This window comes from Pseudoflavonifractor sp. HNCC25GI2 (assembly GCF_058136395.1).
Window position 1 is genome coordinate 1 of sequence record NZ_JBYUOW010000011.1, and the last position, 90,021, is coordinate 90,021.

Here is a 90,021-nt window from a genome sequence, read left to right on the forward strand (position 1 = left end):
GGGACAGTTGGTCACCAGTTGAGGTAGCCGGATAACTTAACCAAAAAAGTCAGTGAGAACTGCCGTTTCGGCAGTTCTCACTGACTTTTTCTGTGTAAAAATTATCTGCTTAACAGGAAAATGCGTTTTATGACAGCTCTTTTGGCGTCCTTTATGAGAACTTGGGCAGGGTGTTTGCACCGTGGGGCATCAGTGTGGCTCGCAGATCTTTGCCTTCATTGAGCTCCCGGGACAGTGCCAGCGCCTGATCAAGCGTCTTGACCACGTGAATCTTGGAGGGGCCGAAGTCCGACTGCTCCATACCTGTGACCACAATCATATGGTACTTTTCGGCACTCTCAGCAAAGAGGTAGCCGATGAACGCCCCGATGGAAAAATTCTCCCGCAGATCCTTTTCCCGCTCCACCATGGTGGCAAAGCCAGCAATCTGGCGCTGAGTATCGGCGCTGCCAAATCCTTCTTGAGACTGTGTCACCAGAATGATGGTTCCGCCATCTTCCACTACCTCCAAAGCGTTGGAGAGGGTTTTAATGGTCTGGTAGAAATTCAGATCTTTCGGGAAACCGCCGGCGCTGGCGATCACCAGCGGAGTTTTCTCCTTGACCGGTACGCCATACATCTGGTCCACTAGGTCACAAGCTGCCCGGTGGGCAGTGATCCAATTGCCGGCAAAGGCGGCAATGATCTGCTGGTCATCATTGACCACCACATTTACCAGGAAGGTGGGGTTGACCATGGAGCACGCCTCCATCATGTCGGCGTGGACCGGGTTGGTCGCATTCATATTGGCACTGCGGACCTGGGGATTGGAGCCGTTTCCGAGGCCGGGATTCAGGGCAAGATTGTGGTTTCTCATGATGGTATCCCGGCCGGAAATCCCCGGCAGAATACTCTTGCGGCCACCGCCGAAGCCTGCCATGAAGTGGTATACCACGCCGCCCGTGAGGATGATCTTGTTGCAGGCCAGGGCCCGTTTGTCCAGCCACACAGGAGTTCCACGGGTGGTAGTCCCCACATAGGCGAGATTTTCTTCATCGGTACACACATGATCCACCAGGCTAATGCGGTCATAAACCTCCTTTGTCACCAGGCCCATGTGCTCTTCCGGAGTTTGGCGGCGATGCGTTCCGGTGGCGGAGATAATCAGCATGTCCTCGTCCCGGACGCCGGCAGATTCCAGCTCTGCGATCAGCACGGGAATATAGGTCTCAGGAGACTGCCAGCGGCGGGTAACGTCGGAGATAACAATGCACGCCTTATCTCCCGCCTTCACCAGTTCCTTCAACGGTGCCGAATCGATGGGATGATCCAGAGCCCAACGGATGTGCTCTGCCGGTGTCCGCTGGGGCAGTTCCACCCGATTTGGCTCCAACTCCGCTGCAATCAGTTCAGCAGGAAGGTGGACCTCAAATTCCTCCGTTCCGCATTTCATAGGCTCAATCATCATGATGATTCATTCCTTTCTAAGAGGCGTCCTTCGGCAAATAATTCAATGCAAGTATACCGTACTTATGAAAAAAAGTCGATGTAAACTTCGTGGAAAAATATACGTTCCTACACGTCAGTGATTCAAGGAACAAAAAAGAGCCCGGGGAAACGAAGTTCCACGGACTCTTTGTAAGGCATTATTTAGGGACAATGTGCTTGTTTGCGGGGGGACAAGTACAAGCCTTGTGATCGTCCTTCCGAAAACCGTCGCCTGTCCCGGCAAAACGGTCTCCTCGGTCGATCCTCAACTGCCCTCGCAAAATACTCTGAAAAGTTCGAAAAATCGAAAAATAGAGGCAATATCGAGGCTAAGCGTGAAAAAAGAATAAAAAAAGAGCCCCGGGGAAACAATTCCTCGGGACTCTCTTTGAGTCGATTATTTTGGGACAATGAGCGTTTTTGCGGGGGACAAGCTCATGGTGCCAAAGAAGAACTGTTCCTTTTTGTCGTATTATAGCAGAATACGTCGAAAAACGCAATATGGAATTTCACACTAAATAGACCGCAAAACTTTGTAAAATATTTATTTTCTGTACGTTTTTGCAACTTTATTTTCAAAATCCAGAAAATGAAACGATTAACAAAGATATTTCTCTTAAGTCTCTAACATGCCATCAAGAGATGATATCGCTGCAAAGCTTTGCTAAATGTTTTTCCCGTACATTCTTTTTCAATTCGCACTCCCAAATAATCAGTACCTTCCAGCCCATGTCTATAAGCTTCTTGTGGTTTTCCTTGTCCCGTTCCACGTTTCGATTTATTTTGGGTGTCCAATATTCAATATTAGAGGAGGGCCACACAAATCGGTTGCAATCATGTTTATGCCAAAAACATCCATTTACAAAAATCACAGTATGATATTTAGGCAAAACAATATCAGGGCATCCCGGCAAAGTTCGAACATTTTTTCTATATCGAAAGCCTTTAGAAAACAGATACTTCCTAACAATCTCTTCTGGCTTTGAATTCGTGCTTCGAATATGTGACATATTTTTGCTGCGAACTTCTTTTGAGTGATTATCAGCCATTTTCTTGTTCTGCCTCACGAAGTTTTTTACCTAAAGTTGCCGCAAGCTGCTTAGCAATCGCTTTTGCCATAATTGGAGGTACGGCATTTCCTACCTGCTGGTATTGTTTATCTTTAGATCCGCAAAATACAAAGCTGTCAGGAAATGTCTGCAACCGGGCTGCTTCTCGGATACTGATTGCCCGATCCAGGGTAGGATGAATCCACATAGACTTTCGAACATTAAGCACTGTTCCGCTTGGTTCATTATAGTTCAACCGCAAATAAATCGTATTTTGAGTCCTTTTCACATCGGTATAGGTATTGGTTTTGAGCGATTCTTCTAAACTATGGAAATTTTCTCCTTGATGCAGCGCTTTGAATCTTGCCATTGCTACATCAGTCGTTTTAGTAATGATGTGGTTCTTCAGAATATCCGAATCTCTCAGTTGCTGTGCTACTGAACTCAACTGCTCCTTATGTTCCAGCGGAATTCCTTCCTCATCGTCTGCCAAATCATATACAGGCGGGACATCTTCCAAATCAAAAATTGCATCGTGAACAGTTTTATAATGTCCATCTTTAATCTTTCTGGAAGGCAGAAATACCACAGCGGAAATACTTTTCTTAATCCCCATAACGACAAAGCGTTCTCTTTTCTGGGGCGCTCCAAAATCTGCGGCACACAAAACACCGCTATTGATTGCATATCCATCTTCTCCAGATGTAAGAATACTTTTTAGATAATCAAAAACCGCAAATGATCGAATATTTGCCAGGAGACCGTCTTTTTCTGTACACTCATATGAATCCACATGGATATGGTTATCAAAGATTTCCTTTGCTTTACTTAGCATGCGTTGAATCATAATTGCAGGCTCAATTAAGGTGTGAATTCCATCCGCTTCAAGAGTGCCATCAAAATAATCCATAATCGCCTGAAATGCTTCTCTGGATTTCTGCGCAATGTAATTGTCTGCATCGTCTTCAATATAGGCTTGAGCGATTTCGGTAAGCTTACGCCGGTGTTTTTCCAAAGATTTTTTCATCTTATCAGCGTTTTTTTCGCCTTTGTAGATGATATTCAGTTCTCGATAGTGATTTTCAGGCCAAAGTCTCTGCTGGAGCAATTCCAAGTTTTGAACCATCCCCAATGCGCCATCAAACACAAATTCTGAGCTCAGCAAATGCAGCGGCGTGTTTTTGTTCGGGATCTGATACTCTTTTACAATATCCAGATCTGTTTCCTCCATATAAAACCGATGAACGTCAGATCGAAGCATACTAACATTTTCCATGACAAACGCCTTTGGCTGCAACTCTCTAATTGCTCGAATATACTGCTTTACCAACATATTATTCTGGCTGATTGCATGGTTTTTCTGCCGATTTGCATTCGAAAACCCTTGGCAGGGAGGACCGCCAATGACAACATCAATGGCTCCGTGTCTCCTCTGTATATCCTCATAATCTGCGCCGCATACATCTCCTTGCAGCTCGACATTAGGATGGTTGCGATGATAAGTTGCCTGCATGTGCGGTTCCCGCTCGAAAGCAACCTTTATCTCATATTTTCCTGTCTGCACGAAACCCAAGCTCAACCCACCGGCCCCTGCAAACAGATCCACTACTGAATATGGCATTTTTCTCAATTCTCCCGCTTTTCCATTTTTGCTTCATAACGGCTCTGAAGCAGTTCCCAGCAATCTTCCTTTTTGCACCACTGTCCAATATTTACGCCAGGAACTGTAGGATTCTGAAAATGTTCCCATACAAAATAGGCCAATTCTTCTATGACCCTTGCCGTCTCCGCATTGATTGTCTGGTTATTCCAGATTTCCTGCGGGTTGATTAAACCCGAATGATATTTTCCAATTAGTGCCACGGTATAATAGTCCTGCTGAGCTTTAAAACCGCCAAATTTCAAATTCTTGATGATTTCATCACAGCTATTGAACAATATCACCTTAGAAATCATGTCAATATAGCTCTGTTCAGATGGCTCAGGGAATTCACCCTTGGAGACCATATCCGAGAAATAGACAAAGCTGGTTTCCAGACCTTTGCTGACAATATACGGATAGCCTTGGTAAGCCATCACACATTTAGCTGCTACAGTTTTAGAAATACAGCGATTCTTAGGACAACGGCTCTTGAATTCCTTCTTAGCCGCTGCGGTTGGCTGCCGACTCAATTCAACTAAATACTGTCCTCTGGCTCTCTCATAGAACCAATAGTCTGTCGATTTTCCCCTCGCAACCGGGATCGGTGTTGCTCTGGATAGACGTTCCATTTTTACATGGTATGCATCATTGGCATTAAAGTCAGACATATTGATTTTATTTTGGCTGTTTGCATACTTGGAAATGTTATGAATAATATCTTCAGCTTGGTCTTTTTTCTTTATTACAGACAGCTTAATCTGTACATTCACCTGATCCAGAGGAAGCTTTGACTTATAAGCATTGTAAATCGATGCTGTAGTTTGACCGCCATTAACAATCTGCCAGCCGGTGATTTCTGTAATGCTTACAACATCTCCGCTGCTCTGGCTTTCATCAATGTCGATATCATCCGCAACAGTTGAAATACCGTTGTTGTAGGCCATAAACATTTGAGGTTCACTGGCTAACGATGCTTTAATGCCTTTGTTGACCTTACCAGTTGCCTGCAGAAAGGAACGCACATTCTTTTGAATCAGATCCTGCCCCTCAGCTGCATAAATCTGTGCCAAAAGCTCACCTGAGATGACACCAATATAGCAGTCATAGATATCATTATCGCCTCTGACTTTAATTAGAGGCAAAGATGCGCCATACTTTTTCTTCAGTTTTACAACAAGCTGGCGCTCCACAGCAGCACCGCCAAGGACACTTTGATACAGTCGTTCAATATCCCAAACGTCAAAGCGAATAGTTACCTTTCCATAACGAGTGTCTTCCGGAATATATTGAATCGTTTCATCATTGGTCAGTAAAATGATATTAACTGTTTCAATATCCTCTTTATGAGCTTTGATAAACTCATAGGCTTGATAACCATCACTGGATTCCTCTAAAGCCTCAAACGAGTCAGTGCCGCAATTCTTATAGAATTTTAGAGCTTTTTTCAAAAGCCTATCGATTTCAGTTTTCTTCACCTTTTCCGGCTGCGGCTTAGCCTGATACTTACTCACAAGCAACGTGAGGGAATGGAAATACTCACTGAACGCATATCCGTCCAGTTTCATATTTTCGCCATCTTTTTTGAAGTCCACCAGCGCACAGTCCGAAACAAGAGTTTCTCCCGCTTCCGTTAGATAGGACAAGAACAAAGTTTTGAAAGCCGTATTTGTTGAAATGGGGCCGTTCGCTTTTACATACTCAAGAACTTCATCTCGAAATTCTTCGTAGAATTCAAGAATTTTCTCGTTTACCACATTAGGCCCCTCCTTTCAAAACTCCAAATACGGATTTTATGTCTTGAGCGTACGGCACACAAAGCGTGATATTAACTCGGTATGTAAGATCCGCAACGCCCAGAGGTACTGCTTCTCTTGTGATTTTCGGAAAATCACTATCTACTGCAAAGCAATAAAGATCTCGCTGATAGTAGCCAATGGTATAACTATCTGCAGCTTCATCAAAATAGCCGTACTCCTTTAGTTTTTCATCAAACTTCTGCAGGATCGATACATCTTTACTCAACCTGCTGCGAATGGCTGCAATTCGTTCCGGCAGTTTTTCACCCCCGCTATGACTTCTGCGAAGCGCATAGAAACGCAGGAACAGTTTCCCTGGAATATCACTATTATCCAGCTGATATTCACTGCTGATATGAGCAAAATAGGGAGCCTGCGCAGAGGTGGTCTTCACTTCAACTGCATGAGGGCCAAAGTAGAAATCATGGGTTTCATCTTCACTGCCAGCCCAATGTGAAACTGCTCCCACCCCTTGTGAATCCAAGCACTCACTCAAAAACAGCAGCTCTCCATAAAGTCCCTGCTGACGCTCTTCAGACATCAGCAACTCTTTATCAGCAGCAAAAAACTCCTTCCACTTCGTTAGAACTGTGATGATGACAGATAAGGACTCATCGGTGTTTTCTGCTGCTTCCAACTGACTTCTCAGGTCTTCAACAACAATTTCAAAAATATCACTGGCGCTATTCGGCAGCTGAGAAAGACCAACAAAAGGCACATCAATTCCATATGCTGGAAGTGTAGCTGTTTCAATTTCAACGCCTTTCCAGTGCGGAAATCTGCTCTTAGGAACTTCTGAAGTCACAGATAAAAACGCTGAGCGCATTCTTGTGGCAATGTTGACTGCAAAGGCAATCATAATGCCATTGTCAAACTTCACCAGCCGCATCGCAAAGGGGGAAGTCTGACCTGTCCCTGAAAATATGTCGGACAATATTTCGTTGTAAATATCAGCCGTAAAACTCATTACTGTCTTTCTCCAATGCAATATCATTCATCCGATAGGATTTGAGGTCACCCTTTCCCTTTCGATCAGGGAATACCGCAGCAAATCCAAAGGGAGGCTTGTGGTCCCCACGTTCATCAGTCAGTCTTCCCGCTTGTCCAATAGGGTACAGAATCAAAAATCCATTCGTGAATGGTCTTGTTTCTCTGCGAATAATTTCATTGATTTTTGTCTTAGAAGGATCATTTTGATATTTTTCTTTCAGCTCCAGAACTCGCTTATATGTATCGCTATCATAATCCATATACTCATGATCTGCAGATGTCATAGTATGGATAGAGGCGGTTGTTGCGGAGAAATCCACACCTGTACCCTCTCTTCTGAGAATACCTCCTCCTACTCCCTGCAAATCAGCAATATCGAATTTTTCTCCATTATCCATATTTATCAGACAAACGGTCCACGATTTAACTCCACCAATTCCATCCGCATTCATGGTACGAATATAATCTGCCATATATTTGCTGTTTGCTCTGGTTGCAGTTTTAGATGTTTCATAACTTTCAAAGAAGTTGGCAACATCATGAGCAGACACATTTAGATAGAAGAAATGCTCACCCGGAGCTTTTCTTCCAAGTATTTTCTGATATTGTTCTGCTGTTATGCGGCAGCCTTTAATCGCATACAGAAGGTCTTCGACAGCTTCAAAGTTTCTGTCGTACTGCTCACCATCAATATCAAAAACACGAGTTTGGCTCAGCTTGCAGCTGAAATCCCGCTTAAACTCCTGCCCCGTTCTCATCTTATTTCGACTGGTAATTTCCAACGTCGGATGAGATGCCACCCGCAGACCAAAGTCCTTTGGTGTCTGAACTACGCTGTTCATAAAGTCAAATTGTGCAGCAAGATCTTCGGTAGCCATAGAAATGTGAGAAAAGCTTGCATGGAGAGTGGGCGTAGTAAACAACCTGCAGGCATCCAGGTATCCCGGACGGAAACCGAACCATCGGCCCATCTGCATAAGAGTATCGTATGTATTAGAGCTACGGGTGAAATAGCTTACTGTCAGTCCTTCCAGTGTCAAGCCTCTGGAGAGTTTATCGCCGCCAATGACAATGACATTGAATGGTTTTCCCTCATGGTTTTTGTAAAGAAGAACATCATCGCTCTTACCATTGACACTATATACACTGATTTCCTTGTCAGCGATCAGGCGTTTAACTTCAGACCAGACGCAGTCCCAACTAACATCATCACATCCAGACATATATTTGCTGAACTGCGCCCTCATTTTGCTGGTCGTAGGAACATAGTCTTCTTCCCAGATCGACTTCAGCTCACTTTCAATGATGGGGTCACCATAGCGAATGTGATTCTCAATTTCTTCTTTAAAATATTTCAAAACCTTTTGTTTAACCTTATTTTGCTGACCAACGAAGCGGATGATATGGATTAACATCGTGTTGGGTTTGTTCCTTTGGCCTCTGCAGTTCCTAAGTGCGGTAGACAAAAGGAAGTATTTTACAGCCAGTTTAAGCTCCTTGGGAAGTTCTCCAACCGGGTCGGTAGGTCTGGTACCACTGCCGAGATACGTTGCTCCCTCCACAATTTTCCGGTAAAGCGGCATCGCAGGAAAATCCTCGGTACTGCCCAATCCAAAGAACTCTCTTGCACCAATATACTGCTCTGCTCTTGGAGATCTGTATATAAAATCTCTTGGAAAGAGATCAGTTCCATATTTTTCGTCGTCAATATGTGGAGGAATAAAGATGTTTGCAAAAGGAGTAGCGGTATAACCGATATAAGAACGGCATTCAAATACACCAAGCAACTCTCTAATCAAGCCGTTGATAATTGAAGGATTATAGTCATCCAAAACATTGCCTTGATCGTCATAGCTTTCTTTCGTATTGATAGAAGCTTGATCCGCCTCATCATCAATAATAAGTGCAGGATATTTTGCTGGAATTTTCTTCTTTCCGCCTATAATCTCTGCGCAATGATTTTTACGGAAAAACCGCAGAATTTTGCGCAGAACAGAGGCGTACTTTTTTGTAACGATCATGAGCGGAGGCATCATAGATACGCCTTCCGTTTTTTTATTGACATCGCCCTTTTCATCTCGTGTCGTAATTGACTGGACAACAGTTTCGACCTGGTTATGAGGACCTACTCCAACACCAATCACATTGCGCTCCCGGGTCATATCTCCGATACTCTCCAGACTTGTTTCATATCCCAGAACTTCTTCATCGATACGAGACTGAGTCTGGCTGCGAAGGCTGTTATGGATGCCAGACAGCACAATCACAATACGATATCCTGCATCGTAGGCCTTATTAATCATCCCGATATAATGTGCCGTTTTACCAGATTGAACATAGCCGAATACCATGCCCATTCGTTCGTTAGCTGTTCCTTTTTGTGGATTTGCTAAGGCATTCATAATCTTATCAGTAGAGGAATTAATATCCTCCACTGCTGTAATGCTCCAAGAGGGTTTCCTCAGCAAATAGTCATAATAACGGCTCCAATACTCCGGTTTAAATTTCGGGTCTTGTTTGAGCTCATCCCACCAAGTCCTATCTTCCAGATTTGGATCACACACACCAATAGAAGGTTCTGTGTAGGCGGTCACTTCACTGAACAGGAACTTTTTAAAACATTCCATGTCAGAAATCATATTTAAGGCACCGAATTTTGCTGCGGTCTTCTCGACTGCTTCCGCAATAGTTATATTTTCTTCTTTTACAAGCTTCTCACAAAAACTATATCCACTCCTATATAAACCGACCTCAATATCACTTAAGTCTTTCGGCGTATTAATCATTGTGCTTCCTCCACCAATCTAACAATGTCCTCTCGGAGATGTCTATAATTAGCCATGTTCAGCAGCGTAGACTGTGTTTCTTCTTTGGTAAATCCCTGTGACAAGAAAATTGCAATCATATCTGTCAGTTCTTTGATTTGCATCTGATATTCCAAAGAGGTCTTATCAGGCTCTGTACCAACTTTACTTTTCTGCAAAGAATCTGTTACTCCGGAGTGCATAAACGGTGCGAAATTTTCAACCAGAGCGAGATATGCTGACAGTGTCGATTTTCCCTGGTCATCCAACTGCTTCTTGATATTATTTAGAAGAGAATGTTTTCTGTTAATATGGAAAGAATATCTGCCATTCTTTTTTCGTTGCTCCCATACATAATCCAGATTTGGGGCACTGACATTGGATTTTGTATAACTGCCACGGGAGTTATATACACGAGCTGAAGTTTCAGTGCAAAGATCAATCTCTCTTTCAACTGATTCCCTAACATAACTGGGCAGAGAAGCTGTTGACTTCTTAATATCGATTTTCCAGTCCTCATCGCTGGCCGATGTAATATCAATCTTAATGCGGGCCAGGTTGTATGCAGGTTCTTTCTTTATGTAGTCAAACCATGTTCCGCAGATAATCAGGCGTCTGTTTCTGTAAACATAAATACCCTGGTGATAATTCCATCCTTTGGGTCCGCCTGCTGCCTGGTAATCATCATCAGTTGCAAATTTCGTTTTATGCGGCAGAACGTAAGGCTGAATAGTCACCTCTGCACAGCCATCATCTGAGAAAATTGATTCTTCCGGCAGTTCCTGAGTTGCACTATTTTCTAAAATAAATGGATTCCACGCTTTAATTGGAATACCATTTAGTTCCAGAACGAGATTATCTTCTTCAATAAATCGATGGAATGTAAGTGACAAATGTTTTTCCGTTTTACTTGCAATCCTATAAAATTTATTCTGGGCTTTTTTTTCGTCACCGATGTCGATCACTCGATCCAGGTTTTCAATAATAACAATCGTACCCTGCTCGCCTATATAGGATAAAAACTCAGAGATTTCACTTTCGTCCCGAATAATCAAATTCCACCCAATCTCCGGAATCTGGTCCAAATCCCAAGAGGCATTACTCACGACAGAGTCTGATTTTGTTATAACTGTTAACTTTTTCCCCAAAGAGAATGCCGCTGTCTTCATGCCCATACCAAACCGCCCCAAATCATCTTCAGCTCGGATTTTGCTGGGATCAGAAGATCCTATACGCATATTTTCAATCAGGTCGTTCTCGCTCATGCCGAAGCCATCATCAGAAATCACAATTCGTTTCTTTTCCCAATCAAAGTAGATTTTGATTTCATGGGCCTGAGCTGAAATGCAGTTATCTATAATATCTGCAATCGCAGTTTCTTCGTTATACCCTACAGAACGCAGGGAGGCCAGCAGCAATCTTGCTTCTGGAATGGATTGAATTCTCTCTGCCACACTGCACCTCCTCTGTCAATTGGGCCATATATCGCTTTTTATATACTTTCCAGATTTTACTCTGGCATCTTTGGGTTTTTCAGCATCCGCAGGAATCGCCCATGAGTATCCTATTTTAACAGCACCCGGAATACGCTGTTCAACACAAAGTACCTGTATCCGGCGAACAGAAATTCCCCATTTCTCAGAAATTTGTCGAATAGAAGCGTATTCCATATACTTCCTCCTATCAATCACTTTAGTTCAATCTTTTTTACATTGTTAAACAAATATTCTACAAAATATTATATTCCAGATTACGAATAAAATCAAATATTATGTCTATCTGTGTATGGAATAACGCAAAAGGAAGGAGTGTGCCGCTTACGGCATGCTCCTTCCTTTTGCACTGTATCTTTCATCACCCAGGAAATGATATTGCACATGCATAAAATAAGCAAATTGCAAAAGCAAGGAGCTTATTACTATGCAAGACTTCAAACTGAATTATAAAAAGCATTCCTATCCAATCAGTACTGATGGCCTGGAATTTCTCCGAGACTTAGCGAGAAATTCCAACTATGACGGCTACACTTCGCTCGCCCTTAAAGATGACGCAAAATTTAAGCCAATCTGCTTTGTTCGCTTAAGCAGTCTTCCAGAATTTGTAGCACAAATGGAATTGTATCCGCAAAAACACTATTATCTATCGGCGACTTCCTTCACCAAGATGGAAAGAGCACATGCCAGTATGTTTGCTTACAACGCCATTGTAATTGATGTTGACTGTCATACAGACTCGGTTACAGATCAAGCGAGAGATCTCCTAATTGATAGCTTTGTCTGGCGTTTAAAGAATGATTGCATCCAGTGCGGAGACTTGATATCTCCTAACTACATTGTGCTGACTGGACGTGGTGTACAACTCTGGTGGTTTATCAATCCTGTGTATGCCCCCAAATTTGAGAATTGTATATTAGATGTTGCAAATCATTTCATCAGTATTATTCAGACTTTGCTCGATGAATTTCAATCAGAATTGGTCGGCATGGAAGTTGATGTTCCTGCCTCTACCAATTTAGCAGGACTCTACCGCCTGCCAGGAAGTTCAAACCCAGCCACCGGGAAAAAAGTTCAAGTCCGACGCTTGAGTGATGAACGATTGGATTTAGTAGCTTATCGAAATGCACATCTTCCATATACCCGAGAGAAGGAAAAGTTCTCCAGAAGAAAGAAATATGTCGCCGTATCTCAGGATCAGAAGAAGCGGTGCGAGCAGTTCTTAGACGCCGTCCAAAGACTTCGAAACCTTCGATCTGCGCCGAGCGGAAACGAGCTGCGGAATAACTTCATCTTTCTGTTTTTTGCGCTTGCCTGCTCTATCTATTCGATTGATGAAGCAATGCGCCGGACGGAGGATTTCAATGAGGGTTTCAGAGTACCGTTTAGCCCCCGTGAATTGAAAAGTACACTTTCCTCAGCCATTAAGAAGACCTATGCAATTGGATCTCAAAAGATTATTGATCTGTTGGATATTACTGACGAAGAGGCAAAGCTGGTTGGTCTCATCTCTCCCAATATCCGTATTGAAGTTCCAAAGAACAATGAAAAAGCAGAGCGAGACACCAATATCCTAAAAATGTACCTTGCAGGTGCGAAACAAAAAGTCATCGCAGAGCATATGGGTATCACACGACAGACTGTCAGTACTGCACTCAAGTCTCAACATGCAGACGAGCTTCTGATGGTGAAGACAAGACTGCTGTATGATTCTGGTGAGACAACCAGCAAAATTGCCCAGCAGATGGGGTGCTCACAGAGAACTATCTCCAATCGGCTTGCCGCAGCAAAGACCATGGATCCTTCTAATTTTTCAAAGTACGCAAAAATGTTAAAAAGTGGCCTATATAATGGTTTAACTTTGTCTCCTGCGCCCCAGCAGGTGGAACGGGAACAAACGGCACAAACTAAAGACGCAGCGGCGGCTCACTTGGAGGCACAGGTACTCCGATGCCTAAAATATGCCGCTCACTCCGAAGGGAGCTTATGTCTTCCGGAGTCTGTGCTTATCGAGCGAGTTGCTGCTATCCGTAAGCGGGCCAAGCATGACGAGATTGCCGCTGCCTGCAATTCTCTTGTTCAAAAGGGCATCATCAAATATGCAGCTGATACAGATGGCACCCAGTACCTTTATCTTCGCCGGAACTTCGAATTAGAAACTGCTGCAGCAAAAGGAATTTTGGCAATCATCAGATCCGAGAAGGAACCTGCCATTTCGGAAGGCGAGATCAAACAGTCTCTCTCATCATATGAGTCCGAAAAGCAGATGATGTTTTCTGAAGAGCAAAAGGCCGCCGTCATTACTGGAATCACCTCACCATTGAGCGTGATTACCGGCGGTCCTGGGACCGGGAAAACCGCTGTGACTGATGCGATTTGCTCACTGGTTTTAAAGCATAATCCAATGGCGAAAATAAAACTCTGTGCACCAACAGGTAAAGCTGCAGTGCATTTGACGGAGAAAACAGGGCACCCAGCAACAACGATACATAGGCTACTGTCTGCCCGCACGATAAAATGCGACTATCTAATTGTAGACGAGATGTCGATGGTGAGTGCCGAACTGTTTGCCGCTTTAATTACCAAAGTTATTTCGACTGTACAACTTATCATAATTGGGGATCCAGATCAGCTCCCTTGTATCGGAGTTGGAAATATTCTCCGGGACCTGATTGAGACTGAATGCGTACCGACGGTCACGCTGAAGACCTGCTTCCGTCAGAGCCAAACAAGCAGTATCGTTAGATTTGCAACAAGTGTGATTGGTCAATCAGATCCCGGAATGGCAGTATCAATACTTGGCGATTCCATAATGGATGATATTTCTTTCTGTTGCATTGATGAAACAAATGATGAGCTTATCTTAAATATTTCTGATATTGTGGCTAATTTAATGTATTATCACGGTATAAGTGCAAATAAGATTCAAGTTTTATCTCCCACAAAGGATTGCGCTGGTAAACTTAATATAGTGCTGCGGAATTTACTTAATTTTTCGGTGAATGGACAAGCTTTGGCAGATGCAGATAGTCTCCTGCCAGGAGACCGTGTAATTTACTGTAAAAATGACTATGCCCGAAATCTATTCAATGGTACAGAGGGCATTGTGAAAGACACTGGCTCTCAATATGTTACCGTTGAGTACGCCAATCATCATTTCGTTCGACATGACATTACCGAAGTAACTGCAAAAACGCTCGTTCTTTCATACGCATTGACGATCCATAAGGCACAGGGTAGCGAGTATCCTATAGTGATCATTCCGCTTTGCGAGTCAATGGGAAACATCTTAACTCGAAAATTGATTTACACTGCTGTTACCAGGGCAAAGAAAAAATGTATTTTGGTTGGGTCGATAACCGCATTGGAGAGGGCTCTCCGGCGCCCCACGGAAGAAATGCACTATTCAAGATTGAAAACTATGCTCATATGAAATCTAATCCTGCAGCTTGTGCCGTGGCTCACCACAGAGCTGCCAACGACCTTTAGACGCTATATGACCCAGTCAATGACCAACCTTTTCTTTTGTCGGCTTAAGCTTTTTGATTGGAATATCGTAGCCCAGAGTGAATAGCTTCACCCATTCCCCTCTGTTATGATTTTTACTATGAGCATCTGCTATCTCATCTCAGGCATATCTACACACGGGATATTTTGAACATTGATAATAGGGAAAATATGCAAAACAAAATAATACTGTTGATTAAACCGGAAAGCCACAGCTACTATTCGAGAATAGAACAGCTGTGGCTTTCTGTTTTATGGAAATCGTCTGGCCCCGCATTTTGGACAGACGGGATATAGTGTCAAAGAACCATCTATTTGTTCCTCAAACTCGAAATCAGTAATGATATAACGATCAAACAAACTATCCTTTTTTAGAATGTTTTCACATTCAGGGAGTTGGTAAAAATCGTTCGGGTTAACATTGCAGTCAGGTCGAATCCAATAAAAGTACTGTTTACAGCCTTTAGTGCAGCGTGTTTTACCCCACTCGATACCACATTCAGGATCTTCACATTTCCATGAATTTGCATCCAGAGCTTTAATATGTGTCTTTCCACAAATGGGGCAATGAATAGCATTACTATCCTCAATGTCTACAATCATCTTGCTGCGGTGTAAGGAAACAAACTTCATTAACCTTTGTATGGTTCCAAGATCTGTTTGTGTTGTAGGAAGAACCGCAACGTGATAGTCTTTCCACCCGTCTTCATCATTTAAATGATATGCTTCACCATAGTTAAATAAGCGCCTGAGCAACGAAACATTCTTTATATCTCGATAATCTTCTAATGAATGCGGAAGAAGATAACAGGAGTATTCATTAGCGCTATCAAAGAGTTCTTGGGTGAAATTATCAACAGCGGTCGCCTCAGCCTGTACATGAAACAGCATTGGAGAAATTTTAAGAGTTCTTATTTGGGGATCATGAAGCCGTGCATCAGAAATCAAATCGACGACAAATTCATTCCATGCATATGTTGATTTCTGGTACTTAAATTTGTCCTGAGTGGACAGTTTTCGTATCTCATATTGGGGTTTGTGGAGCAATTCTCGCAACGCTGTTCGCTCAGCTGAATTGGGTTTCTTGTGAAGATGAATACAGTTCTCCTCTGCGTCGTAGCTTGCCACCGATTTTATGTGAGAAAAAACAACGTCACTAAAGTCACATTCAGCAGGAACAGAAATTGCTATATCCACCTTTTCTTCCAGCTGTAGATTCAAGTAAGTAAATCCATACTGGTCCTCCTTGTTATAGAGTGAATATCTGAAGTAGTCATCCTCAGCTGTAGCCTGAATTGTCATCTGACCAAATTGCCCCACGCTAAATGTTGATCCATCTGAAAATTCAATTCCGAGCAAATTCATAGCATAAATCAGAGCAATAATGCAGTAAGCGGTATAGTAGCATTCAGCAGCATTGATTATATCGTTGTTAATTCCTTGCTTTTCCTGCTGTTCTTTCTGCTTTTCCTTTTGAACAAGACACCAAATATCATATAGCGCTTTGTAGCGCTGATCATTTTTCAGGATATTTGTAAGGTGAATCGTTCGGCCGATTCTTTTCTTGCTGTCAATCTTGCGATAAAACGCTGAACCACGAATCGAGGTAAGTATCTTGCTTACCTGAAGCCACATCTGTAATGCATCATCAAAGACTTTGTTTTCACGAGATAACTCACTAATATCACGGCCAGATAATACTTTCTGAAGCAGGAGACTTCTCCGATAATCATTAACTTTGGCTCCATATGATTCCCAGTCGATAGCATCAGTGTTTTGACGTTTGGCGGCTTTAAGAGACAAGATTTGTTGGGTAGTGTATTCCGCAACGTCGTCTACTGCCATTCTGAAAAACAGATTCTCATATATGTTTATTTCATCCTCGATGATATCAGCTTTCAGTCGTTTAGGGACTAATCCGTTTAATGTTCGAACTTTCCAATGTTCCGAATGCGATGCCAAATGCGACAAAGTATCAGTATTGATCCTCTTGACAAGGCTGACATCTTGAACCACTTCCTCAGTTCGCATGCCTTGTTTGGGGCTGGAACAAATAGCACGAACTTTTTGTGTGAGCGCACTTTGTATTTGGCTCAGAAGTGACTGATTATCATATCCAGTCAAAGGCTTCTGAACACTCAACAGAGTGATTTCATTTGCTTCAATAGCAGCCAAGAGACTATTGATGGGAATCTGTCCAGAGGCATCTGAAGGCAGCATCTTCAAACTATTACTGAAATGAATAAGATTTTCAATGGTCTTTTTGTCAATGGCATTTCCGCCCGTACAGGAAATTTGAAGATTGACAAGAGTATCTGGAGTCTTCAGTCTAACAGTGATAATGTTCTTGACTGAAACATTTAGCTTGTAATGATTTTCGCCCGCTTGACAACAATGTATATTTTTTCCTTCGCAAATGTCGCAGGATTCATTTTTTCCTAATCTGATTTCCAAAAGAGCCAACGGAGAGGTTAATTTAACTGCCTGGCTTTTGAATTCAACTGGTATTACTCCAGAAGGAGTTTTTATTGAAATCTGCATTAAATATCACCTGCACTAAAATTGCGGTGCCTGATTGTATCAATTTTTTTGAGGCACTTAACGAAGACCCCATCTCCGTAAACAGCGTTCAGGGCCTCTACCAAATCGTCAAGGCATCCCGCAACATAAGCATCGTATTTTTCATCAAGTTTGCGCAGAATTTTATGGGCCAGGAAGTAATCAATAGCACCTTCTTTTGTTCCACCACAGGCGATGTAAACAGGTACAAAGTCATCAAGCTGGTTTTTCATTCGGTTGCCAAATGTAATATCCATGTGCTGTAGGATGCCTGTATCAATTTCGTTCAGCATATCCCAATCCTGCTTGGTCATTTGATTACCCTTTGTTCTGCGGGCTTTTGTAAACATTGCACTCAATGCACCGAAGTTGATAGTTACAGGATTAACCTTTTCGCCTTCAAATGGGGCCTCTCTTTCATCCATATCCAAGATTTGTGCACGGTCATAAACTTTGTCAGTAATAAGAGAGGTTGAATCATCGTTATTTGCTGTACCGATAAACCAAATATTCTTTTTTATAACGATGTTAGCAGTTCCGTTATCATAGTTAAGCCATTTAGGACGCTGTTCTTCATTAGGTTCTGCAAAGCTGGAAACAAGAGGGATTTTCCATTCAGCATCTTTATGTTCAAGCACCGAGAGAAAATCAGCAAAATAATATTCGATTCTTGCAAGGTTCATCTCATCTAAAACAATCAGAACAATGTCATCTTTGTAATCACCAGAGGATGCACGGTAAAGTACTTTAGTAAATTCGGTCTCTTTGAAACGATTTGTAAAATCGTTATCATAGCCAAGAAGCTCACGATTGTCTCTCCAGGAAGGCTGCACCGAGATGGAGTGCCAGCGTATATCGAGCGCATTTCGGAACAACTGAGGAAGGCTTGATTTACCCGTACCACTCAACCCCTGAAGAATGATTAGTCTTGATGCAGATTCAGAGGCTGCCAGAGAAGATAAGAACACACGAATAGTCTCCTCAGAATAATACAGCGGTGTTTGCCCAGCAGGAGGATTAGCACCAAAATTTCTAACATAAGCTACAAGGTCAGCGAGTGTCCCGTGGAAATCTTCTCGTTCAGAAGCGATATATTTTTCAGCATCAATTTTAAGTAAGCCTTGGAATTTACTCTCGTGACTGCTTTTGTATTGTTCGGTAATGAACTGGAGCTTTCTTTGAAGCTGTTCATTCAACGATTGCAATGCAGCCGTTGTTGTTCGGGCATTTTCAAGTTCTCTTTTATCTAATGCGTATGCACTCAACTGCGCCTGGGCAGTAACCAGTTTGGTTTTTGTTTCATCGAGCTCTTGACGTTGAGTTCGGAACATTTCCTCTGCGTGCTGAAGTTCGGCAACTCTACTCGGAGAAGGAAGATTAGAATATTCGTCCAATTGAGAAGTAGCTACTGCTAACAGATTTTCAAGTTCATCAATTCTTTCTTGAGCAGTTTGTCCGCTTCGATCCAATGCTCGCACTTCCAATTGAGCAATTTTTTTGGATTGCACGGAAATCTGTTCCTGACTCGCTTTATTGATATCTTCCAGATGAGCGATCTTGAGCTGCAACAATCGCACCTCTGTTTCTGAGCATCCTTCATACCGCTGTTTCAAGGCCTGAATGTATTCACGTTCACCTTCAAGTTCTTCTCGCTCATATTCATAGTCAGCTTTTTGACGTTGATATTCTTTTATAGCGGCCTCCAGTTCATCCAGCTTGGTTCGATATTCATCGCAAAGTTGTTTATGCTTTGCTTGAATTTCAGCATCAGCTTCATGTATGCGAGCCAGTCGCACTGTTTCTGCTTCGACACGCAAAGCATGCGCTTGCTCAAATTCCTGTGCGGTTGATTGCCTTTGTGCTGCAAGCTCAGCCGCCAAAGCATCTCTTTTTGTGGCAGCTTCCTGCTCCCACATAATACGCAGAGTGTTATATTCGTCTTCACGGATCCGCTTTTCATCAGCTCGAATTTCAGCTATAGTTTCCGATTTAACCTGTTCTTTCTGATCTGCAAGCTCGCTTTCCATATTCAATACGGCGGTCTCTCTCGCTTTAATATCCGCCAATGCCTGCGAAATCTTTTCCCTTTCAGCGTCCAACGCAGTGTGTTTGGCCTGATAATCAGCCTCAAGATCAGCTAACTTCTTTTTCAAGTCAGCATCAGCATCAGCAATCAGCTTCTCATATTCTTTAATCTTTTCCTGCACCCGTTCATCTGAAAGAATTTGTTCTGCCTCTTTGGCAGCACGTTCAGCTGCCAGTTTGTCCACATAACTATTTCCTTGTTGCTTGGCCTGAAACTGAGGCCTTTTATTTTTTCCCTTAGCCATTATTTTTCTCCTTCTATGAAACACGAGAAGATTGCTCGAACAATACCTTCGTACTGAGAATAGTATATCTCTGCATCAGACGGAGAGATATACGTGGTAGTGTAGTTTACTCCTGCATGTCCCGCATCGGTTCCGAGATGGTATAGGTCATACATTTCGACAAAAATATGATCATAGTCAATTACGAACTGGGTTGCAAAGTTTGCGGGTGTCTTGCTGGCGTACAGCAGTATTAAGGCAGCATTATCTTTTGGGTTGCTTTGACGGAAATCGGCTACATTTTTATAGATACCTTTGGTGGTAAATCTTTGCTTGATGGTATCATCAAGACGATTTGTTTCCACTACCTGTCTGATTCTCATCTTATATCGGGCAAAATCCTGTTGAAAAGCGCTGTCCTTTTCAACGCCACAGTATTCTGCTTTTTGTGCTTTGATTTCCGGGTGTGCGTTGATTGCTGTTCGAAAAATAACCTCTATTGCAGTTCTAAGATTTTTGGCAAAATTTGTTGATTCGTCTTCGCCTTTGCGAATACGGTCAACATCCTTAGAGAGATCCCGGATTGCTTTTTTTAAATCGGCATATACTGGGCTATTGCAAATGATCGGAAAATCATCAAACAACTGAATGTCCATATCGTTGTCGAATGCAATCTTGTCTTTGAATAACTCTGTCTTTTCCATAAGGAAAAGCTGTAATTCTTCAGCAAAGCTTTTGTCGTAAACACGAAGCCTGTTTACAAGTTTCATAAACCAGTTGTCATATACTTTCCCAAGAGGTGAGATAATCTCAATTTCTGTTGGATTGCTTGGGTTGAATGCAACATAAGCGATAGAAAGATATGTTTTGGGTTCATCATCGTATACGGTGATTGCGCTAACCTGTTTAGGATGATCCGCAGTATCTGCCAAAGTTTTTACAGGAGTTTCATCCGTGCCAAATTCTTCATCTTCAAAGTCAGAAGGCTCATTCTCCATATCCACATGGTTTTCTTGAGAGAGCTCTCCATTGTCAACAGCCTTACGGATTTTGCCCCATTGACGAAGCGCATTAGTAATTGCAGCTGTCTTAGGCTGTGCAGCATCAATTCCTTTAAGGAATATACAGTTTTGATCTTCAATTTGCTCATAATCGCCATCTTCAGGAAGTGTATCAATACTAAAGCATGGGACAACAGTGTTGGTTACAGCATCCTGGATAAGATAAACTTTTTTTGTCAGGTCGGACATTTGCATTTCGGGTGATATTTCACCTTCGATAGCTTCCAACAGATTCTTGGCCGGAGTATTGAGGACATATTCTGTTTTGTGTCTGCTATCAAAATAATCTCTTTTACAGTCAGCAAGGACATTGTCGATCAAGTCTTCGTTCAGGCCAATTTGATTGACAAGGATATTCTTAATTTCTCTATCAGTATGAGCAATACCTTTGCTGACTAAAGATAGAATGAGCTTTTCAAGTATATTAAGTTCCGGATTCACGTTGTCAGGAATATAGCATGCCCATACGTTTATTGGCCAAGCGATTGGCTTATATGTATCAGGCTGTATACCCTTGACATCCGCTCCAAAATTAAAAAGTTTCATAATAGCCGATGTCCTCCCGTTTACTGCGCTTGAGCAACTCGTCCAAAGGAGCAATAATTGTATTGTTTCCGTCGTTGGCAACAGTTTTGCTGTCACCGACCGTAATAAGAAGCCTTTTAGCACGGCTAAATGCAACGCACAGGCGATTGTTGTTATTCAAGAAACCAACACGCTTATTCATTTCAGTTTCCTGATTCGAACGAACAGCAGATAGAATTACTACATCAAATTCTTTTCCCTGAAAAGCATCAACAGTTCCTACAGATATTCTATGTGTATCACTCGGAAATTCATCGTCAATCATATTTTTCAGAAGTTCTGCCTGTTTGCTGTAGAATGTGATGATACCAATTTCAAAAGTTGAGTTTGCAATAAGAATTTTACTCAGTTCCTTTTTGATTACAGAAACTTCGCACGGTCTTGATTTACTGATTCCTTTTGCTTCCATTGGAGCCTTACTGGACATAGGAACATCAATCCATACCAACGGCTTGTTATTATACAGCCCCAAATTGTGTTCTTTATCACTATCTTTGCAAGCTGTTTCAAGGTGTTCCTCTGCATAAAACACATTGATTAGTTCACAAATTTGAGAGTGCATTCTGAATTGCTGATTCAGAGTACAGGTTCTGGCAATATGAGAAGTCTTGGTAGGATCAAGCTTTGTTTGTTCGTCTGCTTCCTTGACTTTATTAAAAAGTCTCATAAACAAAGATTCTTCCAGGACTGCATTTGCACCAACATCTTTCGTTTTTTGAACTACCGCTTCAACAATATCTTTCTCAACCATGTGAGGAAGCTGTTTGTGGTCGCCAACAAGGATAATCTTCCTTCCCATAGACATGGGGATCAGCAAGTCTAAAGGATTAGATCTGGCAGCTTCATCAATTATGACATAGTCATAAATATCTTCAAATCCCTTCATAGCAGGGCTAATGAATTTGTTTGCTGCCTGCTGACAGGTAGCTGCGTTTACCTGAGAGTAACTGCTTATCAAGCTCTTAACATTTTGGATGTTGCTAAGGTCATGTTTGAATTGCCAAATATAATCAAACAACATCTCTTCTCGAGTTTTACTGTCTTCACGGACAGCCAATTCATCTTCAACAGATGTAAGCAAATCATCTATTCTTTGCAAAAATGTACTGTCAACTTTTTGTGGTTGCTCTGTGGCATATTCTCGGAGAAGAAGGTCAATATCGTTTTTAAATGCGACCAGAAGTTCTTCCAACTGAGGGGTATCAGTGTTTGCTCGTTTCAGTTGCTTCCAATAGTCTGGAATCTCAAAGTCGATGTCTTCGCATTCCCATTTCAGATACATTTCAAGAGGCTTGAGCTTTTGAACGCCATCAGTCAGGAAAGCGGATATATCAGTTCGCTGTTCGTGCAATAGTTCAGTCAGACGAGAATTATCTCTATTTTCAAATGTCGGCTTAGCAAGGTCGATAAGGCTTACACTGATTTCATTGATTTTTGCTAATAATTCACCAGAGTAACCGTTAGTCTGAAGCAAATGGTAGAGAGTTTTCAGCTCGTTCTCCATTTCAGTTGTATCACCGGATCTAAGGTTCTTGATGCAGCGGAATATTTCTTGTGTATCGCTCTCGGCTTGATGAGCAGAAAGCCAATCGCTGCAGGAAGCAATCATTTCATCAATCCAGCTAAATACCGGGGCGTCTTCAACAGTAGCTCTGTCTCTATTAAAAACACGGTTTACAGGAACACCACCATATGAAACCCCTTTTATAGCGTTATCGACAGCATCATGCTGTGTAGAACTGATAAGAATTCTTGCATTTCCATCTTCGAGTTCGTTTATGCGCTCGATAATTGCTTTGATGACCTGAGTCTTGCCTGTACCAGGAGGCCCCTGGATTACGGCAATGTCCGGCGTATTGATTGCGATACGGATTGCTTCACGCTGACGGTCGTTAAACTTTTTATTTTTATCCTCGCCAAAAATATATTTGCGAAGGTTTTCTGTAACAGCGGTACGTTCTTTACCGGAAATGCCAACGATTTCGCCGGACTGAAGGAGCAGATTCAATCCTAAAAGTGGGTTTTCTCCATTTAGAATTCTTGTCTGAGCAATTTTTCTTCGTTTACTTTGGATAATGGAACCGTTGATACTTGGGACAATATAACCTCTTGAAGGAATGTTCTTAAAGGCATCTACTCGTTCATCAGAAATAACAAATTCTGTAGACCCAATACATCCCTTATCAAATTCCGAACCGATAATAATAGCCGTTCGAGGATTGTAACTTAAAGGATCATCTTCATTAAAGGATTCTTCAGGGATAACTGCGTATTGCATATCACCTCGCAGAAATTCCGGAAGTACATACCCACCAAGTACGCTGAATATCAGATTTCCCTGACTTCTTCTATAACTCTTGTATTGAAGAACTCCCATTTCGGCTGCATCCATTTTGATAGCTTCTTGCCCGAGATGATCATAAATACTCCACAGCTTAATCAGGTCAGAATTATTGCGGGTTGCTTGTTTGAACTTATCCATGAACTCAGCGGAAACACGTCGTAAATTTTCAGTATTGTCCTTGAATTCAATAGATCCGCTCATAAGAGTAATCAGGTTTTCAGCTCTTGATTTGTTTTTATTTTCATAGATGGCGGTAATATGCAAATAGCCCTGGGTGGAGGGAGCTACTACAACGGAGTATCTTTTTCCGTACAGACGCTGTTCGGTATTCTTTTTGTTACTTCCATAAACAAACCAGTATTTACCATCGAGGACAAGATCTTCAGTAAGTATCTTCTCAATATTATTCAGATCAAGTCTTCGCCGGCGCAGCTCTGGATAGATTGCATCGTCAATTAGCACCTGATAAGGTTCCTCGAATAACATATGCTGATAGAAACATAAAAGAGTAAATGTATATACATTTGCATCCCCATTGACTTTATCTAATCGGAGAATAGATCGCCCTTTATATTCTGCAAGCTTGGACAGCACATCGGATTTTGCTTTAAGTACCTCAACAGAAGCGAAACCATCGCTATTTCCAATCAACAGACTCTCAGCGGCGATTTGATAGTCGTATATGTTATGTTCTCTTAACTCAACGGCTGGAGATTCACACCTAACATTGAAGCAAAAATCCTTTGCAAATTTTATATCTCTACTTTTCATGGTGTCTCCTTTATCCTATGGAAATACTCCATCTATGCTGGATAGTTCCATATCCTTCATCGTCAACCAGGACAATTCTTTCGGGCTCAATTTGGGCGTTTACGGGCAACTCAATAGTAGCCTTCGTATCTTCGGAAAAGATTATGTCTGAATGCTGTCCTTTATCTGTTTTCGTATATGGAAGCAGTTCTTTTCCTAAAACCTTAATATTCAGAGTTATAAAACGGTTTCTAATTGCCATTCTGTTTTTCTCTGGAGAATACTGAATAAGAATACTGACAGAGTCTTTTTCAATTTTTGCAGATGGTTCAAAGAAACTTCTGGTTATTTTATTTAGTCCGGGACGAATGACTATATAGTTTTGTTCTTCTATCAAAAGAGGAAGGGCAGAAAAACCATCTATTCCATCGTGCGGTATCAACATTTTTTCAGAAGCCGATATAGTTCTCTTTAATCGAGCAAGAATCACTCGACTGGTAGTATGGTTGCAAAACGGACAGATATGTTTTGGATTGTAAGGATAGTCTTTCTCGCATCCCTTGTGATCACACTTGATAATTTTCTTCATTGCCCGAATGCAGGCTGCCTTGAAGTCATCAAGTGTAGGACGAAGATAAGCATCCATTTTTCCGGCAACAAACATTTTATCAAAAAGGATTGCCAAATCTTCAGGGAGGAAAATTTGAGTATCTTCATATATTTCGCTTTTGTTTGTAGATAATCGCTCATCACCGATGTAGTCTAACGAACCCTGAGAAAGACTTTCGTAGAACTGCTCATCTGAGAGTAGCTCTGCATCTTCTCCGTAAAATGGATGGCAGGTCGTAAGCATTTCGAACATCATTATTGCAAACGAAAATGTGTCTGATACTGAAGATGGTGATGTTCGATACTGATATACCAGAGGATCGATATATCGAGGGCAGCCTGTCGAGTGAGCGTAGTATGTATATGAGCTTATAGAATCTGCTCCAATAAACTGGATACTTGGTTGAGCTTTCTTTTCTAATGAAAAAGCCTGTAAGGTTGTATTTTCTGGGCAAATATCAACCAAACAAATACCTTTAGAATGAATTTGCTGCAGGCGAGCAGCAATGCTATAGGCAATTTTCAATCTATATTCGATTCCACCAGTTTTTTCATAATACCACTTAAAAAGCTTTTCTCCTTTTGCTGGCTTGATGTATTGCGTTAGAGTACATTCATTAACGGGTTCACACACATACCCAACTTCATCACGCTTCAAACCTGTCAAAAGAGCAGAAGGCATAGCAATAGTGTCTGATAAAACATCATCCTTGGCACCCAGAGCCTTTAACCATTCGAGTCTTTCAGACAGAGACTTTGCACTATCCAAGGAATGAAATATTTTGAGCAATTTATTATCTTCGGTTTTTAGGCAAACCGCCTGCGCTTCGACTGAGACCTCTTCAATGGCCTTATACTTTTGGCGTTGCAAATCAAAAAAGGTGCGATTAAGATATGTATGCTTTGGCATATTGTACCTCCGGTTAAAGCAGAGAGATAAATACCTTGAATGTGCGACTAACACTTTGCTCGCTGAGGCCAAGAGATGAAGCAATCTCACGAGCGGTAATGGGTGCTTGTCTCCTGCAGGAATCGGTATATATTTCTTCATTGAAAAAGGATTGTGTTCGAGCAACTGTCAACAGCTGTTCACTGTTCCAAATTGCTTCGATTAGCTTTGCAGTTAGTAGTTTAGATAGCAAAGTCTTTTGACGGGCTTGACGAGTAGAGAATACTTCATCGATATGCTTAATGAATTCTACTGCCTGGTTTGTTTCGTTTAATTCATCCTCCGTTGTTTTTTTTAAGGGTATCATGTCAAATAGACTGCCCTCAGATCCATCATCAGATATATAGCTGTTGCTGACAGTAAAGCTATTGTTATAATCGAAAAGGCAATCGGCAACTTTTTCGTAGGAGATACCCGTAGAAACTGATATTGTGCTGATTATTTCATCTGTAATGCTATAAGCTCCATTATGCTCAATAAACTTTATATACTTTCGAATAATTCTCTGATCATTTTCGGGAATATGTACGCCCCCGTGTTGTTCAGCTAATTGCCTGCGTGCGCATACCTTTCTATACTCTTTTGCGATAGCCGAATTGAAATAGTTGAGGAAGTCGCCAACCTCTGCCGTATAGTTTTTTATGCAACGGTTAGCTGTTTCGGTTATTTCAAGACCAAACTCAGTATATTTATCAGCATTGATTGATACCAAATATAAATAAAGATATTCAACCAGCTTTAGCGCTTCACGCTTGTAAGCTGTGGCTTGAGTGTTTCTGTCCAGTGAAAAGAGAATAGAATTGCGAATTAAATTTTCATATTCAACTCTACTCTTGCCCATAGTTCACCTCACATAGAAAGAAGTGATTTGAGCATTTGCTTAGCTTTATCTGGAGAAGAGCACTGAATGGTATTTGTAACAGAATTTAAGTAATACAGAGGAATCATGTCACAGATTTTTGTATTTACTGCATTCCCATCTACGAAAGTTGCTTGACCATAGACAATGTTGTCAATTTCACAATCCAAAAATTTTTCTGCGAAGTTCATAGCTGTGAAAAGTACAATGGGAAGGTCTTTAGGGCCATAGGTAATATCAGCAATAATATGAGTTGCTTCTTCTATTTCATCAACGATAGAAAGCAGAAGATTGTCATGGGTCGCTTGAGTCTCTGAAAATTCAGTGTAGATGATCTTATAGTCGATTTTTGCACCCGTAGTTTCTGCTACAGCCAGCAGTTCCTCAATACAACCAGTCAGGTTCTTTTTGTATTGCCCCAACTTGTCTTTCTTTACCAGCAGAATAGCTTTTACTTCATCTTGATAAGAAAGAGTCTTTTGAAGAAACGCTGACACAGGATAGTATACTGATGTTTGAGCGACAGGTACCGAGCAGTCATCGCTTTCATAAACACACTTACTGACTTTAAGTGTCATAGGAATATTACAAAATAGAATTTTTTTCATTGTTCTCTCTCCTTGTGCATACAGTCATGCTCTATAATGTAGCGTCTAATTTCTTTTACTGAAGGAAAAAGTTCTCTGCCCTCATTTAAAATATAGAAGCCGTCTGCACTTTAGGCTCTCGGTATGCAATAAATCATTGTCTCCTTGCTATTATCCGCTTCTGATTATTTTTGTTTCTACCATTGTATAGGGGTGGAAAATTGAAGACTTAACACTCTTCTAAAAAATCATTTATTATTTTGTGCATTTGGAAAGATTTCCAATACAAGTATAGCACAGCTAATATGAGTGGTATATGTTAAACCCAGTAAAATATTGGGCAGTCACAAAAAATATGTATATAATAAGACAGCCATGATTAGGATGTGCTATCTACCCTCCTTGTACGCTCAACAACCATATGTGTATCTCCTGATTTCTTTGTGTACCTCACAATCCCATGGCAAATCCCCCCAGGCGAGAAAGTCGCCCGGGGGGATTTTTTTGTGTCAATGTTATATGCTATGTTTAGTGCTATGTTATATGCTATGTTTAACCTTTGGTTATACCTATGTATGCCAATGCTATTCATATCACCCCCAATCAAATCCGACGTACACGGTGCAAATGCCCGAGCTATCCGTCTTTTTTGTCATCATTTTATCATCTTATATATTGTATACATACAGACACAAAACAGACAAAAGACGTACAAGATACGGTCGATTTTGCCCCTCAATCACCCCTCTTTCTCTCACTCGAAAACATGCAGATAAAATAATACACATCGTCACATATCCGGATCCCTCAAATAAGGTCTAAATAGCAACGCCAGCGCCGGAACGATGTCTGGCGGATCGTCGTAGCCGATATCGTGGTCCCGAGTCTTGTCGCAATCGTACCACCTATCAATAATATAACGCCACCAGTCCTGCCCATCGTCCACAACAAGTGTGCCACGGATCATGTTGTTGGGGACAAGAAAGATGGGGTAGTTGTGTGAGGCATACTCGATGGCCCGCAGACCCTCGAGTTTGGTGATTCTAAACGCCCGGAAGCACTGGCCATACTCGGTTTCCCCGTGCACGATCTCCACTACACAAGACTCAATCGCCACAGCCAGATCATCATATGACAGCTCGACATTAGAATACTCCCTGCGTTCGGTCCATGCAATCCGCACCTCTGGAGGATACGGGTACTCCTCAGGATCTCGCTCAATCTCCGTGTGTACTCGCCCAGGCGGATATATGCGATAGGTGATGTCATGCTCGATCATCGTGCGTGCCTCCTATACATGCAAGGTATCTGTAGGCTGTGGGGCGACTTACCTGTGCCAACCTGGCCAATTCGCTCACATTGATTTCTCCAATTTGATATTTAGTAAAATATCGGAAAAAGCTATCTGGGATACGCTCTGCCGTGATGGGAGGGCGGCCCAACTGTTTACCTTTGGCCCTGGCATTGGCCACACCGCTACGCACACGGGCCCGGATCATGGAAAGTTCCAACTCCGAAAACACGGCAATCAACTGCAGAAATGCCACCGTCATCGGATCGGGATCATCCTTGCGGCAGTCGATGGTGATGCTCCCCAGGATTTGGAGCCTGATGCGCTTTGACTTGATTGTCTCTACGATCTGGCAAAACTGCTGCACTGAGCGGGACAATCTGGAAGGCTCTGTGATTATCACCGTGTCTCCTGGGCGGACTGTATCCCACATCATATCTTGCTGCTCCTTGGTCGGCGCATCTCCATGCTCATACTCCATCCAGATGCGAGTTGCCCCGGCTGCCCGCAGTTCCCGTACCTGCCTATCGATGTCCTGGCGGGTCTCGTTAGTGGAGCATCTGGCATACCCATGTGTAACGATAATCCCCTCTGTCGTTTTCGTTACAGATTCCATGTACTTTTTACCTCCTGGAGGCACAAAAATGGTGGCCCCAATGTGTAACGCAAATCATCTGTTTTTCGGACACTCTGTATCCATCCTATCGTCAATCACTCGCCAAATCCTGGACGCTATTGCCCATCGTGCCCATCGGTAGATGCGTGGGGCAACGCCTGAGGGAGCCGGACTGGATGCGATTACCTCCAGCGCAGATACCGCCCACAGTATAGCCGACAGGTCTGGGGTGTACTCGATCGGATCCATTGCATCATCGGCCCATGCGATCATGTCATCATCGCTGTGCACCCAGCGGTAGGTTAGGCTTAGGGTCCGATAATTGCTATCCATCCATGTCATTCCCGCTCCTCCTCGGTCGAGATGGATCTTAGGCGCTCCAGCGCATCAACCACATCCGGCTCTGACTGACCCTCCGACTTTGCTCGAGCGGGCACTGGGTATTTCTCCCTCATTTTATCGTATAAATCGTAAAGCAGATAGACCAGCCGATCTCTGATCTCGAGGTAGGCCCCAACCGTATTGATCCCATCATCCATGCACAGAGTGTACAGGGCGGCCAGCGTTGCTGCCCCATCCTCCAAGGCGATCATGTGTGGGCTGTCATCGATGGAGAGGCACATCACCTCAGCGATTGCATCTGCCTCTTTTTCCTGGGTCTTTTTGTCATCTTTTCCACGAACTTGCTCAATGATTTTTTTGTATTTGTTCATTTTCAGCCTCCTTATTCCTGCAAAAATCAAGTACGACAGACCGTGCAAACACGGCAAGCTGCCCACCACTGTTTTTCTTAGCTGCTTCTTTGATAGACTCATATTCTGCATCTGTTAACAGCAACCGGATGGACCGCTTGCGATCTTGCCGGATTTTTCGCCAAAATGGCTCTATATGATACTTTGCTGCCAGTGAGTCCAGCTGCCCGGGTTGGATACCCATTTTTGCGGCCAGGTCATTTTTGCCGTAGACAATGCCGGTTTCCTTATAACGCAGCAACTGCTCCAGCAGTGGATCTGTTACATCGAGCGCAGGTCCAAACAGCGTGTCAGCATCCAGGCCAACCATCACGGCGAGCAGTGCATACCGATCCGGCGATGATAGCTGCCAATGCACGAGCCGTGATAGTACGGCGGCAGACAAGCTGGCAAAGTACTGCTCATAGATTTGCTGACCGTAATACTCCATGGCTGCCCGCTGGACTTTTCCAACGTCGATTGATTGATATCGACTGACCCGATCCTCTCCATATCCATTGGATACCAACGCTGTGTGTAGGTTGCTGTGTCCATCGACTGGCACATGATAGTCGCCGCATACCAACGCAGTCAGCATATCAGTCAGCGGCTCCATCCAGGGTTCTATTTTTGCGTTTTCCGGATTCGGAATGTGAACAGAAATGAGAGGAAGAAATAACTCGGACAACCTGGAAAATTTGATGGGCACAGATACAAGCGGGACCTTATGGGTCGGGCACAGAGGGAGTAGAGGTATCTGGTGGGCGCTGTGCCAGTATGGCTCCCCATACTGTGCTGTATCTGCCTGATAACACATCGGGCAGTATTTTAGCCCCTCAGTGCCATCTGGTATCTGCGTCCGAACGCTTGTGATGCCTGATCCATGGCCGGCCCGTAATGCCTCCCATACCTGCCGCTTCTTGTCTGGTGCAAAAAAGCGAGTGTAGTAGGGGAGAAGGGTATGATTGGCCAATACATCATCAATCGACAGCACCCCAGGCGGTAGATTGGATAAGACGGCGGCGCAGTCACCTCCAGGAATAAGCCTGCCATGCACCATTTTCCGGCCACCATATAACTCATTGATGGTAGTGGCGTATTTGCTGTGGCCGCTGCGTACATGGTAACGGCAAAGGACCGAGTACCACCACTCCCCAGGGTAGGGCGATGGAAAATACGGCAGCATATCAGTATGGCAGGATTGATTGGCAGGCAATTTTATCGCCACACAGCCGACGGATCTCCATCTCCGTGCCGGCTTTTGCTGTTTCAGGCGACCCATATACCCGGATAAGCTGCCCCACGTCAGAAGCAACTAAGAGCAAACTGTCCTCGATGTTGTCGTAGACCCTGTCAAAGAGCACGTAGCACTGGATGCTGTGACCAAACCGCAGCTCGGGCTGCTCTGGATCCATACGTCGTTGAAACACAATCGTATACTTGTGATACTCGATTTCCCCATCCGGTCGCACAAGCTGCACCATGGCATAGCACCCGTCGTCATGGACCGACGGCTTGCTCTGATCAAAGCGGAATGGTTGCCAAATCAGTGCTCCAATGTTCTGTATATCCTCTGCCGACATGTCGATAATGTTTTCATCCATGATAGTCCTCCTCCAGATAGCCATGTTTTCTTAGTTGCTCTTCAATGTCCTTTCCTTCCGTGTAGGCCACGAGCAGATCATCATGATCCCTCTGTGCTGCCTTTCGCCCCCTTTTGTTGGCATATTGCCGTGGCACTTCTTCCTGCTCTGGCGATGGCTCTGGTACTTCCAGACCGATTTCAAAATCCGAAATGTGAGTGCCTGCCGCATAGGTCCTTGGCACCTTGATGGCCAGCAGCTCGACCGCTTTCTGAATGATTTTTTCGTCGACACAGCTACGGCCTTGAAGCAGGGCCTGAGCCTGCGCCTCAGCAAATATCTTGACGACATAAGCCGGTATGCCACCGCTGCAATCGTATAGCTTGTTTGATAGAGATGTTGTCAGAGGTGCTGCCTGTCCGGTGTATTGATATGACCAGATCTTTCGCACGAAATCGAGATATGCCCCGTCCGGCCGAAATGGGGCCAGTCGGATGCCTCTGGTTCTCCTCTTGAGATGTTCCTGGGAGACAAAGAGCTCCTCTGCGACTGGTGTGCCGATAAAATAGATGGAGGTCATTGTTTCGTTGGTGAGCTCTACAAGAAATCGGAGAAGCGGCTTTTCTTGCCTGGTTTTACGGGCGGTCAGCACTGCATTCTGGATCTCGTCGACTACCAATAGTCCTACATGGTGGTTGGTAAGCAGGATTTTGGCCTGCGTTGCGATAGCAGATGCAGATGCCGATCGTAGCCATTGCGCCGCTTGCAGATACTGTGAGCCAATAGCCTTATCCAGCGCAGCCATGATGTTATAACCGAGAGTCTTGACAGAGCAGTCAGAAGGGCACTCCACATGCAGCCACAGTACCTGCTTGCCATAACAGGGCTGTCCCTGGTACTCCACATGCTCAATTACCTGAGGCATCGTGGATAGACACCGGCGCACGGTGGCCGTTTTGCCGCACCCCGGAACTCCCAAGATGGACCCACTGTCTGCCTGCGTGGCATAGTTGGTGTCTCGGCCACAGTAGTAGGCGTTGATTGCTCTGGTTGATTCCACCACATCGGCCGTACGGTATGTTGTGGTGATTGCCCGATACAATGTATCGTAGATAGCGTACTGGTAAGGCATCGGCACATAGATGGATGCCAGAGATGGAAGTAGACCCCGGCGCTCCTCTTGTGACATCCGATCCAGATCGTGTGGGATAGGAGGGTAGCTTGCCACGGCCCTGGCAAATTGCTCGGGCGAGAGCATGTCCGGCATGGAATCAAGGTAAGGGTTGCCTGATGATCCCTCATATATGGCTCCGACCGTATGACCGGCTGGATACTTGCTCATGTCAGTTGCCCCCTCTCTGTGATTTGGTCTTGCTTGATTTGCTCTCCATCGACTTGCCGGATAGGCTCCCTGCGACTGTCTGCGTGCTCAATGATAGCTCGGATGGCCTGGGTGGCTGTGATACTCGATGCCGTCTCTCGTACACATGCAGCCCTCCTGTTTTTCTTAGCTGCTTCATAAGTTTTCTTCTGTTCATCCGCAGAAATAGATCGATCAAGTCCTACCGCATAACAAGGCACAGGGTGATCTATACATATATATATAATGTATAGATCAGCTGGATCGTAGGCGATCGTGTATGTATCGCCAATGACAAGCCCATCTGCATCATCTGGGGCGTACCACATGCGGTTGATCCGGATGCCCTTGCGGGTCAGTTTGGCTTCTGTGCGTGGCAGTGTTTGTATGTGCAGCACCTGCGGATCCACCGCCATCAATTGTGGCGATAGCTCCAGCCATCTTTCTGCTGTGGTCTTTCCGTCAAAGAGTCGTCCGCTATTTAGATACAGAACAGAATGGATTACTATACGGGTGAAGTCATCCAGATCCAGCACGGCCTGCGTGCGGTAGTCCGTGGCCCATCGTTCTTGCGCATCATCCTCGATCACACCACGGCCACGCAGCATTGGCTTATACCGTTGCTGCAGTAGGTCGATTGATTTTTCGACGGCACCCTTGCAGTCCGGCCGAAAGGGCGGTAAGGTCAGTACTTCAAGCCCGTACCGACGGCACAACTCGGACATTCGTGGGCCGAAGAACTCTCGCCCCTTGTCAGTGATGATCTCCGTTGGCATACCCACCGATGGCCATTGCTCCTGGGTAATCTCGATGCCGTAGCTGGCACAATACTCCACTTTGTCAGATGCTGCCTGCTCGATACAAGCCATCACAGAAGTTTCATCACACGAAAATCCGACATAGATACCAGCAATCAGGTGGGTGGCTGTGTCTACGGCCAAGTAGATATACGGCCTGCCCACCACAACAGACCGGTCTGATCGTGGCACCAGATAGATATCCGCCTGTGTGGCATCCATCTGATAGCTTCCAGGCTGTGGTCGCCATCCGGCAGATGATCCCCATGCAGGCCGGTGGTCCCGCTGGTATTTGGTAAGGCCCTCTCGTGCAATGATCTTTTGGGGATCACGATGAAACCCGTGTCCATAGTAATAGTGCCGAAATTGGCTCCATGTTGGGGCGTCGCTGTCGATCTCTCCATCGGGTCCTACATAGTCCTCCATCAGCATCATTTCATAGGCGCATCTTAGGGACAGCCGCTTTGCTCCAAAATAGTACCGCCGGATGGCTCGCTCTATCATTTGGTTGCTTTGGGTGGCGTTTTTTGTACGCTTTTTTGCCGTGCGTCCAGTTGCCATATACATATAATATATATGTAGGATGCGGCGTGTGTTGGTGTTGTGTTGCTGCGCCGCCTCTGCCGCCATCCGGTATCGCAGTGATTTGTCAGAGATGCACCTTTCATCGTCAACCATCGGCTGAATCATTTGCAGGCGGGTAGCCTGCGCTGGAGTTATGGTCTGCTCTGTAATCCATGCGTCCGGCGCAGGCACCCGTTCATATCCATCAAGGTCAGCAGTAAAAAATGGGGGAGAGGGAGAGTCACAGTCAATGATCCAGTAGCCGTTTGGTTTCGCTTTCAGAATCCGGAATGTCACCCCAAGCCGGCAAACAAAGCGCAGAGGATCAGTCATCGACAGATACGATCATCCACTGGGTGCCATCATCATCCATGGTCCAGTACCGGCGAGACATCTCCAGGCGCATGGTGTAATCCGCATCTGCCATACATTTTTTGGGCACGATTTCCTTGACGATTCGATGTCCGTCGACGTGCGTGATTACAAAATCCGTGGTCCACTCTACGGCCAAATCATCGTCGGACACAGGCATCGGGATGCGAGCGAGGCGATCAGGATCAAGGATTACATTGGTATCGTAGATCTGCACCCATGCCTTGGACTCCAGCTCTGCGGCATACTCCATTGCGCCACGGCTGTGTACATACATGTTGCGGTTGTTTTTGCGACTAAAAAACTTGTACATCATCTTGCGATCTTCTGTGTGTGTCATTTTTTCATAACCTCCTAATTTTAAATAGTCATTGTCTTGTGCCAAGTCATCTATCTATCAACTATCACCACCATCCACTCCGTGTCGGTCGCTGCCCAGTATCTGCGGGATAACTCCAGGCGCTCCACATAGGCTTTCTTCTTTAGCTGCTCTCGCTTCACCAACTCTCTTACGCCTTTGCGACCATCAGCGCAGCGAATCACAAAGTCAGTAGCCCATCCGGTCTGCAGATAGTCCGTGCGGATTCCTGCCCGTGATATGCGTCCAATTATGCCGACTTCTAAAGGACAGCCAGTATCGTAACTTTTTACCCACGGCTGCTCTTCCAGCCATTTGGCGTAGTTCCTTGCCCACTTGCTGTGAAGGAGCACGATATCGCCGTTTTTTTCACTGAAAAATCTAATGTCCCGTGTACGTGCATCTGATCGCTCCATTTGATCCCTCCTATATCACCAGCCGGCCGACAATGTCATCCCCATTTATGGGACCTAAAACCCTGGAGTCCCGGGAATTATCCCGGTTGTCTCCCATCACATAATACTCTCCGGGCCCCAACGTGAGAGGCTCGCCCCAATGCTCCACCGTGTCCCCGGGGCCAGCCACGATGCGTTTGATGGTGGTTACATAATAGTTATCACCTGCAATCGCCACGATGTCTCCGACATCAGGATCCGGATCTGGAATAAGAACATGGATGCTGTACTCCCGCAGCGTGGGCAACATGGACTGACCGATCACCATCGTTATCCGCACCCCACTGGTTATGATGATGTAGGTGATGGCAATGGTGATAGCTATTTCGATATAGTCCCGCACTGTGCATCGATCATCGCCGATTCTCTTCATTTGATTTTCCCTCCTCACCATAAATAACAGACTCACCAACTGCTATGACCCAGGCGATCCAGCAGGCCACCGTCAGGATGGCCACTGCCAAAAGGCCACGCAGTTGAAAACGCATGATGATGTATAGAGTAGCAATCATCCACAGCGTGGCAGCAGCTGGACGCATGATGTAGCCGGTGAAGTGCATCATTACCCAGGATGGCAAACGTACTCCGTCTTTTTCATAACCATCGGCGATCAGTACCAAAAAAGTAGCTAAGGAAAAACAGGCCAGATTCATCATTTCAAAGGCACCTCCTTGAATTAACTTAAAAATTTGCTGAGTTCACGGAATTAACTCAAAAATTTGATGGTAAAAAATGAATTAACTCAAAAAATTGATGCTCTTACCCGCAAATTTTTGATTTAATTCAAATTTTGAAGTCAATTTTTTAAAAAAATTGCTATTTAATCAAAACACCATGTGATCGTCCTTCCGAAAACCGTCGCCTGTCCCGGCAAAACGGTCTCCTCGGTCGATCCTCAACTGCCCTCGCAAAATACTCTGAAAAGTTCGAAAAATCGAAAAATAGAGGCAATATCGAGGCTAAGCGTGAAAAAAGAATAAAAAAAGAGCCCCGGGGAAACAATTCCTCGGGACTCTCTTTGAGTCGATTATTTTGGGACAATGAGCGTTTTTGCGGGGGACAAGCTCAAGCCTTTTACTTGATCATGGAAGCAACCTCAGCGGCGAAGTCGTCTTCCTTCTTCTCGATGCCCTCGCCGGTGGCGAAGCGGGTGAAGGCCTTGACGATGATAGTGCCGCCCAGCTGCTTGGCAACCTCGGCCACGTGCTTCTCCACGGAGACCTTGTTCTCCTTCACGAAGGCCTGCTGCAGCAGGCAGTTCTCCTCGTAGTACTTGCCGATGCGGCCCATAACCATCTTCTCGATGATGTTCTCGGGCTTGTTGGCGTTCTTGGGGTCCTCCTTGGCCTGAGCCAGCAGGATCTCCTTCTCCTTGTCCAGGGTGGACTGATCCACGTCGGACTTATCCAGGAAGGCGGGGTTCATAGCAGCGATCTGCATGGCGATGTCCTTGCCCAGCTCGGTGACCTTGTCGGCATCGATGCCCTCGACAGCCAGGTTGACCAGCACGCCGATCTTGCCGCCCATGTGGATATAGGGAACGTTCACGCCCTCGGCATAGCGGACGAAACGGCGGATCTGGATGTTCTCGCCGATGGCCAGCACCTTGTCGGCGGTGACGTCAGCCACAGTGCGGTCAGTGCCGGGATAACGGCAGGCCTTCAGAGCCTCCACGTCAGCGGGGTTCTCCTCGGCCACAACAACGGCCAGAGCCATAACGAAGTCGCGGAAAACATCGTTCTTCGCGACGAAGTCGGTCTGAGAGTTGACCTCGATGACCACGCCCACGCCCTTCTCGGTGACCACGGCGTAAGACACGCCCTCGGCGGCAATCTTGCCGGCCTTCTTGGTCTGGGCAGCCAGGCCCTTCTCACGCAGCCACTCGATGGCCTTGTCGAAGTCGCCGTCGGCCTCGGTCAGGGCCTTCTTGCAGTCCATCATGCCAACGCCGGTCATCTCGCGCAGCTTCTGTACGTCCTTAGCGGAAATCGCCATAATTACATTCCTCCATAACTGTATTCAGACCGGGACAACCGGTCTCTGATGCCGGAAAAAAGAGCAGCGTCCGCCCGCGCGGGCGGGCGCTGCTGAAACGATAGGGTTTGATTACTCGGCGGCGGGAGCCTCAGCCTCAGCGGCGGGAGCCTCATCCTGGCCCTGCTTGCCCTCCTGGATGGCGTTGGCCATGACAGAGGAGATGAGCTTGATGGCGCGGATGGCGTCGTCGTTGCCGGGGATGACGTAGTCGATCTCGTCGGGATCGCAGTTGGTGTCCACGATGGCCACGATGGGGATGTTCAGCTTGCGGGCCTCGTTGATGGCGTTGCGCTCCTTGCGGGGGTCAACGACGAACAGGGCGCCGGGCAGCTTCTTCATCTCGGTCACGCCGCCCAGGTACTTCTCCAGCTTGGCGATCTCGCCCATGTGCTTCATGACTTCCTTCTTGGGCAGCATGTCGAAGGTGCCGTCCTCCTGCATCTTCTTCAGCTGGTTCAGACGATCCACACGGCCGCGCATGGTCTTGAAGTTGGTGAGCATGCCGCCCAGCCAGCGGGCGTTCACCCAGTACATGCCAACGCGGGAAGCCTCTTCCTTGATGGCCTCCTGAGCCTGCTTCTTGGTGCCCACGAAGAGGATGGTCTCGCCCTTCTCGCCCAGCTCGCGGACGAAGTTGTAGGCCTCCTCCAGCTTCTTCACGGTCTTCTGCAGGTCAATGATATAGATGCCGTTGCGCTCGGTGTAAATGTAGGTGGCCATCTTGGGGTTCCACCGACGGGTCTGGTGGCCGAAGTGAACGCCGGCCTCCAGCAGCTGCTTCATAGATACGACTGCCATGTTAGTTTTCCTCCTAAATTTCAGTTGATTCTTCTGGGGGCATCATGTTCTCCGCCAACCCGGACATCCGGGCACCGGGCGAAAAATCCGCACTCCCACGCATAATGCTTCGGTATTTTATCACAATTTAAGACCGATTGCAATAGTTTTTTCCAGACTGCGGGAAAAAATACCCTTATAATAGATTGAGGAATTTCCATGGGCCTCAAGGGGAAAAGACAGCAGAAGTTTTTTGAAAAAAACAGTTGCTTTTCCGAGAAAACTATGCTATCATATCTGATGCGTTTACGAAATGACCCTCCATGGAGAAAGAGGTGAACATAATGAAGGAAGGCATCCACCCCAACTATCAGCAGACCACCATCCGGTGCGCCTGTGGCAACGTCATTGAGACCGGCTCCACCAAGAAGGACATCCGCGTGGAAGTTTGCTCCAAGTGTCACCCCTTCTACACTGGTAAGCAGAAGATGGTGGACACCGGCGGCCGTGTCAGCCGCTTCAACAAGAAGTTTGGCCTCGACAAGTAAGATTCGCCTTCAAAAGCCGCGCCGAGTTTTCGGTGCGGCTTTTTGCAATTCTGCCGGGTATCGTCCCGGGACAGCAGGCATAGACTGAAAGAAGAACAGACAGGAGGCAGTAAGTATGTTTCAGCGTATCGACCCGAAGAACCTCAAGGACAATGTATTTTCACTCATCGGAGACCAGTGGATGCTGGTAACCGCCGGTACGGAGGAGAAGTGCAACACCATGACCGCCTCCTGGGGCGGACTGGGTGTGCTGTGGGGCGCTCCCGCGGCCACCTGCTATATCCGTCCTCAGCGCTATACCAAGGAGTTCCTGGACCGGGAGGAGTACTTCACCCTGACCTTCTTTGATGAGGAGTACCGCAAGGCCCTCTCCCTGTGCGGGAGCAAGAGCGGCCGGGATGTGGATAAAATTAAGGAGTGCGGCTTCACGGTGCGCACCGCCGCCTGCGGCGCCCCCTACTTTGAGCAGGCCCGCCTGGTGCTGGTGTGCCGCAAGCGCTTTGTCCAGGAGATGGACCCCGCCCGCATCCCTCAGGACGTGAAGGAGAAGTGGTATCCCCAGCAGGACTACCACACCATGTATATCGGAGAAATTGTGGAGGCCTACTGCCAGGCCTGAGAAGATTGTGCCGCCGGCCCCTGGGACCGGCGGGGAGGAACTATGGAACAACACATCCAAGAGACAAGAAACCGGGCGGTGCTGGTGGGGCTGGACGCCTTCAGCCTGTCCCGGGAGGAAAATGCCACTGAAGCCTCCATGGAGGAGCTGTCCGACCTGCTGGAGACGGCGGGGGGCGAGACAGTGGGCATGGTCATGCAGTCCAAGGACAGCCCGGACCCCCGCACCTTCATCGGCGAGGGCAAGGTGGCCGAGGTGAAGCAGCTGGTGGAGGCCATGGGTGCGGACATGGTCATCTTTGACAACGCCCTGTCCCCCTCCCAGCAGCGGGCGCTCAGCGAGGACATCGGCGTGTCGGTGCTGGATCGCTCCGCCCTGATTCTGGACATCTTTGCCCAGCGGGCCCGTACCCGGGAGGGTCGGTTGCAGGTGGAGCTGGCTCAGTACAAGTACCTGCTGCCCCGGCTGATCGGTATGTGGAAGCACCTGGAGCGGCAGGAGGGTGCCATCGGTACCCGCGGCCCCGGCGAAACCCAGCTGGAGAGCGACCGGCGGCACATCCACCGGAAAATCTCCAAGCTGGAGGCAGAGCTGAAGGATGTGCGCCGGGTCCGGGCCACCCAGCGGGAGCGGCGGATCAAAAATGAGGTGCCGGTGGTGGCCATTGTGGGCTACACCAACGTGGGCAAGTCTACTCTGCTCAATAAGCTCACCGGGGCGGAGATTCCCGCCAACAACCGGCTTTTCGACACCCTGGACACCACCACCCGCACTCTGGAGATTTCCGACACTTGCACGGTGCTCCTCTCGGACACGGTGGGCTTTATCCGCAAGCTGCCCCATCATCTGGTGGAGGCCTTCAAAGCCACCCTGGAGGAGCTGTCCTTTGCGGATCTGCTCCTCCACGTCATTGACGCCTCCAACGAGGAGTGGCGGGAGCAGGCGGCGGTGGTGGACGAGCTGATCCACGAGCTGGGAGCCGACCAGACGCCCCGCATTGAGGTCTTTAACAAGTGCGACCGGTGGACCGGGGACATCCGGCCCCATGGGGAGAACATTGTGTCCATCTCCGCCAAGACGGGCGAGGGGCTGCCGGAGCTGCTGGCCGCCATTGACAAGGTGCTGGACAACGGCGCCCGGCGGGTGACCATCCATCTGCCCTACGATAAGGGTGGCATTCTGGAACGGCTTTACCAGGACGCCAAGGTGGAACAGGTGGAGTACGGCCAGACCATCGACGTGGTGGCGGTGTGTACGCCCAAGATCATCGGTCAGCTTGGGCCCCTGGTGGAGGGCTGGAAGCCCCACAAGGAGCCCTGGGAAGAGTAAAACAGATGAATGAAGGAAACGGCGGGGGAGACCCCGCCGTTTTTTATGCCTGGACAGCTGATTTGGCCAGGATTCGGAGATCAAAGGTGTGCTGCTCCAGATAGTCCCGAAGCCGGTGGAAGCACCGGGTGCGAATGGCTTCAGAGGCTGGAGGAGAAGGGGAGAGGGATGCGCCGCACAGCAGGGTGAGCAGTAGGGCCTCTTCCTCCAGGGCATCGGCGGTGTCCAGAAGCTCCTCCTGCCAGGTTGGGTTAGGGTTCATAAACATACCTTCTTTTGATAAGTTTTTTGTAGGGGCGGATATCATACGCCCGTTATACGGTTCGCTTGAATTGGAAGAAAAGAGTGTTTCGCCCCCGGGCGAGTAACTTTCTGTGCAGACAGAAAGTTACCAAAGAGCTGCCTAGGGGAAGGGGGATTTCGATTTCCCCCTTCCCCTAGGTACCTCATCCCCTTGAAACGACCAATCAGGGGGGCTTCGGCCCCCCTATTGGATGTACCCCCTGGGGGACGGTAACATGAGAGCTCTAGCGCCGGAACGGGCCTGCGGTCGACGAAACCGCCAGAGGGTACGGACCTGGAGCAGGTGTGTGTTCACGGAAGTTTTGCGTATCCGGTACCAGCTACGGAGGTGGAGCGACCACCGAACCGCCGCGCGAGGGCTGAGAGCTAGGCGCGACAGCTCTTGTAGGAGCATAAGCCTGTTCAATCAACACGGAGCGGCAGCGGGCGGCGCGAGGTACAGTATCCTGGTTTTTGCCCGCGCCGGATGGATACAACTTTACCCCTTGGTGGCTCCCCCGTAAATCAAATGGGGGTCCGGGGGAGGCGGGATAGGGCATTGTAAATGCCCGTGAGCCGCCCCGGTGGCGTTTTGCCTACTTTGCCGACGTGGGCAAAGTAGGTCGCCCCGCAGGGCGAAACTATCTCCATCCCCGTCCCGCCCGCAGGCAAAATTCTTGGAGTAAGGGGCGCGGGGAAAGATAAACAATGATAAATACCTTTGTAGAACTGTTAGCCCCAATATATCGCCGATAGCGATTATACAACGGATGATAAATGATGTCAATCGCTGAAAGCTATATATTTTCTGAGATATAGCTCAGAGCTATAATAAATCCGGTGATAGCTATGGTAGACTACAAGGTCATAATCAGACAAAAAAGAGAAAAACTGGGTTGGAGCCAGTATAAATTGGCAAAAGTAGTGGGAATTACTCAGTCTTTTATGAATGAAATTGAGAACGGACGAAAGAGTCCTTCTGTGGAAGTCTTTTTCCGTATCTGCGATGCCCTGGACATCAAACTCTTTCCCGACGAGGACCAGGAGGGCGGTCAATGACAGAGTATTATATCCCCACTGCTTCAAGCGAGACGGAGTTTGTGGAAAAGCGCTCCCGCTTCATCGGCCACGTCTGGCGGGTGGAGAGCGAGGAGGAGGCCCGCTCCCGCATTGAGGAGACCCGGAAAAAGCACTACGACGCCCGCCACAATTGCTGGTGCTACATCATAAAGGACGGCCCGGTGCGCTACTCCGACGACGGCGAGCCCCAGGGCACGGCGGGCCAGCCCATGCTCAACGTATTCCAGCGGGAGGGCGTGGTCAACGTGTGCTGCGTGGTCACCCGGTACTTTGGCGGTATCCTGCTGGGAGCGGGCGGCCTGGTGCGGGCCTATACCCAGAGCGCCAAGGACGCCCTGGATGCGGCGGGCATTTCTGTGGTGCGCCGGTGGGTGGCCATGGAGGTCCCCTGCACCTATGCCCAGTTTGAGGCCATGCGCCGGGAGGTGTCCGCCTTCGGCGGTGTGGTGGAGGAGGTGGACTACGGCTCCGACGTGGTCCTCTCTGCGCTGCTGCCTGAGGAGCGGGCGGAGGAGTTTGCAGCCCATGTGCTGGATGCCACCGCCGGCACCGTGGAGGTGCTGGAGGCGGGAGAACAGCTGAAGGACGTGCCCTGGCGGGTGCAGAAGGAGGAACAGTCATGAACGAAAGCATTGTCCTGATGCAGGCTTGTTTGGAGCGGTATCAGAACGCCATGGATCGGTTGGAGGCGGGTCTGCGCCCCGGGGACGGCATTCTGGGCTTTGGAAATGATCCGAAACGCTCTCCCTACCACATGGATTTCTATAATGAAATGGGGCAGTTGGTTGCCCGGCTGGCTCAGGGGGAGTGGCCGGCGGAAAAGGCCGGGGAGACGGTGGAATTCCTGCTGACCATGAGCGAGAAGTTCGGCCGCAGATTGACTTTCCCCATGATGGAGGCGGCCCAGGGCCATGTGCTGCCCCTGGTGCCTCTGCTGGAGCCGGAACAGGCCGAGCAGCTGGCCAGAAGCTACGCAATCCGCTATCCCCGCCGCAAACGTCTGCCCATCCAGGACAAGGTGCTGGCAGCACTGGAAAAGAGAGCCAAAGGGCGCTGAACCGAATGAGAGAAAAACAAAAGGACCCGCGTCATAGACGCGGGTCCTTTGAGTTGCCATATTCCATTACACAGCGCGGGTGACCTTACCGGAACGGAGGCATCTGGTGCAGACGTACACGTGAGTGGGAGTGCCCTTCACGATCGCCTTCACGCGCTTCACGTTGGGCTTCCAGGTGCGGTTGGAACGACGATGGGAGTGGGAAACCTGAATGCCGAAGGTGACGCCCTTGTCGCAGAATTCGCATTTGGCCATGTTGCTTACCTCCTCGCTATGAGAATCGCTTTCAAAAAAAGCTTCGACTGATATCATAGCAGAGTTGTTTGTAAAATGCAAGACTTTTTTTCGCAAATCTAGGAGAAAAAAGGAAAGAAAAAATTCGGGGGAAATACGCCCGGTCTTGCGTAAGGCTGGATTTTCGTCTATACTAGGTGGTACAAACTATCCGTTCCCGGGGCGGAGAGGCGGATGAGATCCAACCGGGAGAAAGGGGCCGTTATGTCCGAGAGTAGAAACAGCGTCAAGCTGGGAGAAATCATTCGGGAATTTGACCTTGAAATTTTAAGCAAGGGGCCGGATTATGAGGGTGTCCCGCTGCACACGGTGGACGTCAACCGCCCTGGTCTGCCTCTGGCGGGCTTTTTCGAGCATTTTGACACCAAGCGGCTGCTGCTCATCGGTCTGACCGAGACCACCTATGTGGCGGGCATGACCCCGGAACGCCGGCGGGAGAGCTTTGACCGTCTGCTGGCCTATCCGGTGCCCGGCCTCATCATCACCCGCGGTCTGGAGGCCTTCCCCGAGTGTCTGGAGATGGCGGAGAAGTACGGTCGTACCGTTCTGCGCACCCAGGCCCACACCTCCGCCTTCATGAGCGCCCTCATCGGCAGCCTCTACAACCGTCTGGCGCCCTGCATCACCCGTTCCGGGGTCATGATGGAGATCTACGGCGAGGGCGTGCTCTTCCAGGGCGAGTCCGGCGTGGGCAAGAGTGAGGTGGCCATTGAGCTTATCAAGCGCGGCCACCGTCTCATCGCCGACGACGCGGTGGAAATTAAGGAGACCAATTACGGCACCCTGGAGGCCACCGCGCCCGAGCTGATCCGCCGCTATATGGAGCTGCGGGGCATCGGCGTCATTGACGTCAGCCACCTGTTCGGTATGGGCGCCATCAAGATGAAGCAGCAGATTGACCTGGTCATCAAGCTGGAGCCCTGGGACGATAACGCGGTATACGACCGCCTGGGTCTGGAGGGCGCCTTCACCGAAATCCTGGGGGTCAAGATTCCCGCTGTCACCATTCCCGTGAAGCCGGGCCGGAATCTGGCCAGCATTGTGGAGGTGGCTGCCATGAACAACCGCCACCGCAAGATGGGCCACAACGCGGCCCAGGAACTGGCGGAGCGTATGGATCGACACTTTGAAAAGCTGATGAAGGAAGCCGAGGGATAAGCTATGGCATATATTGGAATTGATGTGGGCGGCACCAATCTGGTGGCCGGCCTGGTAAATGAGCAGGGCGCTATTTTGAAGAAGGCCAGCCGTCCGGTGGACAAGAGTATGTCCGACCGGGACCTGTGCCGGGAGCTTGCCGCTTTGGCGGAGGAGGCCCGTCTGGCCGGCGGCCTGTCCCGGGAGGGCATCCAGGCGGTGGGCGTGGGCATCCCCGGCCTGGTGGACAACAAGACGGGCGTGGTGGTCATGACCGCCAATATGCCCTTCCGCAATACGCCCCTTCGTGAGCTGTTTCAGCGAGAGTGGGACGTGCCGGTCTACCTGGGCAATGACGCCAACTGTGCCGCTCTGGGCGAGTACTGGGCTGGTTCGGCCAAGGGATGCAGCCCCACGGTGATGATTACCCTGGGCACCGGCATCGGCGGCGGCATGGTGGTGGACGGCAAGCTGTTCACCGGCTTTGCAAACTCCGGCATGGAGGTAGGCCATATGATTACCCGGCCCGGCGGGCTGACCTGCGGCTGCGGCAACCAGGGCTGCTGGGAGCAGTATGGTTCGGCCACTGGCCTCATCCGCATGACCCGGGAGGCCATGGAGCAGAACTCTGACAGCCTGCTGTGGCAGGTGTGCGGCGGAGACCTGGAGAAGGTACAGGGACGTACCCCCTTCCAGGCTGCCAAGGAGGGGGACAAGACGGCTCTGGCCGTGCTGGAGGCCTACCGGCAGGAGCTGGCTCTGGGCCTTATTAACCTTATTAACGTCCTGCAGCCCGAGGTCATCTGCATGGGCGGCGGCGTGAGTAACGCCGAGGACGAGCTGCTGCTGACTCCGCTGACGGAGCTGGTAAAGAAGGGCAGCTTTGACAAGACCATGCCCACCCGGCTGGTTCGGGCCTCTCTGGGCAACGACGCGGGTGTGGTGGGTGCCGCCCTGCTGTGCAACTCTCTGTAACTTGAAAAGCCGCCTCCGGTCACAGACCGGAGGCGGCTTTTGTATGAAAATCAAAAAAGGAAGAACGGCCTGCCGGCATCGCCGGCGGGCCGTTTTTTCTTTTACAATCGTCCCCCTGCGGTATGTGCAGATAAGATGCACGGAGGCGGACACCAATTGGCGGCTGCCCGCCCAGAATGGGGAGGACATCCCGAACATACCGAGAGGAGTGAACCAAATGAGCTTATATGGAAGCAAGATCCAGATCGACGGGGTTTCCTGCGGTTTGGTGATGCGGGGGAGCAGCAACGGGCAGTACCTGGTGGTATTTGAACGGGAGCTGGCCACTCTGGAGCAGGTGGAGGCCATCAACTGGGAGCAGCCCTCCATTGAGGGAGACTGTATCCTGCCTGTAGGCTACGGCTTCACGGTGTCTGACATCCGGTACAGTGCCGCCACCCGGAGTTACACGGTGGTGCTCCAGGTGGGCGAGCAGTACCTGGGAGACGTGACCGGCTATCAGAGTCAGGTGGCGGAGCTGGAGAGCACCGTGGCCCGCCAGCAGGAGGAGATTCGGCAGAAGGACGACACCATCGCCCAGCTGGAGAGCGAGGGCAGCCAGGCCCTGAAGGAGGAGCTGGAGGCGGCCTACGAGGAAGGAGTGGAGAGCAATGGCTGATGTGGTAGCACTGGCAGTTGAGGAACTGAAGAAGCGGGGCGCGGAGGATGCCGCAGCCCTGGCGACCCGGGCGGTGTCGGGCGAGGCCGACGGCACGGAGCTGATTGAGAAGGAAGAGGCTGTCCCCACCTGGAGACAGAGAGACTACTCCTCGGTTCCTGTGGGTACCCCTTACAAGTGGCAGGAGCAGGTCTATAAGCTGTGGCAGCAGCACGATGCCAGCCAGGCAGGAGACTGGTCTCCCGACAAGGCGGTTTCCCTCTGGGATGTCTGCCACACCACGGACCCTGACCGGGCTAAGGAATATGTGGCGCCCCAGGGGAGCCGGGGCATGTACCAGACGGGGGAGTGCTGCCGCTACGGCGGACAGGTTTACCGTTCCATCATTGACTCCAATTCCTGGGCCCCCGACGCCTATCCCCAGGGCTGGGAGACGGTGAGCGGAGCGGAGACCCAGAAGGTGAGTGATGGCTGATGGAGTGCAATGACTGCATCATGGAGCCCCGCATCAAGGCGCTGGAGGACTGGAAAAACGAGTCCAAGAAATTTCACAATACCTTCTACGACTGGCAGCGGGATCAGATTGCCCGGGACTCCAGGCTGGACGTACAGCTCAGCGGGATCGAGAGCAATCTGAAAAAGCTGGTGGCCTGGCAGGACGCCCAGCGGGATAAACCCGCCCGGAGAATGGAATCCATCGGGGAAAAGGTAATTTTGTGTGTGGTTGCCGCCGTGGTGGGATACGTTCTGGCGCAGGTGGGATTTGTGTAAGGAGGTGCGGAAACATGGATTTTGGCGTTGCTTCCGTGGCTGCGGTCACGGTGATCTGTTACCTGGTGGGGCTGGTGGTCAAGGCCAGCCCCTGGAACAATGACAAGTACATCCCCATCGCCTGCGGACTGGTGGGGGGTGTGCTGGGAGTGGCCGCACTGTATTTGGGCCTGCCCGATTTCCCAGCGGGGGATCCTCTGACTGCCGCTGCGGTGGGCATTGTATCCGGTCTGGCCGCCACCGGCGTGGATCAGGCAGTCCGGCAGATGACCCAATGAGAGAGAGTCGAAGTCAGTGGGACAGGGGAGAAACAGACGTGAATCTATACAAACAGCTGCTCACGGAACATGACTGCTATAAGGCCGGACGGACCATCACCCCGAAGGGGGTGATGGTCCACTCCACTGGGGCCAACAATCCCTATGTGTGCCGGTATGTTCCGGGAAATGATACGCTGGGCTATAACACCGGGGGAAATCACTGGAACCGGGCGGGGCTCAGCAAGTGTGTCCACGCTTTTGTGGGCAAGCTTGCCGACGGCACGGTGGGAGCTGTGCAGACGCTGCCCTGGACCATGCGGGGCTGGCACGCCGGGGGGACGGCCAACAACACCCACATCGGCTTTGAGATCTGTGAGGACGGCCTGGAAGACAAGGCTTACTTTCAGGCGGCATATCAGCAGGCGGTGGAGCTGGCCGCCATGCTCTGCCGGACGTATGGCTTGGATCCGCAGGCTGACGGAGTGGTCCTCTGCCACAGCGAAGGGCATTCCCGAGGAATTGCCAGCAATCACAGCGATGTAATGCACTGGTTTCCCAAACATGGGAAGACCATGGATGATTTTCGGGCGGATGTGGCCCGGGCATTGGAGGGGGGCGAAGAAGTGACCTACGAGGAATGGAAGGGCTATATGGAGCAGTATCGCCGGGAGTTGGGCGAACAGAGCGCGACTATGCCGGAGCTGCTGACAGATGCGGTTGCCATGGGCCTGACGGACGGGGCACGTCCTCGGGATCTGGTGACCCGGGAGGAGTGCGCGGTGATGGCCCGGGCGGCAGCCAAGACGCCGAAATGAAGAAGTAAGTAGAAATCAGAGAAAAGAGGCGCGAACAGACGGTTCGCGCCCCTTTTTGCATATTACGTTTCTTGAAATAAAAAAGAAGCATCTGCTTTGCAGATGCTTCTTTTGGCAGCGGGAGAAGGATTCGAATTATAGAATGCAAATAAAATAGAAGTAAACCGGGATAAATATAGTCCTTAAAACGTGCAATTTTCGGCAGTTTTATTAACTTTGGTGAAACGGCGTTACCACCAATAAAAACGGTTAAAGGGAAAAAATAAGGGAAAACTTTTGCGCCTCACATAGTAGAACCCCCGGCCCGGTGAGAGGTCGGGGGCTTGCTTTATCTGTCGATGTAATAGACCTGTCCAGTGGTCTTGTCAGTCACCACGATCAGCGCCCCGGCCAGCTCAATTTTCACGGTGTCAGTGTTGGCGGAAGTCCGGGCAATGCAACGGGCTTGCATCTGCTCTAGGGAGGGCTGCTGGGTGGTGAGTTTCCGGGTGGTGGTAAAGCCGTATTCGGTGCCGGTGGTCTTGTCCGTGACGGTGGTTTCTGTGCCCTCCAGGACAATTTTCACGGTGGAGGTGTCGAACAGTGTCACGGCCTCCGGTGTGGCCTGTACGCTTGCTGTGGGGCTGCTGGTGGGTTTCTCTGCGGTGCATCCGGCAAGCGCGAGTGCAAACACAAGGCAGAAAGCAATAATCAGTTTTTTCATGCTATACCCCCTTACCACATGGACACGCCAGGAATACTGCCGGGCTTGCGCGGCTCAATAGGGCTTGCTCCGCTCTCCTTCGGAGCATTTCGGTCGATTGCGTCCAAAAAGGCGTATAGCTCATTCAACCCGGAAAGCGTCCCATTTGTTACGGCGTCGTGGATATAGTAGCCCAAACCGTCATAATGCGTATCCGGGTCATAAATTCGGCCTTCAAGGCCATTCGCCCGCTCATTAAAGCCACTTTTACGGAGGGCAGCAGAAAGGATACGCTGTGCGGGGATACGCCCCTGGAAGGGCTGGAGAATCGCGTCAAGGGCTGTGTCAGCCTCCGGTGCTTCGGGGTCAAGGCTACCGACGATCTGCGCGGCCACGGCCAGGCGTGCGGCTTCGTCCGTGCTCAACGGTGCAGTCTCAACAGATTTCATTTCGTAAAGCGTTTTCAGCATAGATTCCCACGCCTTTTTTGCCTGGCCCACACGCTCGCGCTCAATTCTTGCCAGTGGCTCCCTTTTTCCTTCTGCCGTTAAATTGCGGTCGTTGGTGATTTTTTCCCTTCGCTGTGCAAAGACTTTCTGCTGCTCAATCTGCTGGGCCAAAAGTTCGCGAATTCGTCCAGTATACAAAAAATCAAGTCCTTTCAGATAAAGTTATTGTTTATTTCCCAAATACGGCGGTCAGCACTTTGCTTTTTTAGACCGCCGAAATAGCCGATTATTTTCCAAATACTGCGGCCAATGTTGCGGCAAGTTCCGAATATTCGGGCCGGTTAGCGGCCACATCCACAAGGCTCCCAGGGCCTCCGGCCCAGGCCGTTTCAATGGCTGCCACGGGAGAAAGCCGCTGCTCTTTCCCGTCCGCCGTGGTAACGGTCAGCCAGGCCGGTTTTCGGCGCTCTGCCTCGCCCTCCAGATGTTCCAGACGGCGTGTTGCGGATTTATTCAATCATATCACCCCCTGACTGTTCCAAAGCCCTCAAGCGTCTCTCAAAGTCCTGGGCCTCTACGATCCGCAAACCATATTCCAAAGCTGCCCGACAGGCTTGTATGCGGATATCTGCCCGCTGCCCATCGTCCGCTATGATTTCTTTCAGGCAGGACAGCGCGGGGGAAAGTACCTGCCGTGCCTGTGTGGCTGCATCCTCAATGAGTCCACCCAGGGCCTTTTCATACTCCGCCAGGAACTCCGGGTCGGAAAGATATGTCTTTAGCGTGGTCAGCCCAATCCCCGCCGCCTTTGCCGCCTTTTCCTTTGTGGGCTGGGTCAAGAGTGCCGCTAATGCTTTTGTTTGTCGTGCGGTCATCAAATCCCCCCTTCCTGCGGCCCGTTTTCTGCTAATTCAGCCGCTTTTTCCATAGTTCGGATAGTTTTTTTCAGTCGCCGTATCTCTCGCCGCTGTTCGGCCAGTTCATGCAGCAGACGTGAATTTTTTTCGTTCAACAGGTCAATCAGCTGCTGGTCGTTACGGTTTAGCATTATTTTCACCTCGTTCCTGTATAGATCCCTTTAATGGTTTCTGGCAATAGCAGTACATGATTTCTGTTAGGATATAGTTTTATGTACTTTATGGACCAGGTGGATGGGGTACACAAAGTACATAAAACCAGCGCACAACAAAAACCATGTACCGCGCGTCTAAATATGTACCTGCTCTGTAATGGTCGAATCTATCCGCTGAATGATAAAGCCATTACCTTTAGCTCCGTTCTTTTTGACCTGAATTCCGGTTTTTAGGAAATAGCCGTCATCTGTCAGGCGCTCTCTTACGGCGTCAAGTGCTCGTTTTGGCTGTGCGCCTCCGAAAATCAATTCTCCGTGCAGCTGCTTGAATTCCTCATAGGTGTATCGGGTCGCAACAAATTGATTTGCCGACGTCTCCAGGGCCTCTATCAAAGCGGTGCTTGTGGCAGTATGTTCCTTGTCTCCCTGTACGATCTCCCACGGAGTAGTCCTTCGCCGCGCCGCCGCTTCAAGGGTCTGTTTCGTGATTTCCGAAAATCCATCCCATACCACGCCGCCGCCGTTTATTCGATAGCGGACTGATTTCCCGTAACTTGCATAGTTTGTTTTTGTGTGGACCATCACCCGGCAATCTTCATTGTCATCATCAAAAATTACCCGGAAAGCGGAGCGGGATGCATTGATAAAGTCACTGCTGCCGGTGGCGGCGTTGTTTGCGTTTTCACCCTGTGCCCGTTTATTGACGTGTGAAACAAGAATCATTGCACAGTCACACTTTTTTGCTAAATGGGCCAGCTTTTGGAATACAGGCCGCAATGCGTTTACCCGGTTAATGTCCACGTCAGCTCCCAGAAATGCGTGCCACGGGTCCACAATCACAAGCGACGGAGCATAGCCTTTTACGGTGGCCTCGAATTCGTCATAACCAGTGGAAAAGTTCATCCCGATTGAATCCGAACAATCCAAGATAAACACCCGTCCTAAATCTGCCCCGGAAAGTTCCAGCCGCTCCCGTAGGACCTCGCCGCTGTCCTCTGCACTGATCATCAGAACGGACTTTCCTTCTCCTTTGAATTCTTCACCAGGCAAGGGGTTCCCTGTGCTGATTGCCGCCGCAATACCGCAACAAAGCACGGTTTTCCCTGTGCCGCCATCGGCCATCATAACGGAATAGTCGCCGACGGGAAGATACGGGTACCATAGAAAGCGCGTATTGTTCTTCCCAAAGGCAGCTGCTGGTTTTGCGGTCCGGCCTTGTATCTGCTCTGGGGGCGTTTTGAACTCTCCAGCATTTAAGAGGTTTTCAAAACTCTGTCGATCCATTTGGAAATTTGCCCCCTTTCTCGGTAAATCTGCGCCTGATCCTCCGGCGCGCCGTTGGTCAAGGTGTCTGACCAATATCCAAAACAGGCTTGCCAGCGAATAACCAGGGCCTCCCGCTCGGTCAGCTTGTCCAGGCCTGGACAGTGCTTTAATATCAGGTGTCCCTCTCGGAATGCGGCGTTCAGACGGTTGATAAAACCGCTGCGCCATTCCTCAAAGGCCCTGTGTGCTTCGGCTACCTCTAGACGGCGGCGGGCTGCATTTACCTCGGTCTGGGTGGGTTGGTGATCGAGCGGGAGGGCAAGCCGGAAATCCTCATTTAGCCGACGTACAGCGCCTATAGCATCCAGGCTCAGCAGCCGGGAAGTCAAGTCAATGGAATCTCCGCCGACGTTGCACACCCAGCAGCGGAACCGGCCATTTTTGAAAGACATAGAGGGGTGTCGGTCATGGTGGAATGGACATAGCGCCCAACCCCGCCGGTCAAACTGCAACCCATAGTGTCGGCCTGCGTCCTCCGCTGTCACCCGCTCCCGGACTTTGCGGAAAACGTCAGTCAAGCCGCCGCCCCCTCAGCCGCACCGCATTGGCGACACGGGCGATTTCATGCGCCCGGTGGTACATGCTGTGGACAAAGTTGTCCACATCGGTTTCGCTTCCTGGTAAAAAATAGCCGTGTTCGTTGTCGGCCAGGATCTGAGCACCCTGCAAGCGTTCCGCCTGAATCTGTTGGCGGACTTGGCGGGCGGGTAGTTCAGTGAGTTTTACAAGATGCTGGAGTGTGACGGCGTTCTCCGCGCCGTGGGACAACAGTTTTTCGATTTTTCCCGGTTGCCCGCCGGTACTTTGTGTGATATTCTGATACGTGGAAGTGGTGGCCGCTCCGCAAGCTGTCCCCGCTCCGCTCTGCCGTCCTGGTGCTGCAACACTGGGGCGGCTCTTTTTTGTCTTACTCATACATTCACCTCCGGTTGTGTCTGTCTGGAAATCCATTCCCGCAATCCGTCCACACTGATCAACGTGCGACTGCCCAGCTTAAATGAGGGAAAACCGCCTTGATTGATAAGGTCGTAAACCTTCGGCCTACTTATTCCCAGTAGCCTCGCACACTCCGCCGGGGACACGGCCAGGGGGTCTAGTTTGTCGGCCATTAGCTCACCTCCTTCGCAAGCCGCTGGATGATAGAAAAGATTTTCTCTTTTTCATCCTGGGGCAGTTCCTTTCGGAGTTTCCGGGAAAAGCTGCAATCCGCCATTCCTAGAGCGTCTGCAATTTGCCAGAGTTTTACCCCGGCCCCTGCCGCTGCTCGTCTGATATCCTGGTTGCTCATTTAGAAGTCACCTCCATGTTGTTGTTGCATAATGCTTATTTTTGTAGTACAATATAATTATACAACAACAATAATAGGCAATCAACTAAAAAGGGCAAAAAATAATATTTTGCAACAAATATATGCAGGAGGGCGTTATGGGAGTAATGGATGCATTTTCTTTGCGTTTAAAAGAATTGCGGGAAGCTAGTGGTATGAATCAGGATCAGCTAGCTAAAGAACTAGGTGTTTCCCGTGGTAGCATTAGCTTTTATGAAAATGGAGATAGGGTACCTGATATTGAGTTTTTATTCCAGATGTCTAAATTTTTTAGTGTTTCAACAGATTGGTTACTAGGACTGTCACCTGTGAAGGAGATAGATGGAGAACTACGACAGGTATGTCAGTATACAGGGTTGTCTGATAAATCCGTCTCTCTTTTACACTCTTCCAAATTCAAAGGTTCTGAATTTAATTTATGGGCTGGATTGGTGGACAATGTGCTAACACCTGAGTGCATATTTGCTTTTTCCAGAGATACATGGAGGAGCGCCATGATGGCAATACAGGCACGAAGAAGCGAGATAAATAGAAAAGACGAAGATATAGAAGAGCGACGCATTTATAATGATGCGCTTAAACGAAGTGTACTTGATGAAAAAGCGGATTCAATGATAGCCCAAATTCCGGTATATGATGCTGCCAGGTTTTATAAAAATGCAGCTGTAGCTAAAGTTAGTGATGCTGCAAAAGCGACCATAGAAAGATATATTCTTTTAGCGAAAAACACAGAGATTGAAATGCCGGACAGAGTAGATCCAGAACAAAAGGATTCATAATAAAAACCGCCCCTGGTGCTGCGAACACCAGGGACGGCTAAAAGGGCAGTAAACTTTGACGGCCTACTGCCCTCCCATTCTATCAATTTAAGGGAGGAATTGCAATGCCAAGAAAGAGCAACACCAGAGGGGCCCAGGGGGCCGGGACGATCCGCCAGCGGAAGGACGGACGATGGGAGGCCCGCTATACCGTGGGACGTGATCCCGGCACTGGGAAACAGGTACAGCGCTCTGTCTACGGAGCCACTCAGCAAGAAGTACGGAAGAAGTTGGCCCAGGCGGTGGCCTCTCTGGACAATGGGGACTACTTTGAACCGTCTAAAATGACGCTGGCCCGATGGGTGGAGATATGGCTCCAGGAATACACCGGGGACAAAAAATATCTGACGGTCAAGCACTACAAAGCACAATGCAAAACCCACATCGTCCCTAGCTTGGGAGCGGTAAAGCTGGCGGAGTTGACCACGCCACAAATCCAGGCTTTTTACAATCGGCTCCTAAGAGATGGGATGGCCCCCAAAAGTGTCCGGAACATTCACGGTATCCTCACCAAATGCCTCTCTACCGCCGTCAGTGTGGAGTACATCCGGGACAATCCAGCTAGCAGGGTCACTCTCCCCCGTGTGGAGAAAAAAGAAATTCACCCGCTCACAGATGAACAGGTGAAAGATTTTCTCCGGGTGTCTGCCGGGGATGAATATGAAATTCTCTTAAAAGTGATCCTCTTTACCGGCCTGCGGGAATCAGAGGCCATTGGCCTCACTTGGGATTGTATAGATTTTAAGGCCGGGACAGTAAAGGTCAGCAAGCAGCTCCAAAAGCGCCCGCTGGCCGACGGTGGCTTTACCTTCGCACCGTTGAAAAACGACAAAACTCGCATACTCCGTCCCGCTCCCTTTGTTCTGGAGCTACTGGAGCGCCGCAAGCGGGAGCAGGCAGCACAGCGCCTTAAAGCCGGGGAACTGTGGGAAGGCTGGCAGACAGCAGAGGAACAGAAAAGCGCTCTCGTATTCACCACAGCCACAGGAGGCAACCTCAGCCCTCAGACGGTCTATAATCACTATAAGAAGCTGGCCGTCCAAATCAGTGCCCCAGATAGCCGGGTACACGATCTCCGCCACACCTTCGCCGTCCTCTCTCTCCAGAATGGGGACGACGTGAAAACTGTCCAGGGAAACCTGGGACACGCCACAGCAGCCTTTACTCTGGATGTCTACGGCCATGTATCGGAGCGCATGAAAGAGGACAGCGCTGCCCGGATGCAGAAGTACATAACAAACCTGTAAAGGGTCAATTAAAGGGTCAAAGCCCTGAAAACAGCAAAAGAAAAACCCTAGAACCGTTGAGGCTCTAGGGTTTTGTTTTGGCAGCGGGAGAAGGATTCGAACCCTCACAAACAGAGTCAGAGTCTGTCGTGCTACCCTTACACAATCCCGCTATTTCGTGCTCACTTGTCGTAAGCACGAATGCTATTATAGCAAACAATTTCGAATTGTCAAGAGAAAAATTTCTTTTTTTCAAAAAAAGGAAAATTTGTCTCAGACCGCCCCGAGGGATTACAGGGGAACCTGCACCGAGATGGCGGAATCCAGAGAGACGGGGCCGCCGATACTCACCTGGGTGACCTGGCCCTGATCCAGGGTCAGCTTGACCCGGATGACGCCGGCGGGCTGGATGAGGTCCTGAGCATACTGGCCATCGGGGGCGCCCATGGCACAGGCAATGGCGGAAGCCACCGAACCGGAGCCGCAGCTGCCCTCCCACACCAGGGTGTTGGCGGCGGGTACTTTGACCAGCGGGGTGATGTGGCTGGTGGCGCGGTCCAGGAACATGACGCCGTAGGCCTCCAGACCGGGGAATTCCTGGAACAGGGGCTCTACCTCCTGGAAGAAGTCCAGACTGGGAGCAACGCCCTCCACCACCAGGTGGGCAATGCCGTCCAGATCCACCAGTACGCCCGACTTTCCGCCGGCCTGGACAGTGCGCACACTGCGGGGCAGAGGCATCTCCGATTCTGCCGCTCCGTCCTTCAGATCGGAGAAGGCGGTGACCAGGTGGTCACAGCCACTGACCTCCAGCAGCATGGTGGAAGGGGAGGGAACCCCCATCTCCTGCTGCATCACCATGGCAAAGGCACGGGTTGCGTTGCCGCAGAATTCTCCGCCGGCCATTTCAATCCGGCCCTGACCACCCATAACGGGGGTGCAGCAGTAGGCCAGCTGCTCAGCCTTGAACTGGGACATGCCCAGCAGGTGGGCTGTGACCTTGGGCCGCAGAGCGGGATCCACCGGGTCCAAGACGTATAGGGTAATATTGCCTGCGGGATTGGCCCGCAGGACGCGCAGAGTGAGCTGTTCCATGATAGATTCCGCTCCTGTTCCAATATGTAGAGATAGAAAAAACGCCTCAACCGGCAGAGATTGAAATGCGTTATTTGTCCCAATATACTATAAAATTTCTCAAAAGTCTCTTGACGTTTTTGACAATTTTAGAGTGGCGCTATGGTGCAAAAAGCCGCTCTCCGCAGCCACTGGGAATGGGCGGCGGAGAGCAGGTTTGGGTCAGCGGTGGAAGAGGCGGCCCAAGTGCGGGAAAGAAAGATGCTTTTTCCCGCTGTTGCGGCGTCCCTCCGGGGTGGGACATGGGACAGACTCGGACTGGAAGATCTCCTGGCTGCAGCAGGGACTGTCGCCGGGCTCCTTGGGGTGGTAAAGTCCGCCCGGCTTCAGCTGCCAGGACTTGACATTGTCCTTCTTAAGCACATCGATGATATGGAACAGACGCTTGCGGCACCAGTTGTCCAGCACCGGGCAGGCGATTTCCACCCGCCGCTGGGTGTTGCGGGTCATGAAGTCGGCGGAGGAGATGTATAAATCCGCGTCCTCTCCACGGCCGAACTGATAGATCCGGCTGTGCTCCAGATAGCGGCCCACGATGGAAAAGACCTGGATGTGCTCCGTCAGGCCGGGGACACCGGGGATAATGCAGCAGATGCCCCGCACATTCATGTCGATCTCCACCCCGGCCTGGGAGGCCTGGGCCAGCTTGTCAATGAGCATGCGGTCGGTGATAGAGTTGAGTTTGAGGAAGATATAGCCGTCTTTGCCCTTGGCGATCTCCCGGTCCATGAGGGCCATCACCTTATTGCGCAGGCCGAAGGGGGAGGCCAGTAGCCGCTGGTAGTCGCCGCTGAAGTTGCCGATGGCCATATTTTGGAAAAAGGCGGCGGCGTCAGCACCGATGATGGGGTCGGCAGTCATAAGGCACAGGTCGGTATAGAGCTTGGCGGTCTTCTCGTTGTAGTTGCCGGTGCCCACCTGGGTGATATGCTGGATGCCGCTGCGGGTGCGGCGGGTAATGAGGCAGATCTTGGAGTGGACCTTGATGCCCTCCGAGCCGTAGAAGATGGTGCAGCCCGCCTCCTCCATGCGCTCGGCCCAGCGGATGTTGTTCTGCTCATCAAAGCGGGCCCGCAGCTCCATGAGCACTGTCACATCCTTGCCGTTTTCCGCGGCGGCGGACAGGTACTCGGCCAGCTTGGCCCGGGAGGCCAGGCGGTAAATGGTGATTTTGATGGAGAGGACGTCCGGGTCGAAGGCGGCCTCCCGAATGAGGTGGAGGAAGGGGTCCATCTGCTCAAAGGGGTAGAAGACCAGAGCGTCCCGGGCGAGAATCTGGGGAAGAATGGGGCGCTGAGGGTCGAGACAGGCGGGGAAGCGGGGGGAGAAGGGGGGATCGCACAGGGCCTGGGTGCTCTCGGGAGAGAGAAGGCCAGTGAGGGAATAGACATATTCCAAGGAGAGGGGAGACTTGCTCTTGAACACCTGCTCCCGGGGGAGGCCCAGCTTCTCACACAGGAAGGGGAGCAGCCGTTCCCCCTTTCCGCCCTGAATCTCCAGGCGCACGGGGGCCAGACGGGCCCGCTTTTTTACGATCTTGCGCATGTGCTGGCGGAAGTCCTCATCCACGTCGTAGGCCTCGTCCTCGGGGCTGATGTCGGCGTTTCGGGTGACTGCAATGACCGCCTTTTCCACAATGGTAAACTGATCGAACACGTCTCCGGCGTACTCCATGAGCACGTCCTCCAGCAGGACGTAGTGGACGCCCCGCTCATCCAGCCGCAGGAAGGGCGGAATGCCCGGAGGCAGAGGAAGAAAGCCGAAGGACTCCTGATCCCCCCGGCGCAGGGCCAGGGCGATGGTCAGCCGCTTGTTGCCCAGGTGGGGGAAGGGGTGGTGGAGGTCCACCACCAGGGGGGAGAGGACGGGGCGCACCTCGTCCTGGTACCAGCGCTCCACCTGCTTTTTGGCCCGGGTGTCCAGCTCCTCCATGGACAGCCGGCAGATGTTGCAGGCCCGCAGGCGCAGATCCAGCTGGTCAAAGACCTTGTCCCGCTGCTTATAGAGGGGGACCACCGCCTTGAAAATGGCCTGGAGCTGCTCCTGAGGGGTGCGGCCGCTCTTGTTGTCCACATGGGTCTGCTTCACCAGGGCCATATCGGTGAGGGAGCCCACCCGGATCATGAAGAACTCGTCCAGATTGCTGGTGAAGATGGCGGCAAACTTCAGCCGCTCCATGAGGGGGACGGACTCGTCCCTGGCCTCGGCCAGCACCCGCTCGTTGAACTTCAGCCAGGACAGCTCCCGGTCCTGGGTGTAGCGGGTGTCAAATTGCTTGTTCATGAGGGTTGACCTCCCTTGAGGATTTTCTCTTGCAGATAGCCCTCCCGCACGCCGCTGGGGCTGACGGTGATGTCCTCCAGACCGTAGACCCGGGCGATGGTGTCCAGAGCCAGCAGGCCGGGGATGATGGTGTGGATGCGGTCGGGGGCGGCTTTGAGCAGCAGATGAAGGTCTGAGCGGCTGGGGTCCTTCAGCCGCTTGAGCATCTGCTTGAGCTCCTGGGCGGTGAGCACCCGGCAGTCCCGGGGACGGTCGAAGAGGCAGTTGGCCACCTTGCAGGCGGCCCGGGCAGTACCGCCTACGCCGCAGCCGTGGGCGACGGAGGGGGGCGTGGGGACATGCCGCTCCAGCTGTTCCTTCACCTGGGCACGGATGGCCTTACGCTCCTTGCCGGTGGGATGGAGGGCGGAGACATTCCGGCTGAACAGGGACAGGGAGCCCAGAGACAGGGAGCAGGAGGAGAGAATATCCCGCCCCTCATAGCGCACCAGCTCCGTGGAGCCGCCGCCCAGGTCGATGAGCAGACCGCTCTCGGGCCCGGCCTCCACCGCCCCCAGGAAGGAGAGGCGGGCCTCCTCCGTGCCGGACAGCACATCCACGGGCAGACCGGTCACCGCCTGGATGCGGCCCGCGGCGTCCTCCGTGTTGGAGACGTTTCGCAGGGAGGCGGTGGCAAAGACGTGCAGGTGGTGGAAGTTCAGATTCTTCATCAGCTGCTTGTATTCCTCCACCGCGCCGCAGGCCACCTGGATGCCCTGGGCGGTGAGGGCGCCCGCCTCCACGTAGTCGGCCAGACCGGCCATGACCTTCCGGTTCATCAGCAGGCGGCCCTGGCCGTTTTCACATTGATAAATGGACAGACGAATGGTATTGGACCCCAGGTCCACAAGACCACAGATCATAGGTTGGACAGACTCCTTTCCGGAGGCCATAAGAATGCGACCTCTGGGGATCAGTATTGCCCAAAAGAAGGGAAAATAGCGCCAAAGGGCGCAATCATCCAGCATGAGCATACAGTTTCCTTATTATAGAGGGAACGGTGTAAAATGTTCGCCCTGTGTTGTGTAAAATGTAGGTAAAATCTGGGGTCAGCGAAGACGCCTGGGATTCAGTTCCTTCAGAACCTGGGGCGAGAGCAGAAGCAGAGCGGTCAGGTTGGGCAGGGCCATGAGGGCGTTGCACAGATCCACCAGCAGCCACACCGCCGCCGGCTCCCACACCGCCCCCGCCAGAACACACAGGAGAAAGACAGCGCGGTAGGGGAGAAGAAAGCGGTCGCTCCCCGACAGAAAGCGCAGGCACTGCTGGCCATAGTAGCTCCAGCCCAGAATGGAGGAGAAGGCAAAGAGGAGAAGGCTCAAAGCCACCACGCCCTGCCCCGCGGGACCCAGCACCTGGGAGAAGGCAGCGGCGGTGAGGGGGGCGCCCGAGAGCGCGGGAACCCCCTGAAGGGGCCACAGGCCGCTGACCAGAATGACCAGGGCGGTGACGGTACACACCAGCAGGGTGGAGAGAAACACCTCAAAGATGCCCCACATCCCTTGCCGGGCGGGGCAGTCCACCCGGGCGGCCCCGTGGGCCATGGCGGAGGTGCCCAGCCCCGCTTCGTTGGTGAATACGCCCCGAGCCACCCCGTAGCGCAGAGCAGAGGCCACCGTCCACCCGGCACCCCCGCCCAGGGCGGAGGCGGGGGAGAGAGCGCTGGAGACGATGAGGGCCAGAGCTCCGGGCAGGCGGTGGGCGTTGAGCAGGAGAATGACCCCGCCGCTGCCCAGATAGAGGAGGGCCATTACCGGGACCAGTGTGGAGGACACCCGGGCAATGCGTCCCAGCCCTCCGGCCAGAATGGCCCCCGCCAGCAGGGCGGTACAAAGCCCCACCACGGCCCGGTTAGCCCCGAAGGCGGCCTCCAGGGAGGCGGAGATGGAGGAGGACTGCACCAGACTGCCCCCCGCCAGGGTGGCGGGCAGACAGGCCAGGGCAAACCACCCGGCCAGCAGGGGCGCGCCCAGGCCGTCCCGGAGGTAGAACATGGGGCCGCCCTGGAGGCCCTCCCCGGGGGCGGGGCGCTGGTACTTGACGGAGAGGATTTTCTCCCCGCATCCGGTCATCATCCCCAGAAAGGCGGACACCCACATCCAGAACACCGCCCCCGGGCCTCCCAGGGTGAGGGCGGTGGCCACCCCGGCGATGGAGCCGGTGCCCATGGTGGAGGCCAGGGCAGTGGCCAGGGCCTGGAGGGAGGAGAGGCCGCTTCCCCCTGTGCCCTCCCGCCGCCGGAACAGGGAGCCCGCCGTGGAGCGCCACCACCGCCGGAGGCCGAACAACTGGAAAAAGCCGGAGCCCAGGGAATAGACCAGTCCCGTGAGCAGAAAAAGCCCCAGAAGCCAGGGGCACCAGAGTGCGTCGCACAGTCGCTGCAGCGTATTCAAACTCCCATCACCTCATCTCCACAGGTATGCGCCCGGGGGCGGGGACAGTCCTCCTTTCCCATTGACAAGCGGGGAGAATTCGGGGATAATATCAACCATCGAATGCTGCGGCCAAGGCCGAAAAGGAGCTGTGATATATATGGTTAAGATCAATGAGAATTACGGAAAGCTGCCCGGCAGCTATCTCTTTTCCGAGGTAGCCCGTCGGATTTCCGCTTATACCGCCGCCCATCCGGAGGCGAAGATTATCAAGCTGTCCATCGGTGACGTGACCCGTCCCCTGGTTCCCGCTGTGACGGAGGCCATGCACAAGGCGGTGGACGAGATGGGCACCTACGAGGGGTTCCACGGCTACGGCCCGGAGCAGGGCTACCCCTTCCTGCGGGAGGCCATTGCCCAGTTTGACTACAAGGCCCGGGGCGTGGACATCAAGCCCGAGGAGATCTTTGTCTCCGACGGCGCCAAGAGCGACTGCGGCAACATCGGGGACATCTTCGGTGTGGACAACAAGGTGGCGGTGTGTGACCCCGTGTATCCCGTGTACGTGGACACCAACGCCATGGCCGGACGGGCCGGGGACTATGTGGAGGCCCAGGGCCGCTGGAGCAACCTCATCTATATGCCCTGCCTGGAGGAGAACGGCTTTATGCCCCAGATCCCCAAGGAGCGGGCGGACCTCATCTACCTCTGCTTCCCCAACAACCCCACCGGCTCCATGGCCACCCGGGAGCAGCTGAAGCAGTGGGTGGACTACGCCAATGAGAATGGCTCTGTGATTCTCTACGACTCCGCCTACGAGGCCTTCATCACCGACCCGGACATCCCCCACACCATCTTTGAGATTGAGGGGGCCCGTACCTGCGCCATTGAGTTCCGGTCCTTCTCCAAGACCGCCGGCTTTACCGGCAACCGCTGCGCCTATACCGTGGTGCCCATGGAGCTGGAGCGGGACGGCGCCAAGCTGAACACCATGTGGAACCGCCGCCAGACCACCAAGTTCAACGGCGTCCCCTATGTGGTGCAGCGGGGCGCGGCGGCCATCTATACCCCCGAGGGCCGCGCCCAGATTATGGAGTCCATCAATTACTACCACAAGAACGCCCAGGTCATCCGGGAGGGGTTGACCGCGGCCGGGCTGGAGTGCTTCGGCGGCGTCAATGCCCCCTATATCTGGCTGAAGACCCCCGGCGGCATGGGCTCCTGGGACTTCTTCGACCTGGTGCTGGATAAGGCCAACGTGGCCATTACCCCCGGCGCGGGCTTCGGCCCCAGCGGCGAGGGCTATGTGCGCCTGACCGCCTTCGGCGACGCCGAAGCCACCCGCCAGGCGGTGGAGCGGGTCAAGAGCATGCTGTAATTCCCGCCGTTTAAGTAAAGAGCGCCCCGGTCCCAAGGGACCGGGGCGTTTTTTGTGCGGCGGGACGAAAGACAATGGAAAAAATCGGATCCGGTTTGATACAATTTTTTCTTTACTCGGCTAAAAGAATTTCGTATAATGCAAGGCGGGAAAAACGAAATCCCAAAAAGTCGCAGAAGGAAAGGAGGACCTTGGGCCAGGACCCAACATAAGCGCCAGCGCCCCGGCTGTCAGGCTGGGGACGACGAGGTGAGGGGAGAATCGAAGCCTTCGGCGGGTGCCCCTCCGTGCCGCTCCGGGCGCGTATTCGGCCGACAAATATGCGGGTAACTGCAAAACAAAGGGGTCGGAACCGGGGAACGAGGTGCAAATAGCTGCGAGTTTGTCCTCTTGAGCAATCCAATTGAATCAGGAGGAAATTGAATATGTGCGGAATTGTAGGCTATGTGGGCAGTGAGCAGGCCGCTCCCGTTTTGCTGGAGGGGCTGTCCCGTCTGGAGTACCGGGGATACGACTCGGCAGGGGTTGCGGTCTACTCCCAGCAGGAGGGAACCCTGTCTGTCCACAAGGCCAAGGGCCGGCTGCAGGTGCTTTCCGACCTGCTCCAGGGCGGAGCGGCGGTGGAGGGCACCGTGGGCATCGGACACACCCGCTGGGCCACTCACGGGGCGCCCAGCGACGTCAACTCCCATCCCCAGGTGAGCCAGGGCGGCAAGATCGCGGTGGTGCACAACGGCATCATCGAAAACTACACCGAGCTGAAGGCGTTCCTGGTGGACAAGGGCGTGGCCTTTGTCTCCGAGACGGACACCGAGGTGGTGGCTCAGCTTATTGAGTACTTCTACGACGGAGACCTGCTGGCTGCTGTGGGACGTGTGCTCCACCGCATTAAGGGGGCCTATGCCCTGGGCATCCTGTGCGCGGACACCCCGGACCAGCTCATCGCCGTGCGCAAGGACAGCCCGCTGATTCTGGGCTACGGCAAAGGCTGCAGCTTTATGGCCAGCGACGTCACCGCCATCCTGAAGCACACCCGGGAGGTGGGCTACATGGAGGACGGGGAGATCGCCGTCCTCACACGGGATGGCATCCAGTGCTACAATCACCTGATGCAGCCCATCCAGAAGGAGATCTCCCACGTGGACTGGGAGATCGACGCGGCGGAGAAGGGCGGCTATGAACACTTCATGTTCAAGGAGATCATGGAGCAGCCCGAGGCCCTGCGCCGGTGTGTCTTCCCCCGCATCCGGGAGGGCGAGGTCTGGTTTGAGGACTTCGGCCTGAGCGAGGAGTACATCCGGTCCATCCAGAAGATCTACATTGTGGCCTGCGGATCCAGCTACCACGTGGGCATGGTGGGCAAGTACAACCTGGAGCGGCTGACCCGCATCCCGGTGGAGGTGGCCCTGGCCTCGGAGTTCCGGTATATGGACCCCATTGTGAATGACCGGACCCTGGTGGTGGTCATCAGCCAGTCGGGAGAGACCCTGGACACCATGGCCGCCCTGCGGGAGGCCCGGAAGCTGGGCGGGCGCATCCTGTCCATTGTCAACGTGGTGGGCAGCTCCATCGCCCGGGAGTCGGATGAGGTGCTCTACACCTGGGCCGGGCCGGAGATCGCCGTGGCTACCACCAAGGCTTACTCCACCCAGATGGCCCTCATCGATCTGCTGGGCCTGTACTTTGCCCGGATTCTGGGCACGGTGGAGGAGCAGGAGTACCGTTCGGCTCTGGATGAGATGCTGCTGCTGCCGGCCAAGATGGAGGAGGTGCTGGCGGACAAGGACGACATCCAGTACTTTGCCTCCCAGTACTTCAACCACGACTCCGTCTTTTTCATCGGGCGGAATCTGGACTATGCCCTGGGCCTGGAGGGCTCCCTGAAGCTCAAGGAGATCTCCTACATCCACTCGGAGGCCTACGCCTCCGGCGAGCTGAAGCACGGGACCATCAGCCTTATCGAGGACGGCACCCTGGTGGTGGCCCTGGCCACCTATGGGCGGCTCTTTGAGAAGGCCATGAGCAACGTGGTGGAGGTCAAGTCCCGAGGGGCCGACGTGCTGGCTCTCACCACCAAGAGCCATGAGAAGGAGATGCGGGAGACAGCCAACGCCGTCATCACCATCCCCGATACCCACGACCTGCTGCTGCCCTCTCTGGGCGTGGTGCCGCTGCAGCTGTTTGCCTACTATGTGGCGCTGATGCGTGGGTGCGACATTGATAAGCCCCGGAATCTGGCCAAGAGCGTAACTGTGGAATAAAACAAACCCCCGGCGTCCCGTTTGAATGGGACGCCGGGGGTTTTATTTACGGTAATGTTACTGGGCGTTGGGCTCACCCTTGAGCCACTCGTCCTCATATTCGTTGTTTTTCAGCCAGTCCTCGTAGCTGGCGCGGACCATTTCCCAAACGTTCTGCCAGTCCACCTGGTTGAGCTCCTCCTCGTGGAACAGCTCGTCGTAGAAGGCGTGCAGAGCATCCTCCTTGTTGCCCACATACTCCTCGTAGAAGGCATCCATGTACGCGCCGAAGCGGGGGTCGGCCATCTGATCGGGGCCGGTCAGGGCGGCCTGGAACTCCTCTCTGGACCAATGCTTATCCTTGTGCATGGTCAGGGGCATTACGTGGATCCAGCCAGACAGCCGCTCCATATTTTCATGAAGGCACTTCTGGTCCTCAACGTTGGTCAGGTAGGGACGAAGCTCCTCCAACAGGTTGTAGAAAGCCTCTTCCATCTTGCTGCGGATTGCCTGGTTGCGTTCTTCCTGTGTCATTGCCAAATCCTCCATTCCATCTCAAAGGTTGCCCACGTGGGCTGGGAGCCACTGGGGCGTTCTGCCTGCACTGCTGCCTCAATGCAGGAATGACCTGTGACTAGCTTCATTATAGACGGAGAGAAAATGGCCGTCAACCATATTTTGCATAATTTTATTTCCTCTTTATGCAAAATGAGGGCGGACAAATAAAGCCATCAGGTGTGGACTGTGCGGGGGCGATGGGCGGGAAATTTCCAGATCTGAAGCAAGACCCCGGCGAGAATAAACACAAGACCCAGATAGGAAGACAAAAGAATGGGCTCATGCAGAAGGAAAAAGATGTAAACCAGAGAAAGAAAAGGGGTGAGGTAGGCCAGATTGGACAGCTTGGCGGTGTCACCCCGGTCCATGGCCAGAGCCCAGGTGGTATAGGCCAGACCGTTGGTTACCATACCCAGCCAGATGGTGCCTCCCCACTGGACGACGCTCAGAATTGGGACGGGCTCCTGAACCGCCAGAAACAGGAAGCTCACCAACGTGGTGGAAGCATAGTACACCAGCATGGCCACAAACTTATCGCATTTGACCTGTGTGTTGAAGATTGCAAACAGGGCATAGCAGCAGGCACCCAGAAGGCAGGATACGACGCCACTTAAATCCACCCCACCCAGATTAGTCAGATTCCCCTCGGTGGCAACAATGATAACACCGAAAAAGGAGAGGAGCAGGGCGAAGCAGGTCCGGGCCGTCAAGGGCTGCCGCAGGATGAGCCAGGAAAAGACGACAATGAGAATGGGCCATAAATAATTGATAATATAGGCCTGCTGTGCCTCCAGGCGGGCCAGGCCGTTATAGAAGAACAGGGACATCAGGAACATACCCAGAATCCCCAGAGCGGACATCCGGAAAAGGTCCTTCAGATGCAGTGTCCGGAGCAGCGGGAGACGTCCTGTGACAGCTACAAGGATCAGAAGGAACATAGCAGCAGTCAGACTGGTGTAGAACACCAGCGCAAATTGGGACAGGGAATCCATCATCAGTGTGCCCACTGCCGCTGTAGAGGCCCAGGATAAGATGGAGATGCCGGCAAACAGGTATTCTTTCTTCATGAAATCCTTCCCCTTTCTGCTGGGAAACATTGCTGTCAGGGGAAGTTATACCGCCAAATGAACCACTCGTCAAGGGGAGAAAAACAAAAATTTTATAAGCTCCTACAAAACGTTGACCACGGTGGCCTGCTCCATCTCGGACAGCAGCTCCAGCTGGGAGATGAGGTCTGCGTTGGCGGCGGCGTACTGGTCCATCTCCTCCAGATCCAGGTACTGCATGACGCTGCGGAAGGAGCGGAGAATCTGGTCGGTGTCGGAGTGGCGCAGGACACAGTGGAGGTAGGTGTGGTGAGCGTTCCAGCTGTCGTAGGACTGTCGGGTCAGGTCCCGGGCCTGCTCCCACTGATCCTGGCGGGCCAGCTGCTGGGCCTCACGCAAGGGCTGGGCCAGGCTCTGGGTGAGGGCGTTGGAGTACCAGGCGTTTCCCAGGCTGACAGCCAGCAGGAGGACCAGTAGGGCGGATGCAATCCAGAGCCGTTTCATTTCGGGCGCCTCCTTACGTGTTGAAATCCTTGCGGGTGAGATAGACCTTGCCGCCCCGGTCAGCCAAAAGGAGGAAGACCTGCTCCGGGTCCGAGCAGCCCCCCTCCTTCAGCCGCTTGTCCAGCCAGGCCCGGTCCCGGCCCAGCTGGGTGAGGTTGTGCTCCAGAAGCCGCCCGTCGCTGACTACCACCAGGGGGAGCTCCCACTGCTCCACCTCCAGCCCCAGCTGCTGGGCGGTGGGGGGCTTCTGGGCGGCGAAGGGGAGAACGGACAACTGGCCGTTGGTCTCCAGAATGGCGTACTTCACGCCTGAGGGGTCAGTGTAGCCCTGGCCCCGCAGCTCCTCCAGCAGCTCGTCCACCGTCAGGCGGTTGCGGGCCATCTCCCGCTGGTCCACCTTGCCCTCCCGGATGATGATGCTGGGGCGGCCGCACAGCAGAGCCCGGAAGCGCACGCTGCGCATGGTGAGCACGGAGAGGATCATGGTCATGGCCAGCAGGGCCAGAATGGGGACCACCCCGGCCAGCAGAGGGATGCCGAAGTCCTGCATGGGGACGGAGGCCAGGTCGGCAATGATGAGGGAGAGCACCAGCTCGGAGGGCTCCAGCTCGCCCACCTGCCGCTTGCCCATGAGGCGGATGCCGGCAATAATCAGGATGTAGAGAATGACAGTGCGGACGAGACCGGTAAACATAATATGCCTCCGCAAATGAAAAAATAGAGCCGGTGGGCTGTGAACGATAGTCTTGCCCTCCCTCTCGTCGATTATCCCATGGGACGGGGAGAAAATGGAGAAAAATTATACAGAAAAAGGGAAAACTCCATCTTGAAAAATACCCCAATTTTCGATACAATATCTTGAAACAGTTTGCGCGAAATGTGGCTAACAAGTCTGGAACGGAAGGCGTGTGAGATTTGATGAAAGCGACCTTGATTCTGGCCAACGGAAGCGTATTTTCCGGGACCAGCATTGGCAGCACCTCCGACCGGGTGTGCGAGATGGTGTTCAACACCTCCATGACCGGCTATCAGGAGATTCTGACCGATCCCTCCTATGCCGGGCAGGGGATTGTCATGTCCTATCCCCTCATCGGCAACTACGGTGTCAACCACGAGGACAATGAGTCCGCCCGTCCCTGGGCGGAGGCCTTTGTGGTCCGTCACCTGTCTCCCCGGGGCAGCAATTTCCGCTGCGAGGGGACCCTGCACGATTTTCTGAAGGAACACGATATCACCGGGATTCAAGGCGTGGATACCCGCGCGCTGACCAAAATACTCCGTAGTCAGGGGAGCATGAATGGTATGCTCACCTGTGCGGAGCATTTTAATGTGGCGGAGATCATGGAGAAGCTGAAGAGCTACAAGGTCACCGGCACCGTGGCCCGGGTCACCCGCAAGGAGCCCGAGGTGTTCCCCGCCTACGGCGAGGAGCTGCACCACGTGGCCATGATGGACTACGGCGTGAAGCAGAACATGATCGAGTGCCTGCGCCGCCGGGGCTGCCGGGTGACCGTGCTGCCCGCCTTCACCCCCGCCAAGGAGGTCCTGGCCGGCGGCTATGACGGCGTGATGCTCAGTAACGGCCCGGGCGACCCCGCGGAGAACACCGAGATCATCGCCCAGCTCAAGGAGCTCTATCAGAGCGACATCCCCCTCTTCGGCGTGTGTCTGGGCCACCAGCTGCTGGCTCTGGCCACCGGGGCCAAGACCGGCCGCCTGGCCTACGGCCACCGGGGCGGCAACCACCCCGTGCGGGATCTGGAGAAGGGCAAGGTGTTCATCACCAGCCAGAACCACGGCTATATGGTTCTGTCCGAGACGGTGGACCCGGCTGTGGCCGAGGTCAGCCACGTCAACGTCAACGACGGCACCTGCGAGGGCCTGCGCTACAAGCGGCCCAACTGCTTTACCACTCAGTTCCATCCCGAGGCCAACGCCGGCCCCAAGGATACGGAATACCTGTTCAACCGCTTTGTGGAATCCATGAATAAGGGAGGTGCCCGGTAATGCCCAAATATACGGATGTAAAGAAGGTACTGGTGCTGGGCTCCGGTCCCATTGTCATCGGCCAGGCCGCCGAGTTTGACTACGCCGGAACCCAGGCCTGCCGCGCCCTGAAGGAAGAGGGCATTGAGGTGGTGCTGGTAAACTCCAACCCCGCCACCATCATGACCGACAAGGACATTGCCGATCATGTCTATATCGAACCCATGAACATCCCCTCCGTCATGCAGATCATTGAGAAGGAGCGGCCCGACGCCCTCCTGCCCAACATGGGCGGCCAGACCGGTCTGAACCTGGCCATGGCTCTCTATGAGGACGGCACCCTGCAGAAGTACGGCGTGCGTCTGCTGGGCACCAGCCCCGAGTCCATTCACAAGGCCGAGGACCGCCAGGGCTTCAAGGACTGCATGGAGTCCATCGGCCAGCCCTGCGTCACCTCCAAGGTGGTCAACACCGTGGAGGACGCCGTCTCCTTTACCAATGAGATCGGCTACCCCGTTATCGTCCGTCCCGCCTACACCCTGGGCGGCAGCGGCGGCGGCATCGCCTATGACGAGGCCTCCCTGCGGGAGATCGCCGACCGCGGCATTAACCTGAGCCGCGTCAGCGAGGTGCTGATTGAGCGCTGCATCTCGGGCTGGAAGGAGATTGAGTTTGAGGTAATGCGTGACTCCGCGGGCAACGTCATTACCATCTGCTCCATGGAGAACATCGACCCCGTGGGCGTCCACACCGGCGACTCCATCGTGGTGGCTCCCACCCAGACTCTGGCCAACCGGGAGTTCCAGATGCTGCGCTCCGCCGCTCTGGACATCATCTCCGCTCTGGAGATTGAGGGCGGCTGCAACGTGCAGTTTGCTCTGAACCCCGACTCCTTCGAGTACGCCGTCATCGAGGTCAACCCCCGTGTGTCCCGTTCCTCCGCTCTGGCCTCCAAGGCCACCGGCTACCCCATCGCCAAGGTGGCGGCCAAGGTGGCTCTGGGCTACACCCTGGACGAGATTCCCAACGCGGTCACCGGCAAGACCAAGGCCTGCTTCGAGCCCACCATCGACTACTGCGTGCTGAAGATTCCCCGCCTGCCCTTCGATAAGTTCACCACCGCCAGCCGTACCCTGGGCACCCAGATGAAGGCCACCGGCGAGGTCATGGCCATCGCCAACTCCTTCGAGGGCGCTCTGATGAAGGCCATCCGCTCCCTGGAGCTGAATGTCCGCGCCCTGAAGCTGGACAAGCTGGAGGACCTCTACACCGACGAGATCGAGGACATGCTCATCCAGGTCACCGACGAGCGGCTGTTCGTGGTGGCCGAGGCTCTGCGCCGCGGCTTCTCTCCCCAGAAGATCAACCACATCACCAAGATGGATATCTGGTTCCTGGACGGCTTCAAGCGCATCATCGACATGGAAGAGGAGCTGAAGGCCTGCAAGGGCGCTCCCGATGCCGATACCCTGAAGCGCGCCAAGGAGATGTGCTTTGCCGACAGCTATATCGGCACCCTGTGCGGCATGAAGCAGTCCGAGGTGAAGGCCCTGCGGGAGCAGTACGGCATCATCCCCTCCTTCAAGATGGTGGATACCTGCGCCGCCGAGTTTGACGCCGAGACCCCCTACTACTACTCCACCTACGACGGAGAGAACGAGGCTGTGGACACCAACACCGACAAGAAGAAGGTGCTGGTGCTGGGCTCCGGCCCCATCCGTATCGGCCAGGGCATCGAGTTTGACTACTGCTCCGTCCACTCTGTCTGGGCTTTCAAGCGCCTGGGCTACGAGACCATCATCATCAACAACAACCCCGAGACTGTCTCCACCGACTTCGACGTGGCCGACAAGCTGTACTTCGAGCCCCTTACCGCCGAGGACGTGCAGAACATCGTGGAGCAGGAGAAGCCCTGGGGCGCTGTGGTTCAGTTCGGCGGCCAGACGGCCATCAAGCTGGCCAAGGCCCTCACCGACATGGGCGTGCGTATCCTGGGTACCCCCGCTGACGGCGTGGACGCCGCTGAGGACCGGGAGCGCTTTGATGAGATTCTTCAGAAGTGCGGTATTCCCCGCGCCAAGGGCCGTACCATCTTCACCACCGAAGAGGCTCTGGCGGCGGCCCATGAGCTGGGCTACCCCGTGCTGGTGCGTCCCTCCTACGTGCTGGGCGGCCAGGGCATGGAGATTGCCTACTCCGACCGCAACATCGAGGAATTCATGCGCATCATCAACATGACCGTCCAGGAGCACCCCATCCTGGTGGATAAGTACCTCATGGGCCGCGAGCTTGAGGTGGACGGCGTGTTCGACGGGGAGGATATCCTTATCCCCGGCATCATGGAGCACGTGGAGCGTGCCGGTGTCCACTCCGGCGACTCCATTGCCGTGTACCCGCCCCTCCACCTGGAGGACAAGCACCGCCAGCTTATTCTCCAGCACACCAAGAACATGGCCAAGCACCTGGGCGTCATCGGCCTCATCAACGCCCAGTATATCCTCTATAACGACGACATCTATGTCATCGAGGTCAACCCCCGTTCCTCCCGTACCATCCCCTATATCTCCAAGGTGACCGGCGTGCCCATCATCGACCTGGCCACCAAGGTGATGCTGGGCCAGAAGCTGAAGGATCTGGAGTACGGCACCGGGCTCTATCCCGAGGCCAAGTATTTCGCCGTCAAGGCCCCCGTCTTCTCCTTCGAGAAGCTCACCGACGTGGATACCGGCCTTGGCCCGGAGATGAAGTCCACCGGCGAGGTGCTGGGTCTGGCTGAGACCTTCCCCCAGGCCCTGCTGAAGGCCTTCAAGGGCTCCAACATGCGTGTGCCCAAGAAGGGCGGCCGCATCATCATCACCGTCAAGGACGAGGACAAGCGGGAGATTGTCTCCATTGCCCGGGGCTTTGAGGAGATGGGCATCGAGCTCTACGCCACCTCCGGCACCTGCGATGCCCTCACCGAGGCGGGCATTGAGTGCAAGCGGGTCAACCGTGTGTCCCAGTCCCACCCCAACATTCTGGACATGATCGCTTCCGGCACCGTGGACCTCATCATCAACACCCCCACCCGGGGCCGCAAGCACGACTCCGATGGCTTCCACATCCGCCGCTCCGCCGTGGAGCACGGAGTGGGCTGCGTCACCGCCATCGACACCGCCCGCGCCCTGCTTACCGTCCGGCAGCAGAGCCGCAGCGAGGACCTTACCCCCATCGACATCACCAAGATTTAATGCACAGACCGGGCACGGTCCCTTTTGGGGCCGTGCCCGGGAGTGGTAAAGCACAAACGTAACGGCAGGGACTTTTTTACGTCTTTAAGGATGAAACCGAAGAAATCATCGGAACATGTGAGGAGGCGTAAAAATGAAAGCCCTGAAAAAATGGAGCGGTCTGGTGCTGACGCTGGCAGTACTGGCGGCGGGACTGGGTGTGTTTGCCTGGTACACCGCACGGCCTGTGGACCTGGATCCGGCGGAGCTGACCCCGGCGGAGACGGTGGAAAGTTGCCCCGATTGCACGTTATCCCTGGAAGTGGCCGGCCGGAGTATCCGGCAGGCGAGCTTTTTTAACGGAAGTACACAGTACTTCTACCACGGGGATCCCCCTGATTACAGCGGGCTTGAAGTTCTGCTGGAGGGGAAATGGTACCAGGTTCCGCACCGTGACTATGCGACCGCCGGTGTGGGACAGGGAACGGGACCGGGCGAGCGCTTTTCGTTTGAGCCTATCCTCTCCCCCTATGGAACGCTGCCAGATGGACAGTACCGCCTGTCCTTTGGCTATTGGGAGGATGACCCAGATTCGGATGAGCCGCTGCATGAGAGGCCGTTCTATGTGTCTTACGCCCGGTTTGACGTGGAAAGCGGCCGGTATGTAACTCCAGACGGCTGATTTTCCCCTAAAAACGCAAAAATCCACACCCTGAGGTGTGGCTTCTTGTCCGGATGATATGTGAAGCTGCTTACCGCTCGCTGGCGACGGTCTGCTCGTCCTCATAGATGAGGTCCTCCAGATCGGAGCGGCTGTTCCAGTAGAAATCAGTCATAATAGAGCCTCCTTTCTTTGTTTTCTGTCTGTATCATAGTTCCTGCGGAGCGGGAAAACAAGTGGAAGGCGGTTAAATCTTTGTAAATTCCATTCTACGAAAAGCAAGGAAGGATGTCCTAATGTCCCATCAGACCGTTATTGTTCTGGACTTCGGCGGCCAATATAACCAGCTCATTGCCCGGAGAGTCCGGGAGTGCGGCGTTTACTGCGAGGTAAAGCCCTACAATACTCCCCTGGCTCAGCTGAAGGCCATGAACCCCATTGGAATCATCTTTACCGGCGGTCCCAACTCCGTGTATCTGGAGACCTCGCCCCATGTGGACCCCGAGATTTTCACCTGGGGCGTGCCCATCCTGGGTATCTGCTACGGCTGCCAGCTCATGGCCCACACCCTGGGCGGACAGGTGACCGAGGCCCAGGACGACTCCGCCCGGGAGTTCGGCAAGACCCCCACCTACTATGACACGGCCTGCAAGATTTTTGACGGCCTGCCCCAGGAGGGCATCTCCTGGATGAGCCACGGGGACTACATGGCCAAGGTGCCCGAGGGCTTTGCTCTGACCGCCCACTCCGATGCCTGCCCCAACGTGGCCATCGCCGATGAGAAGCGGGGCTTTTACGGTGTGCAGTTCCATCCTGAGGTCAACCACACCCAGCACGGCGTGGACATGATCCGCAATTTCCTCTACAAGGTCTGCGGCGCAGTGGGCGACTGGACCATGGGAGAGTACAAGGACACCGCCATCGCCGCCGTCCGGGAAAAGGTGGGCAGCGGCAAGGTGCTGCTGGCCCTCTCCGGTGGTGTGGACTCCTCCGTAGTGGCCGCCCTGCTGGCTGAGGCGGTGGGTCCCCAGCTCACCTGCGTCTTCGTGGACCACGGCCTCATGCGGAAGAATGAGGGAGACGAGGTGGAGGCCGCCTTCTCCAAGTGGGACATCAATTTCATTCGGGTGGATGCCGAGACCCGCTTCTTGCTGAAGCTGGCGGGAGTGACAGAACCCGAGCATAAGCGCAAAATCATCGGCGAGGAGTTTATCCGGGTCTTCGAGGAGGAGGCCAAGAAGATTGGCGCCGTGGACTTCCTGGCCCAGGGCACCATCTATCCCGACATCATCGAGTCGGGCGCGGGCGACGCCGCTGTCATCAAGAGCCACCACAACGTGGGCGGCCTGCCCGACTATGTGGACTTCAAGGAGATCATTGAGCCCCTGCGTCTGCTGTTCAAGGACGAGGTGCGTCAGCTGGGCCGGGAGCTGGGACTGCCTGAGTACCTGGTTTCCCGCCAGCCCTTCCCCGGTCCCGGTCTTGCCATCCGCATCATCGGGGACATTACCAAGGAGAAGGCGGACCTGCTGCGGGAGGCGGACTTCATCTTCCGGGATGAGATTGCCAAGGCCGGCGAGGACAAGAATCTGAGCCAGTACTTCGCTGTCCTCACCAACACCCGCTCTGTGGGCGTCATGGGCGACGGCCGTACCTACGACTATACCCTGGCCCTCCGTGCAGTGGTCACCGACGACTTCATGACCGCCGATTGGGCCCGCATCCCCTACGAGGTGCTGGACCGGATCTCCGTGCGGATTGTCAATGAGGTCCCCGGCGTGAACCGCATCTGTTATGACATTACCTCCAAGCCGCCTGCAACGGTGGAGTGGGAGTAAGCTTTCATTCTAAAATATCAGGAGGAGACACCAATGGATCAGAACAAGCGTCCGGAAAACATGGAACGAATCACGACCCCTCAGCTGGCAGAAGCCTTCATTGCCCAGCAGATTGAAGCTATCCGTGCCCAGGTGGGAGACAAAAAGGTGCTGCTGGCCCTCAGCGGCGGTGTGGACTCCTCTGTGGTGGCCGCCCTGCTCATCAAGGCCATCGGCAAGCAGCTGGTGTGCGTCCACGTCAACCACGGCCTGCTGCGTAAGGGTGAGCCTGAGCAGGTGGTAAAGGTCTTCCGGGACGAGATGGATGCCAACCTCATCTACGTGGATGCGGTGGACCGCTTCCTGGACAAGCTGGCCGGCGTGTCCGAGCCCGAGCAGAAGCGCAAGGTTATCGGCGCGGAGTTCATCCGGGTGTTTGAGGAGGAGGCCCGCAAGCTGGAGGGCATTGAGTTCCTGGCTCAGGGTACCATCTATCCCGACATCCTGGAGAGCGGCGGCGTCAAGGCCCACCACAACGTGGGCGGCCTGCCCGAGGACCTGAAGTTTGAACTGGTGGAGCCGGTGCGCCTGCTGTTCAAGGACGAGGTCCGCGTGGTGGGCAAGGCTCTGGGTCTGCCCGACAACATGGTCTATCGCCAGCCCTTCCCCGGCCCCGGTCTGGGCGTCCGGTGCTTGGGCGCCATCACCCGGGACCGCCTGGAGGCGGTGCGGGAGTCCGACGCCATCCTCCGGGAGGAGTTTGCTAAGAACGGCCTGGAAGGCAAGGTGTGGCAGTACTTCACTGTGGTGCCCGACTTCAAGTCCACCGGCGTGAAGGACGGCAAGCGCTCCTTTGACTGGCCCGTCATCATCCGTGCTGTGAACACCGTGGATGCCATGACCGCCACCGTGGAGGATGTGCCCTTTGCGCTGCTCCAGCACATCACCCAGCGCATTACATCCGAGGTCCCCGGCGTGAACCGCGTGCTCTATGACCTGACGCCCAAGCCCTGCGGCACGATCGAGTGGGAATGATTTCAGAGACCCGGAAAAGCCTGATATGACTGGGTTTTTGAGGGGTTAAGGCCCTTTGTGGCAACGATTTGGCAACACTTTTTCATTATTCATAAAAAGAGAGCTAACTGATTTTGATTAGTCAGTTAGCTCTCTTTTTCTTTTTATTATTATTTTGTGCAACAAACGGCCTCTCCCGTGGCCTACAAGTGAGAGGATCAAAAGAGGTCCTGGGGCGGCACCTTCACATAGTTCTGGGACTTGTCAAATTCAGGGTAATGGTAGCGCCACTTGTCGTAATCCTCTTTGGAGATTTCGCCCGCCTCCAGCATGGCAGCGGCCTGCTGCCAGGAACAGAGCATCTCGTGCAGCTGGGCGGCGTCCTTGTTCTTCCGCACATCAACTTTCAGGCAGACTTCTCCATCCATCTCGCTGATCTTGAGTCCATAGTTGTCCTCCAGGGTAAACAGGGTGTGCATCAGCCCCACATAGGAGTCTATGTCCGGGACGGAGAGCGCATGGGGCGAGACATCCAGTACCTGGGCCAGGGCAGCAGTCAGGTCTGCCTTTGGGGTTCTTGATCCTGTTTCATACTGCGCCAGGCGCACATCAGCGGACTTCTCCGGGAAGCCCAGCGCCATACCGAGATATTTCTGCGTCATCCCCCGCAGGAGACGGAAAAAGTGAATCCGTTCGCCAATCGCCATATCATCAACTCCAATCGTTGCTTGTCCTTAGGAAAAGCGTAGCAGAAATGCTTAGTAAAGTCAAGAGGATCCTAAACAATTTTATTTAATTTATTTTGCGTACTCCAATTGACACAAGCTATTTTGCTTAGTATAATGGCAATAGACTAAGCATAATAGCTTAGAATCAATAAACAAAAAAGAACTGCCGCAATCTCTGGTTATACATCCGGGAAAAAAGTGGCGGACGAAAGTGAGGAGGCATTTATGGAACACAATATCCATCCGCAGCAGCCATCAACGAAGAAAGGAAGGTATTTTCAATGCAGGCACAAAACTTTATGCGCGTGGAGGAAGTGGCCCAGGAGCTGGGCATCTCCAAGTCCCACGCCTACAAGGTGATCCACAAGCTCAACGCTGAACTCCGTGAGAAGGGCTATCTGACCATCTCCGGGCGGGTCAATCGGAACTTTTTCATGGAGAAGTTTTGCTATGGCAAGACGGGAAAGGAGGGCTAATCATGGCAGTCTATAAGGAAGAAAAGACAAACACCTGGCGGGCGGTCTACCGCTATACTGACTGGAATGGCGAGCGCAAGCAGACCCAGAAGCGGGGCTTCAAGACCAAACGGGAGGCACAGGCCTGGGAGCGCGAACAGCTCAACAAGACCAGCGCTGATCTGGACATGACCTTCAAGAGTTTCGTGGACCTCTACACGGCGGATATGAAAACCCGGCTCAAGGAGAACACCTGGGCTACCAAGGACCATATCATCCGCACCAAGCTGCTGCCCTACTTCGGCAGACTGAAAATGTGCAACATTACCGCCCAGCAGATTATCACCTGGCAGAACGAGATGCTGAACCATAAGGACGAGAACGGCAAGCCCTACTCGCCGGTGTATCTGAAAACGGTCCACAATCAGCTCAGCGCCATCTTCAACCACGCGGTTCGGTATTACAACCTCCGGGAAAATCCCTGCAAGAAGGCAGGCAGCATGGGCAAAAAGAAAAACCGGGAGATGATGTTCTGGACCAAGGAGCAGTACCTGAAATTTGCCGAGGTGATGATGGACAAGCCGCTATCCTTCTATGCCTTTGAGATGCTCTACTGGTGCGGTATCCGGGAGGGGGAACTGTTGGCTCTGACTCCGGCGGACTTTGACTTTGAGAAGGGCACTGTATCTATCAATAAGTCCTATCAGCGGCTGAACGGCCAGGACTTGATTACCACCCCCAAGACGGAAAAGAGCAATCGGGTCATTACCATGCCGCAGTTTTTAGCCGAGGAAATCCAGGATTACATCAAGATGCTTTACGGCATCGGGCCAGACGACCGGATATTCACCGTCACCAAGAGCTATCTTCACCGGGAAATGGATCGGGGAGCCAAAGAAGCGGGAGTGCCGCGTATCAGAATCCACGATATTCGTCACAGCGCAGTGTCACTTCTGATTGACATGGGCTTCTCTGCCACGGCTATCGCGGACCGGGTGGGCCATGAGAGCATCGACATCACTTACAACTACGCGCACCTGTTTCCGTCCAAGCAAGCGGAAATGGCGGATAAATTGAACATGGAAAGGGGCAATTAAAAATGTCAGCAAAGAATTTGGATAAGCATAACCGTTGGAGGAACAAGACCGTAGCTTTTCGGGTCTCCCCGGAGGAGGACGCCCAGATCGAGACGGCGGTGAAGCTCACCGGCTTGACTAAACAGGATTACATCATCCGACGGCTGCTCTGCCGAGATGTGGTGGTCCAGGGCAACCCCAGGGTCTACAAGGCGCTGCGGGATCAGCTGGCCGCCGTGCTGGACGAGCTGCGCAGGATCGAAGCTGGACAGGGCGTAAACGATGAGCTGTTGGACACCATCCAGATGATCGCCACCATTATGAACGGAATGCAGGAGGACTTTGCCTATGACCGATGAGAAAAAGAAAATGACCGCCCATGGCTCATCTGTTGGCGCAGATGATGGGCAGTCAATCTCTCAAAATTCCAAGACCACTATACCAGACCCAGACGAAAAAAGCAATTCCCCCGAAAGAGATTTGGAGGAACTTTACCGGAAGATGCGCCGCATGAGCGACCCGGCCTACCTCCATACTGTAACCTTGGACGAGCTGATGGATAATGTGTTTGAGGGTAAGTCTGCGGTGATTGAGAACCTGCTCTATACAGGAGCGTACATCCTTGCCGGAGCGCCGAAAATCGGCAAGTCCTTCCTGGTGGCGCAAATCGCCCACCATGTCAGTACCGGACAAGACCTGTGGGGCTACAAAGTCCACCAGGGAACCGTCCTCTATCTTGCTCTGGAAGATGACGAGAGCCGTTTGCAGCGCCGGATGTTTCGTATGTTTGGCGTAGAGGGGACAAGCTCCCTCCACTTCGCCACCAACGCTAAAATGATCGGCGGTGGCCTGGATGAACAGTTGGAAAAGTTCGTCCGGGAACACAGTGATACCAAGCTGATTATTGTGGATACCCTGCAAAAGGTTCGGGAAGCGGTGAGCGACAGTTACAGCTACTCCAGCGACTATGAGGTGATCGGTAAGCTGAAACAATTTGCTGACCGATATGGTATCTGCGTCCTAATCGTTCACCACACCAGAAAGCAGCCTGCGGGAGACAGCTTTGAGATGATTTCCGGCACCACGGGCTTGCTGGGCTGTGCGGATGGTGCGCTCCTGATGCAGAAGGAGAAGCGAACAGATAGTAAGGCTACTTTGGATGTGGTGGGCAGAGATCAGCCGGATCAGCGGTTGTATCTGAGCAAAGACCAAGAGAGCCTGGTTTGGGGGCTTGACCATGCAGAGAATGAGCTTTGGAAGCAGCCTCCAGACCCGGTACTGGAAGCTGTGGCAAAAATCGTATCTGCCGAGAACCGGGAATGGGAAGGCAGTCCCACCGAGCTGGCCCAGGCGATTCAAACGGATATGGCGGTGAACCGGCTTACCAAGCATCTGAATGTGAATGCCAGCCGCCTGCTGGAAGAACATCAGGTAAAGTATGAGAACAAAAGCAAACACGCCGGACGGCGTATCCGGCTGACCTACATGGTGGTGGAAGCGCCTGCGTTTGAAGTAATCGAGTAAAGCGCGACGCTCGCAACGGTCGCGACGGTGTTTTGAGGGGTACTCCCAGCACCGTTGCGACCGTCGCCACCGTTGCGGAACGAAAAACTGGGGTGGTATTTCGCCACCCCATCTTCAAGGAGGATGCCCCATTTTAGGGCGCCCTAAAAGTACCATAGGATGTCGCGATTCACGACACCCTATGCCTCGAAACAGGGCACCGGGTACAGGGTCAAAAAGCGTTCGGAGAACGCGCAGCCACAGAATGAAATTCTGTGTTCAAAAGGGGCTTGGGGGCATTGCCCTCAACAAGCAGACGGCAGGAAATGTGAGTGTGTATTAACACTCGCATTGCTTGCCAGTCGTGTGTGTGGCTATCCACACGCATTGCTTGCCTCATTCCAAAACCACTTGAGAGACGATACAAAAACATAACAGTTTGTAGGACCTCACTATACTTGTCAGAGGGTAGTCCCTATCTTATTCAAAGAAAAGTTTTCTCGACGTTTACAGATGATGCGCAATTTACATGGCGTTTTAATTTTACGAGCACTTAACTTGTACGATTCAACTATTATGTCAAGCAATTCTTGTTGAGTCAGGTCGTTAAGACGAGTTACACCCGATCCAATAATGGGCATATTGATGTCTTGTTGTCCGTAGTATTTGTCAATTTCTTCCCACAAAGTAGAAAGGCAGTCCAAAAATTCTTGCCGCGTCATTATTCCCAAACCATCTTCATCCAGCTTTGCAAATGACATTAGTAAGTAATTTTCGTTTGGAACAAGCTTTCCTGAAATATATTTTGTTTTTCCTTGAAATTTTGACACTCCTGAGGCAGGGTGAAGATGGGCTTGATCAAGTAACACCTTCATATCTTGTATCGGATGTTCCTTTAAATACTGACCACAAATAGAATCTGGATTTATATCTCCAGGTTCTTTCCCAACATTCGTTGTAAAGCATTCGTCAAACGGGATGATAGTTTTGCCTTTTGACGCGCGCAATAAATTCCCGTATTTGATTTGGATATGGTAATTCCGACCCTTAATATTGACTTTTCTCCGACAAGGCAAATACACTAGATTTCCTAGCGAAAAGAGTATAAAAATACCGACAAAAAATGCGATGCGAGTTAAGACAAGGTTAACATCGTCCGCAATATCGAGTGGAAGTTTATGGTTAATAAAAACGGATTCTGGGGTAATTGTGAAAATTGCTGAAGTGATACCTACAGCCCAAGCATAAACAGGTTTGAAAAACTTAATCATAACCAAGAACCTCTTTAATTAGAAAATAGTCGCCAACCTTATTTCCCAAATTATCTTTTATCCAAAAAGGATATGCATTTTCCTCGTAGCCTTCCATATAAGGAGGGAGCCACGAAAGCTCTTTTTTCATAGAGTTATAAACAATAATGATAGTCTTTCTCTTCTTCTTCGCTTGTTCAAACTCGTGTCGGAGATAAGAGTAGGAGTTAATTTCTCCAACATCATCCTCTGGGCCAACAGGAAAAACACTGGCTACCTTACATACCTTTGTTCCGTTGGTGTTCTGCTTGTAAGGAGTGCAGCTACAATCGTTTTGGCCATTACTCATTCTTGAACAATTACTGCCTGCGGTACGAGATGCCGTCTTATCTCCCACAATAAAGATGGCAGCAGATGAAGCATTTATTTGCTTGTTGAATTCTTTTTTTAAATCGCAAGGTCGGCAATCGGGATCGCTTGACACGCTCCCCGATTTTACAGTGGCCATATCTACAAATTCAACCTTTCGCCAGTTATCCCTTGACCATCCATTCAGCACATCGATAACATTACGATCGCCATTCTCTGCGGAGTAATCCGCGCTCACATAGACTCGTTTTTTCATTTAGTAACTCCTTTTGTTATAATTTCCCAGCTAACACGCGAACCACGTTTCTGGTCGGCGACAAGAATACGCGCAGGCTGTCTGAGTTAACTTGATTGTAGCAAAAAATTCTAATATTAGATATAGTATTAAGTAAAGTAACTGGTGGTAAAAATAAATATAAAATATATTAGTGTAAAGTAATTGGTGGTAATTATGGTGCCTGTATGGTATAGTTATAGTGAGGTTGTTATGGGAAGAGGTGTGCCATGGCTAAGCGTATTTTTAGGCGAGAAGATGAGGGGCGAACAGAATTGCTGGGCCAGGCCGAACTCTTCGTTCAAAAGGGGAAAGGCAGTGATACCTACTATAACGCCTGGCTGCATGATCCGGAAATTGAGTACTGCCCTCGCTGTGGAAGCGATGCGGTAAAAACGCAGGACCTGTTCTCCAAAACGTATATGGATCTGGTTTCTGATGGTGAAAAGAAAAAAGTGATCCAGCTGGAGTATGAGTTTTATAAATACAGGTGTCTCAATAAAGATTGCAAACATATTTTTTCCAAGCCGGTGTATTTTGCATCCCGGCGAGATAATGTGACATTCCGTCTGGAAGATGAAATTGCACAACAAGTACTTAACGGTGCCAGCTATGCGCAGATTGCAAACCAGTTATCCGGATCAATTTCCAGGCAGGCTGTTGGCCAGATTTTCAATCGCTGGGTACGAAAAAAAGAAGCTTGCCGCAAAACGGCAATGCTTCCTTCTAGATTGGCGATTTTGTCCGGAAAAACGGACAAGGATCAGTATGCAATATTTCTTAACGTTGATCATGGTATCCGGGTCTATGACATTGTTTATGGCGTCAGTTCTGCTGATATTGCGGCAGTGCTTTTGAAAGACGGAGTTCCCAATGTGCAGGTAGTCCTTTCGGACTGCAACCCTATTATCGTGGATGCAATACGAGGTTATTTGCCGAGTGCTCTCCATATCATTCCGGTGGAGTATTGGTTTTCACTTGTCACTGCCGACTTTGCTGAATTTGCCCATGAAAAACTGAAGTGGAGTTCAGTAAAAAGCAAAGATACTCTAATTATGATGCCAGAGGGAGATCTTGGCTATCGGGTAAGCGATTTGCAGCGGCTATTAGATAGCCGACCTGGTATCAAAACAGCTTACGACGATTTCAACCGCCTGCGGAATATCATTGCTAACCGCGACGAGATGTGGGTATTTCGTGAGTTGGAAGAATGGCTGAATTCCGCAGACCCGGAATTTCAGGAAGCGATGTCCGCAACGAAATTTCAGTTGCAGACGTATAAACAGCAGATAGCATCCCACGTAGAGCACAGAGAACTTGTGCCGGAGCGACTGTATGCCCTTACTTCCAGATTGGAAAACCTGATTTCCAGTATGCGCACCTTTTCAGATGAAGTTTTGAAGGCACGCATCTTATACACTGTCGAGGCGGATTTGAAACACTGGAGCGGCGTACCACTTGACGATGTACTGGCCGTTTTTGATCAACAAGTGCATAACAATGGAGGAAACGAATGATGAGTCCTAGTGAACAGAAAATTAATGAAGTAGGCCGGCGCGCGCAGGAAAACGCAAACCTGATCTGGAACGCCGCAAACTCCCTTTTTGGTGCCTTCAAGCCCCATGAATATGGACTGGTAATCCTGCCCATGTGTGTGATCAAGCGCTTTCACGACTGCCTTCTTCCCACACATGATGCAGTGCTGGAAGCCAATAAGCAGTACGAGAGTTTTGGAGAACTGAAAGTTGGTTTTTTAAAAGAGGCTGCTGGCTATCAGTTTTATAACACCAGCCGGTATACCTTTTCGAAGTTGATTACTGATCCTGAAAATATTGAGGATAATTTTCGGGATTATATCGTTGGGTTTTCTGATAATGTGCAGCAGATTCTTTCCCGTATGAACTTCCAGGCGCAGATAGATCGCATGGTTGAGGCGGGGGTGCTCTATCAGGTCATTGTGGATTTTTCCGCAGAAGATCTGGATATGAGTCCCAACCGCATTTCCACAGTGGATATGGGCTATATCTTTGAAAATCTGGTGCAGCGGTTCTCCGAGTCCTACAACGAAGAGGCCGGAGCCCATTTTACCAGCCGGGATATTATTTATCTGATGTGTGACCTGCTGCTGACCGATAACGATATTGTAAATGATGACGACGGAATCCACTGCACGGTTTATGACATGACCATGGGCACCAGCCAGATGCTGACCTGCATGGAAGAACGACTAAAACAGCTGGACAGCAAGGCCACCGTGCAGACGTTTGGGCAGGAAATCAATCCCTTTACCATGGGAATTGCAGTGGCAGATACCATGATCCACGGCGGTGACCCGGACAATATGCAATTCGGCGACACCTTGTCCGACGATAAATTTACCGGCTATCAGTTTGACTTCGTGATTTCCAATCCTCCCTTCGGCATCGACTGGAAACGCGAAGCCAGCGTGGTGGAAGCCGAGCACAAAAAAGGCGAAGCGGGCCGCTTTGCCCCTGGCCTGCCTAGTAAGAGTGATGGCCAGATGCTGTTTCTGATGAACGGTGTGAAAAAGCTGAAAGATACCGGACGAATGGCCATCATTCAGAACGGTTCCTCTTTGTTCACCGGCGATGCGGGAAGCGGTCAGAGTGAGATTCGCCGCTATCTGATTGAAAATGACTGGCTGGACGCCATCGTACAGCTTCCCAACGACTCCTTCTACAATACTGGTATTGCCACCTATATCTGGATCGTCAACAAAGACAAGCCCCAGGAACGCAAGGGGAAGGTCCAGCTCATTGATGCCAGCAAGTGTTGCCAATCCCGTCGGAAACCCATCGGCAATAAGCGGGTGGATATTACGAAGAATAGCCGCGACATGATCGTCCAGGCGTATGGGGAATATCGCACCGAAACCTATGAGGGTACAGAAGAAGGCGGGAAGCCCATTGTCTGTAAGAGCAAGATTCTGGATGGCGTTTCCTTGGGCTATCGCAAAGTAGTGGTGGAGACCCCGATATATAATGAGGATGGCACTCCTGTTTTGAAGCGTGGAAAAAAAGTGGCCGATACCGCTAAACGGGATACCGAAAATATCTCGCTGACGGAGGAAGTGGAGGAATACATCTCCCGCGAGGTGCTGCCCTACAATCCGGATGCCTGGGTGGATGAGAGTAAAACGAAGATTGGATATGAGATTCCTTTTACTCGGACATTTTATGAATATGCTCCTATTGAACCTAGTGCAGAGATTGCAGCCCGTATTGCTGAACGTGAACAAAATTTAATGGCAAAATTACACGAACTATTTGGAAAGGGGAATTGACATGCCGCTAATTAATAACAATGAATCTGGTATAGATTCTGGTAGTGAATGGTTGGGTAATGTCCCCTTCTCGTGGTCAGTGGTTTTGCTTTCTCAAGTTGTTAGTCAAGTGAAAAATAAAAACTCTGATTTATCAGAAAAAAATTTATTGTCGCTTAGTTATGGAAAAATTAAGAGAAAACCCATTGATACAACTGAAGGATTACTCCCGGCTTCTTTTGATGGATATAACATTATAGAAGCCGATGATATTGTTTTGCGGCTCACAGATTTGCAAAATGACCATACTAGTTTAAGAGTTGGAATTTCTACTGAAAAAGGTATTATTACTTCAGCGTATATCACTATGAGGCCTAAAAATTCAAAAACAGCGAAGTTCTTATACTATTTACTCCATACGTTTGATATACGAAAAGGTTTTTATGGTATGGGATCTGGTGTTCGTCAAGGATTGAATTATGGCGAAGTGAAGAGATTGAAAATTCCGTTTCCTGCAGAAGATGAACAGATGGCTATTGCAAACTTTTTGGATAATGAGATTATGCGTGTGGATAGCATTATTTCTGAAGCTAAAGCAAGTATTGAGGAGTATAAATCCTGGAAAGCGTCTATCATTTATGAAATGGTGACCAAGGGCCTTGATCCAGATGTGGAAATGAAAGATTCTGGTGTTGAGTGGATTGGGGAAATGCCGGTTCATTGGAGGTTGATTCCGTTTAGATATGTTTTGCAGGAACGCAACGAAAGGAACACTTCTGTGATATCCAAAGAACGTCTTTCGCTATCTATCGATTTGGGAGTTACATTATATGCAGACAAAACAACTAATCTAGATCGATTCAAGGAAGATTTTTCTCAGTATAAGCTCGCATATGCAGGGGATCTAGTTATGAATAGTATGAACATGATTGTTGGAGCATCGGGTGTTTCATCATGGTTTGGATGTGTTAGTCCTGCATATTATACGTTTTATGATACAATTGAAGATCATGTAACGGCAAAATTTTGTGAATATATTTTTAGGAATAAAGCAATGCTACGAGTGCTTCACAGCTTAGGAAAGGGGATTTACTCTATTGAGCGTGGGGACGATCGTGTAAATACTTGTAGATTAAAAGTCTCAAAAGATGATCTAAAAAAAATACTTATCCCCATTCCGCCAATTGAAGAACAACGAAAAATTGTTAGATGTTTAAAAACCAAATGCACTATGTTGGATACTCTTGTAGATGAAAAACAGGCATTGATTGCGGATTTAGAATCCTACAAAAAGTCCCTAATTTTTGAAGTTGTGACAGGAAAAAGACGAGTGGTCTGATGAAAAACGAAGAATACAATATTAAGCTTGCCGCCTATATTGAGCAATTACAGGAATTACGAAAGGAAGCTGTGTCGCTAGCGACAGGCATCATTGGCGAAACCCTATGCATAGATGATTTGTTTTTCTGTGCATCTGTTGACAGATGTATTCGCTTAATCGATGGCCTGATTCCCATGCTTAGAGATCGGAATTTAACTTGTGTCGGAGTCCTTCTCCGCATACAGATGGATAACTGTATGCGGACCTATGCTGCATTTATTGCCCAGGATCGAAATGCGGTTATTCGGTGTATTCTCGATGGAACTCCCATCAAAAGTCTGAAAGATGCAAAGGGCAACAAAATGCTTGACGGATACTTAAAAGATGAAATGGCAAAAATAGATCCCATCTTTTCTAAAGTATACAACAATGCCAGCGGATATGTTCATTTATCGGAAAAGGCATTCTATCAGACCGTAGATTCTTGTGATAACTATGAAATTGGAATACAGATAGGACAACCGCTCCCCGAAAAAAGAAATGCACCATTGTTGGAGGCGGCAGCTGCTTATATTCATTTTGTCAATCTGCATTTCAAGATGCTTCAGGCGGTTGTTGAAAGCAAGCAACGTTTTGATGCATCCCAGACTGAAAATGAATCGCATGAGGTGTAACGATGGCAGATAATGAAAAGCAATTTGAACAGGATATAGAATCCTTTTTGATTTCTCCCAAAGGCGATTGGCAAAAAGCCACAGATGCGGGGTATCGTACCGGATTTCAGTACGATAGTACAGGAGTGTTCACGGAAAACTATGCCCTGGATATTGAGACGCTTTGTACCTTTGTCAAGAATACTCAGCCGGTGCAATGGGCACTGTTTGAAAAACGCTGCAAAAGTGATCCTCAGAAGAAGTTTTATAAGGCCTTTCAAAATGCGGTTGATATGGAGGGCCTGGTCAATGTCCTGCGCCACGGCTTCAAGCACCGCGGCCAGGAGTTTAGGGTTATCTACTTCAAACCGGAGACGAAGTTGAACCAGCTGGCCTTGACCCATTACAAGGAAAATATCTGCCAGTGCATCCGCCAGTGGCATTATAGTCCGCGTAATAATAACAGCGTGGATATGATGCTGGCGGTCAACGGAATTCCGCTGGTTGCCATCGAACTGAAGAACCAGCTGACTGGGCAGACCATCGACAATGCCATCACCCAGTGGATGACAGACCGCGATCCACGCGAAGAGGCCTTTCAGTTTAACCGTAGAATCCTTACTTACTTTGCAGCGGACCTGTATCGAGTGGCCATGAGTACGCGTCTGTCGGGTTCCAAAACATATTTTCTACCATTCAACCAGGGGAGCAATGGTCCCGGTGTAGACGGTGGAGCGGGAAACCCACAGAACCCCACTGGTGGCTATGTGACGGCTTATCTGTGGGAAACAGTGCTCCAAAAGGATAGCTTTCTTGATATCCTGCAAAAATTTATCAGCTATCAGAAAGAGGTTAAGAAAACGACCTTGCCAGATGGAAAGGTTCGCACGGACACCACCGAAAAGATCATTTTTCCCCGATATCATCAGCTGGACGTTGTCCGGAAATTGGTTTACCATACAAGAGAACACGGTCCCGGACACAATTATCTGATCCAGCACAGTGCCGGCTCTGGCAAGTCCAACAGCATTGCTTGGACTGCTTATCGCCTTGCCAGTCTGCATGATGACGAAAACCGGGCTATTTATAACTCAGTCATCATTGTTACAGACCGGAAAGTACTGGATAGTCAGTTACAAGACACTATCGGCAGCTTCGATCATACGCTGGGCAGCGTGGTATTGATTGATGAAAAGAAGAGCTCCAAAGATCTGCTGAAAGCAGTCAATGACGGGAAACGGATTATTGTCACGACCCTTCAGAAGTTCCCAGTCATTTACGATCTTGTAGGCGATACAACGGGCAAAGCTTTCGCCATTATTGTGGATGAGGCCCATAGCAGCCAAACCGGCCAGAGTGCAATGAAGCTGAAAATGGCTTTGGCAGACACTTCTGACGCTTTGGCGGAGTATGCCGAACTGGAGGGAAAAGCGGAAGAGGAGCTGGACGCTTCCAATGACAAATTCCTGAAAGAACTGGTTACTGCCGGGAAGCACAGCAATCTCAGCTTTTATGCCTTTACGGCCACTCCCAAGGACAAGACACTAGAAATTTTCGGTGAGGAATGGACGGACGGTACATTCCATCCTTTCCATGTGTACAGTATGCGGCAGGCCATCGAAGAAGGCTTCATTATGGATGTGCTTGCAAATTACACTACCTATAAGACCTGCTATAAAGTGGCAAAAAACATACCGGATAACCCGGAGGTACCGGCATCCAAGGCAATGAAATTGATTCGCCGGTATGCAGAACTGCACCCATATAATATTGCGCAAAAAGCAGCCATTATCGTAGAGACCTTCCGCGAAGTGACCAGCAAGGCAATTGGCGGTAAGGGGAAAATGATGGTGGTGACAGCCTCGCGGCTTGCTGCTGTCCGTTATTTCTATGAGGTTCAACGATACATTCGCCAGCAAGGCTATGATAGCCTTCAGGTGATGATTGCGTTCTCGGGTAGTGTTACAGACCCGGATATTCCGGACTCCGAATACACGGAAAGTATGATGAATAAGGATGCAGATGGAAATCGAGTAACTGAAAGTCAGACAAAGGCTGTTTTCCATGAACAGGGAGACGTCTTGATCGTTGCGGAAAAATATCAGACGGGTTTTGACGAGCCGCTTCTGCATACAATGATCATTGACAAAAAGCTGCGTGATGTGAAGGCGGTACAGACAATTAGCCGTTTAAACCGGATTTGCCCCGGCAAGATTGATACCTATGTGCTTGACTTTGTGAATACTGCGGAGGATATTCAGGAGGCTTTCCAAGCGTTCTATACAGAGACCAGTCTGGAGTCTGAAATCAATGTCGATTTGATTTATACCGCACAGAAAAAATTGCGGGAGTACAAGCTTTACACCGATGAGGATATCGACCTTGTTACATCAATCTACCTTGACCCTGAAAACAATAAGAATAATGTGGCCTTGCAGGGAAAGGTTACAAATGCTTTGTTGCCGGTTGCGGAACGCTATAATAACAATTTGGATCAGCAGCAGCGGTATGAATTTCGCCGGCAGATACGTAGCTTTGTGAAGTGGTATAACTATATCACCCAGATTGTCAGAATGTTTGATAAGGACCTGCATAAAGAATATATTTTTTGCAGTTACCTCTCGCGCCTCCTGCCTAGTGATGAAACAGAAGTGTGGGACCTGGGAAACAAAGTCACATTGGAGTACTACAAGCTGGAGGAAACTTTTGCCGGCTCTATTTCTTTGGATAAAGACGGATCTGGTCAGTATGATACCCCAACTATGAAAAAGGGATCTGCTAAGCAGGAGAGCAAAAGCCAGCTTGAAGAAGTAATCGAAAAATTTAACGAGCACTATGCAGGAGAGATCACAGAAGGTGATCGGATACTTGCGGAGATTCTTATGAGCAAGATGTCTAAGGATGATGTGTTGAGAAAGTCTGCCCAGCAAGATGGAGAGCAAATTTTCGTGAACAGTGTGTTTTCTAAGGCCTATGACAAAACCGCAATGGATGCTTACAAGGAGAGCAGACAGGCATTCAGCGTTTTGTTCAGCGATCCTAAGAAATATGCTGCGCTGAAAAGTGCCTTGGCCGAAATTATGTATCGTGAGTTTTGCCAAGAGTAATGTCTTTGAAGGTCATCTTAATCTGTGAATAAATAACTTATATTTGAAATATGTGTATTCTCTTATTGGTTAACTGAAAGAAGACTTTACTTTTCAGTTTGGAGGGAGAAATATGGAACTTGAAGAAAAGCTTAAAGCATCAAAAGTGCCAATGATAATCGTTCACTTTAGCGAGGACTTCGAGACCACGCATACTGAAGAATATAACTTAGAAAATTTTGAATTATCAGAATTGCAGATTGAGAACTTTGCTAGGATTCTATTGCCTTCAATTCGTGAGTATTATAAAGATCCCAAACATGTGCAAGACGCTAATGAATGGGCAAAGCAGCAAAATAAGCAATCGACAGATACTTGAAGTGAATAGTAGAAAGTATTCAAGATTAGTGCAGTAATAAATTTGCTGAGCGACTTTTTGCATGGTATAATGATTCTTGCATAGAGTTTGGCATCTACACCGCTGGCAACACCATGGCAACAAAAAATCAGATAGCCTCTACTATCTGAATAATGGAAATAATGCCAATACCCTGAGCTAAATCCCATAAGCAAATCTGTTTAGAAAACTTCTGGCAGGAGCGAATGGGAATAAAAATATTGTATTTTATATAAAATGACAATAAAGCGGTAATTTTAGAAAAAATAGCAGAATTAAAAACTAAAAACAGACAAACCTCCTCATTTTTCAGATCATGGAAGCCACCAGATTTTATGAAAAATGAGGAGGTTTTGTTG

The 90,021-nt window shown here is 50.7% G+C and carries 85 protein-coding genes and 1 tRNA gene; 33 read left to right on the forward strand and 53 right to left on the reverse strand.

The features are described 5' to 3' along the window. Window positions 1-151: 151 nt before the first annotated feature. From AC3YUO_RS11590 to AC3YUO_RS11625, 8 genes are all read right to left on the reverse strand, one after another. The gene (locus AC3YUO_RS11590; protein ID WP_489963199.1) at window positions 152-1,447 is read right to left on the reverse strand and encodes a lactate racemase domain-containing protein; all 1,296 of its coding nucleotides are present in this window, start codon (window positions 1,445-1,447) and stop codon (window positions 152-154) included. A 655-nt stretch (window positions 1,448-2,102) separates the two neighbouring features. Next, window positions 2,103-2,516 (reverse strand): very short patch repair endonuclease, encoded by a 414-nt coding sequence (locus AC3YUO_RS11595; RefSeq protein ID WP_489963200.1) that lies wholly within the window; start codon window positions 2,514-2,516, stop codon window positions 2,103-2,105. Next, window positions 2,509-4,122, reverse strand: a complete 1,614-nt coding sequence (locus tag AC3YUO_RS11600; RefSeq protein ID WP_489963201.1) for a DNA cytosine methyltransferase — start codon at window positions 4,120-4,122, stop codon at window positions 2,509-2,511. The genes AC3YUO_RS11595 and AC3YUO_RS11600 overlap by 8 nt, the downstream gene beginning before the upstream one ends. Before the next feature lie 20 nt (window positions 4,123-4,142). Then, the gene (locus AC3YUO_RS11605) at window positions 4,143-5,912 is read right to left on the reverse strand and encodes an AIPR family protein (RefSeq protein ID WP_489963202.1); all 1,770 of its coding nucleotides are present in this window, start codon (window positions 5,910-5,912) and stop codon (window positions 4,143-4,145) included. A 1-nt stretch (window position 5,913) separates the two neighbouring features. Next, a complete protein-coding gene (locus AC3YUO_RS11610) occupies window positions 5,914-6,921 on the reverse strand; it encodes a PD-(D/E)XK motif protein (protein ID WP_489963203.1) in 1,008 nt (335 codons plus the stop codon). Next, entirely contained in the window at window positions 6,905-9,730 is a 2,826-nt protein-coding gene (locus tag AC3YUO_RS11615; RefSeq protein WP_489963204.1) for a Z1 domain-containing protein, read from the reverse strand. Before AC3YUO_RS11615 ends, AC3YUO_RS11610 begins: the two co-directional genes overlap by 17 nt. After that, window positions 9,727-11,202, reverse strand: a complete 1,476-nt coding sequence (locus AC3YUO_RS11620; RefSeq protein ID WP_489963205.1) for an ATP-binding protein — start codon at window positions 11,200-11,202, stop codon at window positions 9,727-9,729. The genes AC3YUO_RS11615 and AC3YUO_RS11620 overlap by 4 nt, the downstream gene beginning before the upstream one ends. Before the next feature lie 15 nt (window positions 11,203-11,217). Continuing rightward, complete coding sequence (locus AC3YUO_RS11625; RefSeq protein ID WP_489963206.1) at window positions 11,218-11,418, reverse strand: DNA-binding protein; 201 nt, start codon at window positions 11,416-11,418, stop codon at window positions 11,218-11,220. Between the two features lie 250 nt (window positions 11,419-11,668). On the opposite strand from AC3YUO_RS11625, the gene AC3YUO_RS11630 reads away from it, so the two are divergent. Beyond that, window positions 11,669-14,674: an AAA family ATPase gene (locus tag AC3YUO_RS11630; RefSeq protein WP_489963207.1), complete on the forward strand. Its 3,006-nt coding sequence runs from the start codon at window positions 11,669-11,671 to the stop codon at window positions 14,672-14,674. Window positions 14,675-15,000: 326 nt separating this feature from the next. On the opposite strand, the gene AC3YUO_RS11635 is transcribed toward AC3YUO_RS11630, so the two are convergent. From AC3YUO_RS11635 to rpsB, 20 genes are all read right to left on the reverse strand, one after another. Further along, a complete protein-coding gene (locus AC3YUO_RS11635) occupies window positions 15,001-17,289 on the reverse strand; it encodes a DUF2357 domain-containing protein (protein ID WP_489963208.1) in 2,289 nt (762 codons plus the stop codon). Then, window positions 17,289-19,637: a coiled-coil domain-containing protein gene (locus AC3YUO_RS11640; protein ID WP_489963209.1), complete on the reverse strand. Its 2,349-nt coding sequence runs from the start codon at window positions 19,635-19,637 to the stop codon at window positions 17,289-17,291. The genes AC3YUO_RS11635 and AC3YUO_RS11640 overlap by 1 nt, the downstream gene beginning before the upstream one ends. Beyond that, on the reverse strand, window positions 19,637-21,223 hold the full coding sequence (locus AC3YUO_RS11645) for a hypothetical protein (RefSeq protein WP_489963210.1): 1,587 nt from the start codon (window positions 21,221-21,223) through the stop codon (window positions 19,637-19,639). The genes AC3YUO_RS11640 and AC3YUO_RS11645 overlap by 1 nt, the downstream gene beginning before the upstream one ends. Beyond that, the gene (locus AC3YUO_RS11650; RefSeq protein ID WP_489963211.1) at window positions 21,210-24,377 is read right to left on the reverse strand and encodes an AAA domain-containing protein; all 3,168 of its coding nucleotides are present in this window, start codon (window positions 24,375-24,377) and stop codon (window positions 21,210-21,212) included. Before AC3YUO_RS11650 ends, AC3YUO_RS11645 begins: the two co-directional genes overlap by 14 nt. A gap of 10 nt (window positions 24,378-24,387) precedes the next feature. After that, a complete protein-coding gene (locus AC3YUO_RS11655; RefSeq protein WP_489963212.1) occupies window positions 24,388-25,875 on the reverse strand; it encodes a protein kinase domain-containing protein in 1,488 nt (495 codons plus the stop codon). 13 nt (window positions 25,876-25,888) lie between these two features. Continuing rightward, on the reverse strand, window positions 25,889-26,755 hold the full coding sequence (locus AC3YUO_RS11660; protein ID WP_489963213.1) for a hypothetical protein: 867 nt from the start codon (window positions 26,753-26,755) through the stop codon (window positions 25,889-25,891). Between the two features lie 8 nt (window positions 26,756-26,763). Beyond that, a complete protein-coding gene (locus AC3YUO_RS11665; protein WP_489963214.1) occupies window positions 26,764-27,381 on the reverse strand; it encodes a hypothetical protein in 618 nt (205 codons plus the stop codon). Between the two features lie 769 nt (window positions 27,382-28,150). Continuing rightward, on the reverse strand, window positions 28,151-28,639 hold the full coding sequence (locus AC3YUO_RS11670; RefSeq protein ID WP_489963215.1) for a hypothetical protein: 489 nt from the start codon (window positions 28,637-28,639) through the stop codon (window positions 28,151-28,153). Then, window positions 28,626-29,267: a recombinase family protein gene (locus tag AC3YUO_RS11675; protein ID WP_489963216.1), complete on the reverse strand. Its 642-nt coding sequence runs from the start codon at window positions 29,265-29,267 to the stop codon at window positions 28,626-28,628. The genes AC3YUO_RS11670 and AC3YUO_RS11675 overlap by 14 nt, the downstream gene beginning before the upstream one ends. A gap of 338 nt (window positions 29,268-29,605) precedes the next feature. Further along, window positions 29,606-29,980, reverse strand: coding sequence for a hypothetical protein (locus AC3YUO_RS11680; RefSeq protein WP_489963217.1), 375 nt, complete (start codon window positions 29,978-29,980; stop codon window positions 29,606-29,608). Next, window positions 29,955-31,226, reverse strand: coding sequence for a TniQ family protein (locus AC3YUO_RS11685; protein WP_489963218.1), 1,272 nt, complete (start codon window positions 31,224-31,226; stop codon window positions 29,955-29,957). The genes AC3YUO_RS11680 and AC3YUO_RS11685 overlap by 26 nt, the downstream gene beginning before the upstream one ends. Continuing rightward, complete coding sequence (locus tag AC3YUO_RS11690) at window positions 31,186-31,602, reverse strand: hypothetical protein (protein ID WP_489963219.1); 417 nt, start codon at window positions 31,600-31,602, stop codon at window positions 31,186-31,188. The genes AC3YUO_RS11685 and AC3YUO_RS11690 overlap by 41 nt, the downstream gene beginning before the upstream one ends. Then, window positions 31,595-32,923: an ATP-binding protein gene (locus AC3YUO_RS11695; protein ID WP_489963220.1), complete on the reverse strand. Its 1,329-nt coding sequence runs from the start codon at window positions 32,921-32,923 to the stop codon at window positions 31,595-31,597. Before AC3YUO_RS11695 ends, AC3YUO_RS11690 begins: the two co-directional genes overlap by 8 nt. Then, the gene (locus tag AC3YUO_RS11700; protein WP_489963221.1) at window positions 32,920-34,635 is read right to left on the reverse strand and encodes a transposase family protein; all 1,716 of its coding nucleotides are present in this window, start codon (window positions 34,633-34,635) and stop codon (window positions 32,920-32,922) included. The genes AC3YUO_RS11695 and AC3YUO_RS11700 overlap by 4 nt, the downstream gene beginning before the upstream one ends. Continuing rightward, complete coding sequence (locus AC3YUO_RS11705) at window positions 34,628-35,014, reverse strand: PDDEXK family nuclease (protein WP_489963222.1); 387 nt, start codon at window positions 35,012-35,014, stop codon at window positions 34,628-34,630. Before AC3YUO_RS11705 ends, AC3YUO_RS11700 begins: the two co-directional genes overlap by 8 nt. Window positions 35,015-35,064: 50 nt before the next feature. Further along, window positions 35,065-35,448 (reverse strand): hypothetical protein, encoded by a 384-nt coding sequence (locus AC3YUO_RS11710; protein ID WP_489963223.1) that lies wholly within the window; start codon window positions 35,446-35,448, stop codon window positions 35,065-35,067. Between the two features lie 10 nt (window positions 35,449-35,458). Beyond that, the gene (locus tag AC3YUO_RS11715) at window positions 35,459-35,860 is read right to left on the reverse strand and encodes a S26 family signal peptidase (RefSeq protein ID WP_489963224.1); all 402 of its coding nucleotides are present in this window, start codon (window positions 35,858-35,860) and stop codon (window positions 35,459-35,461) included. Then, window positions 35,841-36,143: a hypothetical protein gene (locus tag AC3YUO_RS11720; protein WP_489963225.1), complete on the reverse strand. Its 303-nt coding sequence runs from the start codon at window positions 36,141-36,143 to the stop codon at window positions 35,841-35,843. The genes AC3YUO_RS11715 and AC3YUO_RS11720 overlap by 20 nt, the downstream gene beginning before the upstream one ends. Window positions 36,144-36,561: 418 nt before the next feature. Further along, window positions 36,562-37,482 carry a translation elongation factor Ts gene (gene tsf, locus AC3YUO_RS11725; RefSeq protein WP_489963226.1) on the reverse strand — a complete coding sequence of 307 codons (921 nt, stop codon included), beginning with the start codon at window positions 37,480-37,482 and terminating at the stop codon, window positions 36,562-36,564. A gap of 111 nt (window positions 37,483-37,593) precedes the next feature. After that, a complete protein-coding gene (gene rpsB / locus AC3YUO_RS11730; protein WP_489963227.1) occupies window positions 37,594-38,322 on the reverse strand; it encodes a 30S ribosomal protein S2 in 729 nt (242 codons plus the stop codon). A 323-nt stretch (window positions 38,323-38,645) separates the two neighbouring features. On the opposite strand from rpsB, the gene rpmE reads away from it, so the two are divergent. The 3 genes from rpmE to hflX all read left to right on the forward strand — a co-directional run bounded on the left by rpmE (window position 38,646) and on the right by hflX (window position 40,797). After that, window positions 38,646-38,849, forward strand: a complete 204-nt coding sequence (gene rpmE, locus AC3YUO_RS11735) for a 50S ribosomal protein L31 (protein WP_489963228.1) — start codon at window positions 38,646-38,648, stop codon at window positions 38,847-38,849. A gap of 115 nt (window positions 38,850-38,964) precedes the next feature. Further along, window positions 38,965-39,468, forward strand: coding sequence for a flavin reductase family protein (locus tag AC3YUO_RS11740; RefSeq protein WP_489963229.1), 504 nt, complete (start codon window positions 38,965-38,967; stop codon window positions 39,466-39,468). A gap of 42 nt (window positions 39,469-39,510) precedes the next feature. Next, entirely contained in the window at window positions 39,511-40,797 is a 1,287-nt protein-coding gene (gene hflX, locus AC3YUO_RS11745; protein WP_489963230.1) for a GTPase HflX, read from the forward strand. A 43-nt stretch (window positions 40,798-40,840) separates the two neighbouring features. Here the strand turns inward: hflX and AC3YUO_RS11750 are convergent, their stop codons facing one another. Further along, complete coding sequence (locus AC3YUO_RS11750) at window positions 40,841-41,059, reverse strand: hypothetical protein (protein ID WP_489963231.1); 219 nt, start codon at window positions 41,057-41,059, stop codon at window positions 40,841-40,843. 869 nt (window positions 41,060-41,928) lie between these two features. Here AC3YUO_RS11750 and AC3YUO_RS11755 point away from each other — a divergent pair. Genes AC3YUO_RS11755 through AC3YUO_RS11765 form a run of 3 tightly spaced genes read left to right on the forward strand, consistent with a single transcriptional unit; the run spans window position 41,929 to window position 43,216 of the window. Continuing rightward, entirely contained in the window at window positions 41,929-42,138 is a 210-nt protein-coding gene (locus AC3YUO_RS11755) for a helix-turn-helix domain-containing protein (RefSeq protein WP_489963232.1), read from the forward strand. Next, on the forward strand, window positions 42,135-42,782 hold the full coding sequence (locus tag AC3YUO_RS11760; RefSeq protein ID WP_489963233.1) for a YigZ family protein: 648 nt from the start codon (window positions 42,135-42,137) through the stop codon (window positions 42,780-42,782). The genes AC3YUO_RS11755 and AC3YUO_RS11760 overlap by 4 nt, the downstream gene beginning before the upstream one ends. Next, window positions 42,779-43,216, forward strand: coding sequence for a hypothetical protein (locus AC3YUO_RS11765; RefSeq protein ID WP_489963234.1), 438 nt, complete (start codon window positions 42,779-42,781; stop codon window positions 43,214-43,216). Before AC3YUO_RS11760 ends, AC3YUO_RS11765 begins: the two co-directional genes overlap by 4 nt. A gap of 66 nt (window positions 43,217-43,282) precedes the next feature. On the opposite strand, the gene rpmB is transcribed toward AC3YUO_RS11765, so the two are convergent. Continuing rightward, entirely contained in the window at window positions 43,283-43,471 is a 189-nt protein-coding gene (gene rpmB / locus AC3YUO_RS11770) for a 50S ribosomal protein L28 (protein ID WP_087288054.1), read from the reverse strand. A gap of 243 nt (window positions 43,472-43,714) precedes the next feature. Here rpmB and hprK point away from each other — a divergent pair, with 243 nt between their 5' ends. The 7 genes from hprK to AC3YUO_RS11805 all read left to right on the forward strand — a co-directional run bounded on the left by hprK (window position 43,715) and on the right by AC3YUO_RS11805 (window position 48,126). Further along, window positions 43,715-44,668: an HPr(Ser) kinase/phosphatase gene (gene hprK, locus AC3YUO_RS11775; RefSeq protein ID WP_489963235.1), complete on the forward strand. Its 954-nt coding sequence runs from the start codon at window positions 43,715-43,717 to the stop codon at window positions 44,666-44,668. Between the two features lie 3 nt (window positions 44,669-44,671). Beyond that, window positions 44,672-45,622 carry an ROK family protein gene (locus AC3YUO_RS11780; protein ID WP_489963236.1) on the forward strand — a complete coding sequence of 317 codons (951 nt, stop codon included), beginning with the start codon at window positions 44,672-44,674 and terminating at the stop codon, window positions 45,620-45,622. 217 nt (window positions 45,623-45,839) lie between these two features. Then, window positions 45,840-46,280, forward strand: a complete 441-nt coding sequence (locus tag AC3YUO_RS11785; RefSeq protein WP_489963237.1) for a hypothetical protein — start codon at window positions 45,840-45,842, stop codon at window positions 46,278-46,280. Beyond that, window positions 46,273-46,755, forward strand: a complete 483-nt coding sequence (locus AC3YUO_RS11790; RefSeq protein ID WP_489963238.1) for a hypothetical protein — start codon at window positions 46,273-46,275, stop codon at window positions 46,753-46,755. Before AC3YUO_RS11785 ends, AC3YUO_RS11790 begins: the two co-directional genes overlap by 8 nt. Continuing rightward, on the forward strand, window positions 46,755-47,051 hold the full coding sequence (locus AC3YUO_RS11795; RefSeq protein WP_489963239.1) for a hypothetical protein: 297 nt from the start codon (window positions 46,755-46,757) through the stop codon (window positions 47,049-47,051). The genes AC3YUO_RS11790 and AC3YUO_RS11795 overlap by 1 nt, the downstream gene beginning before the upstream one ends. Before the next feature lie 14 nt (window positions 47,052-47,065). Continuing rightward, window positions 47,066-47,329 (forward strand): phage holin family protein, encoded by a 264-nt coding sequence (locus AC3YUO_RS11800; protein WP_489963240.1) that lies wholly within the window; start codon window positions 47,066-47,068, stop codon window positions 47,327-47,329. A gap of 38 nt (window positions 47,330-47,367) precedes the next feature. Then, window positions 47,368-48,126, forward strand: coding sequence for a peptidoglycan recognition protein family protein (locus AC3YUO_RS11805; RefSeq protein ID WP_489963241.1), 759 nt, complete (start codon window positions 47,368-47,370; stop codon window positions 48,124-48,126). A gap of 328 nt (window positions 48,127-48,454) precedes the next feature. Here the strand turns inward: AC3YUO_RS11805 and AC3YUO_RS11810 are convergent, their stop codons facing one another. From AC3YUO_RS11810 to AC3YUO_RS11855, 10 genes are all read right to left on the reverse strand, one after another. Continuing rightward, on the reverse strand, window positions 48,455-48,799 hold the full coding sequence (locus AC3YUO_RS11810) for a hypothetical protein (protein ID WP_489963242.1): 345 nt from the start codon (window positions 48,797-48,799) through the stop codon (window positions 48,455-48,457). Window positions 48,800-48,840: 41 nt separating this feature from the next. Then, a complete protein-coding gene (locus AC3YUO_RS11815; protein WP_489963243.1) occupies window positions 48,841-49,455 on the reverse strand; it encodes a hypothetical protein in 615 nt (204 codons plus the stop codon). A gap of 88 nt (window positions 49,456-49,543) precedes the next feature. Beyond that, window positions 49,544-49,774 (reverse strand): hypothetical protein, encoded by a 231-nt coding sequence (locus AC3YUO_RS11820; RefSeq protein WP_489963244.1) that lies wholly within the window; start codon window positions 49,772-49,774, stop codon window positions 49,544-49,546. Further along, entirely contained in the window at window positions 49,767-50,135 is a 369-nt protein-coding gene (locus tag AC3YUO_RS11825; protein WP_489963245.1) for a hypothetical protein, read from the reverse strand. Before AC3YUO_RS11825 ends, AC3YUO_RS11820 begins: the two co-directional genes overlap by 8 nt. Beyond that, window positions 50,132-50,305 (reverse strand): hypothetical protein, encoded by a 174-nt coding sequence (locus AC3YUO_RS11830; RefSeq protein WP_489963246.1) that lies wholly within the window; start codon window positions 50,303-50,305, stop codon window positions 50,132-50,134. Before AC3YUO_RS11830 ends, AC3YUO_RS11825 begins: the two co-directional genes overlap by 4 nt. 159 nt (window positions 50,306-50,464) lie before the next feature. Beyond that, window positions 50,465-51,613 (reverse strand): AAA family ATPase, encoded by a 1,149-nt coding sequence (locus tag AC3YUO_RS11835; protein WP_489963247.1) that lies wholly within the window; start codon window positions 51,611-51,613, stop codon window positions 50,465-50,467. Further along, a complete protein-coding gene (locus AC3YUO_RS11840) occupies window positions 51,583-52,140 on the reverse strand; it encodes a CHC2 zinc finger domain-containing protein (RefSeq protein WP_489963281.1) in 558 nt (185 codons plus the stop codon). The genes AC3YUO_RS11835 and AC3YUO_RS11840 overlap by 31 nt, the downstream gene beginning before the upstream one ends. A gap of 25 nt (window positions 52,141-52,165) precedes the next feature. Next, on the reverse strand, window positions 52,166-52,570 hold the full coding sequence (locus tag AC3YUO_RS11845; RefSeq protein ID WP_489963248.1) for a hypothetical protein: 405 nt from the start codon (window positions 52,568-52,570) through the stop codon (window positions 52,166-52,168). Continuing rightward, the gene (locus AC3YUO_RS11850; RefSeq protein WP_489963249.1) at window positions 52,567-52,764 is read right to left on the reverse strand and encodes a helix-turn-helix domain-containing protein; all 198 of its coding nucleotides are present in this window, start codon (window positions 52,762-52,764) and stop codon (window positions 52,567-52,569) included. The genes AC3YUO_RS11845 and AC3YUO_RS11850 overlap by 4 nt, the downstream gene beginning before the upstream one ends. Next, window positions 52,764-52,943, reverse strand: coding sequence for a hypothetical protein (locus AC3YUO_RS11855; protein ID WP_489963250.1), 180 nt, complete (start codon window positions 52,941-52,943; stop codon window positions 52,764-52,766). The genes AC3YUO_RS11850 and AC3YUO_RS11855 overlap by 1 nt, the downstream gene beginning before the upstream one ends. A 137-nt stretch (window positions 52,944-53,080) precedes the next feature. Here AC3YUO_RS11855 and AC3YUO_RS11860 point away from each other — a divergent pair, with 137 nt between their 5' ends. Both AC3YUO_RS11860 and AC3YUO_RS11865 read left to right on the forward strand, forming a co-directional pair. Continuing rightward, entirely contained in the window at window positions 53,081-53,761 is a 681-nt protein-coding gene (locus tag AC3YUO_RS11860) for a helix-turn-helix domain-containing protein (protein WP_489963251.1), read from the forward strand. A gap of 104 nt (window positions 53,762-53,865) precedes the next feature. Beyond that, on the forward strand, window positions 53,866-55,047 hold the full coding sequence (locus AC3YUO_RS11865; protein ID WP_489963252.1) for a tyrosine-type recombinase/integrase: 1,182 nt from the start codon (window positions 53,866-53,868) through the stop codon (window positions 55,045-55,047). A gap of 78 nt (window positions 55,048-55,125) precedes the next feature. Here the strand turns inward: AC3YUO_RS11865 and AC3YUO_RS11870 are convergent. The 5 genes from AC3YUO_RS11870 to AC3YUO_RS11890 form a co-directional block, all read right to left on the reverse strand. After that, window positions 55,126-55,199, reverse strand: a tRNA-Gln gene (locus AC3YUO_RS11870). Between the two features lie 118 nt (window positions 55,200-55,317). Beyond that, window positions 55,318-56,121, reverse strand: coding sequence for a histidine racemase CntK family protein (locus AC3YUO_RS11875; protein ID WP_489963253.1), 804 nt, complete (start codon window positions 56,119-56,121; stop codon window positions 55,318-55,320). A gap of 201 nt (window positions 56,122-56,322) precedes the next feature. Next, window positions 56,323-58,443 carry a polyphosphate kinase 1 gene (ppk1, locus tag AC3YUO_RS11880; protein WP_489963254.1) on the reverse strand — a complete coding sequence of 707 codons (2,121 nt, stop codon included), beginning with the start codon at window positions 58,441-58,443 and terminating at the stop codon, window positions 56,323-56,325. Beyond that, window positions 58,440-59,345, reverse strand: coding sequence for a Ppx/GppA phosphatase family protein (locus tag AC3YUO_RS11885; RefSeq protein WP_489963255.1), 906 nt, complete (start codon window positions 59,343-59,345; stop codon window positions 58,440-58,442). Before AC3YUO_RS11885 ends, ppk1 begins: the two co-directional genes overlap by 4 nt. A gap of 186 nt (window positions 59,346-59,531) precedes the next feature. Next, window positions 59,532-60,875: an alanine/glycine:cation symporter family protein gene (locus tag AC3YUO_RS11890; protein WP_489963256.1), complete on the reverse strand. Its 1,344-nt coding sequence runs from the start codon at window positions 60,873-60,875 to the stop codon at window positions 59,532-59,534. A 139-nt stretch (window positions 60,876-61,014) separates the two neighbouring features. Between AC3YUO_RS11890 and AC3YUO_RS11895 the strand changes: the two genes are divergently transcribed. Together AC3YUO_RS11895 and glmS are read left to right on the forward strand one after the other, a co-directional pair. Then, window positions 61,015-62,232, forward strand: coding sequence for an LL-diaminopimelate aminotransferase (locus AC3YUO_RS11895; protein WP_489963257.1), 1,218 nt, complete (start codon window positions 61,015-61,017; stop codon window positions 62,230-62,232). Between the two features lie 425 nt (window positions 62,233-62,657). Further along, window positions 62,658-64,493: a glutamine--fructose-6-phosphate transaminase (isomerizing) gene (gene glmS / locus AC3YUO_RS11900; protein WP_489963258.1), complete on the forward strand. Its 1,836-nt coding sequence runs from the start codon at window positions 62,658-62,660 to the stop codon at window positions 64,491-64,493. Window positions 64,494-64,550: 57 nt separating this feature from the next. Here the strand turns inward: glmS and AC3YUO_RS11905 are convergent, their stop codons facing one another. The 4 genes from AC3YUO_RS11905 to AC3YUO_RS11920 all read right to left on the reverse strand — a co-directional run bounded on the left by AC3YUO_RS11905 (window position 64,551) and on the right by AC3YUO_RS11920 (window position 67,274). Next, the gene (locus AC3YUO_RS11905; protein ID WP_489963259.1) at window positions 64,551-65,006 is read right to left on the reverse strand and encodes a hypothetical protein; all 456 of its coding nucleotides are present in this window, start codon (window positions 65,004-65,006) and stop codon (window positions 64,551-64,553) included. Window positions 65,007-65,203: 197 nt separating this feature from the next. Then, a complete protein-coding gene (locus tag AC3YUO_RS11910) occupies window positions 65,204-66,097 on the reverse strand; it encodes a DMT family transporter (protein WP_489963260.1) in 894 nt (297 codons plus the stop codon). Window positions 66,098-66,199: 102 nt separating this feature from the next. Then, window positions 66,200-66,580 (reverse strand): DUF4363 family protein, encoded by a 381-nt coding sequence (locus tag AC3YUO_RS11915; protein ID WP_489963261.1) that lies wholly within the window; start codon window positions 66,578-66,580, stop codon window positions 66,200-66,202. 13 nt (window positions 66,581-66,593) lie between these two features. After that, entirely contained in the window at window positions 66,594-67,274 is a 681-nt protein-coding gene (locus AC3YUO_RS11920; RefSeq protein WP_489963262.1) for a DUF421 domain-containing protein, read from the reverse strand. Between the two features lie 224 nt (window positions 67,275-67,498). Here AC3YUO_RS11920 and AC3YUO_RS11925 point away from each other — a divergent pair, with 224 nt between their 5' ends. From AC3YUO_RS11925 to guaA (AC3YUO_RS11945), 5 genes are all read left to right on the forward strand, one after another. Then, complete coding sequence (locus tag AC3YUO_RS11925; RefSeq protein WP_489963263.1) at window positions 67,499-68,587, forward strand: carbamoyl phosphate synthase small subunit; 1,089 nt, start codon at window positions 67,499-67,501, stop codon at window positions 68,585-68,587. Beyond that, on the forward strand, window positions 68,587-71,796 hold the full coding sequence (gene carB / locus AC3YUO_RS11930) for a carbamoyl-phosphate synthase large subunit (protein WP_489963264.1): 3,210 nt from the start codon (window positions 68,587-68,589) through the stop codon (window positions 71,794-71,796). Before AC3YUO_RS11925 ends, carB begins: the two co-directional genes overlap by 1 nt. Before the next feature lie 133 nt (window positions 71,797-71,929). Beyond that, the gene (locus tag AC3YUO_RS11935; RefSeq protein WP_489963265.1) at window positions 71,930-72,457 is read left to right on the forward strand and encodes a hypothetical protein; all 528 of its coding nucleotides are present in this window, start codon (window positions 71,930-71,932) and stop codon (window positions 72,455-72,457) included. A 275-nt stretch (window positions 72,458-72,732) separates the two neighbouring features. Then, window positions 72,733-74,274 (forward strand): glutamine-hydrolyzing GMP synthase, encoded by a 1,542-nt coding sequence (gene guaA / locus AC3YUO_RS11940; protein ID WP_489963267.1) that lies wholly within the window; start codon window positions 72,733-72,735, stop codon window positions 74,272-74,274. Window positions 74,275-74,334: 60 nt separating this feature from the next. Continuing rightward, the gene (gene guaA / locus AC3YUO_RS11945; RefSeq protein WP_489963282.1) at window positions 74,335-75,288 is read left to right on the forward strand and encodes a glutamine-hydrolyzing GMP synthase; all 954 of its coding nucleotides are present in this window, start codon (window positions 74,335-74,337) and stop codon (window positions 75,286-75,288) included. A 197-nt stretch (window positions 75,289-75,485) separates the two neighbouring features. On the opposite strand, the gene AC3YUO_RS11950 is transcribed toward guaA (AC3YUO_RS11945), so the two are convergent. Continuing rightward, on the reverse strand, window positions 75,486-75,974 hold the full coding sequence (locus AC3YUO_RS11950; RefSeq protein ID WP_489963268.1) for a helix-turn-helix domain-containing protein: 489 nt from the start codon (window positions 75,972-75,974) through the stop codon (window positions 75,486-75,488). A 320-nt stretch (window positions 75,975-76,294) separates the two neighbouring features. Here AC3YUO_RS11950 and AC3YUO_RS11955 point away from each other — a divergent pair, with 320 nt between their 5' ends. Genes AC3YUO_RS11955 through AC3YUO_RS11970 form a run of 4 tightly spaced genes read left to right on the forward strand, consistent with a single transcriptional unit; the run spans window position 76,295 to window position 79,050 of the window. Continuing rightward, complete coding sequence (locus tag AC3YUO_RS11955; RefSeq protein WP_489963269.1) at window positions 76,295-76,471, forward strand: DNA-binding protein; 177 nt, start codon at window positions 76,295-76,297, stop codon at window positions 76,469-76,471. A gap of 2 nt (window positions 76,472-76,473) precedes the next feature. Then, complete coding sequence (locus tag AC3YUO_RS11960) at window positions 76,474-77,547, forward strand: site-specific integrase (RefSeq protein ID WP_489963270.1); 1,074 nt, start codon at window positions 76,474-76,476, stop codon at window positions 77,545-77,547. Window positions 77,548-77,549: 2 nt separating this feature from the next. Beyond that, a complete protein-coding gene (locus tag AC3YUO_RS11965; protein ID WP_006571527.1) occupies window positions 77,550-77,885 on the forward strand; it encodes a plasmid mobilization protein in 336 nt (111 codons plus the stop codon). Continuing rightward, window positions 77,875-79,050 (forward strand): AAA family ATPase, encoded by a 1,176-nt coding sequence (locus AC3YUO_RS11970; RefSeq protein ID WP_489963271.1) that lies wholly within the window; start codon window positions 77,875-77,877, stop codon window positions 79,048-79,050. The genes AC3YUO_RS11965 and AC3YUO_RS11970 overlap by 11 nt, the downstream gene beginning before the upstream one ends. A 440-nt stretch (window positions 79,051-79,490) precedes the next feature. Here AC3YUO_RS11970 and AC3YUO_RS11975 read toward each other — a convergent pair whose 3' ends face one another. Together AC3YUO_RS11975 and AC3YUO_RS11980 are read right to left on the reverse strand one after the other, a co-directional pair. Next, window positions 79,491-80,300, reverse strand: a complete 810-nt coding sequence (locus AC3YUO_RS11975; protein WP_489963272.1) for a macro domain-containing protein — start codon at window positions 80,298-80,300, stop codon at window positions 79,491-79,493. Next, window positions 80,293-80,904, reverse strand: a complete 612-nt coding sequence (locus tag AC3YUO_RS11980; RefSeq protein ID WP_489963273.1) for a hypothetical protein — start codon at window positions 80,902-80,904, stop codon at window positions 80,293-80,295. Before AC3YUO_RS11980 ends, AC3YUO_RS11975 begins: the two co-directional genes overlap by 8 nt. A 248-nt stretch (window positions 80,905-81,152) precedes the next feature. Here AC3YUO_RS11980 and AC3YUO_RS11985 point away from each other — a divergent pair, with 248 nt between their 5' ends. The 6 genes from AC3YUO_RS11985 to AC3YUO_RS12010 all read left to right on the forward strand — a co-directional run bounded on the left by AC3YUO_RS11985 (window position 81,153) and on the right by AC3YUO_RS12010 (window position 89,644). Next, the gene (locus AC3YUO_RS11985; protein ID WP_489963274.1) at window positions 81,153-82,439 is read left to right on the forward strand and encodes a transposase; all 1,287 of its coding nucleotides are present in this window, start codon (window positions 81,153-81,155) and stop codon (window positions 82,437-82,439) included. After that, window positions 82,436-84,226 carry a type I restriction-modification system subunit M gene (locus AC3YUO_RS11990; protein WP_489963275.1) on the forward strand — a complete coding sequence of 597 codons (1,791 nt, stop codon included), beginning with the start codon at window positions 82,436-82,438 and terminating at the stop codon, window positions 84,224-84,226. The genes AC3YUO_RS11985 and AC3YUO_RS11990 overlap by 4 nt, the downstream gene beginning before the upstream one ends. A 1-nt stretch (window position 84,227) precedes the next feature. Then, window positions 84,228-85,544, forward strand: coding sequence for a restriction endonuclease subunit S (locus AC3YUO_RS11995; protein ID WP_489963276.1), 1,317 nt, complete (start codon window positions 84,228-84,230; stop codon window positions 85,542-85,544). Further along, window positions 85,544-86,200 carry a hypothetical protein gene (locus AC3YUO_RS12000; RefSeq protein ID WP_489963277.1) on the forward strand — a complete coding sequence of 219 codons (657 nt, stop codon included), beginning with the start codon at window positions 85,544-85,546 and terminating at the stop codon, window positions 86,198-86,200. Before AC3YUO_RS11995 ends, AC3YUO_RS12000 begins: the two co-directional genes overlap by 1 nt. 2 nt (window positions 86,201-86,202) lie before the next feature. Further along, on the forward strand, window positions 86,203-89,286 hold the full coding sequence (locus AC3YUO_RS12005) for a type I restriction endonuclease subunit R (RefSeq protein WP_489963278.1): 3,084 nt from the start codon (window positions 86,203-86,205) through the stop codon (window positions 89,284-89,286). Between the two features lie 112 nt (window positions 89,287-89,398). Next, window positions 89,399-89,644, forward strand: a complete 246-nt coding sequence (locus tag AC3YUO_RS12010) for a hypothetical protein (RefSeq protein ID WP_489963279.1) — start codon at window positions 89,399-89,401, stop codon at window positions 89,642-89,644. A 127-nt stretch (window positions 89,645-89,771) separates the two neighbouring features. On the opposite strand, the gene AC3YUO_RS12015 is transcribed toward AC3YUO_RS12010, so the two are convergent. Continuing rightward, on the reverse strand, window positions 89,772-90,021 hold a 250-nt coding region (locus AC3YUO_RS12015; RefSeq protein ID WP_489963280.1), incomplete at its 5' end, for a hypothetical protein.

Excerpts from the sequence above, each read along its gene's own strand:
- tsf (WP_489963226.1), bottom strand. The coding sequence starts at position 37,482 with ATGGCGATTTCCGCTAAGGACGTACAGAAGCTGCGCGAGATGACCGGC.
- guaA (WP_489963282.1), top strand. The coding sequence starts at position 74,335 with ATGGAACGAATCACGACCCCTCAGCTGGCAGAAGCCTTCATTGCCCAG.
- AC3YUO_RS11680 (WP_489963217.1), bottom strand. The coding sequence starts at position 29,980 with ATGAACAAATACAAAAAAATCATTGAGCAAGTTCGTGGAAAAGATGAC.
- AC3YUO_RS11720 (WP_489963225.1), bottom strand. The coding sequence starts at position 36,143 with ATGATGAATCTGGCCTGTTTTTCCTTAGCTACTTTTTTGGTACTGATC.
- AC3YUO_RS11645 (WP_489963210.1), bottom strand. The coding sequence starts at position 21,223 with ATGAAACTTTTTAATTTTGGAGCGGATGTCAAGGGTATACAGCCTGAT.
- hprK (WP_489963235.1), top strand. The coding sequence starts at position 43,715 with ATGTCCGAGAGTAGAAACAGCGTCAAGCTGGGAGAAATCATTCGGGAA.
- AC3YUO_RS11955 (WP_489963269.1), top strand. The coding sequence starts at position 76,295 with ATGCGCGTGGAGGAAGTGGCCCAGGAGCTGGGCATCTCCAAGTCCCAC.
- AC3YUO_RS11895 (WP_489963257.1), top strand. The coding sequence starts at position 61,015 with ATGGTTAAGATCAATGAGAATTACGGAAAGCTGCCCGGCAGCTATCTC.
- AC3YUO_RS11665 (WP_489963214.1), bottom strand. The coding sequence starts at position 27,381 with ATGAAAAAAATTCTATTTTGTAATATTCCTATGACACTTAAAGTCAGT.
- AC3YUO_RS11920 (WP_489963262.1), bottom strand. The coding sequence starts at position 67,274 with ATGTTTACCGGTCTCGTCCGCACTGTCATTCTCTACATCCTGATTATT.
- AC3YUO_RS11845 (WP_489963248.1), bottom strand. The coding sequence starts at position 52,570 with ATGAGTAAGACAAAAAAGAGCCGCCCCAGTGTTGCAGCACCAGGACGG.
- AC3YUO_RS11655 (WP_489963212.1), bottom strand. The coding sequence starts at position 25,875 with ATGCCAAAGCATACATATCTTAATCGCACCTTTTTTGATTTGCAACGC.
- AC3YUO_RS11590 (WP_489963199.1), bottom strand. The coding sequence starts at position 1,447 with ATGATGATTGAGCCTATGAAATGCGGAACGGAGGAATTTGAGGTCCAC.
- AC3YUO_RS11875 (WP_489963253.1), bottom strand. The coding sequence starts at position 56,121 with ATGGAACAGCTCACTCTGCGCGTCCTGCGGGCCAATCCCGCAGGCAAT.
- AC3YUO_RS11615 (WP_489963204.1), bottom strand. The coding sequence starts at position 9,730 with ATGATTAATACGCCGAAAGACTTAAGTGATATTGAGGTCGGTTTATAT.
- AC3YUO_RS11860 (WP_489963251.1), top strand. The coding sequence starts at position 53,081 with ATGGGAGTAATGGATGCATTTTCTTTGCGTTTAAAAGAATTGCGGGAA.
- AC3YUO_RS11950 (WP_489963268.1), bottom strand. The coding sequence starts at position 75,974 with ATGGCGATTGGCGAACGGATTCACTTTTTCCGTCTCCTGCGGGGGATG.
- guaA (WP_489963267.1), top strand. The coding sequence starts at position 72,733 with ATGTCCCATCAGACCGTTATTGTTCTGGACTTCGGCGGCCAATATAAC.
- rpmB (WP_087288054.1), bottom strand. The coding sequence starts at position 43,471 with ATGGCCAAATGCGAATTCTGCGACAAGGGCGTCACCTTCGGCATTCAG.
- AC3YUO_RS11910 (WP_489963260.1), bottom strand. The coding sequence starts at position 66,097 with ATGAAGAAAGAATACCTGTTTGCCGGCATCTCCATCTTATCCTGGGCC.
- AC3YUO_RS11715 (WP_489963224.1), bottom strand. The coding sequence starts at position 35,860 with ATGAAGAGAATCGGCGATGATCGATGCACAGTGCGGGACTATATCGAA.
- AC3YUO_RS11765 (WP_489963234.1), top strand. The coding sequence starts at position 42,779 with ATGAACGAAAGCATTGTCCTGATGCAGGCTTGTTTGGAGCGGTATCAG.
- AC3YUO_RS11675 (WP_489963216.1), bottom strand. The coding sequence starts at position 29,267 with ATGGAATCTGTAACGAAAACGACAGAGGGGATTATCGTTACACATGGG.
- rpsB (WP_489963227.1), bottom strand. The coding sequence starts at position 38,322 with ATGGCAGTCGTATCTATGAAGCAGCTGCTGGAGGCCGGCGTTCACTTC.
- AC3YUO_RS11985 (WP_489963274.1), top strand. The coding sequence starts at position 81,153 with ATGGCTAAGCGTATTTTTAGGCGAGAAGATGAGGGGCGAACAGAATTG.
- AC3YUO_RS11865 (WP_489963252.1), top strand. The coding sequence starts at position 53,866 with ATGCCAAGAAAGAGCAACACCAGAGGGGCCCAGGGGGCCGGGACGATC.
- AC3YUO_RS11695 (WP_489963220.1), bottom strand. The coding sequence starts at position 32,923 with ATGAGCAAGTATCCAGCCGGTCATACGGTCGGAGCCATATATGAGGGA.
- AC3YUO_RS11595 (WP_489963200.1), bottom strand. The coding sequence starts at position 2,516 with ATGGCTGATAATCACTCAAAAGAAGTTCGCAGCAAAAATATGTCACAT.
- AC3YUO_RS11755 (WP_489963232.1), top strand. The coding sequence starts at position 41,929 with ATGGTAGACTACAAGGTCATAATCAGACAAAAAAGAGAAAAACTGGGT.
- AC3YUO_RS11855 (WP_489963250.1), bottom strand. The coding sequence starts at position 52,943 with ATGAGCAACCAGGATATCAGACGAGCAGCGGCAGGGGCCGGGGTAAAA.
- AC3YUO_RS11610 (WP_489963203.1), bottom strand. The coding sequence starts at position 6,921 with ATGAGTTTTACGGCTGATATTTACAACGAAATATTGTCCGACATATTT.
- AC3YUO_RS11625 (WP_489963206.1), bottom strand. The coding sequence starts at position 11,418 with ATGGAATACGCTTCTATTCGACAAATTTCTGAGAAATGGGGAATTTCT.
- AC3YUO_RS11710 (WP_489963223.1), bottom strand. The coding sequence starts at position 35,448 with ATGGAGCGATCAGATGCACGTACACGGGACATTAGATTTTTCAGTGAA.
- AC3YUO_RS11660 (WP_489963213.1), bottom strand. The coding sequence starts at position 26,755 with ATGGGCAAGAGTAGAGTTGAATATGAAAATTTAATTCGCAATTCTATT.
- AC3YUO_RS11750 (WP_489963231.1), bottom strand. The coding sequence starts at position 41,059 with ATGAACCCTAACCCAACCTGGCAGGAGGAGCTTCTGGACACCGCCGAT.
- AC3YUO_RS11830 (WP_489963246.1), bottom strand. The coding sequence starts at position 50,305 with ATGCTAAACCGTAACGACCAGCAGCTGATTGACCTGTTGAACGAAAAA.
- AC3YUO_RS11780 (WP_489963236.1), top strand. The coding sequence starts at position 44,672 with ATGGCATATATTGGAATTGATGTGGGCGGCACCAATCTGGTGGCCGGC.
- AC3YUO_RS11635 (WP_489963208.1), bottom strand. The coding sequence starts at position 17,289 with ATGCAGATTTCAATAAAAACTCCTTCTGGAGTAATACCAGTTGAATTC.
- AC3YUO_RS11705 (WP_489963222.1), bottom strand. The coding sequence starts at position 35,014 with ATGACACACACAGAAGATCGCAAGATGATGTACAAGTTTTTTAGTCGC.
- AC3YUO_RS11650 (WP_489963211.1), bottom strand. The coding sequence starts at position 24,377 with ATGAAAAGTAGAGATATAAAATTTGCAAAGGATTTTTGCTTCAATGTT.
- AC3YUO_RS11980 (WP_489963273.1), bottom strand. The coding sequence starts at position 80,904 with ATGAAAAAACGAGTCTATGTGAGCGCGGATTACTCCGCAGAGAATGGC.
- AC3YUO_RS11990 (WP_489963275.1), top strand. The coding sequence starts at position 82,436 with ATGATGAGTCCTAGTGAACAGAAAATTAATGAAGTAGGCCGGCGCGCG.
- AC3YUO_RS11905 (WP_489963259.1), bottom strand. The coding sequence starts at position 65,006 with ATGACACAGGAAGAACGCAACCAGGCAATCCGCAGCAAGATGGAAGAG.
- AC3YUO_RS11690 (WP_489963219.1), bottom strand. The coding sequence starts at position 31,602 with ATGGATGAAAACATTATCGACATGTCGGCAGAGGATATACAGAACATT.
- AC3YUO_RS11975 (WP_489963272.1), bottom strand. The coding sequence starts at position 80,300 with ATGATTAAGTTTTTCAAACCTGTTTATGCTTGGGCTGTAGGTATCACT.
- glmS (WP_489963258.1), top strand. The coding sequence starts at position 62,658 with ATGTGCGGAATTGTAGGCTATGTGGGCAGTGAGCAGGCCGCTCCCGTT.
- AC3YUO_RS11970 (WP_489963271.1), top strand. The coding sequence starts at position 77,875 with ATGACCGATGAGAAAAAGAAAATGACCGCCCATGGCTCATCTGTTGGC.
- AC3YUO_RS11700 (WP_489963221.1), bottom strand. The coding sequence starts at position 34,635 with ATGACTGATCCTCTGCGCTTTGTTTGCCGGCTTGGGGTGACATTCCGG.
- AC3YUO_RS11795 (WP_489963239.1), top strand. The coding sequence starts at position 46,755 with ATGGAGTGCAATGACTGCATCATGGAGCCCCGCATCAAGGCGCTGGAG.
- AC3YUO_RS11740 (WP_489963229.1), top strand. The coding sequence starts at position 38,965 with ATGTTTCAGCGTATCGACCCGAAGAACCTCAAGGACAATGTATTTTCA.
- ppk1 (WP_489963254.1), bottom strand. The coding sequence starts at position 58,443 with ATGAACAAGCAATTTGACACCCGCTACACCCAGGACCGGGAGCTGTCC.
- AC3YUO_RS11850 (WP_489963249.1), bottom strand. The coding sequence starts at position 52,764 with ATGGCCGACAAACTAGACCCCCTGGCCGTGTCCCCGGCGGAGTGTGCG.
- AC3YUO_RS11640 (WP_489963209.1), bottom strand. The coding sequence starts at position 19,637 with ATGGCTAAGGGAAAAAATAAAAGGCCTCAGTTTCAGGCCAAGCAACAA.
- hflX (WP_489963230.1), top strand. The coding sequence starts at position 39,511 with ATGGAACAACACATCCAAGAGACAAGAAACCGGGCGGTGCTGGTGGGG.
- AC3YUO_RS11760 (WP_489963233.1), top strand. The coding sequence starts at position 42,135 with ATGACAGAGTATTATATCCCCACTGCTTCAAGCGAGACGGAGTTTGTG.
- AC3YUO_RS11800 (WP_489963240.1), top strand. The coding sequence starts at position 47,066 with ATGGATTTTGGCGTTGCTTCCGTGGCTGCGGTCACGGTGATCTGTTAC.
- AC3YUO_RS11885 (WP_489963255.1), bottom strand. The coding sequence starts at position 59,345 with ATGATCTGTGGTCTTGTGGACCTGGGGTCCAATACCATTCGTCTGTCC.
- AC3YUO_RS11670 (WP_489963215.1), bottom strand. The coding sequence starts at position 28,639 with ATGATCGAGCATGACATCACCTATCGCATATATCCGCCTGGGCGAGTA.
- carB (WP_489963264.1), top strand. The coding sequence starts at position 68,587 with ATGCCCAAATATACGGATGTAAAGAAGGTACTGGTGCTGGGCTCCGGT.
- AC3YUO_RS11995 (WP_489963276.1), top strand. The coding sequence starts at position 84,228 with ATGCCGCTAATTAATAACAATGAATCTGGTATAGATTCTGGTAGTGAA.
- AC3YUO_RS11790 (WP_489963238.1), top strand. The coding sequence starts at position 46,273 with ATGGCTGATGTGGTAGCACTGGCAGTTGAGGAACTGAAGAAGCGGGGC.
- AC3YUO_RS11925 (WP_489963263.1), top strand. The coding sequence starts at position 67,499 with ATGAAAGCGACCTTGATTCTGGCCAACGGAAGCGTATTTTCCGGGACC.
- AC3YUO_RS11960 (WP_489963270.1), top strand. The coding sequence starts at position 76,474 with ATGGCAGTCTATAAGGAAGAAAAGACAAACACCTGGCGGGCGGTCTAC.
- AC3YUO_RS11835 (WP_489963247.1), bottom strand. The coding sequence starts at position 51,613 with ATGGATCGACAGAGTTTTGAAAACCTCTTAAATGCTGGAGAGTTCAAA.
- rpmE (WP_489963228.1), top strand. The coding sequence starts at position 38,646 with ATGAAGGAAGGCATCCACCCCAACTATCAGCAGACCACCATCCGGTGC.
- AC3YUO_RS11630 (WP_489963207.1), top strand. The coding sequence starts at position 11,669 with ATGCAAGACTTCAAACTGAATTATAAAAAGCATTCCTATCCAATCAGT.
- AC3YUO_RS11965 (WP_006571527.1), top strand. The coding sequence starts at position 77,550 with ATGTCAGCAAAGAATTTGGATAAGCATAACCGTTGGAGGAACAAGACC.
- AC3YUO_RS11915 (WP_489963261.1), bottom strand. The coding sequence starts at position 66,580 with ATGAAACGGCTCTGGATTGCATCCGCCCTACTGGTCCTCCTGCTGGCT.
- AC3YUO_RS12010 (WP_489963279.1), top strand. The coding sequence starts at position 89,399 with ATGGAACTTGAAGAAAAGCTTAAAGCATCAAAAGTGCCAATGATAATC.
- AC3YUO_RS11785 (WP_489963237.1), top strand. The coding sequence starts at position 45,840 with ATGAGCTTATATGGAAGCAAGATCCAGATCGACGGGGTTTCCTGCGGT.
- AC3YUO_RS12005 (WP_489963278.1), top strand. The coding sequence starts at position 86,203 with ATGGCAGATAATGAAAAGCAATTTGAACAGGATATAGAATCCTTTTTG.
- AC3YUO_RS12000 (WP_489963277.1), top strand. The coding sequence starts at position 85,544 with ATGAAAAACGAAGAATACAATATTAAGCTTGCCGCCTATATTGAGCAA.
- AC3YUO_RS11935 (WP_489963265.1), top strand. The coding sequence starts at position 71,930 with ATGAAAGCCCTGAAAAAATGGAGCGGTCTGGTGCTGACGCTGGCAGTA.